The organism is Noviherbaspirillum sp. Root189, assembly GCF_001428545.1.
In the GTDB taxonomy this organism is placed as follows: Bacteria; Pseudomonadota; Gammaproteobacteria; order Burkholderiales; family Burkholderiaceae_D; genus Noviherbaspirillum.
This window is the reverse complement of sequence record NZ_LMHZ01000067.1, coordinates 57672-173014: the sequence shown is the minus strand read 5'-3', so window position 1 is coordinate 173014 and position 115343 is coordinate 57672. Positions and strand designations below refer to the sequence as shown.

Annotated in this window: 96 protein-coding genes and 1 pseudogene (2 of these 97 cut by a window edge); 43 read left to right on the top strand and 54 right to left on the bottom strand. The window is 55.3% G+C overall.

From position 1 onward, the window contains the following. The 3 genes from gudD to kdgD all read right to left on the bottom strand — a co-directional run. A protein-coding gene (gudD, locus tag ASE07_RS25590; RefSeq protein WP_057293636.1) for a glucarate dehydratase crosses the window boundary here: on the bottom strand, positions 1-1010 show its 5' portion. It extends 346 nt beyond the left edge of the window; the window shows 1010 of its 1356 coding nt (coding positions 1-1010); the start codon lies at positions 1008-1010; the stop codon falls past the left edge of the window. Positions 1011-1074: 64 nt separating this feature from the next. Then, on the bottom strand, positions 1075-2037 hold the full coding sequence (locus tag ASE07_RS25585) for a Bug family tripartite tricarboxylate transporter substrate binding protein (protein ID WP_057293635.1): 963 nt from the start codon (positions 2035-2037) through the stop codon (positions 1075-1077). Between the two features lie 41 nt (positions 2038-2078). Then, positions 2079-2990, bottom strand: a complete 912-nt coding sequence (kdgD, locus tag ASE07_RS25580) for a 5-dehydro-4-deoxyglucarate dehydratase (protein WP_057293634.1) — start codon at positions 2988-2990, stop codon at positions 2079-2081. 494 nt (positions 2991-3484) lie between these two features. On the opposite strand from kdgD, the gene ASE07_RS25575 reads away from it, so the two are divergent. After that, positions 3485-6190 (top strand): PAS domain-containing hybrid sensor histidine kinase/response regulator, encoded by a 2706-nt coding sequence (locus ASE07_RS25575; protein ID WP_057293633.1) that lies wholly within the window; start codon positions 3485-3487, stop codon positions 6188-6190. A 125-nt stretch (positions 6191-6315) separates the two neighbouring features. On the opposite strand, the gene tssA is transcribed toward ASE07_RS25575, so the two are convergent. The 25 genes from tssA to ASE07_RS25450 all read right to left on the bottom strand — a co-directional run bounded on the left by tssA (position 6316) and on the right by ASE07_RS25450 (position 40087). Then, complete coding sequence (gene tssA / locus ASE07_RS25570) at positions 6316-7584, bottom strand: type VI secretion system protein TssA (protein ID WP_235548627.1); 1269 nt, start codon at positions 7582-7584, stop codon at positions 6316-6318. Between the two features lie 20 nt (positions 7585-7604). Further along, positions 7605-8273, bottom strand: a complete 669-nt coding sequence (locus ASE07_RS25565) for a formyltransferase family protein (protein ID WP_057293632.1) — start codon at positions 8271-8273, stop codon at positions 7605-7607. A 127-nt stretch (positions 8274-8400) separates the two neighbouring features. After that, complete coding sequence (locus tag ASE07_RS25560; protein WP_057293631.1) at positions 8401-12528, bottom strand: type VI secretion system protein; 4128 nt, start codon at positions 12526-12528, stop codon at positions 8401-8403. Between the two features lie 16 nt (positions 12529-12544). Next, positions 12545-13390, bottom strand: a complete 846-nt coding sequence (locus tag ASE07_RS25555) for a DotU family type IV/VI secretion system protein (RefSeq protein ID WP_235548626.1) — start codon at positions 13388-13390, stop codon at positions 12545-12547. Positions 13391-13395: 5 nt separating this feature from the next. Continuing rightward, complete coding sequence (tssK, locus tag ASE07_RS25550; RefSeq protein ID WP_057293630.1) at positions 13396-14721, bottom strand: type VI secretion system baseplate subunit TssK; 1326 nt, start codon at positions 14719-14721, stop codon at positions 13396-13398. 17 nt (positions 14722-14738) lie between these two features. Further along, positions 14739-15299: a hypothetical protein gene (locus ASE07_RS25545; RefSeq protein ID WP_057293629.1), complete on the bottom strand. Its 561-nt coding sequence runs from the start codon at positions 15297-15299 to the stop codon at positions 14739-14741. 88 nt (positions 15300-15387) lie between these two features. Then, complete coding sequence (locus tag ASE07_RS25540) at positions 15388-16839, bottom strand: dicarboxylate/amino acid:cation symporter (RefSeq protein WP_235548625.1); 1452 nt, start codon at positions 16837-16839, stop codon at positions 15388-15390. After that, positions 16815-18083, bottom strand: coding sequence for a dicarboxylate/amino acid:cation symporter (locus tag ASE07_RS25535; RefSeq protein ID WP_057293627.1), 1269 nt, complete (start codon positions 18081-18083; stop codon positions 16815-16817). The genes ASE07_RS25540 and ASE07_RS25535 overlap by 25 nt, the downstream gene beginning before the upstream one ends. A 28-nt stretch (positions 18084-18111) precedes the next feature. Then, a complete protein-coding gene (locus tag ASE07_RS25530) occupies positions 18112-19092 on the bottom strand; it encodes an ABC transporter substrate-binding protein (protein WP_235548624.1) in 981 nt (326 codons plus the stop codon). A gap of 8 nt (positions 19093-19100) precedes the next feature. Next, positions 19101-19373: a hypothetical protein gene (locus ASE07_RS25525; RefSeq protein ID WP_057293626.1), complete on the bottom strand. Its 273-nt coding sequence runs from the start codon at positions 19371-19373 to the stop codon at positions 19101-19103. A gap of 20 nt (positions 19374-19393) precedes the next feature. After that, positions 19394-19780, bottom strand: a complete 387-nt coding sequence (locus ASE07_RS25520) for a DUF4280 domain-containing protein (RefSeq protein ID WP_057293625.1) — start codon at positions 19778-19780, stop codon at positions 19394-19396. After that, positions 19780-20526 carry a toxin-antitoxin system YwqK family antitoxin gene (locus ASE07_RS25515; RefSeq protein WP_082584488.1) on the bottom strand — a complete coding sequence of 249 codons (747 nt, stop codon included), beginning with the start codon at positions 20524-20526 and terminating at the stop codon, positions 19780-19782. Before ASE07_RS25515 ends, ASE07_RS25520 begins: the two co-directional genes overlap by 1 nt. A gap of 1 nt (position 20527) precedes the next feature. Beyond that, positions 20528-22516, bottom strand: coding sequence for a type VI secretion system Vgr family protein (locus ASE07_RS25510; RefSeq protein WP_057293624.1), 1989 nt, complete (start codon positions 22514-22516; stop codon positions 20528-20530). Continuing rightward, positions 22513-25266 (bottom strand): type VI secretion system ATPase TssH, encoded by a 2754-nt coding sequence (gene tssH / locus ASE07_RS25505; protein WP_057293623.1) that lies wholly within the window; start codon positions 25264-25266, stop codon positions 22513-22515. The genes ASE07_RS25510 and tssH overlap by 4 nt, the downstream gene beginning before the upstream one ends. Positions 25267-25271: 5 nt before the next feature. Beyond that, a complete protein-coding gene (gene tssG, locus ASE07_RS25500) occupies positions 25272-26363 on the bottom strand; it encodes a type VI secretion system baseplate subunit TssG (RefSeq protein ID WP_235548623.1) in 1092 nt (363 codons plus the stop codon). Beyond that, on the bottom strand, positions 26351-28111 hold the full coding sequence (gene tssF / locus ASE07_RS25495; RefSeq protein WP_057293622.1) for a type VI secretion system baseplate subunit TssF: 1761 nt from the start codon (positions 28109-28111) through the stop codon (positions 26351-26353). The genes tssG and tssF overlap by 13 nt, the downstream gene beginning before the upstream one ends. Positions 28112-28166: 55 nt before the next feature. Beyond that, positions 28167-28625, bottom strand: coding sequence for a type VI secretion system baseplate subunit TssE (gene tssE / locus ASE07_RS25490; RefSeq protein ID WP_057293621.1), 459 nt, complete (start codon positions 28623-28625; stop codon positions 28167-28169). Between the two features lie 125 nt (positions 28626-28750). Next, complete coding sequence (locus ASE07_RS25485) at positions 28751-29236, bottom strand: Hcp family type VI secretion system effector (RefSeq protein ID WP_057293620.1); 486 nt, start codon at positions 29234-29236, stop codon at positions 28751-28753. An 81-nt stretch (positions 29237-29317) separates the two neighbouring features. Then, complete coding sequence (tssC, locus tag ASE07_RS25480; RefSeq protein ID WP_057293619.1) at positions 29318-30805, bottom strand: type VI secretion system contractile sheath large subunit; 1488 nt, start codon at positions 30803-30805, stop codon at positions 29318-29320. A 45-nt stretch (positions 30806-30850) separates the two neighbouring features. Further along, positions 30851-31417, bottom strand: coding sequence for a type VI secretion system contractile sheath small subunit (gene tssB / locus ASE07_RS25475; RefSeq protein ID WP_057293618.1), 567 nt, complete (start codon positions 31415-31417; stop codon positions 30851-30853). Positions 31418-31860: 443 nt separating this feature from the next. Continuing rightward, entirely contained in the window at positions 31861-35760 is a 3900-nt protein-coding gene (locus ASE07_RS25470; protein ID WP_057293617.1) for a hypothetical protein, read from the bottom strand. A 21-nt stretch (positions 35761-35781) separates the two neighbouring features. Next, entirely contained in the window at positions 35782-36393 is a 612-nt protein-coding gene (locus ASE07_RS25465) for a hypothetical protein (protein WP_235548622.1), read from the bottom strand. Positions 36394-36668: 275 nt separating this feature from the next. Continuing rightward, the gene (locus ASE07_RS25460) at positions 36669-37682 is read right to left on the bottom strand and encodes a hypothetical protein (protein ID WP_156397027.1); all 1014 of its coding nucleotides are present in this window, start codon (positions 37680-37682) and stop codon (positions 36669-36671) included. A 100-nt stretch (positions 37683-37782) separates the two neighbouring features. Continuing rightward, positions 37783-38469 (bottom strand): hypothetical protein, encoded by a 687-nt coding sequence (locus tag ASE07_RS25455; protein ID WP_057293614.1) that lies wholly within the window; start codon positions 38467-38469, stop codon positions 37783-37785. Beyond that, on the bottom strand, positions 38459-40087 hold the full coding sequence (locus ASE07_RS25450) for a transporter substrate-binding domain-containing protein (protein WP_082584487.1): 1629 nt from the start codon (positions 40085-40087) through the stop codon (positions 38459-38461). Before ASE07_RS25450 ends, ASE07_RS25455 begins: the two co-directional genes overlap by 11 nt. A gap of 455 nt (positions 40088-40542) precedes the next feature. Between ASE07_RS25450 and ASE07_RS25445 the strand changes: the two genes are divergently transcribed. Together ASE07_RS25445 and ASE07_RS25440 are read left to right on the top strand one after the other, a co-directional pair. Continuing rightward, positions 40543-42282, top strand: coding sequence for a hypothetical protein (locus ASE07_RS25445; RefSeq protein ID WP_057293613.1), 1740 nt, complete (start codon positions 40543-40545; stop codon positions 42280-42282). A gap of 375 nt (positions 42283-42657) precedes the next feature. Beyond that, on the top strand, positions 42658-43659 hold the full coding sequence (locus ASE07_RS25440; RefSeq protein ID WP_057293612.1) for an isocitrate/isopropylmalate dehydrogenase family protein: 1002 nt from the start codon (positions 42658-42660) through the stop codon (positions 43657-43659). A 622-nt stretch (positions 43660-44281) separates the two neighbouring features. Here the strand turns inward: ASE07_RS25440 and ASE07_RS29180 are convergent. From ASE07_RS29180 to ASE07_RS25415, 5 genes are all read right to left on the bottom strand, one after another. Continuing rightward, a complete protein-coding gene (locus ASE07_RS29180; RefSeq protein ID WP_156397025.1) occupies positions 44282-44581 on the bottom strand; it encodes a hypothetical protein in 300 nt (99 codons plus the stop codon). Between the two features lie 274 nt (positions 44582-44855). Next, positions 44856-45107: a hypothetical protein gene (locus tag ASE07_RS25430; RefSeq protein ID WP_156397023.1), complete on the bottom strand. Its 252-nt coding sequence runs from the start codon at positions 45105-45107 to the stop codon at positions 44856-44858. 665 nt (positions 45108-45772) lie between these two features. After that, on the bottom strand, positions 45773-45955 hold the full coding sequence (locus tag ASE07_RS25425; protein WP_057293609.1) for a hypothetical protein: 183 nt from the start codon (positions 45953-45955) through the stop codon (positions 45773-45775). A 1164-nt stretch (positions 45956-47119) separates the two neighbouring features. After that, a complete protein-coding gene (locus tag ASE07_RS25420) occupies positions 47120-47431 on the bottom strand; it encodes a hypothetical protein (protein WP_057293608.1) in 312 nt (103 codons plus the stop codon). Positions 47432-47715: 284 nt separating this feature from the next. Beyond that, positions 47716-48168, bottom strand: coding sequence for a PA2169 family four-helix-bundle protein (locus ASE07_RS25415; RefSeq protein WP_057293607.1), 453 nt, complete (start codon positions 48166-48168; stop codon positions 47716-47718). A 532-nt stretch (positions 48169-48700) separates the two neighbouring features. Here ASE07_RS25415 and ASE07_RS30550 point away from each other — a divergent pair. The 8 genes and pseudogenes from ASE07_RS30550 to ASE07_RS25370 all read left to right on the top strand — a co-directional run. Then, positions 48701-51471 (top strand): annotated as a pseudogene (locus tag ASE07_RS30550) (ATP-binding protein); the annotation flags it as partial. A gap of 789 nt (positions 51472-52260) precedes the next feature. Beyond that, on the top strand, positions 52261-52755 hold the full coding sequence (locus ASE07_RS25400; RefSeq protein ID WP_057293604.1) for a DUF2796 domain-containing protein: 495 nt from the start codon (positions 52261-52263) through the stop codon (positions 52753-52755). A gap of 8 nt (positions 52756-52763) precedes the next feature. Then, positions 52764-53477, top strand: a complete 714-nt coding sequence (locus tag ASE07_RS25395; protein ID WP_057293603.1) for an ATP-binding cassette domain-containing protein — start codon at positions 52764-52766, stop codon at positions 53475-53477. Beyond that, entirely contained in the window at positions 53474-54736 is a 1263-nt protein-coding gene (locus ASE07_RS25390; protein ID WP_057293602.1) for an ABC transporter permease, read from the top strand. The genes ASE07_RS25395 and ASE07_RS25390 overlap by 4 nt, the downstream gene beginning before the upstream one ends. 8 nt (positions 54737-54744) lie before the next feature. Then, entirely contained in the window at positions 54745-55329 is a 585-nt protein-coding gene (locus tag ASE07_RS25385; RefSeq protein ID WP_057293601.1) for a DUF3299 domain-containing protein, read from the top strand. A gap of 18 nt (positions 55330-55347) precedes the next feature. Further along, positions 55348-55587 carry a hypothetical protein gene (locus tag ASE07_RS25380; RefSeq protein ID WP_057293600.1) on the top strand — a complete coding sequence of 80 codons (240 nt, stop codon included), beginning with the start codon at positions 55348-55350 and terminating at the stop codon, positions 55585-55587. Between the two features lie 1384 nt (positions 55588-56971). Beyond that, positions 56972-57784 carry a YopJ family acetyltransferase gene (locus tag ASE07_RS25375; RefSeq protein ID WP_057293599.1) on the top strand — a complete coding sequence of 271 codons (813 nt, stop codon included), beginning with the start codon at positions 56972-56974 and terminating at the stop codon, positions 57782-57784. A gap of 31 nt (positions 57785-57815) precedes the next feature. Next, positions 57816-58103, top strand: a complete 288-nt coding sequence (locus tag ASE07_RS25370; protein WP_057293598.1) for a response regulator — start codon at positions 57816-57818, stop codon at positions 58101-58103. An 83-nt stretch (positions 58104-58186) separates the two neighbouring features. Here the strand turns inward: ASE07_RS25370 and ASE07_RS25365 are convergent, their stop codons facing one another. Continuing rightward, positions 58187-58612 (bottom strand): hemerythrin domain-containing protein, encoded by a 426-nt coding sequence (locus ASE07_RS25365; protein ID WP_162256955.1) that lies wholly within the window; start codon positions 58610-58612, stop codon positions 58187-58189. A 217-nt stretch (positions 58613-58829) separates the two neighbouring features. After that, the gene (locus tag ASE07_RS25360; RefSeq protein WP_057293596.1) at positions 58830-59135 is read right to left on the bottom strand and encodes a c-type cytochrome; all 306 of its coding nucleotides are present in this window, start codon (positions 59133-59135) and stop codon (positions 58830-58832) included. A gap of 320 nt (positions 59136-59455) precedes the next feature. On the opposite strand from ASE07_RS25360, the gene ASE07_RS25355 reads away from it, so the two are divergent. Both ASE07_RS25355 and ASE07_RS25350 read left to right on the top strand, forming a co-directional pair. Then, positions 59456-59713, top strand: coding sequence for a heavy-metal-associated domain-containing protein (locus ASE07_RS25355; RefSeq protein WP_057293595.1), 258 nt, complete (start codon positions 59456-59458; stop codon positions 59711-59713). Between the two features lie 36 nt (positions 59714-59749). Then, on the top strand, positions 59750-60391 hold the full coding sequence (locus ASE07_RS25350) for a YitT family protein (protein WP_057293594.1): 642 nt from the start codon (positions 59750-59752) through the stop codon (positions 60389-60391). Positions 60392-60448: 57 nt separating this feature from the next. Here the strand turns inward: ASE07_RS25350 and hemN are convergent, their stop codons facing one another. The 3 genes from hemN to ASE07_RS25335 all read right to left on the bottom strand — a co-directional run bounded on the left by hemN (position 60449) and on the right by ASE07_RS25335 (position 64195). Beyond that, the gene (gene hemN, locus ASE07_RS25345) at positions 60449-61879 is read right to left on the bottom strand and encodes an oxygen-independent coproporphyrinogen III oxidase (protein ID WP_057293593.1); all 1431 of its coding nucleotides are present in this window, start codon (positions 61877-61879) and stop codon (positions 60449-60451) included. 174 nt (positions 61880-62053) lie between these two features. Then, a complete protein-coding gene (locus tag ASE07_RS25340) occupies positions 62054-63256 on the bottom strand; it encodes an NnrS family protein (RefSeq protein ID WP_057293592.1) in 1203 nt (400 codons plus the stop codon). A 462-nt stretch (positions 63257-63718) separates the two neighbouring features. Next, positions 63719-64195: an RrF2 family transcriptional regulator gene (locus tag ASE07_RS25335; RefSeq protein WP_057293591.1), complete on the bottom strand. Its 477-nt coding sequence runs from the start codon at positions 64193-64195 to the stop codon at positions 63719-63721. Positions 64196-64423: 228 nt separating this feature from the next. Here ASE07_RS25335 and ASE07_RS25330 point away from each other — a divergent pair, with 228 nt between their 5' ends. From ASE07_RS25330 to ASE07_RS25320, 3 genes are all read left to right on the top strand, one after another. Further along, the gene (locus ASE07_RS25330) at positions 64424-66703 is read left to right on the top strand and encodes a nitric-oxide reductase large subunit (RefSeq protein WP_057293590.1); all 2280 of its coding nucleotides are present in this window, start codon (positions 64424-64426) and stop codon (positions 66701-66703) included. A 147-nt stretch (positions 66704-66850) separates the two neighbouring features. After that, a complete protein-coding gene (locus ASE07_RS25325) occupies positions 66851-67114 on the top strand; it encodes a DUF2249 domain-containing protein (protein ID WP_057293589.1) in 264 nt (87 codons plus the stop codon). 73 nt (positions 67115-67187) lie between these two features. Then, positions 67188-67670, top strand: a complete 483-nt coding sequence (locus tag ASE07_RS25320) for an RrF2 family transcriptional regulator (protein ID WP_057293588.1) — start codon at positions 67188-67190, stop codon at positions 67668-67670. Positions 67671-67748: 78 nt separating this feature from the next. Here the strand turns inward: ASE07_RS25320 and ASE07_RS25315 are convergent, their stop codons facing one another. Beyond that, positions 67749-68921, bottom strand: a complete 1173-nt coding sequence (locus tag ASE07_RS25315) for an NAD(P)H-dependent flavin oxidoreductase (protein WP_442946129.1) — start codon at positions 68919-68921, stop codon at positions 67749-67751. A 134-nt stretch (positions 68922-69055) separates the two neighbouring features. On the opposite strand from ASE07_RS25315, the gene ASE07_RS25310 reads away from it, so the two are divergent. The 4 genes from ASE07_RS25310 to ASE07_RS25295 all read left to right on the top strand — a co-directional run bounded on the left by ASE07_RS25310 (position 69056) and on the right by ASE07_RS25295 (position 73679). Further along, positions 69056-69520 (top strand): hemerythrin domain-containing protein, encoded by a 465-nt coding sequence (locus ASE07_RS25310; RefSeq protein ID WP_057293762.1) that lies wholly within the window; start codon positions 69056-69058, stop codon positions 69518-69520. A gap of 2 nt (positions 69521-69522) precedes the next feature. After that, complete coding sequence (locus ASE07_RS25305; RefSeq protein ID WP_057293586.1) at positions 69523-69747, top strand: DUF2249 domain-containing protein; 225 nt, start codon at positions 69523-69525, stop codon at positions 69745-69747. Next, positions 69747-71039 carry a hypothetical protein gene (locus ASE07_RS25300; protein WP_057293585.1) on the top strand — a complete coding sequence of 431 codons (1293 nt, stop codon included), beginning with the start codon at positions 69747-69749 and terminating at the stop codon, positions 71037-71039. The genes ASE07_RS25305 and ASE07_RS25300 overlap by 1 nt, the downstream gene beginning before the upstream one ends. A 150-nt stretch (positions 71040-71189) precedes the next feature. Then, positions 71190-73679, top strand: coding sequence for an adenosylcobalamin-dependent ribonucleoside-diphosphate reductase (locus ASE07_RS25295; protein ID WP_057293584.1), 2490 nt, complete (start codon positions 71190-71192; stop codon positions 73677-73679). A 63-nt stretch (positions 73680-73742) separates the two neighbouring features. Here ASE07_RS25295 and ASE07_RS25290 read toward each other — a convergent pair whose 3' ends face one another. After that, positions 73743-74429, bottom strand: coding sequence for a Crp/Fnr family transcriptional regulator (locus ASE07_RS25290; protein WP_057293761.1), 687 nt, complete (start codon positions 74427-74429; stop codon positions 73743-73745). Between the two features lie 165 nt (positions 74430-74594). Next, the gene (nirK, locus tag ASE07_RS25285; protein WP_082584505.1) at positions 74595-76001 is read right to left on the bottom strand and encodes a copper-containing nitrite reductase; all 1407 of its coding nucleotides are present in this window, start codon (positions 75999-76001) and stop codon (positions 74595-74597) included. Positions 76002-76433: 432 nt separating this feature from the next. Between nirK and ASE07_RS25280 the strand changes: the two genes are divergently transcribed. The 7 genes from ASE07_RS25280 to ASE07_RS29175 all read left to right on the top strand — a co-directional run bounded on the left by ASE07_RS25280 (position 76434) and on the right by ASE07_RS29175 (position 84450). After that, positions 76434-77393, top strand: coding sequence for a transporter (locus tag ASE07_RS25280; protein ID WP_156397018.1), 960 nt, complete (start codon positions 76434-76436; stop codon positions 77391-77393). A gap of 63 nt (positions 77394-77456) precedes the next feature. Further along, on the top strand, positions 77457-77933 hold the full coding sequence (locus ASE07_RS25275) for a TlpA family protein disulfide reductase (RefSeq protein ID WP_057293582.1): 477 nt from the start codon (positions 77457-77459) through the stop codon (positions 77931-77933). Between the two features lie 47 nt (positions 77934-77980). Further along, positions 77981-78193 (top strand): DUF3079 domain-containing protein, encoded by a 213-nt coding sequence (locus tag ASE07_RS28475; protein ID WP_082584480.1) that lies wholly within the window; start codon positions 77981-77983, stop codon positions 78191-78193. 369 nt (positions 78194-78562) lie between these two features. Beyond that, entirely contained in the window at positions 78563-79165 is a 603-nt protein-coding gene (locus ASE07_RS25270) for a DUF2760 domain-containing protein (RefSeq protein WP_057293581.1), read from the top strand. Continuing rightward, positions 79162-81012, top strand: coding sequence for an Hsp70 family protein (locus ASE07_RS25265; protein ID WP_057293580.1), 1851 nt, complete (start codon positions 79162-79164; stop codon positions 81010-81012). Before ASE07_RS25270 ends, ASE07_RS25265 begins: the two co-directional genes overlap by 4 nt. After that, on the top strand, positions 81012-83915 hold the full coding sequence (locus tag ASE07_RS25260) for an Hsp70 family protein (RefSeq protein WP_057293579.1): 2904 nt from the start codon (positions 81012-81014) through the stop codon (positions 83913-83915). The genes ASE07_RS25265 and ASE07_RS25260 overlap by 1 nt, the downstream gene beginning before the upstream one ends. A gap of 244 nt (positions 83916-84159) precedes the next feature. After that, positions 84160-84450, top strand: coding sequence for a hypothetical protein (locus tag ASE07_RS29175; protein WP_156397016.1), 291 nt, complete (start codon positions 84160-84162; stop codon positions 84448-84450). Positions 84451-84513: 63 nt separating this feature from the next. Here the strand turns inward: ASE07_RS29175 and ASE07_RS25255 are convergent, their stop codons facing one another. Together ASE07_RS25255 and ASE07_RS25250 are read right to left on the bottom strand one after the other, a co-directional pair. Next, positions 84514-85299 carry a slipin family protein gene (locus ASE07_RS25255; protein WP_057293578.1) on the bottom strand — a complete coding sequence of 262 codons (786 nt, stop codon included), beginning with the start codon at positions 85297-85299 and terminating at the stop codon, positions 84514-84516. 2 nt (positions 85300-85301) lie between these two features. Continuing rightward, positions 85302-86759: an NfeD family protein gene (locus ASE07_RS25250; protein WP_235548621.1), complete on the bottom strand. Its 1458-nt coding sequence runs from the start codon at positions 86757-86759 to the stop codon at positions 85302-85304. 235 nt (positions 86760-86994) lie between these two features. Here ASE07_RS25250 and ASE07_RS31015 point away from each other — a divergent pair, with 235 nt between their 5' ends. Further along, positions 86995-87078 carry a hypothetical protein gene (locus tag ASE07_RS31015; protein ID WP_442946133.1) on the top strand — a complete coding sequence of 28 codons (84 nt, stop codon included), beginning with the start codon at positions 86995-86997 and terminating at the stop codon, positions 87076-87078. A 156-nt stretch (positions 87079-87234) separates the two neighbouring features. On the opposite strand, the gene ASE07_RS25245 is transcribed toward ASE07_RS31015, so the two are convergent. Together ASE07_RS25245 and ASE07_RS25240 are read right to left on the bottom strand one after the other, a co-directional pair. Beyond that, positions 87235-87528 carry a hypothetical protein gene (locus ASE07_RS25245; RefSeq protein ID WP_057293577.1) on the bottom strand — a complete coding sequence of 98 codons (294 nt, stop codon included), beginning with the start codon at positions 87526-87528 and terminating at the stop codon, positions 87235-87237. A gap of 18 nt (positions 87529-87546) precedes the next feature. Continuing rightward, complete coding sequence (locus ASE07_RS25240) at positions 87547-89058, bottom strand: DUF4331 domain-containing protein (protein WP_057293576.1); 1512 nt, start codon at positions 89056-89058, stop codon at positions 87547-87549. A 254-nt stretch (positions 89059-89312) separates the two neighbouring features. On the opposite strand from ASE07_RS25240, the gene ASE07_RS25235 reads away from it, so the two are divergent. Next, complete coding sequence (locus ASE07_RS25235; RefSeq protein ID WP_057293575.1) at positions 89313-89903, top strand: SRPBCC family protein; 591 nt, start codon at positions 89313-89315, stop codon at positions 89901-89903. Between the two features lie 83 nt (positions 89904-89986). Here ASE07_RS25235 and ASE07_RS25230 read toward each other — a convergent pair whose 3' ends face one another. Next, positions 89987-91270 carry a phospholipase D-like domain-containing protein gene (locus ASE07_RS25230; RefSeq protein WP_057293574.1) on the bottom strand — a complete coding sequence of 428 codons (1284 nt, stop codon included), beginning with the start codon at positions 91268-91270 and terminating at the stop codon, positions 89987-89989. 459 nt (positions 91271-91729) lie between these two features. Between ASE07_RS25230 and ASE07_RS25225 the strand changes: the two genes are divergently transcribed. From ASE07_RS25225 to ASE07_RS25200, 6 genes are all read left to right on the top strand, one after another. Next, complete coding sequence (locus ASE07_RS25225; RefSeq protein ID WP_235548620.1) at positions 91730-92146, top strand: type IV pilin protein; 417 nt, start codon at positions 91730-91732, stop codon at positions 92144-92146. A gap of 2 nt (positions 92147-92148) precedes the next feature. After that, positions 92149-92640, top strand: a complete 492-nt coding sequence (locus ASE07_RS25220; RefSeq protein WP_057293572.1) for a GspH/FimT family pseudopilin — start codon at positions 92149-92151, stop codon at positions 92638-92640. Next, the gene (gene pilV, locus ASE07_RS25215) at positions 92637-93236 is read left to right on the top strand and encodes a type IV pilus modification protein PilV (RefSeq protein WP_057293571.1); all 600 of its coding nucleotides are present in this window, start codon (positions 92637-92639) and stop codon (positions 93234-93236) included. The genes ASE07_RS25220 and pilV overlap by 4 nt, the downstream gene beginning before the upstream one ends. A gap of 8 nt (positions 93237-93244) precedes the next feature. After that, positions 93245-94375 (top strand): PilW family protein, encoded by a 1131-nt coding sequence (locus ASE07_RS25210; RefSeq protein WP_082584504.1) that lies wholly within the window; start codon positions 93245-93247, stop codon positions 94373-94375. Next, entirely contained in the window at positions 94372-94893 is a 522-nt protein-coding gene (locus ASE07_RS25205; RefSeq protein ID WP_057293570.1) for a PilX N-terminal domain-containing pilus assembly protein, read from the top strand. The genes ASE07_RS25210 and ASE07_RS25205 overlap by 4 nt, the downstream gene beginning before the upstream one ends. 75 nt (positions 94894-94968) lie before the next feature. Then, the gene (locus tag ASE07_RS25200) at positions 94969-98262 is read left to right on the top strand and encodes a pilus assembly protein (RefSeq protein WP_057293569.1); all 3294 of its coding nucleotides are present in this window, start codon (positions 94969-94971) and stop codon (positions 98260-98262) included. 345 nt (positions 98263-98607) lie between these two features. Here the strand turns inward: ASE07_RS25200 and ASE07_RS25195 are convergent, their stop codons facing one another. Further along, positions 98608-101025, bottom strand: a complete 2418-nt coding sequence (locus tag ASE07_RS25195) for a penicillin-binding protein 1A (RefSeq protein ID WP_442946132.1) — start codon at positions 101023-101025, stop codon at positions 98608-98610. 277 nt (positions 101026-101302) lie between these two features. Further along, complete coding sequence (locus ASE07_RS25190) at positions 101303-101671, bottom strand: hypothetical protein (protein WP_057293567.1); 369 nt, start codon at positions 101669-101671, stop codon at positions 101303-101305. Positions 101672-101974: 303 nt separating this feature from the next. On the opposite strand from ASE07_RS25190, the gene ASE07_RS25185 reads away from it, so the two are divergent. Further along, a complete protein-coding gene (locus ASE07_RS25185; protein ID WP_057293566.1) occupies positions 101975-102271 on the top strand; it encodes a hypothetical protein in 297 nt (98 codons plus the stop codon). Positions 102272-102612: 341 nt separating this feature from the next. After that, positions 102613-102996, top strand: coding sequence for a response regulator (locus ASE07_RS25180; RefSeq protein ID WP_057293565.1), 384 nt, complete (start codon positions 102613-102615; stop codon positions 102994-102996). A gap of 139 nt (positions 102997-103135) precedes the next feature. Here the strand turns inward: ASE07_RS25180 and ASE07_RS25175 are convergent, their stop codons facing one another. After that, complete coding sequence (locus tag ASE07_RS25175) at positions 103136-105661, bottom strand: mechanosensitive ion channel domain-containing protein (RefSeq protein ID WP_156397014.1); 2526 nt, start codon at positions 105659-105661, stop codon at positions 103136-103138. Between the two features lie 249 nt (positions 105662-105910). Next, positions 105911-107698 (bottom strand): carboxylesterase/lipase family protein, encoded by a 1788-nt coding sequence (locus ASE07_RS25170; protein WP_082584478.1) that lies wholly within the window; start codon positions 107696-107698, stop codon positions 105911-105913. A gap of 414 nt (positions 107699-108112) precedes the next feature. Here ASE07_RS25170 and ASE07_RS25165 point away from each other — a divergent pair, with 414 nt between their 5' ends. Then, positions 108113-108619, top strand: coding sequence for a hypothetical protein (locus ASE07_RS25165; protein WP_057293562.1), 507 nt, complete (start codon positions 108113-108115; stop codon positions 108617-108619). Positions 108620-108631: 12 nt separating this feature from the next. Here the strand turns inward: ASE07_RS25165 and ASE07_RS30545 are convergent, their stop codons facing one another. Together ASE07_RS30545 and ASE07_RS25155 are read right to left on the bottom strand one after the other, a co-directional pair. Then, positions 108632-108895 (bottom strand): FUSC family protein, encoded by a 264-nt coding sequence (locus tag ASE07_RS30545; protein WP_327196074.1) that lies wholly within the window; start codon positions 108893-108895, stop codon positions 108632-108634. A gap of 13 nt (positions 108896-108908) precedes the next feature. Beyond that, positions 108909-109118, bottom strand: a complete 210-nt coding sequence (locus tag ASE07_RS25155; RefSeq protein WP_057293560.1) for a dodecin — start codon at positions 109116-109118, stop codon at positions 108909-108911. A 397-nt stretch (positions 109119-109515) separates the two neighbouring features. Between ASE07_RS25155 and ASE07_RS25150 the strand changes: the two genes are divergently transcribed. Together ASE07_RS25150 and ASE07_RS25145 are read left to right on the top strand one after the other, a co-directional pair. Beyond that, the gene (locus tag ASE07_RS25150; RefSeq protein ID WP_162256954.1) at positions 109516-110676 is read left to right on the top strand and encodes a diguanylate cyclase domain-containing protein; all 1161 of its coding nucleotides are present in this window, start codon (positions 109516-109518) and stop codon (positions 110674-110676) included. Positions 110677-110818: 142 nt separating this feature from the next. Then, positions 110819-111160: a zinc ribbon domain-containing protein YjdM gene (locus ASE07_RS25145; RefSeq protein ID WP_057293558.1), complete on the top strand. Its 342-nt coding sequence runs from the start codon at positions 110819-110821 to the stop codon at positions 111158-111160. A gap of 55 nt (positions 111161-111215) precedes the next feature. Here the strand turns inward: ASE07_RS25145 and ASE07_RS25140 are convergent, their stop codons facing one another. Both ASE07_RS25140 and ASE07_RS25135 read right to left on the bottom strand, forming a co-directional pair. Further along, a complete protein-coding gene (locus ASE07_RS25140) occupies positions 111216-112178 on the bottom strand; it encodes an alpha/beta fold hydrolase (RefSeq protein WP_235548619.1) in 963 nt (320 codons plus the stop codon). A gap of 93 nt (positions 112179-112271) precedes the next feature. Then, on the bottom strand, positions 112272-113759 hold the full coding sequence (locus tag ASE07_RS25135) for a flavin-containing monooxygenase (RefSeq protein WP_057293556.1): 1488 nt from the start codon (positions 113757-113759) through the stop codon (positions 112272-112274). 84 nt (positions 113760-113843) lie between these two features. Between ASE07_RS25135 and ASE07_RS25130 the strand changes: the two genes are divergently transcribed. The 3 genes from ASE07_RS25130 to ASE07_RS25120 form a co-directional block, all read left to right on the top strand. Next, on the top strand, positions 113844-114464 hold the full coding sequence (locus ASE07_RS25130; RefSeq protein WP_057293555.1) for a TetR/AcrR family transcriptional regulator: 621 nt from the start codon (positions 113844-113846) through the stop codon (positions 114462-114464). A gap of 407 nt (positions 114465-114871) precedes the next feature. Next, the gene (locus ASE07_RS25125) at positions 114872-115261 is read left to right on the top strand and encodes a PA2779 family protein (RefSeq protein ID WP_057293554.1); all 390 of its coding nucleotides are present in this window, start codon (positions 114872-114874) and stop codon (positions 115259-115261) included. Continuing rightward, positions 115258-115343 carry the 5' end (the start) of a PA2778 family cysteine peptidase gene (locus ASE07_RS25120; RefSeq protein ID WP_082584477.1) on the top strand. The gene runs 871 nt beyond the window's last position, so only the first 86 of its 957 coding nucleotides appear in the window; the start codon lies at positions 115258-115260; its stop codon lies off the right edge, out of view. Before ASE07_RS25125 ends, ASE07_RS25120 begins: the two co-directional genes overlap by 4 nt.

Below are 115343 nucleotides of genomic sequence, written 5' to 3'. Positions count from 1 at the left end.
TCATTGCACATCTGTGCCACCCGTACTGAACCCTGCATGGTCCAGAAATGCGGGTCGGCCAGAGGAATGTCAACCGATTGCAGCTGGATGGCATGGCCCATTTCGCGCCAGTCTGTAGCAACCATATTGGTAGCGGTCGGCAGGCCGGTCGCGCGACGGAATTCCGCCATCACTTCGCGTCCGGAAAATCCGTTTTCAGCGCCACAGGGATCTTCCGCATAGGCAAGCACCTTGTGCTTGTCCCGGCAAAGACGAATCGCATCCTTGAGCAGCCAGCCGCCATTCGGGTCGAGCGTGACGCGGGCATCCGGGAAACGTTCGGCCAGCGCGGTGACAGCCTCCATCTCGTCTTCACCGCGCAGGACGCCGCCCTTGAGCTTGAAGTCGTTGAAACCGTAACGTTCATACGCTGCTTCGGCCAGGCGCACGATTGCGTCCGGCGTCATTGCCTTTTCATGGCGCAGGCGGAACCAGTCGTTGTCGGCATTGGGATCGCTGTCGTATTCCAGATCAGTTACCCTGCGGTCACCGACATAGAACAGGTAACCTAGCATCTCGACCTTGTCGCGCTGCTGGCCTTCACCGAGCAGTGCGGCGACCGACACACCGAGGTGCTTGCCGAGCAGGTCCAGCAGGGCGGCTTCAAGCGCGGTGACCGCATGGATGGTGATGCGCAAGTCGAAAGTCTGCAATCCGCGGCCGCCGGCATCACGCTCGGCGAAAGCCTTGCGCACGGCATTGAGGATGTTGTGGTAGTGACCGATCGGTTGACCGACGACATAGGCGGCGGCGTCTTCGAGGGTCTGGCGGATGCGTTCACCGCCGGGCACTTCTCCGACCCCGGTATTACCGGCGCTGTCGGTAAGGATGACGATATTGCGTGTGAAGTAAGGGCCGTGGGCGCCACTCAGGTTGAGCAGCATGCTGTCGTGGCCGGCGACCGGTACGACGCGCAAGGCGGTCACGACCGGCGTGCCGCGCACAGCTTGCGAGGTGCTTGATGCAGACATGGTGTTATCCAGGAGAATGAATAGTAGAGGCCGGGCACCGGTAAGTGGTCCCGGCCAAATCGGTTTAGTCGAGCTGGATGTTGCCGACTTCGATCACGCGCTTCCAGCGTGCGAGTTCCTGTTGCTGGAACCTGGCGAATTCTTCGGGAGAATTGGCGACGATTTCAAAGCCTTGCTCGACCAGGCGGTTCTTCACTTCCGGATCGTTCAGCGCGCCGACGAGCGCGCCGTGCAGCTTGGCCTTGACATCCTTCGGCAAGCCCTTTGGCGCCGCTGCAGCCTGCCAGGAGTAGACATCAACCTCCTTCACGCCGCCCTCTTCCAGGGTTGGCACCTGCGGCAGTATCGGAGCACGCTTGTCGCTCGTGATCGCCAGTGCTTTCAGCTTGCCGGTCTTGATGTGACTCACTACGACGTTGATATTCTGGAAGGAGACATCAACGTGACCGCCGATCAGATCAGTGATCGCCGGTGCGCCGCCCTTATAGGGAACATGCAGGCCGGCGGTGCCGGTTTTCTGCCAGAACAAGGCTGCGGTCAGGTGGTCCGAGGAACCGGAACCGGAGGACGCGAACGTCACCTTGTTCGGATTCTTCTTCAGGTAAGCAATAAGTTCCTGCAGATTGTTGGCCGGGAAGTTGGGTGTCGCGACCAGAACATTAGGCGCGCGTACTGCGACGGTCAGCAGGTCGAAGTCCTTGGCCGGGTCATACGCCAATTTTTTTTGAAGGAAAGGATTAACCGCATAGACGCCGATGGAGGCCATCAGGAAGGTATAACCATCCGGTGCTGCATTCTTGACTAAACCTGCGCCGATTGCCCCGGTAGCCCCAGGCTTGTTTTCAACGACGATCGATTGACCGAGTGTCTGGCCCATCTTGGGCCCGATCGCGCGAGTGATCGAATCAGTTGAGCCTCCGGCGGGAAATGGCACAACAGCGGTGATCGGTTTTTCCGGATAGCCTGTGGCCGATGCCGTGGCACTGAAAGCAAGGCCGATGAGCAGAACAGAAAGCAGCTTCTTCATGATGTCTCCTGATATTTTGTCTACGGTTTTTGATGAAGGGATTATTGCGGGCCAAGCTTGGCCATCAGCGCACGCAACTCTTCGACTTCGGCAGGCTTGAGGTCTGACAGCGGCGGACGAACCGGACCTGCGCTATGGCCAATGATGGTGGCGCCGGCCTTGACGATGCTCACCGCATAGCCCTGACCGCGATTGCGCAGCTCCAGGTAGGGCAGAAAGAAGTCGCGGATCAGGCGATTGGTGGTCTCGGTATCGTCTGCGGCATGCGCGTTGTAGAACTCGATCGCAGTCTTCGGAATGAAGTTGAAGACGGCTGAAGAATAGACCGGGCAACCCATCGCCTTGTAGGCGCCGGCAAACACTTCCGCCGTCGGAAGCCCGCCGAGGTAGGCGAAACGATCGCCGAGTTGCTGGCGGATCGACACCATCGCTTCGATATCACCCACGCCATCCTTGAAGCCAATCAGGTTCGGGCAGCGGTCAGCCAGCTGCAGCAGCGACTTCGGGGTCAGGCGGCACGCACCGCGATTGTAGACAATGACACCGAACTTGACGCTGCGGCAAACCGCTTCGACATGGGCGACGAGACCTTCCTGGCTGGCTTCCGTCAAATAATGCGGCAGCAGCAGCACGCCCTGTGCGCCAAGGCGCTCGGCTTCCTGTGCGTACTTGATCGCCAGCGTAGTACCGCCGCCGGCGCCAGCGATGATAGGCATGCGGCCACGGCAAGTTTCGATGGCGGTCTTGACAACAGCAGAATACTCACCAGGCTCGAGCGAAAAGAATTCACCAGTGCCGCCGGCTGCGAATAGTGCGGATGCACCATAAGGCATCAGCCATTCAAGACGCTCGACATAAGGGCCCGGATTGAACTGGAGGTTTGCATCGAAATCGGTCAGGGGGAAAGACAGGAGACCGCTTTCGAGGACTCGTTTCAGCTCTTGAGCTTGCATGACTTACCTTTCTAAAGAAAATGATGGCGCGCTCTGCGTCGGTTCAGCATTACAGCAATGCAATGATACCGCTACCAATTGAAGATGAGGCGAATGGTAGCGGTACCCAATAGACTTGTCAATGCGCTTTTAAGTGAACTACGTATAAGCTCCGCCAAGTGCGGACGACCGTGGACAATAGGTAATAATCTGTCGGCTAGCCATAGCGGTGTAAATATGGAAGCGATTATGCCAAATCTGACAATGGTACCGCGACCATTTTGATGGTTACGGTAGTTTACCCATTATTTAATTGCTTAGCCGCATGGTCCAGCAAAGGTCCCTATGCCGGCTCTCTGCCCTGCAGACTACTGCCGTGAATTGCTGTAAGGCACTCACCGTGCATGCACGAAAGGTCGGAATAAGTTTTTGATAGCTCAGAGGAACAAAAAAGCAATCTTTTTCCGCTAAACATAGTCTGACTCTGGACTGATGCGTTCGCAAAGGATTGCAATATGACAACGCCCACTGAATTGCCTGATGGTTTTGCACTTGATTTCCGACTGTTGTTTGACGCAACACCGATTCCTTATCTGGTTCTGACGCCCGATTTCACTATTGTCGCCGCCAATGAAGCGCGCCTCCAGGCGACCATGACCCGCCGCGAGCAGATTTTGGGACGTGGGCTGTTTGAAATATTCCCCGATAATCCCGCTGATCCAGGCGCTACCGGAGTCAGGAACCTGCGTGCGTCCTTGTTGCGAGTACTTAAGAACAGGTTGCCCGATGCCATGCCGATACAGAAATACGACATCCCCAAGCATGGGTCGGTGGAGGGCGAATTTGAAGTACATTATTGGAAACCACTCAACATCCCTGTTTTCAGCCAGCCCGAAGAAATAATCTATATCCTCCATTGCGTTGAAGATGTCACGGAACAAGTCTTGAAGCAGCAAGCTGTCGAAAAGAGCGAAGCGCGCTTCCGCCAGATAGCAGATGCCATGCCTCAGATCGTATGGTCAACCCTGCCGGACGGCTATCATGATTATTTCAACCGGCAGTGGTATGACTTCACTGGCGTGCCGGAGGGTTCAACAAACGGGGATGAATGGACCAATCTATTCCACCCGGATGATCTGCATCGAACGCGGGAACGTTGGAGGCACAGCCTTGAGACGGGTGAGCCGTACGAAATCGAGTACAGGGTACGGCATCGCTCGGGCCAGTATCGTTGGGTCCTCGGTCGTGCCCTGCCTATTCGAAACGATGCAGGTGTCATTGAAAGGTGGATGGGGACCTGCACTGACATCCACGAGCAAAAGATGGCTGAAGAGGCACGGGTAAAAACAGAATCGAAATTTCGAAAGATTGTCGAATCCGACCTTATCGGAATTTACCAGTACCTGCCGGACGGAACGCTTACTGAGGTCAATGACGAGTTTCTAAGGATGATCGGGTATACCCGGCAGGAGTATGAGCAACAAGGCTTGTCGTGGCGCGAACGAACACCGCCCGAATGGGATAGCGTGGATAAGTGCGCCCTGGAGAAACTTCGCGCCACCGGGAAGATGGAGCCTTTCGAGAAAGAATACATCAGGAAAGACGGAAGCCGGCTGCCGGTATATATCGGCGCGACGAATCTCGACGGATTCGAAGACGGGGGCATTGCCTATGTGCTCGACATCACTGAACTTAAGCGCGCCCAACTCGCGCTTAAGGACAGCGAGACCCAGTTTCGAGCGCTGGCCGAAAACATTCCACAGCTCGCATGGATGGCGAATAGCGACGGCTCGATTTTTTGGTATAACAGCCGCTGGTACGAATATACCGGCACCACCTTCGAAGAGATGCAGGGCTGGGGCTGGACGAAAGTGCACCATCCCGACTATGTGGATGCAGCAAAGGCCAAGTATTACACCAATATCGTCGAGCGCCAGGGCACGTGGGAAGATACCTTTCCGCTTCGCGGCGTTAACGGAAGCTATCGCTGGTTCCTGTCGAGGGCAGTACCAATTCGTGATCACAACGGGCGAATTGTCCGATGGTTTGGCACGAATACCGATGTCACCCTCCAGCGTGAGTCCGAAGAGGCGCTGCAGCTGGCTAACCGCCGCAAGGACGATTTCCTGGCGATGCTGGCGCATGAGCTGCGCAATCCTCTGGCACCGATCAGCACGGCTGCCGATCTTCTTCGTATCTCAGGCCATAATGAAAATCAGGCAAAGCGTGCCAGCGACATCATTGCGCGCCAGGTCAAGCACATGACAGACCTGGTCGACGACCTGCTCGACGTGTCGCGCGTCATACGCGGTCTCGTCTCCATAGAGAAAGAAGAGGTCGATATCAAGGAAGTCATCAGCGCGGCAGTCGAGCAATCCAGACCCCTGATCGAATCGAGGAACCACACATTGTCGATGCGGCTCGCCTCAACGAATGCTGTCGTGTTGGGCGACCGTACGCGTCTCATTCAGGTGCTCACGAACCTCTTGAACAACGCCGCCAAATATACTCCCCAAGGTGGAGAGATTCATCTTTGCATGGAGATGAAGGGATCCCAGGTTGAGCTGGCGATGACTGATAACGGAATCGGAATTGACGCTGCGCTCCTGCCGCAAGTGTTTGATCTGTTTACGCAAGCCGAACGGACGTCGGACCGCGTCCAAGGCGGCCTTGGGTTGGGCCTGGCTCTCGTCAAGAACATCGCTTCGCTCCATGGGGGCCGTGTAACGGCCCAAAGCGAAGGCCAAGGCAAAGGGAGTACGTTTACGCTTGCACTGCCAATCCTGGAAGCAGAGCCCGAGCGGACCAGGCATTCTCCATCAGAATCGGCGAGCAGTCCGACAGAACAGTCGCTGCGCATCCAGATCGTGGACGACAATCTTGACGCTGCGGAATCGCTCGCTGCCCTTCTCAGGGCGAACGGCCATTTAGTGTCAGTCGCGAATTCTGCTTATCGTGCCCTGGAAACGGCAAAGACGTTTCATCCGGAGGTTCTTATTCTGGACATCGGCTTGCCTGACATGGATGGCTATGAATTGTCTCGGCGTTTGCATGATCTCGCCGAAGCGAAGGACGCCATTTTCATCGCGCTATCGGGTTACGGGCAGGCACACGACAAGATCCTTGCCAGGACCGCAGGCTTCGATCATTACTTTGTAAAGCCAATTGATATGGTCGCTTTGCAGCGGATTCTAAAAGTCGCCGAAGCACAGCATTTTTAACGCCAATATGTGTGCCCGACGAGTCAGGATGGGTACTGCAACCGGGGCCCAGGCAATTGGTCAATGCGAATCCTCGGCCCTTCCTTAAAGCCGTCTTCTGCGCTGCTTACGACTTATTCGCTCAACTATTCGCGCAAGCCGAGCACATTCATGAGGCGATTAAGGTCCCCTTCTTCCCGGATGATTTCCGCCATCAGCTCGGGCAGCGGCATTCTTCCCCAGTTCACTGCGCGTCGCAGCAAATAAGGTGTAGGACTATGCGGCTCTACGACGGCCAGATAATCTGCGATCGCCTCGAGCGTGACATACGCTTCATGGCGGCTTTGCCAGTGTGAAAGTGTGACAGGCGGTGCCATGATCATTTCTCCTGCGGTTGCGCTGGACATAGTCGTGCCGTAAGGGACAGGAACTTCTTCCATTGCCGCCGGCTCATTTTTAACGGGAATCAGTTGTGTGAACATGCGCTCTATTGCAGTGAGTGTTCCATGCAACCTGGCCAGGTTCGGTGAATCCATTCCAAGTTTTGCATCGACGAACATCGTCAGGGAGTTCAGGCAGATAAGGCAATGCCGGACCAGTTCAATCCTGGTCTGTAGTTCATAACGCAAATGCTGATGCGCATAAGTGACAACATCCTCACGGGTAAGCGGTAACTCGCTGGAGTCCGCACCCGGATTTTTATCGGTCGCTTGATCCTGCCCGGACAATTCTTTGGCCGTCAGGCGTTCCCAGTCGGCGAAGCTCACCTTGGGCGGTTTGCGACCGGCGACGTTCAGCAGCGGGACATGCACCTTTAGCGTCATGGACATCGATTCATTGAGCCACACCAATGGCGCAATCCGCGCATCGCAATCATTATCTTCATCAATGACCGGGTGCACGGCGGACCAATGCTGCTGCAGCAAGCCATCGACGAGATGCAAGCCGCGAAGCAAGCCCTCAAATCCATGCTGGCGTGTCCATGACTCCAGCAGCCAGACGGCGATCTGCAGATCCTTGGAGCGGTTGGCGAGCATATCCTTGCATCGATCTTCGATGAACACCCAATCCGCCCGCTTGAGCGGTCGTTCCCATTGCCCCATTGGCAAACTGGGGTCATCTTCCTCGCGTGCGAGACGGATTTCGGTGAATGTCGGGTCATACCGCATGGCCGGGCCACATGGTTCGCTGTCGGTAATCGGCGCCAGCAAAGCGCCCTGCTCTGCCTGATGGTCAGGATTCATAAGGATTTTGGGTTTCTGCTCGCTGGGCGGGCTCATCGGTAAAATTTCCAGGTGAACGGGCGCAGGTGCGGGGGCTGGACTGGGGGTAGGACTGGGGCCGGATACGAGCGAGCGCGCCTTGTCATACAAATCCGATAAACCGCCAGCAAACATCTTTTTTCGATCGCTCATATAAATCAATCCGGCCGTGGTTACTCCGTTGCAAAGTCCATCTCGCACGATGCAAGTAATTTAGCCAGTTCCTGAGCGAAAAATTTTGCGGCCAGCGGTGACGACGCCTTATGCAGGTCAATCACGGACGCGTCCGGCGGGAAGTAAATCTTTTCTGAAAGCGCGACCAGCTTACCCGTATCAAATCCATCATCCACCTCGTGCATCGCAATCACTGCATGGTCGGATTCATCTTTCAGCAAGGCTTGAAACGGATTGGGTCCGGCGTAATGCGATGGCCAGCCATCATTGATGCAGGGATGAAGATTATAAAAACCCATCGGCGGATACTGGAACAGGCGCGCATTGATACGCTGACCGAAAGTAGCGGAGATACAAACATCAGGACGCCAATTATTTTCGTATATGTCGTAGAACTCGTCAGTTTTTACCCGCCCTTTGTAGATGGGAACATGATGCGCAACGGCCAGCTGTTCCACCATGACTTCTTCGATCTGCGTATGCGGATAGCTCCAGACACGACGCTCACGGCTCACGAAACTTGACGAGACATCGTCCGTCGCAACACCTACTACCTGCACCTGGGTGGCAATGGATCCTTTGAGCATTTCGCTCAGTACGTGGAAGCCCCGGTAAAAGCTGCCGAATACGGCGACACGAACTTTTGGCTGCGGCGGGTAGGATGACATAGCAGTCTTTATGGTTATTTAGTTAATCAGTCTCATGTATCGATTAATACCATCGTTTTGATCGGTCAAGCCATAGCCAACCAGGTGTGCACAAAGACTCTCATCCGCTTACGCCTTCCCTGCAGCCCTACCACGACGGCACGCGGACTGGAAAGCTACCCGGCCACGCCAGCGGCGTACGCTTACCCGCAGGACTGATCGCCAGTCGCACATAGACACGGGCACGCGACGCGCGTGGCTGTGCACCCGGATTTGCACTATTGGTGATCATTGGAAACTCAAACCGCAACAGCTGTGATCGTGCATCGGTTCCGGCGGCAGATTCTGTATCGCGGTGTACGGTGACAAAGGAGAATAAAGCCCACGGATCGTCGAACCGGTACGTAACGGTGCGATCTTCAACGGTCATATCGTTTTGAAGTACTTCGGCTACCGGGATGACCGGTCCATCACGCGCAACGCGCATGGAAAGAACAATCGGCAGCCCCGGCTCCCACCTGAGGGGCCGAACCGGGTCACGCGATCGCAGAGTCTGACTGCCAACCGCCAGGGACCAGTCGATGATTTTGTTACCATCGATTTCCGATGCCGCGTTGGCGCGGAATTCCACGGTCAAGTCCATGCCGGGCACCTGGTTATCTTCAGCCGGATAGAGGGGCGCCAGGAACTCGCGCACCCGCTGCATCTGCTCTTCAACCCGTCGTACCGGCGCCGATGCCGCCACGCGTGACGGTTCGCGCGCGCTCGCGAGGGAGACTGCGTGCGAGCGCTCAAACAGCTTCAGGACTTTCCCGACCTCTTCCACATCGGCAGGACTACGGTCAGCCGCCGTGCCCTTGATTGTGGGATCCAGTGCCGTTGGCCTGAACGGGAAACGATTCGCGAGATCACGGTTGAATGTTTCGGAAAAACGGTTCCACGCTTCCTGATATTCATGCTGCTTGATCTCGCGGCATCGGGTGTACAAGCCGGCCTGCAATACCTGCATCCGATCGGAGAACAGGTCCGCGGCGCGACGCTGGCCTGCGCGCGACGACAGCTTTTCCATGCAGTTCCTGAGATCGACTTCCCCCGCGCCGGAAAGAATAAATTGTTCAAGCGTCATGAGACTGCTGGTCGGGCTTTTCAGTCGGTAACGGCTCAGGTCGGCAACGATACCCTGCCAGCGCACCACTAGCGGATTGCCGGACTGGGCAGCGCCAATCTGCTGTAACAGTGCCTCCGCATCCTTGCCGGTGCTGTCGATAAACGCCTGTTGCTGCGCGACATAGGTTGCCAGCGTGGCGGCATCGATGGCGCCAAAGGCGTCGATCAGCGGTGCTTTTTCTCCGTTCCATGCACGGAAAGCGATATCGCGCGGCATAAATATCTCTGCTCGCGCAAAGGCATTGTCAAGGAATTGCAAGCGCGAGAGGGCATCCTTTGCAAGCACGGCTGACAGATTATCCGCGACGGATTCGTCGCCCAGTTCACGCAACCAGGTGCGCAATTGCAATGCGCGGCTGCGGTCGGCTTCGGGCGCCGGAGCCTGCACGTCGTTGACCGATACAATCAATGCCTGCGACAGCAAATCGCGTGCGGTTTCTGCCAGCGCAGCGTCATGCATTCTTGCAACCGGAGCCTGCAGCATGACAGGAAACTTGGTCAGCAGTTCAGTCTGAAACCGTTTGCGCGAGTCGGAAAGCGCCAGCGCCTGATCGAGCCGTACACGGTTCCAGGTGACTGTCGCGCCGGCAGGAACATCGGGGAGGCGACTGGCTCGGTTGATCTTCATGTAGGGCTGCGAGAACAAGCCCGACAATGCTTCCAGCAAGGCCTTGCGGCCGGGCGAAAACGCCCAGGACGACGATGTGTCCGACCATGCAAGACCAGGCGTCATGCTTTGCGAATACTTGTCTGCGGTCAGCGCCCCGTCCCAGACGGTCAGGAATTTGGCAAAGCCATCTTCGGCCTGACTCTGTGCGTCGCTTGCCACGCCTTTTCCAAGCAGGGAAACAGTCTGGACTCGTTGTAGCAGCGCCTCGTGGGCCTGCCCGAGTTGCAGTGTGCGGCGCTGCATCCAGGCGCCTTTACCCGACGTCAGTAGCGTTTCCTGGCGCAGCAGGGTTTCGTGCAAAGATCGCCATGCTTCGATGGTCGTGAATGCGTCAGACGTATTCGGTTGCGCATCAATCAGGGTCGATGCGGTTTGGCCGATGGTGAGCTCGGATTTGAGCAAACCATTGTGAGCAAACAATCTCTGGTAAGTCGCTTTCAGCGCCAGGTTGAGCGAGCACGACGCGGCTTCCTGCAAAGGTGTAACAGGCAGTGCCGGTGTCCCCTTTATCGCTTGCCGGAACAGTTCGGCAGTGCGCGCGGCATTGCCATTGAGTTCGGCGCCCAGCAAGACCCGGACCACGAGCGCCAGGTCTTCGCCCGATGCGGAGTCATCAGAACTCTTAAGCCGGGTCATGGCGCGCAGCACGCGATCCAGTTCTTCAATCTGTCCTACATACTGCAGCGTGGCGCCGAATTCAGGCAAGTCCTCAATGTTCAACGCCGCACCAGGTTTGGCAAATGCGGCTTCATCCCATTGCGCCGGCAAGGTGCAGCTTGCGCCAGCAATCAGATTGCCCGATGCCGGGTCAACCGGCACACCGGTAAGCTGACTGGCGCGTCGGTATAAAGCGCGGCGCATCGGGTCAAACGCGGTGTCCGCAAACCCTTGCTCCAGTTTGCGATGGACCCGCAGGTGCAGGTCGTCGAGCCACGGCCATGAGCCGGGCAGGAATACCGAGCGCAGACGCGCCGCATCCATCCGCTCTATATTCATTAGTGCATCGACCGCGCCTTGCCGGCTGATGGCCGGATCGAACACGTTGTTATTGCTTGCCTCGATACTGTTGCGCGAATCACGATCGAGCTTCTGCAAAGAGACTGTAATGTCCTCCACCTGCCGATGCAGCTGTACAGAGGTGATGACCATTCCGGCCAGCCATACAGCCGGCACGCCAACCATCGTCCATTGCACCATGCGGCTCAATGCGGGGCGGCGCATATGTTGCGAGGCGGACGAACTGACCAGACCGACTTCGGCAAAAATCTTGCGCTCGAAAACATCGCGCAGAAACGCCGGGAGCGCACTGGACTGTCCCAGCACAAGCGCCCTGGAGGACGAAAACGCGCCTTCTTCCGCAGTCTCTGGCAGTTCTGGCGTGCTGTCGAGTTGCACCGAAGGTAACCGGACGGCCGTTCCACCGGTCAGTGCAGCGATGTCGCTATAGTCACCCGTGAGGTAAATGCCTCGTAGCAGAAAGGGTTCGTGATAGGCGCTCGGGCGCATCAGCTCTTCAGTGAATAACTTGAGGCCTGCGCGTAAGCGATCTACCTCGTTCGGCAGCATGAAGTAGCTGGCGCTATTGGATTCGCTGGATTCGAGCGCACATAGCTCTGAGCACGTGTCAGCCAGCGAGCGCACCACTTCATTCATCGCCGTGTCTACCCACTGCGACTGGAACGGGGCAATCAGCTCGTACGGTGACGACCATCCCAGCATGGAGCGTCGCATCGGTTCGGGCAGGGCGGATGAGAATGCCGTAAAGCCGGGAATGCTTTCGCAGTCTGCGATGACGAGGTAAATCGGAAAGCGCAAGGCAAGTCGGTTTTGCGCCAGCCACAGGCGGCGGTGAATGGACTTGGCACGGGCAACCAGATCAAGCTGGGCTTGCGAGTCGGCCTGAAGAAATACGCTGGCCGGGATCGAGATGACGATCGAATCGAATGGCCGGTCCGGGCGGTAATTACGGCAAAGACCCAGAAAATCATCCCAGGTATTCGTATTGGCGGGCGCATCTGGATCAGACGAACCCAATTGCTCGGACTGCAGCTGGACTGCGACACCATTATCGAAAAAATTCCAGCTGATGCCTTGCGCAGCAGTGGTGAGCGTGGTGTCCGCACTGAGTGCACTCTGCAACCCCGACTGCACCAGCGGTAACTCGCGGCCATCCTTGCCTTCGTTAAGGATCAGTGTCCATGACAGGTTATAGCGTTCGGAGCGCACCGCAAGATTACTTTCGATCAGCTCTACCGCACTGCGAAAGGAATGCTTGAGAGAGTCGGCACTGATCAGCCGAGGCTTTTGCTCCGCAGGCTTGTCCTGCTTTTCCGCCCCTTTTATGGCTGCCCAGATGACGATGCCGAGCAGCAGCAGGACGATCAATGTAAGACAAAGCAGTGTGACAATTGCTGTGTTATCTGACAAGAAGTTCAACACTGTAGGATCCTAACTGTCAGGCGTGAAAGTTGAGTGGCGCAATCAATGCATCAAAAGCACCTGCGTTCGCCGACAGTGCCTCGCGTACCGGCCACGACTGCCACAACCAGAGCAGTTCCGATAAGCCGAGCAAGAACAGCAGCGCCAACAGTACGATGACGCCACTTCGGTTGATTCTTGGCAGCCGCCTGGCAGCGATGTGCGATAAGGTGCTGGCATAAGGCTGCTCCGACAAAGTGCGGTCGCGGCCTTGCATGTCTGCCGGCCGCATATAAATAAACTGAAACAGCTCGCGCCGGTATTCGGCGATTTTGCTTTGTCCCGCATCGCCGCGATAACGCCCCTGAAATCCGAGCGAGAGCAGATACAGGTAAAGCCGACCGACATTGCGCCGCGCTGCTTCCCGTTCGCGCAGCAGCTGGTCCAGATCGTCAAATACGCGTTCGCCGGCAAAGCTGGATTTGAACAGAGTGGCTTCGATCAGGACATGGCGCCAGTATGCGCGTCCCGCCCAGTCGGTATTGAGCAGCACCTCGTCGGCCAGTGCCGCTTTCAGGAACCGGCCTTGCACTTCAGCCTCGATACCGGCTTTGCCGCCGATGCGGCGCGCTTCCAGCGTCTGCAGCTCGATCAGCTGGCATAACTGGCTACTCAGCGACTCGGCTGCCGATTTGGCATCGGCCTCGCCCACCTGCCCTGCGGACTGCGCCAGGCTTGAAAGCACAGCAAAAAAATCGCGGAACTGAACCGAAGCCAGGTCTGATCCTTCACTGGTCGTACTGCCTGCCGTACTACCTGTCGAGCTGAGTTGCAGGCGCTGTGAAGGACTCTGGGTCGTCGTTATATTTGATTGAATGGCCACGATCATCAACCCTTAATGAACAGAACCACTTCATGGGGACGCTGAGCAAGCGTACTTTCATTCCCGTTACTGATCAGCAGTGGCTGATCGGCGACAATGAAGCTGTCCGACACCTCGATACTAAAGAGGGTATAGCCGGAACTGGAACGCAGGCCCAATTCCGGTGCATCATCGATACGCCGCCGCGGCGCACCCAGCACCCTGCGATCGGTAAGCGAAGTCCACACAGTCTCGGAGCCAATCACCGCGCCGGACATCCACTGCGACAACTCTCGCTCCGGCTGACCACGCAAGCCGATGACCAGCCGCGAACCAACCCAGTCCGGCTGCATCGTCAGCGAGAACGCCTGACCATCATAACCAAACGTGCACGTCTTCCACTCCTGGCTAACCTCGTCGACGAGATCGGAAAGTGCGCTCAGGACGGCATCGAACGCGGGATAAGCGTCGGTGTGGTCATACGCCGGCGGAAGGATCGGGACTGCGCCGGGACGCAATGTCGCCAACGGACCGAGTTGGGCGCACAGCGCGAGATACAGGGGCACCGGCTGCACGATCGGACAGCGCAGCAACGCCTCGAGTACCGGCAAGTTAAGGATCAGGCTGGACAGGCGCGCTTTTTGTTCAAGTATGTTCAGACGGTCTTCTAGCCGCGATGAAGGTGATGCGGTCTGCCGCGCCAGGAACACGGCCTTGCTGCGCATATGCGCAGCAAGCAACTGGGCGCGCTGTCGTAATGGCGACGTGGCGGGCACTTCCAGCATGGCCGGCAGTGTCGTACCGCGGCGCACGATTTCGTTCTCCTTGCGCACGGTCATGAGGCGCAGAGAGACATACGCCGCTGACGGTACCGGCCCTGCGGTCAACGACAGGTTGATGGCCATGCGCGGAATATCCGCCGCCAGTGCCTGAGACACTTCGTCTTCGACCAGTTGTCCTTCGATACCGCGGAACATGGTTGGCTGTCCGGGCGCACGTTGCGACCGTGTTTTGCCGACCACGAGATAAACCGACAAATCCTGCAATTCCATGTCCGCTGACCATGGCGATAGATCCAGTTCGAGGGATTGCCCCCTGGATTGCTCAACATCAAAGGTTGCCGCCATGCCATTCGGTAGAATGGCCTCAATGGAGAATATGCGTAACAGTCCGGTGGTCAGCAGTGCTTCATCAATCACGAGATTGCGAACGCCCCAGCCATAGGGCTGCGTTGCCATCGATTGCCAGGCCAGAAGCGAGTCAATCCGCGCGCCCTCTTGCTGAAAATGCTGTGGCGTCAGCAGCATTCCTTCATGCCACTGAATGCGGTCCGGTAGAGGATGAGATGTCATTAAGTGCGTTCCATGTTCTACTGCGCGGCGCCAGTTTTGAATTCACTGACCGCGAAACTTTGTGCATTCAACTGCACTGAATAACCTGTGTTATTAAGAAGCAGCCGGGCACGATGTTCGCCGGGTGCGGCGTAATTGGCAAAAACAAACGCCGCCCATGCACGCTCTTTGCCAAAATGCTTCTCATCCAGCCGAACCGCTTGCGTAGGAACCATTTCATACTGATAAACGGTAAACGCCTCAGGAAAGGTACGCTGCAGATCTCGTCGTGAGGTGAACCACTTGGAAGCAGGCATCGTGAGCAAGGCATCCAGTACCGCTTTGTCTTTAACGAGTACCAGGTCGACCGCCAGTGCGCTATTGGCATTGGCATCATCTGCAGCGGAGATGGCCACCGATCTCCAGTCCGGTTGCACGGGTTTTGGATCGAGTCCGATTAGCGCGCGCGATCCCGCTACAACGCTATCCATCGCGCTGCATCCGGAAAGAGCGACGAGCACAAAGACGATAAGCAGCACCCGGCTATAGCGCTCCGGGTGCCGATGCGGGTTATGGATGTCAGCGAGGCTGCGATTCATGGAGAAACCCCGACACCGGATACGTCTCGCATTGAAGCATCGTCATTTTCATTCATTGGATTCGTCGGTACTTGCATCGAAGTGGCTTTTATATGGCAAATGGGATGGTCTTACGCAAACCGAATCCGACACCGGCGCAAAAAACCGCTAAGAATGCTACAGCCAACAGAAAAGATCCGAAAATTACCTGCTTTCGATCCAATGTCAGCGTTATTGAGAACGCATGCCAGACCTCAGAAACTTGCCCAGTATTAATATACAGCCCATCAGAGACGAGCGCAAATAATGCGGATGACACTAAAAACGACAGCAAATTGCGTGCGCCTTCACAGATCCCTTCAATCAGTATAAAAACGGGTAATACAGCTTCTAAGGGCAATCCCAATGAATCCATGACGAAGGTCCCCAGAATCACGGACTTGACGCCGATGAGACCGACCGACCATAGTGCAGCCACCCACGACAGCAGGCATATCATGCTCACTTCGCCCAGACTTAGCGTGTGGCCATAGAGGTTGGCGATGAAGATCGCCAGTACGGAGAAAAACAGCGCCTCGCCGGCTTTGACGAAGACGGGGGCAATCGGCGAATACAGCTCCACCAGGCCACGGCTAAATCCAAGCCTGACGCTCATGCTATGGATAAACCCGGGTACGGCCGCCACGGCCACGGGAGAAAACAGACATACCGTGATCGGCTCGCGCAGCGCCATCAGGACTTCCAGCGGCGATTTTTTCAATCGCCATGCAATCACGCTGATCGAGGCAGCACAGATCAGCAATGCAGCCATAAAAAAGGCACCGAGAAAGCTTTTTAATAACATCAGGACTTCAATACCGGCACTGCTGGTAGCTGCTGCCGCGAGCACGAAGGCCGCTGCCGGCAGCAAGGAATTAAAGCGGTTGACCAAGGATTCGAGCGCGCGATAAATGCCTTCGAGGATGCCGGTCAGATGCGCTGACGCCTCCGGCTTCTGCGCTGCCACCGCGATCCCGAATACCAGCACGCCGATCAGGATGGAAGGGAGCGAGCCGAACGCCAGTACGGCGTAGAAGTTGTCCGGAATGATGGAAGGGATTTTCCATACGTCTTGTGTATCGGCGCTGATGTCGCGCAAGGAAATCATGTAATGCGACTCGGACCTCAAGGCAAACTCGCCCAGCGCCTCGGCTTCGCTGCCCGAGATACCCATACCGGCCGAAGTCAGGCTGGCCACAAGAATGCCGACTGCAGAGCACGCAAGCATCGCGAATACCGACATCACGATCATCAGCAACAACCGTCTTCCGCTCTTCGGCAACGATGGCAAGCGTTGCAATCCAAAAAATACCGCCAGCACGACAAATGGCAACGATGCCATCTGAATCAGCGACAAATACAACGTCGATATCGCGGACATGATCGAGACACTCGACGGAAACAGCGTGCCGGTCCAGCCGCCCAGCAGGACCGCAGCAAGGAGTGTCGCAGGATGCTGAAAGATTTCCCTGAGCTGAATGAGCGGCCGCTTCTGGATCATAGTTGCACCGGCTTCGGACAAATGACCGACACTGCCGCGCAGCCCGAAATCACGGTCACCACGGTTCTCGCCATCGCACACACCGGATCGACTGCGGCGAACAGGAGGAATACCGCTTCAAACGGCAACCCGAGATAGCTGCAAGTCGTGCCAATCAAGGAGATGGTGACGATCCCGGCCATGCCCGCCGACGCGAACCCCAGCATGATTGACACAAGCATCAGCAAGCCGACGTCGACCGCTGAAACAGGACGGCCGTACAACGCGGCGATAAACAAGGTGCCGCAAATGTAATAGGCGACCGGTCCCATCCGCAGCAGCGAAATGCTCAACGGCACCAGTAACTCGACCCGGGAACGTGCGAAATTGAGTTTGTTGACGAGGCCACTTACCATCGCCGGCATACAGGTCGCACTATTATTGGTCGCGACACCCAGTGCAAATGGCTCGCGCATGGCAGCCACCACGGTTTTCAGCGGCACATTGGCACGGCGGCCGATCAGCGTCATCGCAAGCGCCAGCAGAATTACGCAAATGACCAGGAATGCCGCCACAAACCCGGCCATGGCCTTGAGCGGCTCCAGTCCAGTCTCCGCAATCTGGCTGGCGGTCATGCAAATCAGAATGAACGGTATGGGCAGATTGACCCAGTGTGTCAGCGTCTCGCAGGCGACATAAATGGTTTCGAGCGCGTGATTCAGGCCGGTCGACATGCGGGTCGGTACCTGGCCGACGGCAAATCCAAACAACAGCGCAAAGACGAGGGCCTTGAGTGTTTCACCGTTTGCGAGCGACGCAAAGATATTCGATGGGATCAGGGACTGAAGAATATCTTGCAGGCTCAGTTCCTTGGGCGGCGCCTCCGGCGTTCGCAAGGACATCTCGGTATTGGTCTGGTTTGCATCGATGCTGACGATATCGCCAAGTGCGGCAAGCGTCGCCGCCGGCAAGTTGCTGCCCGGGCGGAACAGCAAAGAACCAGCTGCTGAGAGAACGGCGGTGACTAACGAGATGGCGATAAAGACAATGATGACACTTTTGATAATCCTGCCTGCGCCGCCATCGCGGTATAGACTTTGCAAGCTGAAGATGACGGCCGAAATCATGAACGGCAAAACGATCATCTTGAGCAGGTCGACATAGACGATACCGATGACTCCCAAGTGCTTGGAAAATGCCGGTGCGGCCCAGCCTAATGCCCCGCCCGCCAGGACGCAACCCAGCACGGTCCACGGATTTAAGGCCCAGCGTTGAAAACGGTGCATTCCGGTTGGGATATCCACAAGCTTCTCTCTAGTTCATCAGTTTTAATACGCTGGCTACCGTCGGCTTATCCGGACGTTGTGCAATCACCTCGTTGACGAACGACAGCAAGGTCGCATCGCGTACTCCGATCATCATGCTTAATGAGGATTCCAGATCATTGAATGTCACGGTGCGCAAGGTCAACGCAAGGCTTGGATCACGACGCAAAATAGCCATCACTTCCAGTTCATCACGATAGGCGGCGACAACATCGCCTTTTTTGACGGCTGCGACCGCAGCCGGCCAGCTGGGATAGGGAATGATCTTCGCGTTGGGAAAATTCCGGCGCCCGAATTCCTCCCACGACGAACTGGCGATCACGCTGATTTTGCCGGTAAAGTTGCGGAGAACCTGGGGCGGCGGACGTCCCCCTGAAAGTTCAGCAAACCGCACACGGTGGATCAGTAGCGCATGCCCAAGACGCATGTAAGTGCTGGAGAAATGCACAATCTGTCCACGCTTCAGGGTTTTGGCGAGCCGGCTGATACCGAGATCCGCCTGTCCGTTTGCAACGGTTTCAGCCACGCTGTCGTAGGTTTCCGGGGACCGGTCAAAGCGTACCGGAACGCCCAGTTCCTTCCCGATCAATCTGGCCAGATCGACATCCGTGCCGCTCAGTTCCCCATTTTTTTCAGAGAAGAACGGTGGATTATCTGTCTTGAGCATGGCAACAACCAGCTCACCGCGGTTGACGATGCGCGCGATATCCGGCGCCAGCAAGCGGCCATCGGCGACCCGCACCAGCGGAGACTGCAATACAGGTTCTGCCGGCACTGGTATCGGAACCGTGGCCGTTAATGAAGAAACGGCGGCCGGACGGGTGAGCGCGACCTTTTGTGAGGTAACAGGATCAGCGAATGCCGACCCATGCGCACAGGCACACAGCAGGATCAAGCTTCTGAATAGCTTCCCGCCACCGAACCAGCGGGGTGGGAGAATCTGTCGGGCAGGCGAACTGGCATTCATCATGGCCTCTTTCAGGGAGCTGGCTTGGGCGTCCAGGCCGCTTTTTCCACAAGCGGCTTGGCAGCAGCGGAAATCTCGGAGGTCACGCCGCTGGCCGTACGGGTAACGGCTGCTGCTTCTGCCTTGGCGCCGGCGACATAAGCAGCCGGCGTTGCTTTTGTCTTAGGGCCACCCATCAGCTGTCCGATCTGGAAGCCAAGCGTAAAAAGCAGCGCCAGTAAAGAGACGCCGCAAAACAGGGTTAACGCTATCAGGCGCGGTGTGAGGCTGAATCGGTATTCCATGGTGGTCACACTAAAAATGGTTAAGGAACAGCTACGGTAAATTGACCGGGTACCTCAATGCCGATCACTCCGCCCCACATGCACATCAGTTTCGAGGAGTTATTCAGTGTCGGCATATTAGCGGTTAACACCGTCGGAGCACCGGTAATCCATGGCGCTGTCGTGGCAGGAATACAAGGCATCGGTGTCAGCACGCCAAGGGCAGCGGCCGTTGCGGCGGCCACCATGGGGTTGGAAGGCGACTGGCACATCCCGAACGGCAGGATGTTCACCATCGGCTTGTTGTCCATGATGTTGGCCGCCGGCGTCCCTGTCAGTACCCCATTGACAGGCAGTACGACCAGGCTTGCAGGCGCTACGCCAAACGTGCAGCGGATCATGGCGCCCATGCAGACTTGTTGTCCCATCAGCCTCCCCTTACCAGTTTTTGCAGCCGGTCCAGCAGATCGGGCGCAGCGGCGGCATTATCGGTGCGCCGACCTTTGGCGTCATAACGTGCGGGCTCGCCTGCCGGCACACCATTTCGGTAGTTCACTTCTTCCATCAGTTCACCATCCGGCCAGAAGCGCCGCATCGGCCCGTGCAAAATGTTGGCGCGATAGACGCAGGTCTGGACAATCGTGCCCTGCCGGTCGAAGTCGACCGATTCGCCTTCCAGCAGCCCGGCCTGATAATGCGATTTCCGCATTCGTACGTTTTCGTGGAAAAATTCTGCCGGTCCCTGAATCTGCCCTTTGACGTAGTTCATCCTTGCAGTCAACAGGCCCGCTTCATCATACGCCAGCGACGGTCCTGAAAGAACGCCACCCACCAGATTTTGGACCGATACGCAACGTCCATTGACATACATTTTCATGATGCCATGCGCAATTCCGTGCACATATTCGGAGTCCTGCGCCAACGCACCCTCTTCCGTATAAATCGTCATCCGTCCGTGCAATACACCCGCCGCGTAATGCGCCTTGAGCACGGGCACACCGCTGTCACCAAATTTTTCAAGCAGACCGTCCAATTTGCCATCGATGAGCCAGCAACGCAGTACGGGCTGACCATCACTGCCCAGTTCTTCGATCAGTTGCGGCACGGTTCCGGCAGCACCCGTTGGCTCTGCGGCTTGTTGCGATGCGTCGTGATGATCAGGAAGTCGGTTCATATCAGTTCAGCTTTACCAGTGAACCTTTGAGGACCAGCATTCCGCCCGCTTCCACGGTGTTCATGCCGTCGGCTTTGCTGCTGATCACCGGTGCCTTGCTTTCGATCTGCGCGGTACCCTGGCTCACGATCTTGAGTCCCTTGCTGGTCAGATTGGTACCGGCCTCATTTGTCAGGGTGGTGCCCGCCTTGGCATCCAGCGCCGTACCGGCATCCAGCTTGAATGCGGTTTGTGCCGTCTGCTCGATCGCCGCACCGGATTTGATTGTGATCCCGCCGGTCGCTTCGATGGTTAATTTGCCATCAATTTTGAGTTGATAGTCACCTGTTACCGTATGGGTAAATTTACCGGAGTTGGTGTGGCTTTCGTCACCGGTCACTTCCAGGGTGCGCGTCCCCTTGACCTTGTGGGTTTCCTTGCCTGTTTTCAGTTCGATGGTCCGGTCACCTTCGTCCAGGGTATGGATTTCCGCACCTTTTTTCACGGTGGTCGTCAGGGCGTTTTCGATCTCGACCAGCATATCTTTCTGCGCATGCATGTACAGCTGCTCGGCATCTTTCTTATCTTCGAAACGCAGTTCATTGCCTTCCGTTCCCTGCTTGGACGAACGGGTGCGAATCACCGTTTGAGTCTGGTTTGCCGGCAAGGTCACCGGGGTCGTGTTTTCACCGTTGTACACACAGCCGGTGACCAGCGGACGTTCAGGATCACCATTGAGGTAGGTGATCACCACTTCCTGGCCGACCCGGGGCAAAAACAGCGCGCCGAAACCTTTGCCCGCTGCCGACTGCGATACCCGTATCCAGGTCGAACTCTTCTCATCCTTTACGCCGTCACGATCCCACGGAAATTGCACCTTGATACGGCCATGTTTGTCGGTCCAGATTTCTTCACCGCTGGGGCCGACCACCAGTGCGGTTTCGCATCCTACCGCACGCGGCCTCGGCGTCTGGACAGGAGGCCGAAATGGCACCGTCGCCGGAAACGCCTCAAACGAATTCGTGTACATATCGTCGTGTGCGGTATGGTGAACCCGCCGTAACACAAATGCCGCATTCAGGCTGGTGACAAAATGATCCTGGAGCGTGAACTTGGTCCCTGGTGTAAACGGGTAGCAAAAACTGTCGCCCCGCAGTATTTCCGCCGATACCTGGCTGGCTTCCACGCGTAATTTGGCAACAGCATTGCCTGCCGCAACCGCCAGATGGCCGGTAGCAAATTCATAAGCCGCACCATCGCCGGCAGCAGCCGAGTGTGTTCCTTCGAGCGAGGTGCTCGGCTGGACAAAGTCGTAATCGTTGACAATGGCCTTCTTTAATGCAATGCCGCTTTCATACGCAAACCGCGACACTGTATCAACGGAATTTTCCATGCCGGTTTCCGGAAAAAACCGCACTGTGGCAGCGCCCGTACAGCTTACAAAATTCGACGTTGCATCCCCCAGCACCATGGTGTGACCGCTGCTGGTATGGGTAAAGAAATAGAAGATGCCCGCCTGCTCCATCAGACGGGAAATAAAGTCGAACGCGGTTTCATCGTACTGGACGCAATAGTCCAGCGAGTCATAGGTTTGCGTCAGCTTGTCGTCGAAGGTAATGCCATATTCCGTCAGTACTGCCTTGATGATGTCCGCAACCGATTTCGTCTGGTAGATCTTGCGGTCGCGCGAGAGCGTCAGCAGCCACAGCTTCGGTACGAGTTCTACCTCGTAGCTGGCGAAATCCCGATTAAAACCGCTCTGGACAAAGCGCGAGACGATCCCGGTAATGTAACGGGCAGTGCCGCCTTTGATCGCCATCTTGACCGTCACCGACTTGGCGACGATGCTAGCCGCGCTCAGGCTGGTTTTTTCGGAACGCATATGCAGGTTGAACTTGAACAGTTCCGAAATACCCTCGCTGCCTTCCATGGCGTCGAGCAGCAGATCATCTGTCCCAAACGGCGTGGTGACTGTAAGCAGACCATCCGCTTGTTTGAATCCGGATCTCATGCGTGGCTGCCGAATTGCGTGCCCAGGACGCTATCCTGGAAATCAAATGCAAACTGATTATCCGGCGACACATGCATGTGGATCGCGGTAAAAGGCTGCAGCATCGACATGCGTTCCAGCACCAGCGAGGAGAGTTGCGGCAGCACTGTTTGCGTCAGGATGAAATCGATATTACGCGCGCCGCTGTCCACTTCCGTGCAACGTGCCGTCACCAGCTCGGTCACCTGATCGTCCCAGGTAAATTTTGCGTTATGGTTCTCTGCAAACCGTTGCGCCAGTTTTTCCAGTTTGAGATCGACGATGTTCCGAATCTGTTCGTCGCCGAGCGGATAGTACGGCACCAATACCACGCGTCCAAGGAACGCCGGGCTGAACTGGCGCAGCAATACCGGCCGCAGTCGTTCGGTCAACTCCGTCACGTCGGGCCGCCTGCCGGATTCGCAAGCCTGCGTGATTACATCCTGTGCCGCGTTTGAGGTCAACAGGATCAGCGTATTTTTAAAATCGATGGAGATACCTTCGCCGTCTTCCATCGTGCCTTTGTCAAAGACCTGGAAGAACATCTCCAGCACATCCGGGTGGGCTTTTTCCATTTCATCGAGCAACACCACGCTGTATGGGCGACGCCGGACCGCTTCGGTCAGCACACCGCCTTTTCCATAGCCAACGTATCCAGGCGGCGCGCCTTTCAAGCTGGAGACCGAATGCGCTTCCTGGAATTCGGACATATTGATGGTCACCATGTTGCGTTCGCCACCGTACAACATATCGGCCAGCGCAAACGCGGTCTCGGTTTTTCCGACGCCGCTTGGCCCCACCAACATGAAGACGCCAACCGGTTTGCCGGGGTCATCCAGTTCCGCGCGGAAGGTTCGTACCCGCCGCGCGATCGCATCCAGCGCCTGATCCTGCCCGACGACGCGTTCGCCAAGCCGGTCTTTCAGATGCAGCACCGTGTGGATTTCATCGGCCAGCATTTTGCCGACCGGGATCCCGGTCCATCCCGAGATCACGTCAGCGACGATGTTCGAATCGACGCACACGGGCACCAAAGGCTCGTCATCCTGTATGGCTTCGAGTCCCTTCTGCAAACGCTGCAACTGGGCTGCGCGTGACGCCCGAACGTCTTCATCGGCTTCTTCACCATTGTTAACCGAATCGGCGATTTTCTGGCGCAGGGAGAGAATTTCCCTCACGGCACAACGTTCATCCGACAGTTTCTCCGACAGCCTGGACTGGCGTTCGCGCGAACTCTTGAGCTGCTTTTCGGACCGACTGATTTCCTCCGCCCGGTCCTCGCCGCGTGCATGCTGTTGCTGCATGATGCGCAACTCTTCACTGATCAGCATGATCTCGCGGTCAAGCGATTCGAGCTGGGATGGGGAACCTGACTGGCCGATTGCGACCCGTGCGCAGGCTGTGTCGAGTACGCTGATTGCCTTGTCAGGCAACTGTCTGCCCGTGATGTATCGGTCGGACAGTCGCACGGCGTCGAGCACGGCTTCGTCGAGAATTTCAACCCCGTGGTGTTTTTCAAGGGTTGCTACCATGCCGCGCAACATGCCGACTGCAACTTCCTGCACAGGCTCTTCGACCTTCACTACCTGAAAGCGGCGCGCCAATGCGGGATCACGTTCGACGTATTTCTTGTACTCAGCCCAGGTCGTGGCCGCAATGGTACGCAGTTCGCCGCGTGCGAGCGCGGGCTTGAGCAGATTGGCCGCATCGCCCTGCCCTTCCGCGCCACCGGCGCCAATCAGCTGATGCGCCTCATCGATAAACAGAATGATCGGTGTGGCCGATGCGCGAACTTCTGCAATCACTGACTTCAGGCGGTTTTCAAATTCACCCTTGATGCCTGCTCCAGCCTGCAGCAAACCTAAATCCAGAGTACGAACCGACACATTGGCGAGCGCCGGTGGAACCGCGCCTTGTGCGACGCGCTGCGCAAATCCTTCCACCACCGCTGTTTTGCCGACACCCGCTTCACCGGTAAGAATCGGATTGTTCTGGCGACGGCGCAGCAGGATATCGATGATTTGCCGGATCTCTTCATCGCGTCCCCGGATCGGGTCTATCCTGCCTTCGCGGGCAAGCGCGGTCATATCCACGGTGAACTGGTCCAGCGACGGGGTCGCACTGTGACCGTTGCGGCCGGATGTCAGTTCCGGCATGCGGCCGGGGCCTGATGCACTTAATGTACCTTCCGTGCCGTTCGGCACTGTGTTGGCGTTAGCATTGGCGCCGGGTGCAATATGACCCGATTCGCCGGCATCTTCTGCCGATCTCGCGAGCAGCGTCGGTAGTTCGGCCCGAAGTTGTCCACGCGGGATTCTTAACAGATCGGGTGCAGTCTCGATCAGCAGGCCGCGCAAACTATCGACTTCAAGCATCGCGAGGATGACGGTACCGGAACGTATCTGCTGGCTACCGAGTAGCATCGAGCTTAGCAGCCACGCTTCCTGAAACAGTGGCATGAAATGCGGCGACAGCGCGGGCGTGCGACCATTGCCGCGCTTGAATCCGTCCATGCTGTGCTGCAATTGTGTTGTGACGGTATTGGCGTTGACCTCAAAACGTTCAAGTACCAGCTTGAGGTCCGGCGCTCCGGATTCGATCAGCCTGACCAGGAGATGCTCAAGCTCCACGTTGAACTGGGTTTGCTTCACGCACAATTCGGCCGCCTCCACCATCGCGCGTTTGCACTCGGGATTGAGCTTGGACAGCAGGGTACGGATATCGATTTCCATGGCGATCAGGTTCTTTCTGGCGACGTCTGGTTACGGTCCGGCACTGCTGTTGCCGGTGAGGTTGCCGCTTGCAGCATGAAGCAAGGTTCCTGGTAACGCACAGGGGCGCGACCTTCCGTACCCTGGAATTTGCTACCGGCCGGACTGCAAAGCCAGGCACTCAGGCCCAGACGTGGGGCCAGCGGGTCTGATTGCCCAAGCCGGGTCGACGGCTGGTTCTTGAGGTCGAGCCGCACGCTAACCTGTATATCGCGCTGCAGATGACGGGCAACTAGCCAGCCCAGCAACGCGCAGGCTTCGCCGCCCGGCAATAAAGATGAAAACAACGGTGCGTCAAGCGGCAGGGTCGACAGTTCCATGCCGGCTCCCTGATCCCACGCGCGTGCGCCGAGGGAGGCTCCCATGCCGAGGCGCGACTGCACGCCGAACGCTTGCTTCCTGTCATACAGACAGGCCTGCTCCTGAGTCGCCAGGGCATTCCAGCCACCGATGAACTGGCGCCCCGAAAAATGTACACCGAGCCGGTCTCGCACTACCGCAAGCAGTGAAGCCATCGATCGTGGCGCCGCGCCCTGCACACCGGCGTGACGCAGCCAGGCTAGCTCGCCATTGGGTCCGCGCGCGCCTTCCGTACGCCCCAGTCCGGACAACGCATCCAGACTGCGTACCAGCGGTGCATCGGCAACATCGTCCGCGGCCAGTGCCAGATGATGCTTGCGCCGGCTGCGGTAAAACAATCCGAGCACGCGCTGGTTAAAAATATCCAGGAAATCCAGCCCGGCATGATCGCGCATGCGACGCCGTTCCAAGAGCATCTCGGTAAACGGCATCGGCAGGGAACCTTGGGCACCCGCGAGCGAGAACGCGCTCGACTTCAGGGTCAACGGGGGTCCTGGCCGATCGCTGTCGGCAATACTGCTGATGTCGCTGGGCGCAAAAGCCAGATCGACCTGCGCCGCCAGCCGCACCGCTTCATCGACACCCAGCGAAGTGCCCACGGGTGCGCGTGCGGGCTCACTGCGTTCCAGGATACTGATCGCCTGGAACAAATCGAAGTCATGCGGATTCTCCCGCAGCAGGGACATCAGATCAGACATTGCCGTCCACTCATTGCGGGCCACTGCATCCACGGTTCGCCACCGCGCTGGACTGACAACCTGACGAAGGAATTCGCCGCGGTATACAGCGCGAAAAAGCGTGACAGCACGCCCGCCAGGACCAGTGGTGAGGTACCGACAAACGCTTCGACATCAAATTCAAGACTGATGTCCGTACCCCGGCAGTGGCCGCGCCAGGTATCCGTTCCCAGCCTGGCCGTTGCGACCGTTGCGGTAAGGTTCTTGATGCCACGTACCTGTGCCTGGTCGCGCGCGCTGTCGCCGGCAAACAGCATGAGCATCTGTTGCAAGGTGTGCACGCCATTGGTGCCGTCCACCAGCGAGCGATGATTCAGCCGCAACAGTGATACCAGCGACCACAAGGCCTTGGCTGACATGACGGGTGGTCGTTGCGAACTCGGCTGATACAGCGTACGGATGCGCGTCGAGCTTGAAATCCCGTCGCCAAAGAACCGGGTCCCTGGCGATATCTGCTCGGCGAGCATACGGTTAGTACATAGTAACTGCGCGTAGACGACCGGCTCGTCCGGCGTGACGTGCACATTGCTACGGTCAATAAAACTGAGAAACACATCCGTTCCGCTGATATCCTTGCGCAGGCTCATCTCGCGGCGCATCGACCAGCAGATCGACTTGCTCCCGGAGGCATTGTCATCCGATTGTGCAAACACGGATGGAATGAATTCCGGGCGGTCCGACCGTGGATCCGACGCAGTAACCGACACCACCGAATGCACTTCTGTCACGGCGTCGCGCTGGTAATCCGGGATCAGCGGATATTCATACCGCCGCCGGTCAAACCAGATCGGCTCGCTGGTCTTTGGAAAAAGATTGATGACCGGGACGCAACCAAGCAAAAAATTTTCTGCGGAGAGCAGCGACAGCACGCGTGCGCTCCGGTTAAAAATGAAGCGCACCGAAAAGCCCTGACCCGTGCCGAGCAGGCCACGCAAGCCGGCGAGGTCAAAAAACTGGAATTTCCGCGGAAATGCGAAGTACTCCTGCAGCAGGCCATATGCCGGATGCGCGTGCGACGGTTGAGGCAAGACTTCCTCGTTTTCGTCGAAGCCAACCTCGCGCAGATTACGGGGACTCAATCGATGGAGTACGCCCTGCCCGGTCAGCAGTTCAACCCGCTCAAGTCCGCTGATGAGCAGTTCGTGCAGGGGCATGGTGGTCAGCAAGTCGCCCGACAGGTGAAATCTCAGGCTGTCGAGTTCCAGTTCCGACACATCGATGCCGGCATCGCATTGCACTTCCAGACGCAAGGTACGCGTGTCTTCCAGTTTGGTCGCGGCAATCTGCAACGGCCACAGCGTCGTATTCCATCCCACCTGAAAGCGGCAATTTTCCCCGCTGGATGCGGTAGCGGACAGCATCGTGCCGCGCGCAACCTGCATGCCGGAGGTGACCTTTCCTTGGGACGAATCCAGCGTCATCTGGACTACGGTCATGGCAGGCACAGGTTGTGTCAGGCTGGGGCACAAATTATCCAGCATCGCGCCCGCAATCGTCGGAAAGTCCCGGTCCAGATCGCGATGGACGCGTGCCGTCATGAAGGCAACCGCCTCGATCAGACGCTCGGTGTGTGGATCGGGAGATTCGGCACCGGTCAGTGCCAGGCGTTGCGCAACTTTGGGATAGCGTGCGGCGAAATCAGCGGACTGCGTCCGCAGATACAGAAGTTCTCGCCGGTAGTATTCAAGAATATCGTCCTGCGTATTCACGGCATCATCCTCGAAGGCGCCTTTGCGAATCGCAGAAACATGATGCCAGCACCGCTCATGCTGCAGCCTCTACCTGGGCAGACTGGGTATTGAGCACAACATCGAAATTCACGCGGCACAGCTGCTTTCCCAGCATCACGGCGGCTGCGATCGTCGCGCGCGCACCGTAGTGCTTTTTCGGGTCCGGCTTCACGTTGACCTGTACATGGGATAGCCTGGGCTCATACATCTCAATGCAACGCTCCAAGACTTTCGCCCAGATTTCCAGATCAAGCTGTGACTGTGGCGACAGGCTCAAACTGTCGGGCAAACCGTAATGCAATACTGACGGTTCGCAGGTGAGGTATTCCTGAATCGTGAGTGCGTTTCGCACGTTGAACAGGCGTGCAAGATCGAGTTGCAATGAATGCTGCAGCCCGCCCGCATCCAGAAGCCGGCCGTCCTGCGAGGCATGGGCAACGCCGCTGAGCCGATCAAACAACGGAACAATCGACGCCGCGATAGCTTTTGACATGATCTCGAAACACTCTGTCGAAGTGACTAACCCGCCACCGATACGCTATCGCGTACGACATGGCGCTGGTGCCGGGTCTGGTCAGGGAAACTGCGGCATCCAGTGAACACTGAACGCCACATCCATCAGTCGGCCTTCATGGTCTCCAGGTTCCAGTTCCAGGTGCCTGTACCCTTCGCGGTCGAATCCGTCTTCTGCTGGGTAAAATCACACTTGATCTTGCTAAATGCCAGGGAGAAGGAGTCCGACGGGATCCCGCCACCACCTGAGGTGCTGATAGAGGAGATCATGGCGTTGGTGAACTCGTATTTAAACAAGCTCATATAGACGCCATTTTCCACACGACCTACGTGCAATGTGGCGGTACCGATCTTTGTGCCTTGCGAACAAGCCTTGTACAGCTCGGTCGTAGACAGGTCGGACATTTTGGTAAAGGTTATTTCTGAAAACGACGGACGGCCGGCAGTACGCTCGGTATTTGCCGAATCCATTTGCAGCGGAATGGCTGCGCCGTGCGAATACGACAATACAATGACCTTGTCTGTATAGTCCTTGACCTGGCAATTGCCCTTGATTGTGGTTCCCAGATCCAAAATTAATACGTCAGACATTACTGTCTCCAAATATAAGGGGCAAGATCAGATGCCATCATGGCGCCTGATCTTGCGGAACAGGTTGAAATTAACGAGAAATCAAGCCGCTGCGGCTGGCAATTCGGCGACCAGTCGGATCGATGTTGTCAGCTCTTCCATCTGGAAATGCGGACGCAGGAAAACCGTAGCGGAATACGAGCCAGGCTTGCCGGCAACTTCTGTCACATCAACACGGCCCTCTGCCAGCGGGAAGCGCGCCTTTTCACCCTGCGTTGCATTCGGGCTCAGCAGCACATAGGAGCTCAGCCAGTTGTTGAGGTAACTCTCAACGCTCTGACGGGTCTGGAAGCTACCAACCTTATCGCGCATGATGACCTTGATGTAATGCGCAAAGCGGGACGCGGCCAATACATAAGGCAAACGCGATGACAGCGCTGCGTTGGCGTTAGCTGAATCGAGGTTGTAAAGCTTAGGCTTGTTGACTGTCTGGCCACCAAAGAACGCAGCGAAGTCCGAACCCTTGGAATTGACTGCAGCGATGAAGCCGAGGTCATTGAGTTCTTTTTCGCGACGGTCGGTAATGGTGACTTCAGTCGGGCACTTCAGTACGACATCGCCTTCGTCGGTCTTGAAGGTATGCGCAGTCATGCCGGCAATCTTGCCGCCGCCTTCAACGCCACGAATCGCGGTGGTCCAGCTGTGCTTGGCGTAGGCGTCAGTGATACGCAGTCCGAGCTGATAGGCCGAGTTCGCCCACAGATACTTGGAGTGATCCTTACCGTTGACATCCTCTTCGAAATTGAAGCTTTCCACCGGAGAAGTCTTTGCGCCATATGGCAGACGGGCAGCGTAACGCGGCAACACCAGTGCGACATAGCGGGAATCTTCCGTTTCACGGAAACCACGCCATGAGGCAAGTTCGGCGCTTTCAAAGATCTTTGACAGGTCGCGTGGCACACCCAGTTCGGTAAATTCACCCATATCGAACAGGGAAGGCGCAGCGGCGGAAATAAATGGTGCGTGCGCTGCGGCTGCCACCTTGGACAAGCGCTGGAGCAAGGCGATATCCTGCGGATGACGACCGAAATAGTAATCACCGATCATTAATGAATAAGGATTGCCGCCGAAGGTACCGTATTCTTCTTCGTACACCTTCTTGAACAACATGCTCATATCATGATCGACCGCTGTTTCCAGGTCTTTCAGCAGTTCCTTCTTTGACACGTTCAGCAGACGCAACTTCAGGGTCGGACCGGTTTCAGTCCCCATGACCATGTCGTGCAGACCGCGCCATGAACCTTCGAGCTTCTGAAACTCGGGGTGATGCATGATCGCATTCAGCTGGTCGGTGAGGATGCGGTCGATCTCTGCGATCCGCTCGTTGATCATTGCCACCACGCCTTTATCGGGCGCGGTCTTCATGCCTTCATCAAGGATCTGGGTAGCGAACTGCCCGAGAAGGGTTTTCGCGTAAGCTTTCTGCGATGGCTCGATCGCCATCTTGCCTTCCTGGACGATACGGTCCAGCAGACCGAGTTCTTCAGTGGACGTGCTTGCTCCGCCCTGTGCAGCTTGACTAGTTGCCATAGTTTGACTCTCTGTTTTCGATTAGTAGATGAGCGCTGCGCGCTATCAGGCCGGTGCTGCCTCAGGTTCACCTTCAGCGGCTGCGGCTGGGGTGACCGGGCTGGCTACCGGGGAATCCGATGCGGGAGAACCCTGGCCCTTTAACGTCTGAAGTTCCTGGGTATTCTGGATAATGTTTTCCAGAAGTGCATCGAGCTCATCGTTACCATCGAGCTTGCCGAGCAAGTCGCGCAGTTGCTGGCGGACTTCAAGCAACTTGGCCAGGCGAGGAACCTGTTTGACAATCGCTTCAGGGTGGAAGTGTTCAAATTCGGTGAAATTCAATTCAACCTTCAGATTACCCTGTCCTTTCAGGGTATCCGGAACCGGAATATCCAGTCGCGGAGCAATCTTGGCCATCACTTCGTTGAAATTATCACGATCGATTTCAATCAGGCGCCGATCCTTGAGTTTCGGCGGCGGCACGAGAGGCTGCCCCGACAGGTCAGCCATAAGGCCGACAACGAGAGGCAATTCCTTTTTCTCGGAAGCGCCACCGGTTTCGACGTCATACGTGATTTGAACGCGTGGAGGACGATTGCGTCCCACCCATTTTTGCAAGCTGTCTGACATTCCTCACCCTCACTTAGATTTACCGGACTAGTAATCATTGGAGCTGGTCCCCCAAGGCGAGTGACCTAGGAGTCAGCATCGCTTTGGCTTTGGTTTGCACTCCGTCCCAAAGTGTGACTAGTTGTAACTAGTTCTAAGAATCAAGCTCATGGTAGGTGGAAAAAGTTCCACAAACAAGCAATTTTTTAATATTCATCAAAGAATTTTTGGCATTTAACTCATTTTTCTGACATCGCCGCAAAATGGTGCATTACGAAATATGTTAGGGCTAACCTCGTTGGCTGACCATGACGACCACGTGCTTTTAATACTGACTTTTCATGACAGCATCATGAATGAACGGGCTAACTTTTAGGGGCAGTGTGGGAGTCAGTTCATGGGCCCCTATCACTACTAGCACTACTAGCCCCGGCCAATCTATTCAGGGGGAACGCTTATCGTTTTCAGCCGAGCGCTTTGCTCGCAGCATCCGCCAGCCGTTCACGCAGTGCTTCCTTAAGTGCGGACTCCACGTCTTTCGCAGTGGCAGTGGAAGTCTCTAAAGATAAAGCGGCATCCGGCAGGGCTGGCTTTGCTGATCCTTTAACTGAAGTTGCCGCGCCGTTCAGCACGTCCGTCACTGGAATTTCGGGCGGAAGGACCGCTTTATCAATCGACACCTCCAATGCGCTTATTTTCGACTCGGCAGGATCAAGTACCGACGCTTTATTTATAAATGTATCTTCAGGTCCGTCCGACGGCGGCGCTATTGCCCTCGCGTCGACCGAGCCACTGGCCGCTTCTTTCGCAGCCAGTGCGACCGGGGCAGACGCATCGACGCCAATGGCATCAAGGTCGGCCAACTCAGCGTTCTTATCCTCCAGCGGAAGTGCGTCCACTATGCTTGACGGCGGCTTTTCATCGGAAGCAGAAATACTGTTCTCAGTCACACGGTCCTTCGGCAGGGCTTGCCGGGAAGAGCGATCCTGAATGCCGTTCGCATCGTCTTTCAGGACCGCACTCTTCGCCTCTTTTCCGCCTTCCGCGCTGAGGTCCAAAGCTGCATCCTGCTTGGGTGCGCTATCCGATGCAGGGTCTGATGGAAACTCAGTCGCGGCGTTTTTGCGGGGTTGACCTGTTTGTGGAGATGCGTCGCTTACCACCGTCCCGCGTGCGGCTGGTTCGCCTGGTGCGACGTCAGTCACCGCGTCATTCGCTCCGGCAGCATCCTGTTGTGACCGATTTATCTGATCGCTGGAATCCCCGCTATCTGCCTTATCTTTACGACCTGCGCCTTTGTCGTCTGGAAGCCCCGCGGATGCAGACGCGTCTGAACCGGTTTGCGCATCGCCCCCTTCGGCCGCTAATGTTGCTGCGCTATCCGATCGCGTCTTCTTGCTGTCTGCGGTCGCCGATGTCTGACTATTGTTCGATGTAGCCGCGTCGCTTGATGCTGCATCAGCTGCTGCGCCGTCAGGTGCATCTGTGCCCTTCCCGCTTTCCTGCTTGTTGCTCTGCTTATTATCGTTATTTATGTTTTCCGCACTGTCTTTCGCACTCTCTGGTTTTTCTGCCGGCTCGACGAGCGTACTCTCTCCGCCATGCTTAACCACTTCAGCATCAACGATCGCTTCTGCCGCAATGACATCGGTACGCGCCACCTCGACCTGTGCCTGGACTGCCTGAACTTCAACCAAGGTCGCATCAATGCCAGCCTGTGCCTCATTCTTGTGCGCTTCGGTCTGTGCTGTCACCTTCTGTGACGCCGACCCGACGTTATTCTCAGCCGCAGCAATCTCTGCCGCCAGAGCTTGTTCTGCTTCTTTGGCTTCTTCCGCGATTGCTGTCGCGCCGTCGAACTGGGCATTCGACTCCGCCAGAAGTTGTTCGCTTACCGGAGCATAGTGGTCAACGACGGATTCTGCTTCAGCGCTCGCTTCCTGTAACGAAGCTTCCATCTCGTCGAGTGCTTCATCCGCATTATCAGTCACAGCTTGCGCTTCGTCTTTCATGCGCGTCATCGACGTCTCAATCTCAGTTGCGGTGGCTTCGATATTGACCGCGGTATCGCACGCGCTTTGTGCCTCCGCACGCAGATTGTCGGAGGCGGCCCGGACCTCGGCCAAACCCTGTGCCACCTCGGCCGACGCGGTGTCGATACTGGTTGTGATGATGTCGTGGCATTGCTGGGCAGCCGCTTGCCAGTCGTTCAACGAGCCGGCATCGCTGATGACCGCTCTTACATCAGTCGGGATCTGGGCAGAGAATGTGGAAAATTTGCTGATAGTCGATTGAACTTCGACCGGTAAATCAGGAATTTCAATGGTCAAAGCGGAAATTTTTTGCGTAACCTGATCTGCCAGCGCCAGTACTTTAGACTCAGCCTGAGATATCTGTTGTTTCGCAGAGCTGCTCAACGACGTAATACGCGACTGCCATGACATCATCATTTGCGTGAGTTGATCAATCGGCTTCTGCGCCTGCATTTGCGCACTGGTCAGGGCCGAGTGCAATGTGCGCAAGCCCTCCTGCGCAAGCTCCGCTGCCTGCGCGACGGCTTCCCGTCCCTGTTGCAGGGCGTTCTGCAACGGCACGCTGGCTTCCCTGATCTTCTGGTCCACTGTTGCAACGGTCCGGTCGAGCAAGGCGGACAATTCTTGCTGCAATCGCTGTACCAGCGTCTCGCACTCCAGTTTTGCCAGACACGCATTGACACCGGCGCGGACTTTATTGAGCACGTCGTGCATGGCGGTCGCGGCAGCTTCGAGTTGCTTCGATAACTCGGGTGGAATCGCGCCGGCCATCTCGGAAATCTGTTGCAATGCCGCCTGAAGCTTCACCAGCAAAGCGACCAGGGCGTCGATCGCAATCTGCATCTGGGCAATGGCCTGGTCAAGCAGGGGATGCAACGCTTCCACGGCGGAGATTCCCAGGTCCATCAATCCGCTGGCTTGCGTACCTGCGGCCTCGACCGACTTGCGGGCGGTCGCAATTGCGGTTTGGGCAGTGGGGATCATGGTTTTCACGCCCATGAAAAGCGTGCGCGCCATCATTAGGGGCGGTGACTTCATCATGTAACGGGTGCACACCTCGATTGCGCGGTTGCACAGGTCCTCGGCCTGGTCGAGTTCAGCGCTGGCAGCATCGAGCGCTTGGTTGGCGGCAGCAACAAAGCCCGGTATGCGGCCTTTGATCTCTTCCAGCAAGCTCACCGCTTCGACGATTTTGGCGCGCACCGGCGCAAAATTCTCGGGTAGAGCAATCAGTGCGGATTTGGCTTTTTCAGCATCGGTGTCCAGCTCTGCGAGCAAACCCTGTATCTGTATGATTTCTTCGCCGACGACACCGACCACATCGTCGAGTGCTTGCTTGATCGTGTCCGCCCGCAATTCAAGTGAATCAATCGGCTGCAGCGCCTTTTTCAGCATGGTATCGACGTTCGATGCCGCTGCCCGCAGCTGATCGATAACGGCGTCAACCCGTGCGCGTGCCTCCGCCATCGGCTTGAGTACGATATCACCGACCCGGCCCAGTTGTGCTGCGCCGTCGTCAAACAGCGCGTCGCAAGCCTCAGCTTCCGTGCGCAATGCATTTTGCATGCGCTCGACATAAGCAATCTGCGCCTGCAGTGGCGACAGCAAATCGGCGCCTGTCTTGCCGACCAGATTTGCGGCGCCGCCGATCATCACCAAAGCTTTCGAGCTGGCATCATCGACGCCGGAAGTCAGATCCACAACGTTGTTCTGCAAGGTACCCCGCAATGCCTGGACTTGTGCCAGCGTATCGCTCTGGAGTGCCTTTGCCTGGGTCGTGACGGCCTGCGTCCCCAGTTGGGCCAGTTGTACCGATAGTGGAACCAGCTGACGGCCATACTGCTCGAACATGTCGGTCGTGCGTCGGGCCTGGGCCGCGAGCGCGTCGCCGCGCGCCGGCAGACTCTGAAAAAATGTCAGCTGAGAATCGAAATCCGGGACCAGTTTCGACAGCGCCGTAACTGTACCGGGCAAGGACTTTGCGGTTCTGGCAGCTTCGTCGACGACTTGCTGCACGGTCGCGACCTGATCCAGTAGTCGCTGCGGTATTGCCGCCGCATCCAGCCCAAGTTTGCGCAAATCGCTGGCGGCCGTGTTGATCGCTTCAGTGCAACAGTCCAGCACCGGCTTCGGGTCCAACATCGCGGGAATCGCCGCTATCTGCTCGGCGATGGCCTTTACATCGGCTTTCAGGGAATCCGCGCAACTTGCGACGTCGCCCGCAAATGCCTTTCCCTGCTCAGTGACCGTGGTAGCAGCGGCCTCCATGGACGACGCAATGCGGACCGCACTTTGCGGCAGGACTTCGAGGGAGCGTTCAATCACTTTCATTGCGTCATCCCTTTACCTGCCCTACAGTTCACTCAGCTCGGCGTTGGCACGCGTCGTCGCTTCGGTGATCGATGCGGTAATGTCCGCGACCTTCGTCGGTGCAGGCTCGAGCGACAATGAAGCAGACTCAACGCTCGATATCGAAGCAGTCACCTGCTCAAGCGACTGATTCAGTTCCGGCAGAACTTCGGCGCCTTCAATACGGATGTCTTCCAGAATCGGAAGAAGATTTTCAGCAACGGGCAGCGTTGGCAGTGTGCTCAGGGCTGGCAAGGTGGACAGCGCTGCGGCGGAGGCTGAGGATGCGGGCGGAGCGACAAGGCGCCCGGGCCGCGCGTGACGCGCATGCTCTTCCAGGACAGCCACCGCACCGGACTTCAGACGCCCTGCCAGCGCGTACAGCCAACCGTCGACGCCACCGTGTGCCGTGACCAGAGAGGGGCCGGAACGTTGCAGCACCCACTTGAGTTCAGCGCGTGCGCCTGGCTCGCTGAGCCAATACCGTAGATAATTAACAGCCTCATCGGCCGATGCGAAGTGGCGCCGTGCGCCCAGTACATGCGTCTGATTTGTCAGGCCGACGTTCCGAAACAATGCCTCTGCCGTCTGGCCGCCAGATTCGTAAAACGTCACGCGGCATGATTGCCGCCAGAGACTGGCCAGAGGATGGAGCATACGTTGGCAGTTTGATTTTTAAATTGGATGGTTGGGACTGCTAACTACGAATAACCTCGATGAATAGTAACATCGCATTCAGGAAATTTTCGAATTCCACGTTGTTATCGCGTTTGGGTGCCTCTTCTCATGTAACCACGTTGCACGTGCGATTCACTTGATTATCCTTCCGTGTCTTCCCTCTTGAGAGCATGAGCACGCCACACGTTCGCCGGGTGCATGGCAAGCTGGCATTACTGCCAGATGACGCTGTATTCGGGAAAGTCGCTTGCCCTCGCATATTTAGATGCGGCTCCTCCGCGTTCGCGCTGATACTGCTTTACCTTCGCATCTTTATTTATTTGAGATTCCAGATCAATTCTGACACCGGCAGGCGATACCGAGTTGTTGCCGAGGTGGGTTTTTTCACTCGAATCCTGAGACACCGGGGCTTTATAGCTCTTCATGCGAAAGTTGCTGAATCCATATTCTTTTAAAGCGCCACTCAATTGTGCTGCCAATGGCAACAGCATCTTTTCGAGGTCCACGGGATTTTGCGGATCTGTGTTTTCAAAGTGGAGCGGCTTTGGAACAGCGGTATTCAGCGCGTTAATCCTTGCGTATTCCGTTCTAAGTCTGACTTTTTCGCTTTCGCTTGCCGTTTTCATCGATGCTGCAAGCACCAGAAGCTTGTCGGCTTCCTCAATCGAATTAACGGAATTTCCCGCGTGGCATACCAGGAGTTCAATTTCGCGGATCTCAGTGCTCAGCCCGTCTTTTACCAGCATTTCGGTAATTTCCCTGGCTGTCCATTTGGTATTGGCACAGGTGAAGAAAGGCATGCGTTCATGCCCGTGCGCCAGAATGTATAGTTTGGCGTTGGGAGAAAAGTTGTCCGGGATCTCCTTTCCGCCCTCGAAAAAGGTGGCGGACAGATGCAGGTTCGAGATGAAATTGCCGCCACATAGTCTCATCTCGTCGTCAATCTTCGGACACCAGATAAAGGCCTGCTTGCTTGCAACCGGCTCCGCCAAGCTGGAAATATAAAAACTTAATGTACTGAATGCCTTCAACCGATTGCGGGCATCAGAGAACCACCTGACATTCTTCCTCTTGTAATCGTGCATCGCTTTACGCAGCGCCGTCATGCTCGGGTGTGATGGCGCGGCCTCATAGGCCCTCAGCGCGTCATCAATGCGTCTAAGATCAGCACTCCTCAGAGAATGTGTTTTTGTCTTTTCAAGCCAGTCAACATGCGTAATTTTCATAATTCGGGGCTGCGTTAATGGTCTACATGTCTACTGGCTTCGATGCGGCTGCCGGAAGTACTCCGTCACTCTTGCTGCGTCAACGGGCCTTCGGCGAGCGCTAAACTGCGTGCTTGCTTTGCACCTGATGTTGATAGGCGATGGAGAGCTTTTGATGAAGACTGCTCATGTAATTCGAATCCTTGAATTTCCGAATCAATGCGGTAAATCCCAAGGCGGTGATCACGAAATAGAAACTGCAGTACAGATAGACCGGGATCATCACGCTAGAGCCGGTCGCAGCGATCAGGACGTTGCATCGACTGACCAGTTCGCTAACGCCGACCAACGAGGAAGCACTCGATGCCACAAACGAAATCAAAAATGCGTTAATCCAGGTGGGAATGAACAACAATGCTGCGCCAACGTCGCCTTTGGACCAGGACCGATAAGCGACCACCAGACTTTCCGAGGTAAAGGCAAGCGGGGCAGCAGATAAACCGATCACTGCCTTGATCCATTGCGGAATATGAATGACCAGGTCCGTACCAGGGACTGTGAATTCGGCCGGAAACACAAACACAGCATAGAAGATCAACGCAAGTGTCGGCACACCACGCAGCAGTTTAGATATCTGACCCGCGACAAAAGCAGGTTTGCCCGTTTTCTTCACACGAACCCACGCTAGTCCTGCGCCGAGCAGCGTACCGAGCACAACTGCACTGACTGCAATGAAAACGTTCCATAAGAAGCCTTGTAACAAATATGGCGTCCATGTGAATAGAAAGATGATCGTATCAGTGAGCATAATTAGCACTCCTGGAAAGCAGCTTCTTTTCTACATAGTTAAAAATTTGCGTCCATATATTCGTGATCAGATAGAACGTGATCAGCAATACGGTCATGATCAGGAAGATGTTGCCTTTTTCTGCAATCAGCAGGCTGCTGGCGCTAAGCAATTCCGGAATTGCAATGGCCGATGCAATCATGGTCTGCTTGGTGAGATTGATCAGGCCTTGCTTGATCGGCCAGTTTGCATATTCTGCTGTCCGCGACAGATTGATGTAGGAAAGAACAAAAGCTGGTTCGTATGTCCGTATATGTTTGGCCGCCTCCAGGAATGCGCTCATGATCAGGCCCGATGTGTAATACCCCAGGCAAAATGCAGCAACCGGAAACGCAGGGACTTTGATGCCAAACTCACGCATCAGCCAGCCGCCGAATCCAAAGAAAAGCAGATACATCATGAGCAAAGGTGGTGTCAGTCGACCATAGGCCATGACGGCCGAGATCACCCGACTCATCCAGGACTGTTTTCCATCGATCGCGACTGCCACCGCAATACCAAGCATGAGGCTGATGACGACACTGCAAGCGATCAACAGCATGGTGTAAAACACGCCCTGGAAAAACTGCGTGCGGTCGTAGGGATCATAAATAAAGTTCAGATCGATTCCGGTCTGCTCCTTTATCCATAAGCCGACGGCCTGCAGACCCTTTACTTCGGCACTCGATACGTACTCGGCACTGCGACATTCTGCGGACCAGAGGCCCGAAGTGTTCCGGACACATGTGTACTGTCCTGATGCTTCACGCCGGGACCAAAGCTCTTTTTGTTTCAACAGCCAGTCCGTGGTTTCAATACCCCATTTCTTATTAGCTTCGATCAGCCATCCGGTCCGGTGCAAGTCGGCAAGCATATCGCCCAGCTTGAGTTCCAGTTCCGTGCCTCGTTCGGATCGCGCGATAAATACCGCGAGTGGCGTCACCAGCGCCTGCGTCAGCGGCATTTTGTAGCCAGCCCATTCCGGCTGCTTAATGGTGTTGTTTAATGCGGGTGTCGCATACAGGAAACCGGAACACTGGCCATCTTTCAATGCAAGATGCGCGTCGCGCACTGTCTTATAGTTCTGTAGCTTCAGCAGATAGCGTTCTGCCATTGGCTTATTGAAGTAGCTTCCCTGCAAGGCACAAATCGTATTGCCGCGGATTTTTTCCCAGGTATTGACTGCTTGATCGGGGCGGAACAAAACATTGACACTTGTTTCGTTATAGCCGGGTTCGACTGCGGTCGCGATCTGGCGCCTGGAAGCCGTGTCGCCCACGGTTGCAATCAAAACGTCAACGTCGCCCAACTCAAGCTTTTGAAAACGGTTTTCGGTCGTAATGCTGACCTTTTGCAGTTTCACGCCAAATCTTGCCGCCATCAGTTCCGCGAGGTCGCTCTCAAAACCGATCACCTCTCCTTGTGCATTGATCCAGTTATAGGGTCTGAAGTCGGTTTTGACACCGACACGCAAGGTACCCCTTTTCTGAACTTCCTCCAGCGTTTTACTGGAAGGGAATTGCTGCGCGTAGGCGTTGCATGCAAGGAGCACCAGTGCGAGGCAAGGAATGACTTTTCCAAATAACTTTCTAAGTATCATTGTCCTGCTCCGCCACGATGGCTTGATTTATTTATTTTGAGCACCCCTGAAGCTTCCGTTTTAACGGCCGCTTCTTGTTCAAATCAGCAATAATTGTTGCTTCTTGTCATGGGCGTATCCACGAATATTACCGTTGCAAAGTTGCTTTTGCCAAACGGTATTTACTGGCAGAGGCGCTTAAGCCTCATGCTGTCGTGATGAGCTGATGTGGCCATTTGTGAAAGAAATTCCGTTGGTTAAAGCCCGACTTGATGGGTATCGTGCATCGCAGCAAATAAGTAACTTCGATCCTGCAACGCGAAAAGTTGCTCCATGGAACTTTAATGCTGAGAAAGATCTTTCAAGTGACTAGCCGAAATACCTCTGGTATAAACTGAAGTCAAAGGTTTCCAATTGGAAAAGAATTTTCCGAAAGGTTGATTTTTAGACATATCTCTTTCGAGAGGCACTTTGGTATGCCCAAACAGCTCACCGCAGATTTCGTTTCCACCCATCGCGCACTGGCAGGCAGCAGGTTTTCTCTGGCCGCCTTCCCTGAGGCGGAAACTACCAGACTATGTGCGTTTGAACCCCCTCAGACTTATGAGGCATGGCTGGCGGCGACCAACGTGGACGGCTTTATGTCAAGCAGACTGTTGCACACCACGAAGTCACGTGGTGAGCGCCTGCAAAGGGTTGATCGTGCATACAAGGCATGGATTGAATATCCGGGTGCCGAGGGAATTACCCATGCCGGTAATGCGGAAAACCTGATGAATGCCCTGCAGACCTATATTGGCGTCACATACAGGCTCAATGGCACAGTCAAGGAAACCAGTATTCTCAGCGGAGATTACCGGGATGCCCGCAACCGCAACAATGTCATCAAGAACACGCTGGACCTGACCCGGCTCATTCATGCGCTCGGCGGAACCAGTCCCGCCTCGAATGAAGAGGCACGGAAGATGACGCGCAAAATGATGCTGACTTTACTCGCCAATATTCAGGTCGACTGGGACTGGAAAACCGATCTCCTGAGCGGCGCGGCGAGCGTAATCCCCGGCGTCAATGACGTTGTCGATAAGGCGGGAAAGGAAATGGCCGCCGAAATCATGCAAGTTGTGGAAGGCAGCGCCGCCGGATTAGCAGGTGGAGTTTATGTGGGATATACGCAATATCAGGAATATCAAACCCATGGCGGTGGCGCGAAAAAATTCCTGAAAGAGCAGTTCAAAAAATTCCAGAATTGGGTTGTCGAAAAGTTGAAAGACAAGTTTCCAGGAAGAGTATCTGAACTTATTGAACTCGTCGGCAAAGCACTCGGCGTTGTATTTAAATTTGTATGTAAAGCCGCTGGAGACTTTGTCGGTGCCGGCGCTGATATTTTGCAGGGCCTTGCCAGTCTGATTGAAGATGCATGGACCCGCCGCAGCATCACGCTGCAACAGTCTGAACTCGTGACCAGTGATGGCGCATTTGCGCTGATCCGTGCAGGGATTGACAGCGGGATCGTGCAGCGTCAGGCCGTTGCGGCATGGAAGGTTGTCAAAGGCACGATTTCCATTGCGGTGACAGCCACCACAGCGGCGCTTGCGAATAAGGTTGCCGATCTGGTGCTCGCCGGTTTCGAGTTCATCTTTAAAATGCTCTACACCTTGTTTGAAGAAAAACGCATTAAGGCGTTTTTGACCGAAGCGAAAATCCTGTGGCGCAATCTGAGCAATACGCCTGCAGTGCCAGTCGCATCAGTCGCATCAGTCGCACCACTCGTCAAAATGAAGGGCAGCAAGCTCGCGGCTGATGAGAATCCAACATTTACCGTTCCCCTGGTATCGCGTGGCACCATGCCGGAGTTCAAGGCCGCGCACTATACGCCGGATGATTTCCTGCACAACAGGAAAGCTGCGTATCTGAATTTCCTGTACTCGATGACCAAAGCAAGTCCAGTCATGGCCGCCATTGTGATGAACTCCGGCGTCATCGCCGAGCCCGATGATGTGTTCCATTCTGCGACGCCGCGCAGTACCGATGACGTGGGACGTGCCGCAGAGCACATCAAAACCTTGAAAATCGAGGCCACACGGCTATTCAAGGAATGTAGTTTCAAGGTAACCCCTGCACCGGTAACGGTGTTGTCAGGCGATTCCAACGAGATCTATCAACGGCTGTTGAATAATGCAAAAGGCGCTACCCAGCCAGTGCTGGTTGCTGCCTGAAGTTGACCGGGCCGCCGCAGGAATAAATTGTGGCTGGCGGCTTATAAGCTAGAGTATGCCACTGCCTGCGCTCATTAAAACTGCATAGTAATCGCTCGCCAAACGGCGAGCCTGAAAGTGGGTTAAAGCCCGTTCGCGCGAAGCGGGCAAACCGGCAGTATAAGGGTAGAGGTACACTCCACGACCAACGGGCATGCAAGCAGACGTTCACTTGCCAAATGCTTTAAAGTGACTATGGAAGTCACCATGGCTGTCGCGAGGTTCAGCCGGCTGAAAGGTAAATGACAGCCGACTATCCATATCATGCAACTTCCGGTGGATTGCAGGCAGAACATACTCGAGGAGAAAGCAGTGGAAGCTCCAAATAATCGAATCATGGCAACACTCATCCCTGGAGATGGAATCGGTCCCGAAGTCACCCAGGCGACCGTTGAGGTACTTGATGCGTTGGGCTCGCCTTTCGAATGGGAGCTGTGCACCGCAGGGATGGCCGGTATTGACGCTGCAGGCGACCCGCTGCCGGCAGCGACGCTGGAAAGTATCCGGCGCACCAAACTGGCGCTAAAGGGGCCGTTGACGACGCCGGTAGGCGGTGGATTCCGATCGGTCAATGTGCGGCTTCGGGAAGAGTTCAAGTTGTTCGCAAATTTGCGACCGGCCAAGACCATTATCCCCGGCCGCTATGAAAACATTGACATTGTCCTGATTCGAGAGAATATCGAGGGTTTGTATGTCGCCCACGAACACTTCATCCCCGTGGGCGCGGATCCCCGTGCGGTGGCCGTGTCGACCGGAGTAAATACGCGCGATGGATGCCGGCGCATCGCCCGGTTCGCTTTCGAATATGCCGTCAGGAATGGGCGCAAGAAGATTACGATTGTTCACAAAGCAAACGTGCTGAAGGCGCTGACCGGCATCTTCCTGGAGGCGGCACGTGAAATAGCGCAGGACTATGCTGGACGGGTAGAAGTTGAGGACAGGATCGTCGACGCTTGCGCTATGCAACTCGTCCTTAATCCATGGCAATTTGACATGCTCTTGTGCACCAATCTCTTTGGGGACATTCTTTCAGATGAAATTGCCGGACTAGTTGGAGGGCTGGGGCTGGCACCAGGCGCAAACCTTGGCGAGCATGCGGCAATTTTTGAAGCCGTGCACGGTTCAGCACCGGATATCGCTGGGAAAGGTGTGGCAAATCCCGTATCGCTGATGCTCGCGGCTTGTCTGATGCTGGAACATGTCGGTCGTCCGGAACTCGCCGCCCGTCTGCGTAGCGCTATCTCCGATGCCCTGCTTCAGGACCAGGTGCGGACCCGTGATTTGGGCGGCACGGCGTCAACGAAGGAATTCACCGCAGCCCTGATCAAGCGCCTCTGAACCGATTAAGCATTTCTGAAAGGATCGGAGGCCGATGACGTACATCTTTCCTCCGGGGCCGCAGCTTGAGCATCGTCACGCCAAAAACGCGCATAGCCTGTCGACCTGACGTTGCTCCGCATGGAAACTGTATGGTGCCCGATTAGTTATACCAATCCCAAGCTGCAACGTAACGATTCAGCGTCCCAGCAAGCCACTCCCAAATAAGAGATTCGTGATCCCGTTTTTCAGGACGACATCGACGCCATGCTGGAGAGCGGATGCCTTGCCATATCGATGTTGGTTCATGCAGCATGAAGGGGGAAATGCGCCTCTCGAATGGTCTCGCCCGTCTTGCAGACTGTGTCTTCCTTCTCGGATCGTATTCGAAGAGAGATGCCTCTTGAAATCGAAGGTTTCCATCGCAGTTAGTTCAGATTTTTTGTTAAATAGTTGTACGCCTGCATCGGAACGGCAAAAAAGATTAAATGACCACCGCAAGGCGCGTCGCCGCAGCCGGTACAGGCGTACGGCCAGGAGACCTTGATCGTCCCGCACAACGCAGCGGGCGAGACTTTGAAAGACGCTTTAAATAACCGACATCAATAAACTGCCCTCTCTTCCCAGCCTGTATGCAGTCTCATTAAAAGGTGTAGTTTTCAATGCGGGCGGGATGAACGTTTGCCTTGCGCAGGAAACGCAGCTCGGTGTCAGGATCCTGCAAGTGCAGTAGCTGTGCAGCCATCACGTCATAGGTCGGGACATCGCCTGTGGGCTGGACACACAAGCGGTGTCTGACCGTACCGTTACGATGCAGGACATCGATGTTCGATATCGATCCGACATGGATACGATAGCGGTTACCAGTTCTGCCGCCGACCACATGAAAATGTCTGACCTCGCGAAACTCCTGGCGTTGCTTCTGATTCAGTAATTTGAGCAAAAGAGTGAGGGATCGCCTCTTTGCGCGGCGGTCCTTCCGTAGAGCCTCCTGTCGCGCCAGCTCGCTATTGCGCTGCGCTACGTGAACCTGTTCGAAGATCGGTTCACAGAGGGCAGCCAACCACCTGCCGTCGAAATGCTCGCTCTCCGCAATACCGTTGTACCCGGGCTCGCTTCGCTCTCTGACACGGATGTCTGCATTTCGGTTATCCGATGAACTGGAACCTGCAATGAATCGCCACAACGCGTGCCATGTCCGGTTCAAGGAATGCATATCATCCGCCGACAATCTTCGGAACCATGACGACTTCCTCCATTGTCGAGTCAAACTCATTGAGTAACTGCTTCGGTTCATTTTTAGTCTTTGAGCCGAAACCCGAATAACCTTTAGCGACCAATCTGTCGAAAGTTTCCTTTGCTACTGCGACTTCATCGAGCCGGTCTGTATTCCACTTCAGCTGTTTGTGGCCTGAGCGGTCCATCACGCTCATTTCACCGACCAGCGATACGGGTGCCTTGTCCATCATTTACTCCTGATTGGGTGTAACGTGAACTCCCTGACCGTGTAGGCGTTTTTCCGTGTAACAAAATTTGTATCCGCTAGCAGCCGGATACGCTTCTCGCAGCAGGATCTGGCTTGCGCCATAAGTTGCATTGCACCATAACTCGCCATTGGTACTGCCGCTATCTTGTAGGTTACTACCGACTTAAGAACACTAGCTTTGCCGCTTACGACGTTGTGATTTAGGTCAACAAATAGCGACTATCTGCGGCCGCCATAGTTGTTCCAAAACCAATTTGGCTGGTCGGTACCGTAATGCTTCCCTTACTTTCCGTAGGGGCGTTTTATCGCCGGTCGCCAAGGATGTGACGCCGGTACGTCGGTACCGGCAAGCTTCGCAATACGCGACGATTTTGGACGCACGACCAACAGCGTCAAAGATGGCGTAAAGGACGAAGAAAGGGACCGGGAAAATGAAAAGCAGAAAGCCGAAGTCAACAAATTGCGCTTCATCTCTTCCCTTGCCCAGCTAGAGCGGATTTCATCGTGGTGTACGGAGAATCGGGTCGGAAGTGCCGTGTGGCGGGCCACACAAGCGACAAGCAACGCCGTCCTGCGCGTCAAGGCGGACCGAGGCGACAGTACACACGATGAAATCCGCTCTAGTATTCTCGATCAGACGAAAGAGTATTAGCGTCGTGCCACGTTTTGGATGGCAAGTAATATAGCGACCGCCTTTTCAATCACTTCGGCCTGACTTGCTGCACCCATGCTTTCCTTTAGATCATGGAGGCCTTGACGAGTCACTCTTGACACCGGAATGTTAATGAAGCCATCGTTGTAGCTGGTTGGCTTAAGGTTTTCAGTGCGCATCGTGCGTTCTCCGATGGAGGTTAAGTTAATCTCATTGTAACTGCTGGCGTCACTTAGTGAATCGGCGCATGCGCTCAGGGCTTTCCGTATTGGTTAAATCCCTTAAGATACATCGATAGTTCTGTGTCACTGTGCATCCAAGGAATTTCCTCTCAACACTCGCATGACCAAGCGAAGTAGCCATGCGACGAATGTCTTAGTCCGTTAGCGTACTCCCTAAGCTTACACGCAGCAGACGACTTGATGAGCATTTATATGCTGTCTTGACCTCAAACCCTTGCTCTCCTCTTCGTACGACTTTTTCCGCCATCGCCCAAGGCTGGCATAGGCCTGCTGCAGAAAAGTTTGCAGTCGTTTACTCTCATCGATGCGGAAAGTATGGTGTGACAAGTTTCGTAAAGTAGGTGTCAACGAAGATTATTAGCACTCGACATGTCTGTCCCGATTTACCGGGCACCCTTGCAGGCAGCAATGCGCATCGTGCGGTAGCCAGCACGTTTGAGCGCACTATCGATGGCGTAACACATGTCTTCCTGAATCTACTGGATAACCACTTCAGGGCGCCCAGGTAATACCAATCCCAACCTGTAACAGGAGGAGTCAATAGCGGGCTATTGACGACGAGTGCAACGCAGGCAGGCGGAAAAAGACGCGATCTCATGGTGCGTTATGGGTTGGGATTGGTATAAGGTCACCCAGACTTGACATAGCTTGTCTCGACCGCCGCGCGGCTTATTGAGGTCACGTAGACGCACGACGATGCGCGTAACATGTTTGCGAGCACGGGCGAACATAAAATGTAAGCGCCGTTCAAGGTAGTCGCGTAGTGAAGGAGCGATAAAAAATTCCTGAGCAAGCATTTGCACGTTCATGATTATTCCTTAGATTGTCCAAAGACTGGCAAGAATTGTGAGCGCTTGAACAATATAAGAAAAGCCGAATAACCTGGACCATGACTCCGTGTAAACGGAAGAATTTCCCCTATCCAATAGAGCTTGGTAACGTGAAGCGCTGAAAGAAACCGAACACCAAGTTAACGTAAATTGCGCGCTGTAATGATTCCATTCGGAATACGCAGTGATAGTGGTTCACTCTTAAGAAGACGGCGGCCGCCAGCGGCACTTTGGTACCGCAAAAGGGTTTCTGGTGTGCTACACAGCTTAGTCAGAGCGTCGTTCTGTCGTATCCCTTTTCACCGGCACCGCCGGCAACACGCCCTTCTATTATTTCGCGGCCCTTGAGGAAACCCATGTTCTCCGCAATGGCTTGTGTTGAATAAAAAATGTCGGGATCTGACTTTGCTGTTGTAGCCTGTTCCGAATCCGGTCCTGCGCCATGAGGCGTCACCTTGACCGTGAAATCCCATTGGGCGCCATGCCCGGGAATACCCGGGTTTTCAACTACGCGATGCTGAGCCCGAACGTGCATGTCATGATCGTGATATTCCTCTGTTTTCCACGGATTATCTTCGTTCATTGCGATCTCCCGAATAGTCAACTAGCTAAGCGTATGCTGGTATCCTAAAGACGCGAGCTAAACAAGCGATTCATCTGACAAATAACAAGGGCGAACGAATGCCTCCAGGCGGGATAACCGAACGGATGCAGCGTTTTTCGACGTTCGAGTCATTTTGGTCTCTGGTGCCGACATCACCCGCTGAGCCTGGCAAGTATTTAAACCAGGAAAATTAATGAGAAGGTCCGCTTTGCTCAACTGCGGACCTTGTTGATCGATCGCCTTACAGGTAAAGAGTCTTCTGATTAGCGATGCGCGCGAGCCTGGTTACGCAGACCCTTGACCTGATCATGGTTCTGCATCACGCCCCGGTACTGGCGTTCAACGACAGAACGCACCTCGATCGGCAAATCCTTCGCCAGTGCATTTTCATAGCTTCGTTTCGCCACGTCCTCTCCACGTTCGCATTCATTGAGGATAGACTCGTCGTCCTTGCCGGTGATAGCAGACTTGATGTCCACCCAGCGGCGATGCAATGCGCCACTCATGCTGGACGAAGTTTCAGGAGTACCGCCGTATTCTTCGACGATATCCTGCAATTCAGCTGCTGCCGTAGCGCATCGATGCGCACGATCGGTGAAGTAGGATTTCAGCTCAGCGCTGGAAATACCTTCAGCGCAGGTACGAAAACCCTCTTCACCATCCTTGCAGGTTTCGATCAGGTCATTCAATGTAGAGATGACTTCACGCTTGTCCATGGTGACTCCTTTTCTTACTGAGCATGCGTGCAAGCAGGATGCATTGCACAGCTATTCACAAGGATACTTTGGCAAATAAAAAGTTCGCGAAACATGGTTTCGGTGACGAAATGCAACACGTCCGACTGTCTGCACGTCACACTTGAATGCAAACATTTACGCAAAGTCCAGGCAGCCATGAATCGGTATCCGCTTCTCATTACAACGGTTTCCACATCTGTGTTTAATAGCTGAGATTAACGGGCGGCTGGAGCGAAAGCACCGTTCACCGACAATAAGTTCCGAAGGTATCTAAAGGCACTACTGTACCGAGAATATAATTCAGGAATTTACTTTGATCTCCTCGAACAACTTCACATCGCAGTGGTCCGTGCGCACTCTCCTGAGTTGCCTGGTTCTCGCCTGTCTCTTGCCTGGAGTCATCGGTGCGACTTTGCTGCTGATATACCAGTACCAAGAGGTTCGAGTTCAACAGGAAAAAGACACGCTCCACACAGCGCGAGCCCTGGTACAAGCTGTGGATAGCCACCTAATGCGAGGGCAGGCACTGGCCCAAGGGCTCTCCACCGCCGATTCACTTACGAATGGCGAGTTCGCCCGCTTCCATAATCGGGCACGTGAAGCAATAGCGCGCTTCGATTTCGGTATCAATATTGTCCTGAGGGAAAAAACGGGACAACTTATTCTGAACACCTCAGTCGCATACGGCGAGCCCTCACCGCACCAACCGTATCGAGAGCACGTTCAAAGAGTTTTCGCCACTGGAAAACCAGCTGTCTCTGATCTCTTTATGGCACCGCAATTGAAGCGTCCAATCGTCAGCGTTGATGTACCCGTGGTTCTTGACGGTGGAGTCCGCTACTCTCTGGGCGTCGGCCTGGAGCCTCGGCATTTCAACGCCATGTTGACAAACCAGAACTTGCCTCCGGGTTGGATTGCCGCAATCCTCGACAGCTCGGGCACCATTGTCGGGCGTAACCACACGCCCGAACAATTTGTGGGAAACAAAGCTACCCCCAGGTTACTACAGGCGATAACGAATAATGCCGAGGGAACACTCGATTCGACCACACAAGAAGGCACGCTTGTGTTAACGGCCTATAGCCGTTCTCCGTCCACAAATTGGGGAGTAGCAATCGGTATTCCCAATCGCGCACTCAAAGATACCCTGAAGCAGCGCCTGTTGCTTCTGGTGGCAGGTGTGACGACCTTATTTGGAATTGGACTCGTTCTGGCCTGGGTCATGGGAGGACGAATCGCCCGGTCGGTTACGGCTCTTACTGCGCCGGCCGTAGGTCTGGGGCGCGGCGATACCGTTCGTATTCCGCAAGTTGATATCAAAGAAGCTTTGGAGGTCGCCTTGGCGATTAGTCGGGCCGCAGACTTGCTGAAAGAGCGATCTGCAACTATCCAGGCGAGAGAAGCCGAGTTAGCGGAAGCGCATCGTCTCGCAAAGCTCGGGACCTGGCATTGGAATCTCAAGACTGGTGAAATTGAGATTTCAAATTCGATACGCGAAATCTATGGACGTGAGGTTCCGCCTTTTCCGGATCAGAGAGGCACCCTGCTCACGGTAGAATCATGGGAACATGTGAATTCCGCTCTTCAGCGGGTAATGCGATCCGGCACAGGCTATGACCTGGAACTGCAGGTCAATCATGGTAAGGGCCACGTCATCTGGGTGAACGCGAAATGCGAACCTGTTCACAATGATCAGAATGAGTTAGCGGCTCTGTATGGAACCGTTCAGGACATCACCGAAAATAAGGCACACGAACAAGCGCTGCGCGATAGCGAACATCAGGCACGCGAAGCTGCGCATCGGGCGGAAGCCGAACGTAGCCGGCTTGATGCCGTATTGGAAGCCACACCGGTCGGTATTGTTGTCGCCAATGCCAGTGGTGTGGTTCTGCACTCCAATGCCGCACACAGAGAGCTATGGGGCGCTAACCAACCCTTGAGTAAAAGCACAAAAGACTACGTTGAATGGAAGGGCTGGTGGGCTGACGGGTCGACAAGGCATGGCCAACGCGTGGCACTGCATGAATGGCCTATGGCGCGCGCCCTGGGTGGAACGGAGGCTCCTCATGACATTATTGAGATCGAGCCATTTAATACGCCGCTCTTTCATCGAATCGTCCTGATGTCGGCCGCGCCGGTCAGAAACACCGAAGGCAAGATCATTGGCGGCGTACTTGCGCAGCTAGACATCACTGCACGTGTAAAGGCAGAAGAAGCATTAAGACAAGCGGACCGACGGAAAGATGAATTTCTTGCGATGCTTGCGCATGAGCTGCGCAACCCCCTGGCCCCGATTGCTGCTGCGGCAGATTTGCTGAGCTTGGGTCATCTGGATGCGGGACGGGTAAATGAAATCAGCTCGATTATCGTCACACGCGGCCACGTCACGCTAGATATGCAAAACCTGGATGCAAGGCAGATCGTCGCCGATGCCACTGAACAGGTAAGGCCATTGTGCGATGGACGGGGACATCGACTGACTGTGCACGTGCCACATGAACCTGCGTTAGTGACTGGCGACCTGAAGCGCCTTGTCCAGGTGTTGACAAATTTGCTGAACAACGCCGCGAAGTTCACGCCGGAAGGCGGCGAGATTGATTTGAGTGTAGAGATTGAGGGCGGCGAAGTGATCATGTCGGTAGCGGATAACGGTATCGGCATGGATCCCGGTCTGGTGAGACACGCTTTCGAGCTATTTGCGCAGGGAGAACGTACTCCCGACCGATCACAGGGCGGATTGGGCATCGGTCTGGCGCTCGTAAAAAGCCTGGTTGAATTACACGCGGGAACGATCACTGCATATAGTGAAGGGCTGGGGAAAGGTAGCAGGTTTACTGTTCGCCTTCCGCGCATGCAAGAACAAACCGACCTCTCGAAGCGGATGCAGACCACCGAGGAAAAGCCCCCTCCGGTAAAAACCTTGAACGTGATGGTCGTTGATGACAATACCGATGCGGCAAAGATGCTTGCCATGTTTATTGAAGCCTTGGGCCACAATGTTTTTGTGGAACACAGCTCAATTAAGGCACTTGAGCAAGCACGATTAATAGTCCCGGATGTATTCCTGCTGGATATCGGACTACCTGAGATGGACGGCAATGAATTGGCAGGTCACCTTCGTGCTCAACGGGAAACTTCGCGGGCGGTATTGGTAGCGGTGACGGGATATGGGCAGGAGCAAGACAGGGTTAACGCGCTTGCCGCCGGGTTTGATCACCATTTTGTCAAGCCCGTAGATACTGCGAAGCTCGCTGCCTTGTTGAGTCAACTTGCCAATTCATCNCAGGGTTAACGCGCTTGCCGCCGGGTTTGATCACCATTTTGTCAAGCCCGTAGATACTGCGAAGCTCGCTGCCTTGTTGAGTCAACTTGCCAATTCATAGCGGTCGTAAATATTCCAGGGTCGCGTGGCCATGTCTCTGGTCAGGGCACCCGCGCCGAATTCGATTTGCCTGCATGAGGCTGTGGTAAGATCTCGCAACCAAGTTGCATCAATAATCCTCATATCCCTGTTCCGACACATGTATCGCATCCGATTCGCGAACACTGCACTCCCTGTAATTTTGGGGTTGCTGTTGCTGTTTGCGCAATGGACAGGTCTGCAGCATAGAATTGCGCATTTCGGTCTTGCAACATCCAGCATGCATGCCGCTGCCATCTCCGCGGATGACGATGCTGCTGCCCATCTGCACCACTCCTGTGTTTTATTTGATGCCGCGGCACTCGGCATCACCATGCACAGTCCATTTTACCTGTCGCCCTGCATGCGTACCGGGGCAAACACCAGCCGGGACCATCACGAGTCCTCCTGGGATGCCTACTTCGTCAGCCACTTCTCATCACGCGCGCCCCCTTTAACTGATAAATCCGCTACTAGTTAGTACTCTGTCGCGCACCTATCCTCTCGGGGTAGTGCCGTTCAAAGCGCATTTCTGTTTAAAGGAATTTTCATGCACGCCCAGCGAAGTTTACTCGCGATGGCAGGAATGCCGGCCGTTGTGGTCCCGCCTATCGTCGCCGTCGTCTCAATTGTCTCTATCGTTCCCATGCTTGCTTTGGGGAGGAGTCCGGATGCTTAAGCGATATGCATTGTTCGCCCTGCTGTGTGTCACCGGATCTGCTATCGCCGGAGAGGTACATCAACACGGTGTGGCGCAGATGACGGCGGCAATCGAGGGCAACACAGCGACAATCGAATTCACCTCTCCTCTGGAGAATTTGATTGGATTCGAGCATGCCCCGCGCAACGACAAGGAGCACAAGATGGTCCAGGCATTGAAAGAAAAGTTTCACAAGCCTGAATCGCTGCTAACCCCGACTGCCGCAGCCGATTGCCGCGCTGATCCGGTAGACCTGGAGCTTCCCGGCGATCATGAGAGTGACGGCCATGCTGAACTGCACGCGACCATCATGTACCGCTGTAAGTCACCGGCCGCATTGAAGGAAATCAACTTGCGTCTGTTTGACGTCTTTCCAGGCTTAGGCCGGGTCAAGGTGCAGTTGGCGGCACCAGGCCGGCAGTCTGCCGTCGAATTGAGCCGGAAACGGCCCAGTCTTAGTTGGTAAGACAAGCTATGCGTGACAAACCAATAGTTGTTGTTGATCAACTTCAGTTCGGCTGGCCCGGTGCGCCCGAGCCCTGCCTGGAAATTGATAACTTGCAATTGCTGCCGGGCGAAACCGTGTTCCTGCACGGACCGAGTGGTAGCGGGAAGAGCACGCTGCTAGGACTGCTTGGCGGCGTACTACTGCCGCAGCACGGTAGCGTGAAGCTGCTTGACACTGACTTGATGAGTTTATCCGGCCGCGCGCGCGACCGTTTTCGGGTCGATCATATTGGCTTTATTTTTCAACAGTTCAATCTGATCCCGCATCTGCCGGTGCTCGACAATGTGCTCTTGCCATGTCGTTTTTCAAAGCGACGTTCTGCGCGGGCAGCACAAGCCGGTACTGTGGCCGACGAAGCTGAACGGCTGCTGGACGTGCTCGGACTGGGCAAGGCGGTACTGCAGCGTCCGGTGACCGAACTGAGCGTAGGGCAGCAACAGCGGGTGGCAGCGGCACGCGCACTGTTGGGACGGCCAGAGATCTTGATTGCCGACGAGCCTACTTCGGCATTGGATTCCGAAAGGCAGGCGGACTTCCTCCAACTTCTGTTGCAGCAGGGATTGAGCGGTGGCGCAACTATCCTGTTCGTCAGTCACGATCGCCGGCTGGCCACACAATTTAGTCGTGAGCTAAGTCTGGCGTCGATCAACCGGCGTGCTGAGACCGGAGGTGCATCGTGAAGCACCTGGCTATGCTCGCCTTGCGTAGCGCCTGGAACCGCCGCCTGACGCTTGGTCTGGTAATGCTGACAATTGCATTGAGTGTCAGCATGCTGCTCGGCGTCGAGCGCATCCGCCGCGATACGTACAACAACTTTGCGCAGTCAGTCTCTGGCACGGACCTGGTAGTCGGCGCCCGCACCAGCCCGGTGCAACTGATGCTGTATGCGATCTTTCGCATGGGAGAAGCGACCAACAACATACGCTGGGAAAGCGTCGAGCAGCTAGCTCGCCATCCTTCGGTCGCGTGGACCATTCCACTCTCGCTGGGAGATTCACATCACGGCTTTCCGGTACTCGGTACCAGCGCTGCCTATTTCGAACGCTTTCGTTACGGCGACGATCGGCCGCTTGCATTTACCACCGGTAAACCATTCACGCAGCTTTTCGATGCCGTGATTGGCGCTGAAGTGGCCGATCGGCTTGGCTATCGCACCGGTGACAAAATCTCGCTGACTCACGGCATGCAGGATATCGCGTTGAGCGAACATCGTGACAAACCCTTCGTCGTTACCGGCATCCTTGCAAGGACCGGCACACCGGTTGATCGCAGCGTGCATGTCAGCCTGGAAGCCATCGAAGCAATCCATCTCGACTGGCAAGGGGGATCGCGCATGCCGGGCCTGGATATTCCTGCCGAACACGTCCGCAAGTTTGACCTGCGGCCGAAGCAGGTCACCGCGGTCCTTGTTGGCCTGAAGAGCCGTGCCGCCGTATTCAAAATACAGCGTTATGTCAACGAGTTCCGTGACGAGCCATTGCTCGCTATCCTGCCCGGCGTTGCTCTGGACCAGTTATGGCAAGTGGTAGCCGTGGTCGAGCGGAGTCTGCTGTTGATTTCAGCGCTAGTGGTGCTGGTCGGCTTATGTGGGCTGGTTGCGGTCGTGCTGGCCGGCCTCAATGAGCGACGCCGCGAGTTGGCGATCTTGCGATCGGTTGGCGCTCAGCCAGGTGATATTTTGCTGATGCTGGTGATCGAAGGATTAGGTTTAACACTGGCCGGGTGTTGCCTTGGCATCCTGCTGCTGGCGGGAACTGGCGCCTTGCTCGGGCCGCTGGCCGAGGCACGCTTCGGGCTGTCGCTGCCGTTATCCCTGCTTTCACTTGAAGAAATTCCTCTGCTGCTGTCCGTCATTGGCGTAGGTCTGCTCGCCAGTCTCGTTCCCGGCTATCGCGCCTACCGGCTGTCGCTAGCCGACGGCCTTACCCCACGTCTGTAGGAGAAATCATGAGAATCATCCCTGCCCTGATTTGCTGTGCGGTGCTTGCCGGCGGATCGCCGCTGCTATATGCCCAGCAAGACAAGTCGGAATACAAACTCGGCGAGCGTCTTCCCCAGCCAAAAGCGCCGGCCGCGCCCGAAGGCTACAAGGAGGTAAACTGGGATGCGCTGGTGCCGAAAAATTGGGATCCGTCGCAGCTGATGAAAGGCTTGAACCTGGACCAGTTAAACGACGGCGACCCACGGGCAATGGAAGCGCTGGAAAAGATGCGTAAGGCGTGGAGTGAAGCGCCAATCGAACCGTCGCTGAACGGCACACGTATCCGCATTGCCGGCTTCTTGGTACCACTCGATGCACAGCGCGGCCAGATCAAGGAATTTTTATTAGTACCTTATTTTGGCGCCTGCATCCACACGCCTCCGCCGCCGGCTAACCAGATCATTCATGGGGTGGCAGTTAAGCCATTGAAGGACGTGCAGGTGATGTCGGCAGTCTGGGTCAGCGGTACGCTGGAGACGGCCCGTAAGGATACTGAATTTGGCGCTTCCGGCTATCGCCTGTCCGCCGTGGCACTGACCCCGTACAAGTAAAAAGTAAAGGAAAAGGAAATGCGAATTCTCACAATCATCATGTTGGCCAGCGTTGTGCAGAGTGCCCAGGCAGCTGAACCCGCACATGCAAAAGATCTGATCGAGGAGCATCGGGCGATTGCTGCTGCGCACGAAGCGACAGCGCAATGCCTCGCATCCGGCAAGAGCGAAAAAATCTGTCATGAGGAGCTAAGCAAGACGTGCAAGACGCTGCCGGTCATCGGTGCATTGTGCGGAATGCGCAAACACCGCCATTGATAGGCATGGCAATTTTCCCTTTGCTTTGACACTACTCAAGGCGTTCAGATCCTTAGCGCCTATTAAAATGACGATGGCAAGGCGCGCCGACGAAGACAGTACAGACGTGCGGCTAGGAGAATAGCGAGGCAGCGATCAACAGATTGTCCCGCAGTGTGCCATCGGCCATCATTGCCGCAACGTGGGCAACCACCCCAAGCTGCTTCAGTGCATACATGCTGGTTTCTGCTTTTCCGCCTTCAGCAACCCTCCGGCATGCCCAAGCGTTGTGCGTGCGATCATTCCGATAATGAGTCAAGGCATTGAGTCTGTTGCTAATACATGAAATGCCGCACTTGATGTCACTATGCCCAGTGCCACCAAGGACAGCACCAGGAATCCAAAAAGGGATCTATCCATACGAAAACATGCAGTATCCACAAAAACGGGTTTCAAACCGTAGATAGCGGCATCCACCCGATCAGTCGTGTTGCCTGTGCCATGGCAGCCGCTACGGTCAGGCCGGCCGTCATTGGTGCCGGGAAACCGGTGCACCATGCCAGCCCCGCTCCGGCGATCAAGGTCAAACTGATGCGATCACGTCATTCATTGATCACGCGTTGTGCGCCCATTACTGCATTGGCGGTAAATGACCCGCCCGGCATTCCATAACGCTGAGGTAGCAGCCAGTGTGCCTCAGCGTAGAGTCCATAAACCGATCCAGTTGCGACCAGCAATACACAGAAAGCTGACAATGACGGTAACGGCAAAACCGAACATCATCTCGTGAACCTGCGACGTTAAATCGACGTTCGCAAATCTACTCGCTCACTCGAAATATTTCGTCGGCCATGCGAGAACACTAACACTGATCACCGCAAAGGCCGCTGCAGGCAGTAGAAAGGACGAAAGCCAAGACAGAACAAGGATTGATTGTAGGCGTCGTTTAAACACATCCTTGCTGCGTTGACGCTGTCTTGCCAGTAAATCGTATCAAGAACGTTCCTGAATTTCAGTTTACCCAGCTACGATGCACATTGATGATCTGGACGAAATGACCGTGCCAGTGCGTCGCTAAAACGACGGTCAGGGAACCAACGTGCCATTGGATTCACTCATTATGGCGCTTCGTGTGTTGCGCCCGCAGTTTTTCTTTATCGAAGAATAATTTTGATCGATTCAACTTCAGGCCGCGCCTTGCCGCATTCTACTTCATCCCCCACGGTCGGTTTCGAAGTCGTCTTCAATGGAGGAGGCGGTTGTCAGTACAGCGCACCCAAATACCCGAGCTTCCGCTCCTCCATTTATACATCACAGTCGTGGAAGCAGTACTTTTGCAAATTTTCAGCAACGCTTTGGTATTGCCGCGGCCAGTGGCCAAAGGTCGATTATTAATCGAGGCGAATTGGCCGACGAAACGAATGAGGCAATAGCAGTTGCGAACAAAATTCGCCTCGCGCGATCTGTGCAAGATCTCACATCCGCACTGACAGAAGGTCGTGCATATCATGACGTCAACATGCAGCCGGACGAGCGGATTTACCAGAACGACAGAAAGAATATCGCTCTGATGATCAATTATCTTGATGCGAACATTCCTGGGCTGTTACTGCACGCGAAATCGTTTGATACGCCGACTGCGTTTGCTGTTTATCTCCGAGATAGCTTGGACGAGCCACGTCATGAAAGAGCATTGATCCGAATGGGGGAGAATGAGGCACATTACACGGTAGTCGACTATATGATCAAGGTAAAATGTTCGGGGCCGGAATCAAACCAAGTATCCGTCATGGCGTTCGATCCCTCAAGTACCCCGACGGCGGCAGTCGCACTGGGAGTCGGACGACTAGGTAACGCACTGCACGCTGCCGTTCCCCAAGTAGTTGCTTCTTACACTTTATCAAACGCGCAGACGTCGCCAAAAGACTGCATCGTATTTGCTCTTCTTTATGCCACAAAGCTCTGCCTTAGGCGGGAAATCTTTAAGTCGCGTCAGGCGGTCACACGCGGCCACGTCACGCTAGATATGCAAAACCTGGATGCAAGGCAGATCGTCGCCGATGCCACTGAACAGGTAAGGCCATTGTGCGATGGACGAGTACATCGACTGACTGTGCACGTGTCGCATGAACCTGCGTTAGTGATTGGCGACCTGAAGCGCCTTGTCCAGGTGTTGACAAATTTGCTGATTACACGCGGGAACGATCACTGCATATAGTGAAGGGCTGGGGAAAGGTAGCAGGTTTTTTGTGGAACACAGTTCAATCAAGGCACTTGAGCAAGCACGATTAATAGTCCCGGATGTATTCCTGCTGGATATCGGACTACCTGAGATGGACGGCAATGAATTGGCAGGTTATCTTCGCGCTCAACGGGAAACTTCGCGGGCGGTATTGGTAGCGGTGACGGGATATGGGCAGGAGCAAGACAGGGTTAACGCGCTTGCCGCCGGGTTTGATCACCATTTTGTCAAGCCCGTAGATACTGCGAAGCTCGCTGCCTTGTTGAGTCAACTTGCCAATTCATCGCGGTCGTAAATATTCCAGGGTAGCCCGTCAATTCTCTCTGGAAGTGTTACGTAGCAGATCGCGTACGCTGTGCGGGCACCACCGTCAGGGTCCTACTTTCCGGTAACTGCGCTCCTCGGCAGGATCTCGTGGTAACGCTCCAGCTTTGGATAAAGAATCTGATCTTCCTTGATGCTATGCGTGTGCATCAGGATGAAAAACGATTCTGCGTGCAGGTAAAAATCCGCTTTGCTTTGTTTCTGGATTGCCTCCGCAATTCGGGCCAGTATCATTTCCAGTTTCGCATGTTCGGAGCGAAGATCCATGAGCGGCCATGCATCTTCGCCCCCGGCCAATTTGATCAGCGGGAAGAACATGGCTTCTTCCGTTGCAATGTGCCGTTCAAAGACTGTTTTGAATTCCGCAATATTGTCGACGGCTTCCTTCCACCGGCATTGCAGAACATGCTTTTCAACCTCCAGGAATAGCTGATCCCAGTGTTTGTGGTCCTCAATCAACTTGGCGGATATAGTCTGCATAGATTTCTCCTGCTGAAAAATCATTGTCGACTGTATTGACGCCGACATGCCATAACTCAGATCAAAGTTTTGCCAAGTCAGCGTGAACAAGGCATGTCGCATGCTGAATGCGTTACATCCTGATGTCGGAACTCTATGAGAAGGCAGCCAGGAATGCGAAGCCATGCCTGTCGTACAAGCGATTCCGCATTCCTGCTTACGTCTCTGGATGCGTCGGCTATTTTTGCGACAGCACCCATTTAACGAGTTCTTGGGCTTCCTTTTCCGTCACCGCGTTAGGTGGCATCGGAATCGAACCCCAGACACCGCCTCCCCCCTTGATGATTTTCTGGACCAGTTTTGCCTCGGCATCCTTTTGGCCCTTGTACTTTTCAGCGACTTCCTTAAACCCGGGGCCGACAAGCTTTTTGTCGATCGCATGGCATCCCATGCAGTTCTTCGACTTTGCGAGATCCGCATTGGCAAACGCTGAGGTTGAAATCAAGCCGGTGAGAAGCATGGAAAATATCAGGAAACGCTTCATTAAATCCTCCATATCGATGTGAGAGAAAGAATCGGGAAAACATTATTCTGCTGGTGCCAGGTAAGCGCCAATAAGCATCAACAGACTTCGCTTTCATTGTACTGACAGCGTCAATCACATCGCGCAAGCATTTCCAATAAACCTAAGCTGGATCAATTATCTTGAAGGCTTTGGTACAACGCCGAGACAATCAACAGCATGGTTTGAATTTCTTAAGATGAATTAAGGATGTCGGTTGACGGAGTATTTACAATCTGATGGGCTTCAATCCGATGCCCTGTTATCGCAAGACGCACATTCAAAACCCAAGGAACCGTACCATGATGTCCCAGACTCTTCAGCTTGCTAATGCTCTGAACAAAGATAATGCAGCACAACTCACGCGTACTCTCGAGTCCATCCGAGGGCTCAGCAGCATCGCATTCGCGCCGGCGACGAACCGTATCCATGTCACCTTCGACGAAGACCACACCTCATTGCAAGAACTCGTAACAGCCATCAATAAAGCAGGCTATGAGATCGATCGCGAGCAGCGCGGCAAGACCGAAGGCGGATGCTGCGGTGGTTGCTGCAGCTGAACATTTACCTGCGCCGACTCTTCCTGAAAACCATCGATGCCACATCACCCAACAAACCCGATACATCATGCCAGTACCCACACGCACGTCGAAGACCTGCAGGCGATCCTTACCGGCACATTGTTAGCCGCCATCGGGATTGCCGTGTTGAGCAAGGCAGGTTTGGTTACGGGAGGTGTGGTGGGAGTCGCGCTTTTCCTTCATCAGCTAACTGGAATCGGCTTCAGCGTTCTTTTCGTAGTGATCAACCTGCCGTTCTACCTCCTTGCGGTAAGAAAGAAAGGATGGGGATTCACGGTGAAAACACTTGGTTCAGTGCTGCTGCTGTCAGCTTTCTGTGAAGCCATTCCGTCCTTGTTGCGTTTCGAAGGAGTCGATCCAGTGTTTGCCGCAGTAGCCGGCGGACTGCTCGCTGGCATAGGTTTATTGATCCTGTTTCGTCACAATGCAAGTCTCGGCGGCTTCAACATTCTGTGCCTGTATCTGCAGGAGGCATTTGGATTACGCGCAGGCTTTACACAGCTGACGCTGGATTGCCTGGTTTTGCTGTTGTTTGCGATAAGTACCAACTTTTACACGGCCTCCATTTCGCTTATCGCGACCCTGATTCTCAACCTGACGCTCGCCAACAATCACCGTGCCGGTCGCTACACGGGTAAAAGCGCCGAACAATCCTGAAAACGGAACGCGGGTCTACCACTCGCGTTCCGTCCTCCCCGTGTCATTTCGCTGACGTCAGATCGTCCTTGAATACCGCATCCGTTCAAGCTTTAGCGGATGGCCCATACCAAAGTACCTGTCAAACACCATACAGATATTCCGGACCAGAAGCCGACCCTTCGGGGTAACGGTGACCCAGTCATCGCTTAGTACGATGAGCCCATCAACTTCCAGCTCACGGAGCTTCTCAAGCTCCCCGGAAAAATAGCGCGAGAATGTGATTGGATAATTGGTTTCGATCGCCCTGACCGACAGTTCAAAGTCGCACATCAAGCGCTGGATGACGGCACGCCTGAGCATATCGTCCATGCTTAGTTTGACGCCGCGCGTAATCGGCAACTGTCCACGCTCGATATGCTCGTAATAATGTTCCAGCGATTTTGCGTTCTGGCTGTATGTGCCACCGACCGCACTGATTGCGGACACACCGCATGACACCATTTCCGCTTCCGCGTGGGTCGAATAGCCTTGAAAGTTTCGGTGCAGACTTCCTAGCCGTTGTGCCACCGCCAGTTCGTCATTCGGCTTGGCGAAGTGGTCCATGCCAATGTAGATGTAGCCAGCCTGAGTCAGCTTTTCTATGCACAAAGCCAGCATGTCAAGCTTCGCTTCCGGCGTTGGCAAGTCATCGTCAACAATCAGTTTTTGCGACTTGAATAACTGTGGCATATGCGCATAGTTATAAACCGAAATGCGATCGGGATCCGCGGCGATTACCTTGGCGAGTGTACGCGCCATGGAAAATACGTTCTGTTTCGGCAAGCCGTAGATCAGGTCCACGCTGATGGACCGGAAACCGGCTTCTCGTGCCGCGGCGATTGCGTCAAGCGTTAACGCTTCTGGCTGTATGCGATTGACAGCTTTCTGCACTTCTTCATCGAAGTCTTGCACACCCAGGCTAAGGCGGTTGAATCCCTGATTGCGAAGCGAGCGGATACGATCGGCGTTGACTGTACGCGGGTCGATTTCAATCGAGTATTCACCGTCGGCATCCGGCGCAAAGCTAAAGGAGCGATGCAGGTAGTCCATCAGTGTGCCCATCTGGCTGTCGGACAAAAAGGTTGGTGTGCCGCCGCCGAAGTGGAGCTGCTCCACATGATTCATGCCTGAAAATAACTCCGCCTGCATGCCGATTTCACGCTTGAGGTAAGAAAGATAAACTTCCGCCTTGGAGTGATTTTTTGTGATGATCTTATTGCATGCGCAGTAATAACAGAGCGATTCACAAAATGGAATGTGAAGATACAGCGATAATGGTTTTCTCGCTCCAGCGTGGCGCACATTCGAAACGGCCTGCAGATAGTCGCCGGAACGGAAGCCGTCCGTAAAGCGATCCGCAGTTGGATACGAGGTATAGCGTGGCCCTTGCTGGGTCAACTTACGAATCAAATCTGCGTCGAACTGAACGGACGGCTGTCCGCCAGCAGCGCTCAAACTTACAGTCATTTTAATGACTCCTCTAATTTCACCTGGCGCAGCATCCTGTGGCGCCGGAATGTTTGCAGCTTACGTTGCCTTACCACCCGATGTATTTGACTTGGGTCAAGTTGGTGGAAATGGCCGAATCTTGTTGTTCCATCGCTTAACCGGCGTGTGCCGGTCCGTCCAACCATCGGGCTATTAACCTTCGCGTCCGTCAATGCGCGCAGTCATCAGGTAAGGCCCGTAGACGATGAGGTAAACAGCAAATGCGCCGCTCCAGGCAACCGCGGTGGCGATCAGGAGACTTTCTCGCAATGAGCCGCCGGTCACTGCCGCGGCAAAGCGTGCCATCATCCCAAATTGTATTAGCGCATACATACTGGTCTCTGCCTTCCCTGCCTTCAGCATCCGTCCGGTGTGTCCCAGCGTGGTGCGCGTAATCATTCCGATAATGAGGCCGGCCATTGACCCTATTGCCAGTACATGAAACGCTGCGCTTGATGTCACCACACCCAATGCCGCCAACGACAGCAGCAGGAACCCAAAAGGGATCCATCCATACGATAGATGCAGTATCCACAATAACGGGTTCCGAACTGTGCATAGCGGCTTCCAGCCGATCAGTCGCGTCGCCTGGGCGACGGCAGCCGCCGCGGCAAGACTCGCCGTCATTGGCGCCGGCAAACCACAAGACCATGCCAGTCCCGCACCAACGGTGAATGCAAGACTGATACGGTCACGTCGCTCGTTGATCACAGGTCGCGCACCCTTGACGGCATTGGCGGTAAAGTTGGGAATAACCCGTCCGCCTATGACGGATTCGATGATGACTATGATCATGATCGCCGCATAGACCGGTTGCAACGGGGACATCGCGATCAGTTCAAGTTTGGCGGCGTGAAAGGCAATGTTGGTTGCTGAAAGAATCGACAACAGCGCGATGAGAAACATATTGCGTTTGTTTCCGGCACGCTTGATTACCTTGTACAAAGGCCATGTCGCAACCGGCAGGAAACTCATATCCAATACGGCCGCCCACAACGGGTCCAGAAACAGCATTCCTGCGCGCCCGGCAATCCATAGCGCTACGATAGCGGCCAGTGCGCCCCGGCGCGGCGTCCATAAACCGGTCCAGTTGCGGCCGGCGGTGTACAGAAATCCAATAATGACGGCGATGGCAAAACCATAAACCATTTCGTGCACGTGCCATGTCAGGTCAACCTGTGCCAGGCCGTTCGTCCACCCAAAGTATTTCGCCAGCCATACCGGCACACTGACGACGGCAAACGCCGCAGAAAGCAGGTAGAACGGTCGAAAGCCCAGACGAAACAAGGGATGATCGTTAAGAGGCGACGGTTTCATTTCGTTTCGTTCGCCTTCTTCAATAGTGAGCAGAGCCATGACAGTCCTCGTTTAAGATGCATAATAAATGCATCTTAAATCGGGCACCTTATGCTTGCAACGTCAAACCAGGAAAATTTGTGTTTAATTTAAAAAGCTGGATTAGTTTGATCTGTATCATTTTTTGAGATCGTACGTCCGCTGTAGCATTCTGCAGATACCAGCAGAATCAAAAGAACAGGCTTTATGCACGGACGGTGCCGGCAGCACAGAATGCCGGAATACCGTCGGGTGGCAGACTACATGAGAGGGTGAAATACGCTATGCAAACCGGAGCCGCATCTCCCGATGAATTCATCGGCCCAGGCATTCTTGACAGGATTGCCCATGTCGTAAGCTGGATTATTGGCGTGCCTTGCGTCGTTGAGCGATTTCTTGGCGATTACAGTACGACAAGCCTGGCAGCGTGTGAGAAAAAGAGGCAAGGTCGTTAGCGGCACGATGCCACTACCCATCACAGCATTATCTTTTTTTTGAAACACTATTAAAGTGTAGTTCAATCGGCGCATATGGCAACTTCCTGCCGCGCCGGTTTTTTTCTTTTGAGACCATCTTGTCGAGTGTTACGCCGTCGAGCACGCGCAGGAAAGCAGCCGTTGCTTCTCCCAGTACACCTTTCAGTTCGCAGCCCGCAGAATAAGCGCAACCCTCTCCTTCAGCGTCAAAGCAAGCGGCGATGTGGAAATCGGTTTCGGTCTGCCGGACTACGTCGCCAATGTTGATTTCCTCGGGCTCCCGCCCCAGCCTCAGTCCTCCGTTACGCCCGCGCACCGTATCAATCAGGCCGAGTACGCCCAGATGATGGACGACCTTGGTCAAGTGATTCTTTGCGATGCCATGGGTATCGGCGATATCCTGGATCGTCGCGAGCTGATCACGATTGATCGCCAAGTACATCAGTGTGCGTAACGCGTAGTCGGTATAAGAAGTGAGTCTCATCAGGTGCTGCCTTTGCAACGATGGTTGCGTGAAATCGCGGTGTCCATTCTACATCCTTAAGCCGTAAAACAAACCTAGATCAAGAAACCGCAAAATTTAAACATGCATTCTACTTACATCTATTTAAAGCTGCTTATAGAATGCATCTTATAGACCGCAAGCAATAAAGGACGGCTTGCGGGATGTAGTTCAGTGTTCAACAAACAACCACCAGGAAAGGAAATTGCCATGCAATCGACGCGCAAACTCTGGACTTGGCTAGCCATTATCTGTGTACTTTCCTTCGCTGCCCTTGGATGGGTTGGAACGGAAATCTATGTTAAGGCGCCGCCAATCCCAACACAGGTCATCAGCACTAAAGGCGATGTGTTATTTACATCCGAGGATGTGCAACAAGGCCAGCAGGCTTGGCTCTCGGCGGGCGGACAGCAGCTCGGTTCCGTCTGGGGCCACGGCAGCTATCTCGCGCCCGATTGGTCAGCCGACTGGCTGCACCGTGAAGCAGTCAGCCTGCGCGCACTGCTTGCCAAAGACAAATTCGGTAAACAGTTCGAACAGCTCAGCACTGGCCAGAAGGCTGAACTTGAGGCACTGGTCAAGGACGAGCTCCGCACGAACACTTATAAAGCTGAAACGGGCACCATCGCGTTGTCGGATATCCGTGCAAAGGCAATTCTTGAAGTGGCCGCCCACTATAGCGATCTCTTCGGAGACGAACCGGCGCTGGACAAGTTGCGTGAGCAATATGCAATGACATCCGGGTCGCTCGCCAATCCGGATGACCGCAAGGCGTTGACCGCATTCTTCTTCTGGTCTGCTTGGGCTGCGGCAACCGACCGCCCCGGAGAAGTCGGCTTGAGCTATACCAGCAACTGGCCGCACGAACCATTGGTTGACAATACGCCAACTACAGGCAACGGCATCTGGTCTATTGCCAGCGTGATTCTGATGATCGCCGCCATCGCAGGCATGATCTTCTTCCACTCCAGGCATAAGGAAGACGACGACCCCGCGCCGCCGAAAGCTGACCCGTTGTTCAGCCTGAAGGCAACACCGTCGATGAAGGCAACCAAAAAATACTTCATGGTTGTTGTCGGATTGATCCTTGCCCAGGTCGGTATGGGTGTGATCACCGCCCACTATTCGGTTGAGGGCAGCAGTTTCTTCGGCATACCGCTTGCCAATATTCTGCCGTTCACAGTCAGCCGTACGATCCATACGCAGTTCGCCGTCCTGTGGATCGCCACTGCCTGGCTTGCTACCGGCCTGTACATCGCACCGGCAATTTCCGGTCACGAGCCAAAGTTTCAGAAGCTGGGCGTCAATGTTCTCTTCTACGCGCTCCTGTTCATCGTTGTCGGTTCCACCGTATCCGGCTGGCTCGGCACTCTGCAGCACCTCGGTACCGATTTCAGCTTCTGGGTTGGTAATCAGGGACTCGAGTTCACCAGCATGGGCCGTGTCTGGCAGATCCTGCTGTTCATCGGCCTGCTGTTTTGGGCTTTGCTGCTGGGTCGCGGTCTCTGGCCTGCACTCAAGACCCCTTCCGAAAGCCGCGGCCTGATCGCCATGGTGTTCCTCGCAGCACTGTGCATCGGTGGTTTTTATGCAACCTCGCTGACATGGGGTCCCCGTACGCATTATTCGATGGTCGAGTACTGGCGTTGGTGGCTGGTCCACCTGTGGGTCGAAGGCTTCTTTGAAGTGTTCGCTACCGCAGTGATCGCCCTGCTCTTCACACGTCTCGGTCTGATTCGCGCCGCATCCGCAAATAGCGCCATCGTGCTGGAAACCATCGTATTCCTGTTCGGCGGCATTCTTGGCACCTTGCATCACCTGTATTTCACCGGCACGCCGACCTCCGTCATTGCAATCGGCGCGATGTTCTCGGCACTCGAAGTCGTACCGCTGTCGCTGATCGGCGTCGAGGCTTATCGCAACTATCAGCGTTCGAAGGCTGCTCCCTGGGTACAAAGCTATAAGTGGGCAATCCTGTGTTTTATCGCCGTCGGCTTCTGGAATACGGTCGGCGCCGGCTTGCTGGGTTTCTCGATCAATACACCGATCGCGCTGTACTACATGCAAGGTTTGAACATGACTGCCGCACACGGCCACGCAGCATTGTTTGGCGTATATGGCATGCTGGGAATCGGTCTGATGCTGTTCTGCCTGCGCGGCTTGTCGGATCGCCTCGCATGGTCTGACAAACTGCTGAGCCCAACCTTCTGGCTGCTTAACATCGGCCTCGCAATGATGGTGTTCATGTCGCTGGTTCCGGCCGGCATCTACCAGGCTTGGGCGAGCATTTCGAAGGGCATGTGGTATGCCCGTTCGCCTGAAGTGATTCACTCGGCATTCATGGAAAACATGGTATGGCTGCGTGTTCCTGGTGACATTGTGTTTGCGATCGGAACCGTGTTCCTGGCCGTCTTCGCCCTGCGCCTGCTTGGCCGCGGCAAGCAGGAAGTGGCGGTAGCAACACCCGCAATCAAGGCAAGCAAGGCTTGATCTGCACCACCGCGCGCCTCTTCCGAGGCGCGCGGTATGTTTGCTTCAACAGCACGCAGTAATTCTTATTTCGTATTTCATCATTCGCATGATGCATGCGAACCTCATCTCTCCACTGTCTTACCAACTGACTAAAGGTTGATCGTCATGCCACACGACTGCTCCACTCCCGCCATCGAAAATGGCGTCTATCCGTTTGACGCACGCGGCGTCGCCCGTCGCTTCCGCCACGCAGCAATCTTCGGCGCGCTCGAAGCGCTTGCTGTCGGCGAAACCATGCGCTTCTGTAATGACCACGACCCTCTTCCGCTACTTGCGCAGATCAAAAACTACTACGGTCCCCGTGTCGCCATAGAGTATGTCGATCGCCTCCCGGGAGAAGTCATTATCGACTTCAGGGTCATCGGCTGACCATCCACAAGATGAATCACTGACCAGCAAGCCTCGCGTACCTCGCCCACACTTCTCTTGACGAGATCCCATCATGCGTTTAACAGACTACACGGACTATGCATTAAGGGTACTGATGTATCTTGGAATGCGTCCAACCCGACTGGTGACCATACAGGAGATTGCAACCGCCCACGATATTTCAAAGAACCACCTGACCAAGGTGGTCCATCACCTTGGTCAGGTGGATCTCGTGCATACGGTGCGGGGACGTGCGGGAGGCATCCGCCTGGGCAAGAGACCGGATCAAATTCCGCTTGGCACGGTTGTGCGGCTGACTGAGCCGGATTTCAACATGGTGGAATGTTTTGACGAGACGCAAAATCGCTGTGCGCTGTCACCAATGTGCGTGCTGAAATACGCGCTGGCTGCCGCTACCGATGCCTACCTGAAAACACTGGATCGGCTCACGCTTTCGGATATTCTGCAAGGCCCGGAAAAAGCTTCCTCCACCTTTGCGGTCACCAGGTTAGGGGAACATCCAGATAAACTTGCCAAAGTTGTGGCACATCGCTGACCCACTCCTTCCCCCCTGGCGGAGGAAGGCTCGGACGGGAGTTAAGGGTGTCAAGTATTTGCCGACCTCTCGTCCCGCTCAGGACGCCACCAGTTCAAACCCATCCCCGGCCACCAGGCCCAGCATATAGGCAATCAAATCCCGGACCGGACGAATGGCATCCCCAAACGGCAATGGCTCGGACCCCCGGAAAAACAAACCACGTTTGACATCACCATTCATTGCAAATGCAAGCTGGGTATCAATGCAGAATTGCCCGGCTTTAGAAATGCCATCCCGCAGTCCGCATTGATGCAGGCAGTCAAAACCCACCGTACATGCCTTGGGTTTGGCATTGCGTTGCAATTTGGATTCCTTGTCCAGATAATTGGCAAGCCACTGCGTCTTTACCGCACGTGCCGGTAGCCCGGCGACGCTCATGAAAGTAACGATGTCTTCAGGCTTGGCTTCAGTCAGCACCTTCTTGAAGTTTGGATGTGCATCGCCTTCTTCGCTCACAGCGAATGGCGTTCCCAACTGTATCGCGGAGGCGCCCATTGAAAATAGCTGGCGTGCCTGTTCAGGAGTGTGGATTCCACCCGCGACAATCAAGGGCATGCGCTCTTTGTCGATGCCCAGCTCCCTGAGTAACTCCAACGTACCTTCCAGAACTACCGAAAATGCAAAATGCGGCGCATTGACCTCGGCCAATCCCGCCGCACCCAGATGGCCGGCAGCATAGCGTGGATTTTCAATCACGATAGCATCGGGGAGCCGCTGCTTGCGCATCCATTTCTTCAGAATGAGTGAGATACCACGCACATCGGAAAGAATTGGAATCAGCGCCACATCCGGAAAGTCCGCGGTCAGGTCGGGCAAGTCAAGTGGCAGTCCCGCGCCGACAACCACCGCGTCCGCGCCACTCTCACACGACTGGCGTACATAGGAAGCATATTCAGAGACGGCACGCATGACATTTACAGCGATCAGTCCGTTGCCGCAGGCGATGTTCCTGGCTAGTTGAATCTCGCGATCCAGGGCGACAAGATTTATTGCGTTGATCGCTTCCTTATCGCGAGACTTCGCAGTACGCGCCATCAGGTCAGGATGATGACGTCGCAAATCGACGCTGGAGATCGTGCCAAGAGCACCGAGTTTTGCAACGTTGCCTGCCAATCGGTGTGCCGAGACACCGACACCCATTCCACCCTGGACGATCGGTAACAGCTGTTTGCTTCGGATAGTAAATTGGGGAAGAGTTTGTAGAGACACGATAGTGTTCCTGTTGTGGTGGGATTGAAGTGTGCGGACTATAACAACGGCCCGTATGGGCTTCCTTAACGCATGTTAAGGAAGCCCATACGGCCTTGATGTGACAATGGATGCTTGCTTACACGGGAACCGCCATGTCTTCAAACTCTTTAATTAGCCAATTTCTTGAAGCCGACCATCACCGCTGCGACGAGCAGCTTGCCCGTGCGGAAACCTGCGCGGGCAAGCAAGACTGGCCGGGCGCAGAAACGGCATTCGACGACTTCAACGCGAAATTGCGTCATCACCTGGACATGGAAGAAAAGATTCTTTTCCCGGCGTTTGAAGAGGCACCCGGGACGCCGCCGGGACCTACCAGCATGATGCGCGCGGAACACCAGCAAATACGCCAGATCATTGATAGCATGAAGGAAGCATTACTGGCACATGATGCGGATGCGTTTGCAGCCTCTGCGGACATACTGCACATCATGATGGGCCAACACAACATGAAAGAAGAATCGATCCTGTATCCAATGGCCGATCGATTCCTGGCGGCACGGGCGAAAGACTTGATCGCCGACATGCAAGACCTGCATCAACTATCCGGAGCAAGCTGAACATGACAAAAGAAATTCCACTCGACGTGTGCGGCCTGGAGCCGCCCGAGCCCATGGAACGTGTGCTGGAGGCGTTGGCGCGCTTGCAGCGCGATGAACATATCCGCATGATTATCGACAGGGAACCGCGCCCGCTTTATCGCATTCTCGAGCAGAACGGGTACGCGTACACGGTAACACCGCGCGACGGCTATCTGTTCGACATCCTTATTCGTCATCGCGCGTAATGCAACGTGCGCTTTCCTACGACGATGGCCCTTCCCTGTCAGTCCCGCTCAGGTTTTTCCTGACAGGACCATTGTTTGCTGTGGCTGCCGCCGCACTCCTTTTTTGGGAGGGCCCGGCTGCTCTGGTGTCGCGCTGGTCGATGACCACGCTGGCCCTGACGCATCTGTTGACGCTCGGCTTTCTGGCCATGATCATGAGCGGTGCGTTGCTGCAGATATTGCCGGTGGTTGCCGGTGTCAATGTGCTTGCACCGAGGTACACAGGTGCCGTTGTCTTTTCTGCGCTGGCGGGCGGCACGGCGCTGCTGGTCGCAGCCTTTTTAACGGTGGCTCCGCTCTTGTTCCGCTTGGCGGGCGTCTCGCTAGGGCTTGGGCTTCTCTGGCTGCTTGGAGCCACATCCCCGGGATTGTTCAGATGCAATCCAGGCGGTGCGACCGCAACTGTCGATACGATCCGGCTGGCGCTGGCTTCCCTGCTGGTTACCGTGTGTTCCGGCATGGTGCTGGTGATCGGTTTCGGCTGGTCGTTCTCTATACCACTGATGCAAATAACCGATTTCCATGCCAGCTGGGGATTGCTTGGCTGGGTAGGACTGCTGCTGATCGGCGTTGCGTTTCAAGTGATTCCAATGTTCCAGGCGACGCCTGTCTATCCGCACGCCGCCAGTTTTCCGCTCGCCGGCCTGCTGGCGACAACCCTTGCAGCATGGACGCTGACGGCAGTTTTCAATAATGAATTAACAACCCAGCTTCGATCGCTACTTGGCTTCATCCTCCTCTGTACATTGATTGGGTTTGCCTGTGTCACCCTCTGGCTGCTTCAACAACGCCGGCGGCCAAACACGGAAGCCACGACCTTGTTCTGGCGTCTTTCGATGATAAGCCTGCTGATTTGCGGTCCTGTCTATTTGCTTGCCTTGCCGGCGAAGCCGCTACTTTTGGGCATATTGATGATCATCGGCTGCGCATATTCAGCGGTGAACGGAATGCTTTACAAGATCGTGCCTTTCCTGCTTTGGTATGACTTGCAAAGCAAGACGGGATTAGACAGAAAGGCCGTTCCAAGCGTACGCGACTTGTCGCCCGACCGCGCGGCAAAACAACAATTCTGGCTTCATCTGCTTGGATTGATATTCCTCCTCGGCGCAGTCGTCGCGCCGGAGACGCTTGCACGTCCGGCGGCAGTGATATTTGGCGTGTCCGGACTGCGATTGTGCGGGAATCTGTTACAGGCTTGCCTGGTCTATCGTAAAGCCATTCGGAAGCCGCGGATAAATCCGGCGATCGTTTGAACACTCTTCTCACTCACGACACTCCAGGCGCGGCTATAAATTTCTTAAGCGAAATTAAGGAATCTTTTGATCAAGTCGGCGAAAGTTGCTGTCATGCCGGTACTTGCCGATAGCGGATAACAATTTATAGACCTGATTCTGGATGGAAGAATGAATGCAAATGAAAAAATGATTGGAACCTCGCTTGAACCGCAAGAGGTATCAGTGGATGTTCTGCTCGAAAAATATGCAAAGGGAAGCGAGACCAGCGTTCGTGACGTTCGGCTACGCGTAGCGCGCGGCCTTGCTGCGGTCGATACGCCCAAAAAGCGGGCAGAAATGGAAACGCTGTTTGTGTGGGCACAGGAAAATGGCTTTGTTCCTGCAGGACGTATCAACTCCGCAGCCGGACTGGAGATCAAGGCCACTTTAATGAACTGCTTCGTTCAACCCGTCGGCGACTCAATCACCGGCAGCGATGGCGACCTGCCAGGTATCTACACGGCCGTGGCCGAGGCGGCGGAAACCATGCGCCGCGGCGGTGGTGTTGGATATGACTTTAGCGAGATCCGCCCCTTCGGCAGCTATGTCAAGGGAACACGGTCGCGTGCGTCCGGACCGATCTCGTATATGGAAGTGTTCGACGCCTCTTGCAAGACAGTCGAATCCGCCGGATCGCGCCGCGGTGCGCAAATGGGTGTGCTTCGAATCGACCATCCCGATATCGAAGGCTTCATCAGTGCCAAGGATACTGGCGGCTTTAAAAACTTTAATTTATCGATTGGCGTTACCGATGCGTTCATGGAAGCCCTGGCCGCGGACGCGACCTTTCAGTTAATACATAAGGCCCCGCCCAGCGATGAGCAGAAACTGGCTGGCGCCCGTCAGCGTCCGGATGGGAAGTGGGTGTACCGCGAAGTGCGTGCCGCCGATCTCTGGGAAAAGATCATGTTGTCGACCTACGATCATGCCGAGCCCGGCATTCTCTTTATCGATCGCATGAACGCCGAGAACAACCTGTATTACACGGAGCGACTTGCGGCAACCAATCCATGCGGAGAGCAGCCATTGCCACCCTATGGATGCTGCGACCTTGGCTCGCTCAATCTCACGATGTTCGTGGTTAATCCGTTTTCGGCAAACGTTTATTTCGACTTCGACAAGATGCGTCGGGTTGCAGCGGTCGCCGTGCGCATGCTCGATCTTGCTATCGATGCCACACAGTGGCCGCTCAAGAAGCAGCAACAGGAAGGACGCTCAAAACGGCGGGTGGGGCTTGGATTCCTGGGGCTTGGCAGTGCACTGGTGATGATGGGCCTTCGCTACGATTCAGACGAGGGGCGCGCACTGGCATCGGCTATTGCGGAAGAACTGCGTAACGCCGCCTATGCGGCGTCTGTCGAACTTGCCAGAGAAAAAGGCGCTTTCCCCCTGTTCGACGCGGAAAAATACCTGGATGGGCAGTTCATTGCACGCCTGCCGCAAACCCTGCGTGATGAGATCCGCAAACACGGCATCCGTAACTCTCATCTGTTGTCGATCGCCCCGACGGGTACGATTACGCTCGCGTTTGCCGATAATGCGTCCAATGGCATCGAACCCGCGTTTTCCTGGGTCTATAACCGTAAAAAACGCATGTTGGACGGATCGACCCGTGTGTATGAAGTCGCCGATCATGCGTGGCGGCTTTACCGGCACCTGGGTCACGATGTAGCGGATGATGCCCAACTCCCTGCACAGTTTGTCACCGCGCTTCAGATGTCGGCGACCGATCACTTGCAGATGATGCGTGCCGTTCAACCTTTTATCGATACCTCGATTTCAAAAACCGTCAATGTGCCGGAAGACTATCCCTATGAAAATTTCAAAAACCTCTACTTCGATGCCTGGATAGCCAGATTAAAGGGTTTGACCACGTACAGGCCGAATACCGTTCTAGGCAGCGTCCTCAGCGTCGGCAGCGGCGCACCAGCGCCCGCAACGCCCTCCATGCCGCCGGATGATGATCCCTTGCGAAAGCAGTTTGCAAGCCGGCCGCTTGGAGAACTGGAATCAGTTACCTCAAAGGTGGAATACTCAACGCAGGAAGGAAAAAAAGCGGTCTATCTGACGGTAAGCTTTATCCGGGTTACCGGCACGCTCGATGGACAGCCGGTGACAATCGAAAGGCCATTTGAATTCTTCATGCCCGCTGGTCAGAAGTCCGATGGCCAGCAATGGATCACCGCTTCAATGCGGTTATTGTCGATGGCGGCACGGTCGGGGGGCTCGATTGCCAAGGCGCTCGGCGACATGCGTGAAGTGGTATGGGACAAGGGACCGGTGCGCTGTGGAAGCTTGACAAAGGAAGACGGCACTAACCTGCCGATGTACCACGATTCGGAAGTGGCAGCGGTTGGCTTCATGCTTCAACGCATCCTGGTCAGGCGTGGCTTCCTTGACAGCTACGGTAATCAAGTACCGATTGCTGCACTCGCGCGGCGCCTGATCGAACGTGATGCCGCCTTGCATGGCGACGAACAGCCACCGTTACAGTTTCACGGCGAGTTGAATCGTACGATTGGCAGGAAAAAATGCCCGGACTGTGGTGCGTATGCACTGCAAAAGGTCGACGGTTGCACACGCTGCGCAGAATGCAACTACATCGGCGGTTGTGGTTAGTACCAATAAGCTTCGGCCTATCTTCGCGTTGGGGAACTATGCCGGGCAACGTTGAGGATAGTCCTATCCTTCAAAATTCCGAAGTCGTTCTATATCCAGTATGACGACTTCGCGTCCCTTTACCTCAATCAGTTCGCGTGCGACGAGTTCATGCAAGACACGCGAAAAATGTTCGGGCGTCAGATTAAGTCGTGACGCAAGCAGTTTTTTGCTTACCGAAAGGGTCACGCGGCCACCGTCACCACCACCGTCCGGCTCTTCCTTGAGCAGGTAGCCAATTACGCGCTGGCTGGCCGATCGAAGCGAGTAGGCTTCGACATCCGAGATCAACCCGTGCAGTCGGCGACTGAGCCCGGCCAGCATGCGACGGGCAAATTTCGGGTTGCGATCCAGTTCGGCAAATACCGCGTTCTTCGAAATATATAATAACAGGGAGTCGGCAAGCGCCTGTGCGTTGACGATGTAAGGCTTCTCCATAAACATGAGTGCTTCGCCGAAGCTCTGGCCGCGACTGATGATCTCGACAACTTTTTCGTCGCCCTGAGTCGATGTAAAGCCGAGCTTCACCTGTCCATAGATCACGATATGGAATCCGTCGCAGGGATCGCCGCGCCGGAATATCATGCCGCCCTTCGGCATATGGAGTTCGGTCGTGGAAGCTGCGATCTGGTCGAGTTCATCAAGAGTGACATCGTTAAACAAGGGAAGACGTTTCAAAAACTCCCGCCGATCGACTTTAAGAGAAGACATGAAGCTCACTCCGGAAAATTGGAAATTAGAACGATTGCATTGACCAACGATCAGGGCCTTGTTGCCATGACCTGTGTTTTCGTAACAAAGGTAAGCGATAAGCATGTGCAAAAGCCCGCTCGCGGCGGGCTTTTCTTTTACCGGCTTTTGCCGACGTTCTGGCGTTTAATGGCCGGAATCGCCATCGGGTTTGCTGTGCGCCCTGAACACGTCGGCATTTTCAGGACCATCCACATGCAGGAAGCCAACCAAACCTTTTTCCATCCGGGACAAGGCATGGTCCACGAGAATCAGGCGGCCAGGCGCCTCGACCTTGAACTCGACCATGGTCGCGCCGCCTGGCGCTACTGTCGTGGTCTGCACATTCTGGAGCGGCGCTGATGTGAGATCGCCCATCGAGTAGACGCGGTCGAAAATTTCACCAATTACATGGAAGCTCGATGTGGCATTCGGTCCGCCGACGCCGAAGAATATACGGACAGTTTCGCCGACCTTTGCCTCCATCCGATGGGTCTTGGTCAATGCATCATGGTTACCATTGAACATCAGATGTTCGGGCTGTTCTGCCAGCAGCTTATCGAGTGAGAATTCATTCTCGCCCTGTGTACCGTGACGTTGTGCGGTATAGAGTTCACCTTGCATGACATAGAACTCACGGTCTACCTTCGGCAGCCCGCCTTCCGGCTCAACAAGGATCATGCCATACATGCCATTGGAGATGTGTTGAGCAACCATCGGTGTTGCGCAGTGGTACACGTACAAGCCGGGATTAAGGGCCTTGAAGGTGAAGCTCTTTTTGCTTCCCGGAGCCGCCTGGGTGACTGCCGCACCACCACCAGGCCCGGTGACCGCATGGAAGTCAACCGAGTGAATCATATGGCTGTCCTTGGCATTTGCCATGTTCACGGTTACGGTGTCGCCAACGCGTGTACGAATGAACGGTCCCGGCACCTTGTTATTAAAGGTCCAGTATTTATAGGTAGAGCCATCTGCAAGCTGACCGAGCACTTCAGTCGTCTCGAGATTGACCGTCATCTTTTGCGGGCCGCGTTTTCCGACCGGCTGGCCAACATCAAATGGACTTGCCGAGATGTCCACTCCCTTAGGCGCCTGTTTCGCAACGCTACCACCACCAACGGTAATCTTTCCAATCATGCCAGCCTGGACGTGGCCGGGCAAGGTACAAATATACTGAAAATCGCCCTTCTTGTTGGCTTTGAATACGATGGAGGTACTCGATCCTTTCGCGTTGAGCTGGTTCGATTTCGCAGAGAAGTCCGGAACCGAAATATCATGCGTCGCGCCATCACCGTTCACCAGGTTGATCTGTACCACGGCGCCTTCTGCGACAACAAGTTGCGGGTTAACCTTGCCCTTGATCGCGCCAGTCTCACCAATGAACACCAGCTTGCCGTCCGCAATGTCGGTGCGTAGCGTATAGGTCACATCAGGACGAATTTGAACAGATGTGCTGCTGCTGTGTTCGTGGCCAGTTGCTGCGTAAGCGACGGAGACACTTGCAAGGCCTAACACAGCGCATGCAACCAGACGGGAGATAAGTTTGCGTTCCATTTTTTTCACCTTTATTAACTGGCCGAGGAGGTAAGTGGTTCCGGCTCAGGACGCTCAAATCATACGGTTTTGACGCATCTTTAAAGAATGATCTAGGTCAAGTTTTACAAACTCGCCTCGGCGATGTGCAGTTTCGCCTCACTGCATGCGAATTCCGGCGAGAAGGCGATATACGAAACACGAAACCATCTTTCCCATCGATCTCTAGAGAGGCAATGCGCAGCAATGTTGAAACGTGAACTTGCCAAGCACGACTCGCTTGCCGGTGCCGGCACCGCATCACCAAGAAAACGACAATCCGGAATAAATTGACCCAGATCAATCATTAAAAGACTATCGAGGCGATAGCATGGCTGCATTCTTTAAGCGCTTGTCTTCGCCGTCGCCAAGCTGGTGTGCCAGGCTTATTAAATAATGCATTCCTGACGATAAATGAAAACCCTAAATCTCACCGTTCTCGCAGCATACTGTCTCGGCGTTCCCGTTATTGCATCGGCCAGTTGCGGGTCGGCGTTCTGTACCGTAAATACAAACTGGACAACCGAAAGCGCCATGGTTGAAGCGGGATCATCGTTCGACCTGCGGTATGAATTCATCGAACAGGACCAACCTCGCGCTGGGAGCGACAAGATTGCCGTTGGACAGATAAGTCATCACCACGATGAAGTCAAAACAGTGAATCGCAATCTCGTTGCGACTTACAGCCATTCGTTCGAATCCGGGTGGGGTATATCGGTGACCGCACCTTTAACAGATCGCAACCATACGCATATACACAATCACCGTGGCGCGCAATTGCCTGAAGAATGGCGTTATACGGAACTTGGGGATGTGCGCGTTATCGGCCGCTATCAACGGCCTTTTTACGGCCAACCGGAAAAGCCGAGCACTACAGGCTTGTCTTTCGGGCTCAAACTACCTACGGGCAAGACCTCCGTGCGTAACGCAGCAGGCGGCGTCGCGGAGCGCAGCCTCCAGCCAGGCACTGGAACAACCGATTTAGTGCTCGGCGCGTATCACCATCAGAAACTGCCAGACGGTGACGCTTCATGGTTTACGCAGATACAGTACCAGCGTCCGCTCAACACGCATGACCAGTACAAGCCGGGCGCGCAGTTCGGTGCCGACCTGGGATATCGGTACGGGATAAGCGATAAGCTCGGTGCGCTGGTGCAATTGAATACGCTGTTCAAGGGACGCGACCGTGGCAGCGAAGCAGAGCCGGCTGATAGTGGAGGCCGGTTCGCCTATGTCAGTCCCGGGATTAGCTACGCCATCTCGCAAAGTATTCAGGTCTATGCCTTCTATCAGCATCCGGTCTATCAGCATGTCAATGGCGTGCAATTGACTTCACCACGCGGCCTGCTGGCCGGACTGAGCGGTAGATTTTAATTATCCGCATACCTGTCTCTTTTGATGTGAATCGGGCGTGCACGGACAACACGGAGGATAGCAATGTTTAGGAAACTGATTTTGTTGCTGGCATCGGTTTCATTGCCGATGGTGGCCGTCTCCGCCCCTTTAAATTTCACGATGACCGACACAGCGGGGCAAGTGCATACGCTTGACGGTTACCGAGGTAAATGGGTACTTGTCAATCTGTGGGCAACATGGTGTCCTCCTTGTCTTGCCGAAATGCCCGAACTGGAAGCATTAAGCAAGGCACGTCGCGACCTCGTCGTCATCGGTCTGGCAGTCGACGGACAGAATCCACAGCGCATTACACAATTTTCTGAAAAACTCCATGTCACCTATCCTATCGTCGCAGGCAATATAAAGTTAGCGGATCAATTCAAGCCGCGCGGTTATCCGACCTCTTATCTGTACGATGGCACAGGCCAACAAATATTCGTTAAAGAGGGACCGGTGACGCGGGAAGAGATAGAGTCGGTATTGCGCAGAAGCGTGCCTAATACCAATCCCAAGCCATAACGCACCCTCGTTAATCTATTGTCGGTCAACTTTACAGCGGACGAGCCATGGCAAAGAAATTTCCCATTACGCCAAAAAACCCGGAACGCGTTTGCTGGGGATGCGACAGATATTGTCCGGCCGACTCTTTGGCTTGCGGTAACGGCTCGGAACGCACCCAACATCCGGTTGAGTTGTTCGGAAAGGACTGGCAAGAGTGGGGCCTTGCCAGTACGGACGCCGATGAGTGCGCCGGCGTCATTACCTCGTCAAAGTCCTGATGATGCTTGTGACCCATAGGGTCACAGGCAAGCGAATTAGCCACCACCCGTTCACCAGGCCGTTCCCGCAGTAAAGCGGCATCGTGGTAACAATCCAGCGGTGTGAGGTGTGACTCCAGTCCTCATTCGACACTGCATCGCTTCATCGCTTTGTCATTGCTGCCTCCATACTTACTCTTGTTTCATTAGAGCAATCGCGTGAAACATCCTCGTTTAGCCCGAATCTGACATAATCCAGCCCTTTACGCTGCGATCATTAATCTTAAGCTTGCGTAATGCGATTTGCCCCTGAATGGGGTTACATCACTTACCTGCTTTGCAAGATGGTCTACGTTAAACGATTGCAATTAAAAATGAACGGAGCAACAAATGACCGATTCGAAGTCACCCTCGCCGGATAAGGCAAAGCCGTCCTTTTTACGGAGGATTCCGCTTGCCTTTGGCGCATTCTTCCGCACGTTTTCCGATCTCGATTTTGCGACGCGCATCAATTCCTTAAGCGATGAGAAGGTCGAGACCGCTGTGCCCCAGCCTGCCCCGGCCCCGGTGGCCGAGACACCGCCTGCACCGGCTGTATCACCATTAAAGGAAGCGACTCCGGATGCCGCACTTTTGCTATTAAGCATTCTGCAGCGCGATGCGCGCCTGATCGACTTCGCGCAAGAGAATCTGGCCAACTATTCGGATGCCGAGATTGGCGCTGCGGCACGGGTGGTCCATGAGGGTTGCAGAAAGGTACTGGACGAGCACTTCACGATCGCGCCGGTGCGCCAGGAAAACGAAGGCAGCATGGTGAGCTTGCCGGAGGGCTTCGATGCTTCGGCCATCCGCCTGACAGGAAACGTGGTAGGTAGTGCGCCGTTTCGCGGCAGCCTGACGCATCGTGGCTGGCGTGTGACTGATGTGCGCCTGCCCAAACTTGCAAAAGACCACGACACATCGGTACTCGCACCTGCCGAGGTGGAACTATGAGCGCCGCGCGCTATTCCGTCGGTATCGATCTCGGGACGACCCACTCTGCCCTTGCCTATATCGATCTTGGCGCCAGCGATGGTGAGAAGACGATGCATGGGGTGCTCGATGTGCCGCAGCTTACTGCTCCCGGCGCAGTCGAAGGGCAAGCGCTCTTGCCGTCATTTTTATATATTCCGCATGGCGATGAATTCGCCCAGGGCGAACGCGCCCTGCCCTGGGGCCAGGAACAGCCTTATATTGTCGGAGAACTCGCGCGCACCCGTGGGGCGACGACACCGATCCGTCTTGTTTCCAGTGCGAAAAGCTGGTTATGCCATCCGGGCGTCGACCGCCGTGCCGCCATCCTGCCCAGCGACGCGCCGCCGGAAGTCGCGCGCGTTTCCCCGCTGGAGGCTTCGATCCGCTATCTGGTCCATCTGCGCGATGCATGGAACCACACCCATCCGGACGCACCGCTGAATCAGCAGGATGTCACGGTGACGATTCCCGCATCGTTCGACCCCGCTGCGCGCGAGCTGACGGCGGAAGCCGCCAGGACGGCCGGCTACGAATCGCTGACCTTGCTCGAAGAGCCGCAGTCCGCGTTGTACAGCTGGATCCAGTCGAGCCAGGGCCAGTGGCGCAAGGAAGTCCGGGTCGGCGATATCATTCTTGTCATTGATGTGGGCGGCGGCACCACCGACTTTTCCCTGATTGCCGTGCTGGAGCGCGACGGAAATCTCGAACCGCATCGCATCGCGGTGGGCGACCATATTCTCCTTGGCGGCGACAACATGGACTTGACGCTGGCCCATGTGATTGCCAGGAAGCTGGGGACGAACGGCACCTCGCTCGACCCGTGGCAGATGCGTGCGCTGACCTATGGCTGCCGCGCGGCGAAAGAGACCTTGCTGAGCGAATCCGACGTGCAGAGTGTTCCGGTCATTATCCCCAGCAGGGGATCAAAACTGATCGGCGGCTCCATCCGGACCGAGCTGACGAGAGAAGAAGTCACCTCCGTGATTCTGGAGGGCTTCTTCCCGCAGGTGGATGCCGCCGCACGTCCGGCTACCCGGGCACGGGCAGCCTTGACTCAGCTAGGACTTCCCTTTGCACAGGACGCCGCGGTAACACGGCATCTCGCGGCTTTCCTGGGACGACAGAGCGGCGCCCTGTCCGAGCTGGAAGGTTTTGCCGGCCAGGCCAACCCAGGCGCCAGTTTCCTTCACCCCACGGCGATCCTGTTCAATGGCGGCGTGTTTAAATCCGATCTGCTGGTGCAAAGGACGCTGGCCACCATCAACCACTGGCTCGCGAATGAAAACGCGCAGCCGGCACGTCAGCTTACCGGCGCCGATCTTGATCTGGCAGTGGCACGAGGTGCGGCATACCACGGCTACGTTCGCCAGGGGCGTGGCGTGCGTATTCGTGGCGGCACCGCACGCGCTTACTATGTCGGCGTCGAGTCGTCCATGCCCGCAATACCGGGAATGGAACCGCCGATCCAGGCGCTCTGCATCGCGCCGTTTGGCATGGAGGAAGGAACCGAAGCGGAACTGGAAACCCAGGAATTCGGTCTCGTCGTCGGCGAGCCCGTGCATTTTCGTTTCTTCAGTTCGTCGACGCGACGCCAGGACCAGATCGGCACCATCCTTGATTACTGGCCGCCGGAAGACCTGGAAGAACTCAATGAAATCCAGTCACTGCTGCCAGCCGAGGGACGGCAGCCGGGCGAAGTGGTCCAGGTCAGGCTGCATGCCAGGGTCACCGAGACCGGCACGCTTGAACTGTCCGCCGTTGCACGCCATGGCAATGAGCGCTGGAAGGTGGAGTTTGACGTGCGTGGGCAATCGGCAGGCATGTGATGAAGCGTTTTAGCGTCGGTATCGATCTTGGCACCACCAATACCGTCGTCGCCTACGCCGAATCCGGCTCGGACGAAATCCGCATCTTTGACATGGAACAGCTGGTAGGGCCGGGAGAAATCAAAGCCCTGCCCTTCCTGCCTTCGCTGCGTTTCCACGCCGCGCGCGGCGAACTGCCCGCCGGTGCGGTTGCCCTTCCGTGGACGGAGGCCAAGCCTGCGGCAGAGCAACCGGTGGTCTTCGGCATGTTTGCACGCAGACTGGGGGCGCAAGTGCCCGGCCGGCTGGTAGCAAGCGCAAAGAGCTGGTTGTCCCATACCGCGGTCGACCGGCTTGCTCCCATCCTGCCCTGGGGCGCAGGTGACGACGTGCTGAAGGTATCGCCGATGGAAGCCAGTGCAAGCTATCTGGCTTACCTGCGTGCCGCCTGGAACTGGCGCTTTCCGGATACGCTGCTGGAAGAGCAGGACATCGTATTGACGGTCCCCGCGTCGTTTGACGAGGGCGCGCGGGCACTTACCGTCGAAGCAGCAAAACGCGCGGGCCTGTCGCAAATTCGCTTACTGGAAGAACCCCAGGCCGCATTCTATGACTGGTTGCACACGCATCGCGATAAGCTGGCGGCCGAACTGGATAAAACGCGCCTGGTGCTGATTTGTGACGTTGGCGGGGGAACGACAGACCTGAGCCTGATCCAGGTCGCTTACGAAGGCAATCAGCTGCAACTTACCAGGGTTGGGGTCGGCAAGCATCTGATGCTTGGCGGCGACAACATGGATCTGGTGCTTGCCAATCTCGTTGAAAAACGTCTCACCCAGGATCAAGCGGCAGCTGAACCCGCACAAACCGGTCAGAAGCGTCTGTCAGCCACCGAGTTGTCCCAGCTGATTGAGCGTTGCCGCAACGCCAAAGAAGAGTTGCTCGCCCTGGACGCGCCCGCGAAAACTTCCGTCACGCTGGTAGGAAGCGGTTCCAGGCTGATCGGTGGCACGCGGTCTACCGATCTGACAAGGGAAGAAGTCGAATGCATGATTGTCGACGGCTTTTTTCCCTTGGTCAGTCAACATGACGGGGTCGTGCAACGTCGCAGCGGCATTGTTGAATTTGGCTTGCCGTATGCCAGCGACCCCGCGATCACCCGCCATCTCGCAAGTTTTTTGATGCAACACGCGGGCCGCACAGATGGTGCGAGCGATCACGACCCGCAAGCCAACGGCGCATCCGGTTCGTTGATTCCCGATACGCTGCTGCTCAATGGCGGGGTGTTTCATTCTCGCGCAATATCCAGCCGGCTCGAGCATATCCTCGGGCTGTGGCGCGGCGCACCGTTACGCGTACTGCATAACCGGCGTCCAGATGCAGCAGTGGCACGCGGCGCCGTTGCCTATGCGCTCGCCGTCCAGGGGCTGGGTACCAGAATCGGCGGAGGTTCGGCACGCAGCTATTTTCTTGTACTGGAACCCAAGGACAACAAGGCTCAGAGCCGTTCCGCAAACCCGGATACGGAGGCTGCGGCCAATCCGGCTCACGCTGAAACGATCAATGCGGTCTGCATTTTTCCCCGCGGAAGTGAAGAAGGAAAAGAAATCCTGCTGAGCGAACGTGTCTTTGCATTGCGCCTGAATCAGCCGGTCCGATTTCACCTGGTTTCTTCCACGGATGATCGCAGCAAGTCACCGCCCTTACTCGGTGACCTGCTTGAGCTTTCGACCAATGATGTGGTTCGCCTGCCACCGATCGCCACCGTGCTGCACGCGAAATCAACCGATGCTAAACAACAGGTGACGGTGCAACTGGCAACCACGTTGACTGAGGTAGGAACACTTGAACTGCATTGCGTCAGTACGCAGGAACCCCGTCAGCGATGGCTACTTGAATTTCAGCTGCGCGCCGATCAGGCCGGGAAAGAAACCGACGCCGAGCGACGGCTGCCGGAGCGATACGACCAGGCACTAGCCGCGCTCGACCGCATTTTCGGTTCGCGTGCACAGAAGGTGGAAGCCAGGGAAGTACGGCAGCTCCGTGCACAACTCGAAAAGCTGATTGGCAATCGCGAGCAATGGACGATGCCTTTGCTTCGAAAGTTATTCGACGAATTATGGCAGCGTGCGCGGGGCCGCCGGCGTTCCGCCCAACATGAAAAGGCGTGGTTCAATCTCATTGGCTTTTGCTTGCGCCCTGGTTTTGGCTATCCCCTGGACGACTGGCGAGTCAAGCAGTTGTGGTCGCTTTATGAAGCAGGCGCACAGTACGGAACTGACAATCAGGTCGCGGCAGAATGGTGGACCATGTGGCGCCGTGTCGCGGGCGGCCTGGAAAAAGAAGCGCAATTGCGATTGCTGGACAGCTTTGCATTTAACGTCCAGCCCGACACCGAAGAACAGCAAGAGCGCCCTTCTCAATTAGTAAGAGGCAGTATGGAAGACATGTTGCGTCTTGTCGGCTCGATTGAACGTATCCCTGCCAGCTATAAGGTCGAAATCGGCGACTGGCTGTTCGACTTGCTGAACCAGTCCCTCTCCGCTTCCGCAAAATCTTCCGCGAACGAGGGGCCAATCTTATGGGCACTCGCCCGTATCGGCGCGCGTCAACCATTCTATGGAAACGCGGACGACGTGGTGCCGCCGGACGTTGCCGTTGCCTGGATCGACAGCTTAATGCGGCTTGACTGGAAGCGCGTGCAAGGTGCACCGCTTACCGCAGCGCACCTTGCACGCGCGACCGGTGACCGTGCACGCGACTTGCCGGACGAGGTACGCGACAGGCTCGTGGCGCGGCTACAGGCCATCACTGCACCGGCGGCCTGGATCGCCATGATCCATGGAAAAGTGCAACTGGACGAAGTCAGCCAAAAAGGATTTCTTGGTGATTCGCTCCCACCGGGATTGAAGCTGCTTTATTAGAGCGGATAGTGCCTGCCGGCAGACAAGCAGTGCAGAGCGGACGGCCTGCATGCAAGATGCCAAAAAGCAACTTCAGGACCATGCCACTGCAAGTAGCGGCGAGACCTCTGGCTGAATCTTTTGTTGCATGGTCGACTGTTGCGGGGAGCACTTTGTTCAAGACAAGGAAACGCAGTGACAAGAACTATGCCTCTCCATTGATGTCAATAACTTACGTCATTGATATCCACCAGATTAGAAAATAATGCAATCCGTTACCCAGCAAAACTTTAACCCGAACGACCTGTTCGACGCATTAATCAAACGTTTACAACTCAATAGTGATTACGCGCTGTCCAAGCGATTAAGCTTAGCGCGCCATGTAGTTGAAAATATTCGACGAGGGCGTATTCCTCTCGCCGCATCTCTTCTTCTGGCGATACAACAACAGACCGGAATCAGTATCGACGAACTGCGACGACTGATGGGCGACCGACGTGCGAAGTTTAGACTGGCGTGCCAAGCTCGTGGTGTTTCACATGCAAAGAAGTCTTAAGGCGATCATAAGATTTAAGTGATCGTGATGCCTCTGAGGCCAGCTTCAGTACGTCAAGGCGTTTCACGTAGCCGGGGGCGTATTGCGTGACCTCGTCGCTGCATCGGCTATCCCAGTCAGCAGTTCAAGCGGCAACGGAAAGACAATCGTCGAGGAATTATTCCCGGCAATATTGCTGAGTGTCTGCATATAGCGCAGCTGCATTGCGCCCGATTGTTGCGACAGCACATGCGCGGCCTGCATCAGTTTTTCGGAAGCTTGCAATTCACCTTCGGCATGGATCACCTTGGCCCGACGTTCGCGCTCGGCTTCGGCCTGTCGTGCGATCGCACGCACCATCGATTCATCAAGATCGACATGCTTGATTTCGACGTTGGCAACCTTGATGCCCCACGCGTCGGTCTGCGCATCAAGTACCTGCTGAATATCGAGATTGAGCCTTTCCCGTTCCGCCAGCATGTCATCCAGCTCATGCTTGCCAAGCACTGACCGCAGCGTGGTCTGCGCCAGTTGACTGGTCGCTTCAAAGAAATTGGCCACCTGAATAATGGCCTTTTCCGGATCGACGACGCGAAAATAGAGGACGGCATTGACTTTGACAGAAACGTTATCGCGTGAAATAACGTCCTGTGTCGGCACATCCAGTACCACTGTTCGCAAGTCCACTCGCACCATTTGCTGTAGAACTGGGATCAGAATAATGAGTCCCGGACCCTTGACGCCCCAGAAGCGTCCGAGCTGAAAGACCACCCCGCGCTCGTATTCACGCAGCACGCGAATCGATGCGGCAAGCAGTGCAATCAGCACGATTAAAACGCCAATGATTCCGAAGCTGAAATCAAAAAACATTCTCATTCTCCTTTTTCATGATGCCCCGCAGGGACAACTTCCAGCGTTAGGCCGGCACGGGCGACAACCCGGACTTTCTGGGAACGATGCAGGGGTACAGAGCTGACGACACGCCAGATTTCGCCATGGACTTGCGCCCAGGCTTCATTGGCCGCCGCATCGGCATCGATCACCTCCGCTACGCTGCCGACGATGCGATCAGGATTGCGCGGCGCGGAAAGCCTTCGCGTTTTGACTGCCAACGTGGCAATCCCTGCCAGGGCGAGGGCGCTTATCACGGCAATGCTGGCGATGACGGTAAAAGGAATACCGTACCCTGGAACATCGGTATCAATCAGCAACAGGGCGCCAACGACAAATGCGCCGATGCCGCCAGCGCCAATGACACCGAAACTTGGCAGGAATGCCTCGGCAACCATGAACGAGAGACCAAGAAGAATCAGTGCCAGACCGGCGTAGTTCACCGGCAGTAACTGCAATGCATACAGTCCGATGAGCAGGAGCAGCGTTCCCACTACACCAGGCACGCCAGATCCCGGACTCATGAGTTCGAAGATGATGCCGTATACGCCGAGGGTCAGCAGCAGTAAGGCAATGCTGGGATTGGTAATCGTGGAAAGAATTTTTATCCGCCAGTCAGGCTGGGCATCGATCACCGAGGCACCCGCAGTATGCAGTGTCCTGGTTTGGCCACCTGCCGTCACCTCCTTGCCGTCGAGCCGTGCAAGCAATGCAGGAACGTCCTCTGCCACATAATCGACGACGCGCAGCTTGACGGCTTCCTCAGCCGGGAGGCTGACCCCGTCGCGCACCGCGCGCTCGGCCCATTCCGCATTTCGTCCCCGCATTTGCGCGAGTCCGCGGATATAGGCCACGGCATCATTGACCTGTTTGCGCATCATGGGCGATGCCGGTTCATTTCCACCGGCCGCTTTTTTATCCGCGTTCGGGTCCGGTTTGCCGGTACCGCGGTTGTCGGACTTGTCAGGATCGCGTGGCTCGTTTCCTCCCAGCTGCACCGGCGTGGCCGCGCCCAGGTTAGTACCTGGCGCCATCGCCGCGATGTGGCTTGCATACAGAATATAGGTACCGGCACTGGCAGCACGTGCGCCGCCAGGAGCAACAAAGGTAGCGATCGGCACAGGAGACCCAAGTATGGCCTTGACGATCGATCGCATCGACACATCGAGACCGCCTGGAGTATCCAACTTGAGAATCACAAGTTGCTGCCCGTCTTTCTCCGCGCGTGCGATACCCCGGATAATGTAATCTGCGGTCGCCGGCCCAATGGCGTCGTCGACCGTCAGCAAGCTAACGGAAGCAGGTAAGCCGGCACTTCCAACGCAGCAGGCGAAGAACAGTCCCAGTGCGATGAGCCAGTATCTCGCCACGTACAGGCGCCAGCGCGATACCCGTGTCGCAGCCAAGGCTTCATCTGCTGTCTTTGCCTCAAGGTACACGCTTGCCTCCTGTGCATGAGACTGCTTTCCTTTTTAGCCCGACCTTGTTTATTGTCTAAGTATAGGGCTGCGAGGCCTTGCGACAAATCATGTGTAGGTTGTATGCAAGTTGCCGCAGGAACTTTGAGGTTCAGTACTTGTCGGTCTTTTAACAATTGCTTTACTGGCATGACGCGCCGTTTTAAGCGGTGTCGACCTCAGCATCATTCCTTACAACCTACGCCTGGAGCTCCGAATGAAAATACTGTTATGGATTGTCGTTATCATTTTCCTGATCGGTTTGTTGACGTTGACCGGCGTACTCAAACTTATTTTTTGATTTCGCTTCCTCAATCGCGGAATGCCTCCAGGAAAGGACTGTGCAATGATCTATCGCGCATGTCTGACAAAAGCCCGCTGCTAGCAGCGGGCTTTTTCCTATTGCTGACCGGTATGGAATCTGTGATCGATTCACTGCGGTCAGCGGATCGGCAAATTAACTTACCGGTTGCGGTTGCGGTTGCGTCTCTTCAGGTGTCACGGCCGTCGTTGATTCAATCGCTCGTGGTTCTGCGGTATCGGAGGTATCTGCAATAATCGCAAGTACCCGTGCAAAGAATGAATCACTGACGACCGACTGCGCGGCGTCGTTCGCCGCGCCAGTGTCCGGGGTTGCTGCAACAGTACCGGAGCCGACGCCATTATCGCCGCCACTACCGCCGCAGCCCGCGAGCCCGAGCAACAGGGTCGTGCCTGCTACGGCACTGAAGAAAAAACGTTTGCTGAACATAAGTTTCTCCTTTATCCCTTATTGGGCCGCGGCATTGCCCGAGATCGGTGCAGTAAAGTACGGGAAGGCTGCCTTGAAGTCCGCAGCGGTCTTGCGTACGCCATCGGTCAGAGCGGCACTGCCAGCAGGCGCATCGGAAGGTTTGCAACCGACTTTCAACGCGTCGTTCTGTCCGGTCAGCACGCACAGCGCACCCATTGCCACACGCAGCGACAAATCGACCACATCGTCTGCCGGACGCCGTCCGTTCGGGAAGCCCGCGTTGTCGCCGGCAGCCACACCGAGCGGATTCTGCGCCTCGCGTGCGGTTGGAGCGATCGATGTATTCAAGCGCAGCATTTCTGACGGTACGACATTCTTCGGCTGGTTAACGCCCTCGATGCCTTTCAGGAACACTGTCACCAGATCCGTGCGTGGAAAGTTGGTCGGTGCTGGTGCGGATGGGAATAAGGTCTGAATCAGGGCCGGGAGCGTCGGATGGGTGACGTAGTCGATGAACTGTGCGTCGCCGCTCGGCCTGGACGCATTGAACCGGTTTTTATCGTCCATGCCGATCACGACTTCATTTACCAGCGGCATGCCCAGACGCGATACCTGGGTCCATGCACCGCCTTCTTTGCTGGCCGTGTTCAACCCGGGACCTGGCGTCGGATCGATCAAGCGACCCTGGCGTTTGCTCGCGGTGGTATAGGCGCCGATGACAGGATCACCTCCATTGCCGTTGGTCAGGCACGAAATTGGAATTTCCATGGCAATCGTGCTGACGTTTTTGCGTTCAAGATTATTCTCGTTACCGCCTGCCTCGGCACCCAGCGGATTCAGGTTGATCAGGTCGAAGGTCTTGCCGACCGCAATATAAAAAGGGTCCTTACGCTGCCCCACAAAGACCCGGCCGTTGCCGCAGTTGGGAATGGCAACGTCATAAATATGCTGGCCCGCATATTTCTCGTAACCATCGGCACCGCCGAAGGTCTTGTCACCGATGTTGTCGACCGGTTTGTCGAACTCGCGTGCGCCGCCTCCCATGGTTACCGGAGTTCGGGGACCTGTGCGGCGATCGCCTTTGACGACATCAATGGTATAGGTCTCGCGGACATTCAGCGTCGGCGGATTGACTGTATTGATTGGACCGGCGTTGATCAAGGGGATTTTTACCAGCTTGCCACCGACCGGGAGTGCCGCACCTTTTGGCGTATTTTTGAAATGAAACTGAAACGTGATGTCTTCCCTGGCGTCACCGTTCGTATCGAAATGGATTTCATACAAGCCGTTTTCATCGAACTGGTAAAAGTTCGGACCGCCAAACGGATCCTGAAATGGAATATAGTTGGCCATGACCGTCACATAGTCCTGGCGTCCGGCCTCGTAACTGCGAAAAAGATAAAGATCCGTTGCGTCAACCTTGGGCTGTTCCGTAAGAAAAGGGGATTCCCGATGGCTTGATGCCATGACTGGTCCGGTAAAAATGCCGGCTACTACCGACGCCATAAGCGTCGGTAGTAGCACTTGGCTGGTTATAGAATTGCGCATGAATATCTCCTGTTAAAGGACGGACAAATAAGGAAGCGAAAACCGCCGAGCTGCACCGGTACATACTGTCCGGATGGTCAAACGGATTCAGATGGCCGCATGCGCTTGAGATAGATCAAGGGGGTGTCGATTTTGCACCTTGATGGCCTGACCGGGTACATTGGCCGACCCGCAAGATTTTTCCTGCGCAGCGCTCGGGCAACTCTGCGACATGCGGATGGTCAAAACCTCATGCTGTACACCAGGCCATCATCATGAATGTCCCGATACGGTTCAGCCGTTTCATATTCGTCGCAGCCATCTGTCATGCGGCCTACGCGCAAGACGTTCCAGCTGCTGTGCAAAGCGACGTGCACGTCGACGTTCGCCATGAAGGCAACGCGGTGTTGATCGACGTAAGCATGCCCGTGAATGCCAGTCCCAGACAAGTCTGGCAAGTACTCACCGACTATAACCATATGGCGTCGTTCTTCCCCGGAATCAATTCGAGCAGGGCGATTCAACAGTCACCAGACCGAATCCGTGTTGAACAGACCGGGGTCGTCAACTTTGGGCTACTGCGTTTTCCATTTGAGTCGGTTCGCGATGTCACACTGCAACCGTACCAGGAGATTCGCTCAGAAGCAGTGGGAGGAACAATTACCAGCGGATTTGCGCACACACGACTTATCGAACGTGGTAACGCAACCATCATCGAATACCGAAGCGAGTCTGTTCCGAACATACAGCTGCCATTTGGATTGGGAATGAACACCGTTGCGGCTCGCACACGGGAACAGTTTGCACAGCTTCGCCAGGAAATCTACCGTCGAATGGAAACAGCTGCGCACACGTCCGGCAAATAGACGCCAACGCACCGGGCTGGCGCACCGGGCTGGCGCACCGGGCTGGCGCACCGGGCTGGAATTCGCACGTGGATTCGACCGGGTCAAAGAACTTCATTAAGCAGATAGACCGCATTGTCTTTCAATTTATGCCAGGTCCCGCGCTTACTCCATCTCTCCAGTTCAATCTCTTTCGACAGAGGGACATATTTTTCAAAGACGGCATCGAGCCTGCTCGCAGTAGCCGCGTCCAGGATCCCCAAGGTAATTTCATCATTGGTATCGAAAGACCGGTCATCGAAGTTGCTTGATCCGACCGCGGACCAGACGCCATCGATCGTCATGATTTTCTGATGCAGCAAGGTATTGGGATACTCAAACAAGCGCACTCCACATTTCAGCAACTTTTCAAAATTACGGTGACCGGCGTGCTGAACCATGGGGTTGTCGGAGGCATGCGCGGACGGCATCAATACGCGAACATCGACCCCGCGTGCCACAGCGTCTCCAAACGCGTCGATCGCCTCAGGTTCGGGAATGAAATACGGGTTCTGGATCCATATGCGTTTTCGGGCAAGGCAGATTGCTGTGTGATGAAGAATCTTGACGGCCGGCGCAGAACACTCTGGTTTTACAAACGCCGCATGGATCAATACATCGCCAGCAGGCTCCAGGTGCGGGAACACTTCGTCGCCAACGAATAGCTCCCCCGTCTGGCCGACCCAGTTCTCGCTAAACACGGCCTGGATGCTGTTGACGATGGGTCCCCGCAACCGGACACTGATATCTCCAAAATGCGCGTTGTCTTGCGCATCGCCCAACCAGCTATCTACGATGCAGTGCCCGCCGACAAAGGCTTCACGACCATCAATGACGACGAGCTTGCGATGATCACGGTCGTTGAGCAATCCGATGTTACGCAGCCTTTTGTCGTGAAAGAAAATCAGCTTGCATCCAGCCTCTTCCATTTGGCGACGAGCCCCCTTTCCCAGCTTTTTACATCCGGTCGCGTCGAGCAGCACGCGCACATGCTTACCGGCGCGTGCCCGCTCCGAAAGCGCATCAGCCACGCGCTGTCCAAGTACGCCCTCCTTCCAAAGGAAGGTTTCAAAATGCACGCCATGCCGTGCCGATTGAATTCTCTGTAGCAGAACTTCAAAGAAGGCGCCGTTTTCGAAAACTTCGACAGAATTACCGGCTACCGCCGTGCCAAGCGTCAGTCCGGCAAGCGACGGGACTAGCTGGTCGATTGCCAGGTCAGAGCTGACATGTAATGTGGGAGAGCGATGGCGACGGACCGACCAGATCACGACAAGTAAAAGCAACGCAATCGCGAAGAAGGCCGCGGCCGCATAGAAGAAACTGTCATGCCAAAACGAAGGATTCATTATTTTCCTGCGTAACTGCAAGTAAAGATTCTGTCTTCAGACAAGCGGTGCTGCTTTAAGCGAACGCCCACATCAAGGCACGTGCGGCCTTTGTTTTGGGCCATGTTCATTGCCGAAATTGACCCGCGATCATGCCCCTGCTCTGCCCCGCATCGATCTTAACGAGTGTTGAAGATTTGCAAACCTACATTAAGGGTATTCCCTTGGCGACCTGTTATGTTTTCGCAATAAATTTCTTTATGCGTACGTAATGTGCTTGCCTGCCATGCATATATCCAGATCCACACCGAAGGCCGCCTTCAAGGTCGCCGGCTTGACACCATAGACAACCGCACTGCCACAGCCCGCCACAGTTTTTACCGCTGACTCACCAAAAAATGCCGCTTATCGGAATAAATTCCCTTGCGACAACAATAAAGGTATATTTATTGCACCAAGGAAACTTCCAGGCACAGCAAAGTGAACACTAAAAGTCACCCCGGCAGTAATGGTTTCTCACTTATCGAACTGATGGTCACCGTGGCCATTGTCGGCATCCTTTCGGCAATCGCTTACCCGTCATACCGGGACCACGTCGTAAAAACCAACAGGACTTCGGCGGAGAATGTCATGCTGCAACTCGCAAATAAGCAGGAGCAGTACCGTCTCGACAAACGGGAGTACTCAAGCGTTGTCGATGATGTGGTCGCGGTGCCAGGCGATGTCTCGCGCAACTACACGATTACACTTGGGAATGTAACTGCTACCACCTTTACAATCACTGCCACTGCCACCGGTGCCCAGGCAAGCAGTGATACCAAGTGCGCGAACCTGACGCTTACGCAGGACGGCACAAAAGGTATTACCGGGACAGGCACTGTTGCCGGCTGCTGGTAATCATGATGAATGCGCGAACTTTTTCCCGGCATTCACCCAAGGCACAAACCCAATCGGGGTTTACCCTTCCCGAATTGCTGGTGACCGTCGCCATTACCGGCGTTTTGCTGGGCATTGCCGTTCCCTCGTTTTCCGAATTCATCAAGGGCATGGCAGTCCGCAGCGCCTCTTTTGACCTCTATTCCGCGTTGACGCTTGCGCGCAGCGAAGCGATCAAACGGAATCGTGAAGTGGTGCTGACTCCCGCGACGGACGGCTGGAAAAATGGATGGACGGTCACTGTCACGGTCAGCGGGACCACTACGGTCCTGAGCAAGCAAGCTGCCCTTTCCGGACTGACGGTCGCCGGGCCAAGCGCGGAATTTACGTATCGTTCCGATGGACGCGTTGATGGCAGCACACCGCAATTCGAAATCACAGGGAGTAACGCAATACGTTGCGTCACAGTGGACCTCAGTGGCCTGCCCTCAACACGTACCGGGACGTGCTCATGAAGCCCCACCAAACTCGAATAGCCAACATAGCCAAACAACGTGGCGTCAGCATGATTGAAGTGCTGGTTGCACTGGTTATCCTGCTGCTTGGCCTGCTTGGCCTGGCAGGCACAATGATTCAAAGCCAACGCTCCGAACTCGAATCGTATCAACGTGCGCAAGCCTTGGTCCTGTTGCAGGACATGGCGTCCAGAATCAACGCCAATCGCAAGGTGGCGTCATGCTACGTATTCACCGACAGTACATCCGGCACACCGGCGGTCGGGGGCGGAGGGACGTTGACCGAGCCTACCTGTACAACGGGAACCGCCGACCAGAATGCACGCGCCATTCAAGACTTGAAGGAGTGGCATAGCCTGCTGAACGGCGAATCGGAAAAGAATGCAGACAATAACGATGTGGGCGCGATGATCGGTGCGCGCGGCTGCATCAGTTTTGATTCGACGACAAGTATCTATCTTGTGACCGTCGCCTGGCAGGGGTTATCCAAGACCGCGGCACCGCCGGACGGATGGACCTGCGGCAAAGATCTGTATGGCGATGAGAAGCAACGTCGTGTCGTTGGCATCACATTGAAAATTGGTGAGCTCGGATGACATCCATCATGAAAACAAGCGCGCGGTATCGGATGAAGCCAAGGTCGACACGCCCATTCCCCCCGTTCAAACGTGAACGCGGCTTGTCGCTGGTCGAACTGATGATTGCGATTACCCTGGGCCTGGTTCTGGTCGCCGGCGTCACGACGCTCATCAGCCAGCAAAGCAGCACCAGTCGCGAACTCAATAACACCAGCCGCCAGATTGAAAACGGCCGCTATGCAATTCAGGTTTTGCGGGATGACATTGAACTGGCGGGCTACTACGGCGCGTACTTCAACATAGCGCTCGATTTTCCTGTTGCGGGCGCTTCCGCGACACTTCCGGATCCCTGCGCGGCATCGGTCGCAGAGCTTGATGCGGCATTGCCGGTTGCCATCCAGGGATACGATTCGCCGACCACCGTTCCCACTGCGCTGGCCGCCTGCCTGGCGGATGCGAACCATCTGTCCGGCACCGATATTCTCGTGATACGGCGAGCAGACACCAACGTCACTACGCTCGATCCTTCCGGAGCTGGCGCCGAGGCGGGGCAGGCTTACATCCAGGCCGGACTCGATACATCAAAAGTCTTTAAACGGCAGGTGGGAATCGGACCAGATACATCAGAACCACGCGTGTTCACCCTCAAAAAAATGGATGGGGCCGTTGCCGATTTGCACAGATTCTTCGTCCATATCTACTATGTCAGCCCGTGCAACAAGCCGGCGACCGGAACCACCTGTTCCGGCGCGAGCGATGACAACGGCAACCCGATCCCAACGCTCAAGCGGCTTGCGCTAGGCGTCAGCGCAGGCAGTACGGCGTTTATCAACACGCCCCTGGTTGAAGGCATACAGAACGTGCAGTTCGACTACGGCATCGACAAAGACAACGACGGCGCACCGGACTACTACACGACCGGGACTTATGCCCAGGATGGCAGCACCGAGCTGGTCGCAACGGACTGGTGGAACGTCATGACCGTACGTGCGCATATCCTGTCCCGCAATCCCGACGCGAGCGGAGGATATACGGACGACAAGACCTACAGCCTTGGACTGGAAGGAAACGTTGGCCCCTTTGACGATCGCTATAAACGCCATGTTTTCAGCGAAACAATCCGCGCAGTGAACCCCAGCGGAAGGAGAGCGCAATGAGGATGCGTAAACAAGAAGGCGTCACGCTGATTGTCAGCCTCGTGATGCTGGTGGTCCTGACACTGCTGGTCGTGTCATCGATCCGCACCGGGACGTCCAATACCCGCATTGCAGGGAACATGCAAGTCAAGACCGAGGCGACAGCTGCCGCGCAGCAGGCGATCGAAGAAGTAGTCAGCGGCGATTTTGCAAACGTCACCGAGCAACAGACTGTTCCGGTAACGATGGGCGCGGTGACCTACCCTGTGGTTGTCGAGTCCCCGGTCTGCGACAACACGACGCCTATCCGTAACGATGATCCTTCCCTGAACACGAGCAACGAGGATGACCGCATCTGCTTCAACGATGATCCCGGTCAGCCGATCTTTGACAAGGATGGAAAACCCATTCCGCCACCGTCGAAGTGCAATCAGCAGCTATGGAGCATCAAGGCCAACATCGATGATGCGGACACAGGGGTGCGTGTCACGCAGGGACAAGGTTTGAGCCAGCGGTTCTATAAACCTACGTCCTGCTAATTCACCATCTTAGTCCTGGCAATGCCATATCCCCTCATGTCGAAACAATCGCACCGCCCGTCTGGAGGCACCACCATGAAATCAGCAAAAATTCTGGTTCATTATTTGCTTGTCGCCGCAATGGCGGCACCCGCCTTGCTCTACGCGGAAGACATTGACATCTATGACAAGATTTCCGACAGCGGCGACCGGCCAAATGTCTTGCTGGTGCTTGATAATGCGGCGAACTTTTCCGCGTCGGCCGGAAATTGCACCTATGACGATGACGGCACTGCGCCCTCGTTGAATGGCACCGCGGGCGGCATTGAGCAATGCGCCTTTTACAATGTCATCAAGGGTCTTGATGTTGCCTCAGATGGTGAAGCAAAAATCAACTTGGGGATGATGTTCTATAACGCAAACGGCCTGACAGGATACGGATGCGCCAGCGGGGGAAATGGTGGCTGTTTGGTCAGGCCAATCGTGCCGATGACCGCTGCGAACAAGCTGGCGCTCCTTACCTGGATACGTTCCTGGGAGACCTCAGGTAATGGCATCAACAATATCAAGGCGAGCAGTGAACAAACCGGTGCCACCATGCAGGAAGCGTGGGCCTATTTCGCTGGAAGAACCGGCCTTTCCGGACGCAACTATGCTGGTATCCAACCGACAAATAGCGGTTGCCAGAATAACTTCGTCATCTTTGTAGGCAATGCATTCACCAACTCGGGCACGCCCGGCGAGGGCGGCAATGCGAGCCCGAGTTCAGCACTGAATACCGCGCCCGGCGTCACTGTGGCACAAAAGCTTGCGATCACGATTCCATCCGGTTGCTACGGCACGTTCGGTCGCTTGCCTTTCAAGACAGGAACAAGCACTTGTACACTACCGACGCCTTCGGCTGATGTCTTCAGCTGCGGCAGTTACACAATGGGAAACCATACCGATTCTTCCGGCTTGTATGCCGATGAATGGGCGCGTTATATGGCGCAGACCGATACCAGCGGTGTGAATGGCGGCAAAACCAATATCACAACCTACACCGTTGGCTTGATCGGCAACAGCTGCAAACCGGATTATCCGGCGCTGATGAAGAGCATGGCCGACTTCGGCGGCGGCAAATATTTTCCGACCTCGAATTATTCGCAAATCAAGGATGCGCTGCTAAAGATTTTTAATGAAGTGCAGGCGGTCAACAGCGTGTTTTCTTCTTCCAGCTTGCCGGTGAGCGTGAATACGCAAGGCAGCTATCTGAATCAGATCTATATGGGGATGTTCCGCCCGGATGCCACCGGCTCTCCGCGTTGGATGGGTAACCTGAAGCAGTACAAGTTCAAGTTCAATACCAACCTGAACATGGTTCAGCTTGCCGATAGCACCGGCGCTGATGCAATCAGCTCTGGCAGTACCGGCTTCCTGTCGCCAAATGCGATCAGTTTCTGGACGACCAAGAACATCGCGACCGCACCGGATAGCATCGGCGGCTTCTGGAAAAACAATCCGCAGGGTGTGGGTCTGGCCTACGACTCACCAGATGGCGAAGTGGTTGAAAAAGGTGGCGCTGCGCAGCAGTTGCGCCTGGCCAACCTGACAAGCAACTTTAGTGCGACGGCACAATCCAGTGATAATCCGCGAAAGCTGTACACCTATTGCCCAAGCGGTTCCGGTTGCTCAAATGAGCTGACAAACAGTGCAAACATCTTTGCCAAGTCCAACTCTGCCATTACGACGGCTGCGCTGGGTGTTTCAAGTTCTACCGAGCGCGACACCCTGATCAATTGGGTACGTGGGGAAGACAATACCGGCGCCGAGAAAGGACCTGGCGATACCGTCACCGTCCGTCCCTCGATTCACGGCGATGCACTCCACTCTCGTCCGGTCGTACTGAGTTACGGCGGCAGTCCGGAATCCATTGTGGTTTTTTATGGGACAAACGACGGCGTATTTCGTGCAGTGAATGGCAACCAGACAACTTCGATTGGTTCCGTACCGCCGGGTGGCGAATTGTGGGGGCTGGTGCTGCCGGAGTTCTATCCAAAACTGAAGCGTCAACGTGAAAATACGCCGCTGGTGAAATTCCCTAAGACCAGTTCCAGCTTGAACCCGCAACCAAAAGACTATTTCGTCGACGGCTCGCCTGGGGTGTATCAGAAGCTGAAGGCAGACGGCACCATCGACAAGTCATATATTTACCTGACCATGCGCCGCGGCGGACGTTTCATGTATGCGCTGGACGTAACCACGCCGACAGCGCCTAGAGTGATGTGGAAAAAATCATTCACCGACACCGACATGGCGGAACTTGGACAAACCTGGGCCCGTCCGCGTCTGGCCGTTGTCAAAGGCTGGTCCAACCCGGTGCTGATCATTGGCGCCGGCTATAGCACGACACAGGACAGTGAACCGCCACTCGCGGACACTATGGGACGCGGTATCTTTATCCTGGATGCGGTGACCGGCAATGTAATCTGGAAAGCAGGCCCATCCGCCGGATCGACTGCATGCAGCGGCACCAGCAGTTCGGCGTCATGCGCAGTCGCTGATATGAATTACAGTATCCCAGCCGACATTACGCCGCTGGATCGTGATTTCGATGGCTACGTAGAACGGCTGTACGCGGTCGATATGGGTGGCAACATCTGGCGCGTTGATCTTGAGCCAACCGCCGGCAGCACGCCGGATAAGTGGACGGTGAATAAACTGGCCGCACTTGGCTGCAGCACGGGCGCCTGCGCATCGGGAACCATACCGCGCAAATTCTTCTTCGGGCCAAGCGTCGTTCCGGTAGGTGTAAATGGTTCGACGACCGCCTATGACCTCGTGATGGTTGGCTCGGGCGACCGTGAGCATCCTACGTACAATACCAGTGCCGGCTCGGCCTACTCGGTGACCAATCGCTTGTATGCCATCAAGGATCTCAAGACAGGCAAAGATGCAACGGGTATGACAACCGCCACCGAGTCGTCGTTGCGTAATGTAACCAGCACCGATTACGACGGCACAGGCAGCGGTTATTTCATCACCTTGAATACCGGGGAAAAAGCGGTCAATGCACCGGTGACGGTGGGCGGTACCGCTTACTTTGGTACCAATCAGCCGACAGCGCCAAGTGCCAATTCCTGTACATCCGACTTGGGTACCGCACGCAGCTATAGTGTGGATCTGTTCACCGGAAAATACCGTTCGACAGAATTGAACGGCGGTGGTTTGCCTCCGTCCCCGGTCAGCGGAATTGTGGTTGTCGATGGGGCCAAAGTTGGTTTTTGTATCGGTTGCGTCAATCCGGAATCACCGAAGAAGTCCCCGCTGGACAACGGTACGTCAGACAAGGAAGGCAAGAAAAAGGTCAGCCGGTGTAACGTGACAAATGAGATCGATGGATTTTTTTGACTGGCAAGGCGCAGGAGGAGTCAATAGCGGGCTATTGACGACGAGTGCAACGCAGGCAGACGAAAAAAGACGCGATCTCATGGTGCGTTATGGGTTGGGATTGGTATAAGGCAAGTAAAAGAAACTGCGGGTGGCAAATATTAAGGGGCGTGGACACACGCCCCTTTTTCTCGTCATTCATTTATCCTTTTGCTGTTCCGGCAGTTGTGATTTTGCTGGCCGGGTAGCCCTGCAGTCATTTTCAGGGTCAATCGTGATGTCCGAAACACGACTTCACGCACTTCGCGCGACCAGAGCTAAATGCATCGCGTATGGCAAGTATCCACAAAGGCCGTGGAGAAGGTATTAGTTTGCCGCAGCGCCCTCTTTTGGGTCGCCGAACATCAAAACCGTTCCACGGTTGCCGTCGTCAATAATCTGCTCCTGCTCTTGCAGCACACCTTCTTGCGTGTCTGGCGCTGCGCCAAACGCCGACCCGGCCTCACGTGCCTGATTTGCGATCCGCTCCATTTCCACCGAACGAATATCGGGTACGACAGCTGGAGGTGGTGATGGTGAGGTATGCCGTACTTGAACGGGCAGCTTACGCGGCGGTGGAGCTACTGGCACCGCCTCCTTCATCCCGAAAAAGCCATACACTTTATCCAGCAGCGATGCGAAGAAGGAATCGGGCGGAGGCGCGAAACGTGCGTCGGTATCGATAAACCTTGCGTGCAATGTTCGCCGGTAAAATTCTCCAACCATTGGCAATGCAGTGCGCGCGCCTTGTCCCCATTGGCTATTGCCCATCGTTATGCGTGCATCATTAAAGCCGACCCATGCACCGGTTACCAGGCGCGGATGCATCAGGATAAACCAGCCGTCCGTATTATCCTGTGTGGTGCCTGTTTTTCCGGCGAGGTCTACACGCAGTCCAAAGCGGGTAGTGATAGGCCGCCCCGTTCCCTGCTTCACCACGCCACGCATCATGTCGATCAGATCGTATGCGGTTTTGCCCGAGATGGCACGTGTGCCGTCGCTAGTAAACGTTTCCAGTACCTTGCCGTTCCGGTCCGCAATACGACTCACCATTACAGGCTTGCGGAACTCGCCGCCACTGGCGATCGTGCTGTAAGCGGACACCATTTCCAGCAGCGTCACGGGACTCGTACCCAACGACAAGGCCGGGACCGGGTCGAGAATGCTTTGATTCACGCCCAGGCGTCGCGCAAAGTTTGCCACTTTTCCGGGCCCGACTTCCTGCATCACCTGAGCGGTAATCGTATTTTTAGAATAGGCCAGCGCGTCGCGTAGCGCCATCGGCTGGCCACTCGGTCCAGTTGCATCGGTGGGTCGCCATACACTGCCGTTGCCCAGCGGGACTTCGACGGCCATGTCGGTAAACCGTGTATCTGGTGACATTCCCTGTTCAAGCGCCGCGCCGTACACAAACGGTTTGAATGTCGAGCCGGGCTGGCGCCTGGCCTGTGCCACATGGTCGAACTGGTCGACTGCAAAGTCTCGGCTGCCAACCCATACCTTGACATGGCCATTGGTCGGGTCGATAGCAACAAAACCGCTTTCCAGCCGGGTCTTGTCTGCGCTCAGGCGCGCGATGAATTCCGGATTTTCCCTGATCTGTTTCATTGCGATTTCTGGCGGCGTTCCCGCATCGACCGCAGCACGATACGGACTCGATTCGCGCACGAATGCGTTGAGCAGATCGTCATGTGTGCGCCAGAAGCGGCTCGGCGGCGGCACCCGCCGCTGTGAATCATGGTGTGTATTGAAACCGTAGGCTACCCTGCGCATCGGGCTGACGCCCTTTTCGCCATCCGACACCGACTGCAATAGCTGAGTCTGTTGGGCTATCGCTTGTTCGGCGAATGCCTGCATACGCGAATCGATTGTCGAATACACCACGAGGCCGTCGGAATACAGGTTGTAATCATTGCGGTCCGCCCATTCGATCAGCCACTTACGGACATGCGCGGCGAAATGTGGCGTGCTACCAAAAGGCTCGGGTTGGCGTTCGAAATCGAGGCGGATCGGCCGACGTTTCAGGCGCTCGAATTCGGCACTGCTCAGCACACCGCGTTTGACCATCTGCGACATCACGACATTGCGTCGCTTTTGCGCACGCTCGCGGTTCAATACGGGGTTGTAGTAACTGGTTCCCTTCAACATGCCAACAAGGGTCGCGCTTTCGAGAACATCAAGCTTCCCCGCGGGTTTATCAAAGTAGGTGCGCGCGCCCATTTCAATACCGAATGCGTTGTACAAAAACGGCATTGTGTTCAGATAAGTCAGCAGGATTTCATCCTTGGAGTACGCATACTCGATCTTCAGCGCGGTGATCAATTCCTTCAGTTTGCGATTGATGGTCCGCTTGCGTCCTATTTCCTCCGGATACAGATTGCGCGCAAGTTGCTGTGTCAGCGTTGAGCCGCCTTCCGGGTCGCCTTGAATGGTGCGCAAGATTCCCGCAGCGGTTCGCTTCAGGTCGACGCCATGGTGTTCGTAGAAGCGGTGGTCTTCGGTGGCAATCAGCGCCTTGACGATATATGGCGAGATTTCGTCGAGTTTGACCCATTCACGATTCAGTCGTTTAAAGACAGCGAGTTCCTTGCCGTCGCTGGACATCAGGACACTCGGTGTTTCCGCCTTGGCCTTGCGCAGGTCGGCAATACTTGGCGTGAACGGAATCAGCACGATCGCATAGATAAAGAAAAGTGCGACGGCAATCGTTCCGCTGGCGAATGCTGCTTTCATCAAACACGTCAGCCTGACGGGCCAGGAGAGGCCTGGATCGATGACGGCTTTGAAATAGCCTGCAATCTGCTTCGCGGTCTTCTCTATCTGTTTGCGGGATTCGGTTGTTGGTTCCACAGTGATTTTTCTATGCTCCGTCCAATTCCAAGGTGCAATTATTTCATACTCAGTGCGACCTTAATGGATTGCCGACTTCCTGCGAGCGGACGGCCGGCGAAATGCGCCGGATCAGATGCACTGCCCCCACTGTCCCACTGTCCCACTGTCCTACTGTCCTACTGATCTGATCTCATCCAAAATACCAGGTGAGAGCACATGCGAGCGTCACCGTGACCGCACCCGCAATGCTGCCTGCCACTCGCCTCCTGCGTCTGCGTTCAGCCTCCTCCTCGCGTTGACGGGCCTCGGCAGCAGCCCGTCGAGTCTCAAGCTCGGCTTGCTTGCGCTCCCATAGCTTGCGCTTTTGTTCATCTGTGCCGCGCGGCTTGCGATGGCTTCCGGGACGCGGCGAGTCTGGATCATGCGGCTTGGCTTCATGGGACGTGGAGAGACGATCGAGGCCGTCGGGAAGAGTGTTGTTGTCAGTCTTGAGGCGTGCTTGCCCATTTCCCTTTTGACGGCGGTTTTTTCCCGCGCTGGACTTCCTGGTTTTTTTCATTGAGCCGTATTCCGGATGTGTTGTTTGACAAGGAGTGTCTAGGACCAGTGGCGACTTGAAACAGTTCCAGTTGGCAATGCGAACATTTTGCATTGCAATAAAGGCAAGTTTGCACTAGTTGCCTTTATGGATAACGAGAAATTGTTGTAAATAAATTATCTTCAGTAAGCACGGTGAGAATTTGTAAATTTTTATTCCAGCACCCGAGACATTGAAACGGCTTCTTACATTTTGCCTTTTTAGCAAGGAACATCTGCGCGATCTGGTCTTCCTACAACGAGCAAATGCATAGGAGAAGTCCCGATGAAAAAATCTTTATTTCTTGCTTTAACAATGACAGCTGCGGCAGCGATTGCCCAGAACACACCTGCCGATGTCAAGGCGCAAGGCAAGGTCGAGCAGGAATCGATCAAAGCGCATGAGCGCGTCAACAAAGCGATCACCAAGGAGGCGCAGGCCAATGTTGACGCTGATGCCAAGGCAGACAAGCAAAAATTGAAAGCCCATCAGAAGTCTCAGAAAGAAATCCATGATGCGGCTTCAGATGTTGCCAAAGCGCAGAACAAGGCTGACGTCAAAGCGGCGAAAGAAAGCCGTTAATTCTGGTTCCGGCTGAAACGGTGACCTGCTGGAGCAAAACCCTTCATCAGTCACCGTCTTTCTGCCGATTGGCTCCATCCCGCATCCCATCTTTACTACCGACATGAACTAGATAACCGAACCGCCTCAAGGCGCTTCATACCGATCCCAAGCTATAACGTGACAAATGAGATCGATGGTTTTTTTTGACCGGCAAGGCGCAGGAGGAGTCAATAGCGGGCTATTGACGACGAGTGCAACGCAGGCAGGCGGCTCGGCGCCCCCGGAAAAAGACACGATCTCATGGTGCGTTATGGGTTGGGATTGGTATCAGCCCCTTAAGGCCTCAGAAAGCGAGCTACATGCAAAATGAAAACAACAACATTCATGCATTAGTCGTCGAAGACAATCAAGACTTTGCACAACTTGTCTGCGACATTCTTCATATCCAGGGTTGCACTTCGCACGTGGCCTATAACGCCCGCGCAGGACTGGAGCTTGCCAAACGCATCCGCCCCGCTATTGTTTTTTGCGACGTGGGACTACCGGGCGTGATGAACGGCCTCGACTTTGCCAGGACCATGCGCGCTGACGAATCACTTCGCGCTATTCCGCTGGTGGCGATTACCGGCTACACCAGCGAACAGGACAAGACTATTGCGCTTGCCGCAGGCTTCAATATCGTTTTCCCTAAACCATTCAAATTTGCCGACTTGCTCAAGGCGCTGGACCAATTCGCGCGGTAAACCAGCGTGGCTGTGGCGATCCGCCCATCCAACTGGAGCAAACGCATCGCCGCTTTTATCCGGATGTGTTCGCATAAGGCATAAGACATAATGCACGAGGCACAAAGCAAGGAGAACAGACACTGCACTGGCAGGTATGTCAGCCAGGCGCAGTGTCATCAGGTGGTGTCGGCAAGGTTACCGGTGACGATGCCTGGGCCGGAAGTTCCTCGTTACTCAAGGCTTCGTTTATATCGGTGATCAGGTCGCTCCGGACCTTGAGCCAGGCATCCAGGTCATTGGTCCACACACGTAACTCGAACTCGAATGCATCGACACCACGCTTGATGAACAAGACTTCAGGCGCAGGTGTTTCAAGCACCTGCTTGTTCCATCGTGAGACATCCAGCAGCGTGGTCTTGAGTCTGGCCACGTTGATGTCGGGCTTGGTGAACACCGGTACCGCGAGCTGACGCAGCTGACTGGACAAAGTCCAGTTGGTCACCTTGTCCGAAATCAGTTTGCCGTTCGGTATGATGACACTGGCCCCGGTTGTGCTATGAACGATGGTGGCCCGGATGCCGATGTGCTGTACGCGACCGACCATGTCATCGATCTGTATCGTGTCGCCTACCTTGACCGGACGTTCGAACAGCACGATGAGGCCGGAGACGAAATTGTTCACGATGTTTTGCAAGCCAAAACCGATCCCGACTGTCAGCGCACCGGCGACAATCGTAAATTTGGTCATGTCGACGCCAATGGCGGTAAGCGCAACGACAAATCCCGTCAGCAAAATGATGTAATGCACTGTGGTGGATACCGCATAAGGCAGCCCGCGGTCCAGGCGTACCCTTGAAAATATTTCCTCTTCAAGGAAGAAGCGCGACAGCCGCGACAGAACATAGGTGGTCCACAGGATAAACAGAAAGATGGCGATGTCGTCGACCTTCGCATTAATATTGCCTATCTCCAGCGATGCTTTCCAGAGAGATTGAATCCAGTCCGTTACCAGCTGCAGTAAGCCGGTGCCCTGCAGCGTCAATATGGCCCAGAACAGAAATGCCAGCCATTGCATCCATTTGTTAACGCGCGCGGCGATCGTCGCTCTATGCCGCCGTACACCCGCAAGGAAGGAGAACGGCGGTATATACAGCAGGGCGTGCAGAAGCCCCTCGCCCGCACGAGCCATCACGTATAAGACCGCACCCGTATAGGCGCTCGCCAGCATCGTACGCATCACAAGATCCGCAAGCCGTGCATATCCGGCAAAATTGCAGAACAGGACAGTCGCGGACATGAACAACGCCAGGAATGTCGCGTAACCAATGACATGCGATGCAAGTCCTTTTCCTGGTGCTAACGTATCTGTTGCCGAAGCAATGTGCTGCCTTCGCCGATACGCGGACAGAAGAAAAATGAGAATGCCTAAGGTTTCAATCAGCAGCAGAACGCGGTGTATCCCGGGCAGTGGAGAGAACAGCGCGCGCAACCTGTCCACCAAATAAAAAACAACGACAGAGCAAAGCACTTCATAGATGCGCTTTTCCACCATTTTGCGGGCAAACAGCAGCAAGGGCACCGCTGCGACGACGCCGATCATCAACCATAACGAACGTGGAGCACGGGGGTAGAACCAGGTGCTGAACAGCATGGACAGCAAGGCGGCCGTCACAATCGGCATATCGAATAAGGTCCGATTTCTTTTCAGGCCTTCGTCGTGTTCGCAGAGGGAGTCGATCCTTTGACGCGACAACAGAAAGAGCATGATGAGACCCGCCAGGAACGCCGCATGAAAAATAAAATCTCGTGAATATGAACGGACATAATCGGTGAGCGCATAAGTCTGATGCACTATATTTTGCCGCGCCTCGGATGAAAAGCTCGATAGAGAATAGCCCCAGAATGAGGTGTCCCACAGCGGTGGACTATCCTGGTATAGCAGACGGGTGACAGCACGTTCGCTGGCGTCGGTCAGCAGGCGACGGACGTCGCCAAGCTGCGTCCCGACATCGGTCACTCTACCAAGTAAGGCGAGCAGACGTGCACGGTCGTCGAGCACATTTTTCTTCGTTCTTGCAATCGCACGGTTCAGGTCTCGAGCACGGTCCAGAATATCTGGCGGCGCAGCACCTTCAGTAGCTGCCGTCGCGGTGATACTCCATATGCCTTCCAGCTTTTCAAGCTCCTTCAGGTCGCGGTCAAGCTGGGTTGCGGAACGCGTAAGCTCCCTTCGTACCGGCACGGTGCGCAGCTCTACATCGCGTAACTCTTCTTCCAGGCTGCGGATACTTTCGAGAGAAAAGGCAGAGCGGTTAATGCGGCGTGCTTCCAGTAACCGATAGGCGATTTCGCGCTCCAAGGCAGGTAATCGATCCGTTGCCGTCTGGATTGCATCCTCGACCCTGCTTCTGTTTTCAAGCTGACGGACCGCGGCCAGCGCAGTTTCAGCCTGCGGCGCGATGTCGGAGATCGCAATGGGTTGTGGTGCCGGCGGCGCCTCTTCAGGTTTTGGCGCGGCAGACACCGGCGGCGGTGCCAGCGCCTTCGCCGGTGTCTGGGCGCTAAGCACTGCAGGCATGCCAGACAGCGTCAGCATGACGATAATACAGATAATGATTGTGCCGATTGACGGGCCCAGCCTGCCACTTTGGCGCATTCGGCGTAACAGTAAAATGATAATCACTCCTTTTCTTTGCACTACGTCGAGAAGCGATGACGTCGCTCTACCAAAGTGCAGATGTTAAAGTTTGTCATTGGAAAGGTAGATGCCTTTGAAGTTTCGTTTTTGTGAATATCATGAAAACAAAATGCCCCGGATGTTCGGGGCATTTTGCCTGAGAGAACAACCAGACCGACCATGGCCGAAGGGAGCATTGCAGCAATAACTTCCTTTGGCGACGGACGGTACGGCTTTATAAGTTACTTTGCAGGCTTAAGGCATCGCCGGTGGAATCTGTTGGACGCTGATCGCTTTATTCTCCTTGGTTGCATCAAAAATAAGACCGGCCGGCCATGTTGGCCAGTAGGCATCGAGCGCGTCATTATTCGGATCGCCCCGTTTGGCAAACGCACCGATGCTGCGCATCATCGCCTGCGAGAGTTCAATACGTCCGGGCTGGTTGGCGGTGGTGTTCATGATGTTGGCCACCAGGGATGGTCCGAAGTTACCGAACACGAATGGCAGGTCAAACAAGTGAGCCGCACCATAAATGTCGTTCCACGGTGCTGGCTGTTCATCCCAGTCGAAACGGTAATACCAGACTTCCGGCTGCTTTGCCTTCAACGCGTTGAGGATGTTATCGCGACTCGCCAGAAAGAAGATGCGATTGAACTGTTCGGCGCGGGCAGTAAACCCGGTCACCGGCGTATTGGCAGGCAGGTAGGCCGGTGCAATCCATTGCTCGATTGTCGTCTGCGCCGGCTCATTCGGACGATAGCTGAAGTGGTTGGCAAAAAGCTGCGCGTCGGTAACGATGCGTGCACTGCCGGGCACGCCGCTTACCAGTGGCAGGAAGGATGGAAACAGCTTGCCTTCGTCGCGCGTGTTCCCTGCCAGCACCGGAACTTTCACATACTGCTGGTTGTTGATCGCAGCGATCGGGTTTTGCGCGACCACGTTACCATCGGGAATGGGTCCGGAGCCCGACAGTCCCTGCAGTGCCAGCTTGGTGAGCAGAACCGTAAATAACTCCGATGGCTGTTTCGACCGCAGGTATTGTGCAATCTGTTCCTCCGTCTGGCTTGCGGCATAGGCTTCGGCGGACGCCGCATCGCTCGCCTTGCCGTCAGCGATCAGCAGATTGGCGACCAATGCCTTGCCTTGTGACTCGTACAGCGAAGCCGGCGACATGGTGGGAATGGTGCCCTGCGGCAGTGTGCTTGCCAGGGATAGGCCGCCACTGAGGGGAACGGCGCCATGGAACAGCTTGACAGGCGCACTGGCGAGCTTCGGCGACGTTAGCATGGCATACACGTTGATCGCACCGGCCGACTCTCCCATGATCGTCACGCTTGACGGGTCGCCACCGAAGTTTGCGATATTGCGCTGAATGAATTGTAGTGACTTGATGCTATCGAGGATGGCAAAGTTGCCAGATGCCGTGTCGGCGTCCGCGCCGCTCTTAAGCTGCGGCAGATTGATGAAACCCAGAATCCCCAGCCTGAAGTTGACAGTGACGACAATGGAATTGGTGGTCTTTGCGAGGTTTGCGCCGTTGTATAGCGGATCGGCGGTATAGCCCGAGACGTTACTTCCACCGTGGAAGAATACGATCACCGGCAGATCCTTCTTGCCGGTCGCCGGACGCCAGATATTCAGATACAAGCAGTCTTCGCTGCCTACGGCCTGGTTCAATGTTGTACCGATCGTTTGATCGTATTGGTTATTTGCGCCTGGTCCATAGATACGACCGTATTGCGCGCAGGCATTGCCATATTTGTTCGCCGCCCGCACACTGTTCCAGTTATCCGGATCCACCGGCGCACGCCAGCGCAATGCGCCCACTGGCGCTTTAGCATATGGCACGCCTTTCCATGCAAGTGTCTTGCTGTCTTTATCGGCAACGCCCTCGACCATCCCGTATTCTGTAGTGCGTAACGTCTTGTTCGATGACTCCTTGCCCTGGTCAGCGGTTGTCTGACCGGAGCCATTGTTGGCCTGCGCAGAGAGTAAAGGTAGAAAGAGCGTTGCTGCACAAACCCATCGCAATGAACCTGACATGTATGTCTCCTCGGTAATTGGTTTTTTGGCACTGGACGTACCGATACATATCATCACAAACCGTGAGGTGCAAAGTTGCATAACCACGTGAAAGCTTGTGAAGAATCAATCCGGCTTATCAGGATAGGTTCGGGATGAGTTTTCTTTAAACAGGAAAAATATTGCGCCTACTACAACTATCATAAAAAGTAACAATTTCGTCGGTAACGCCAACTCAGGCGGACTTACACTGTTATAAAGATCGTTACGTCGCTTTAAGATTTGGCGACTTTGTACCGTAAACAGGCAGGGATCGTCGCTGCAATTAAGTGGCACATAACCGGGCTTCCGCCGCACAATTGTTTAACTTACCTGTCTAACCCAGTAACTGAGAAGAACTGACCTCCGATGGAGATTCAGCACCAAGGAACTTGTATGAAACCCTATCTCGTTGCAGCAGCAACGGTGTGTACGCTGCTTACGGGCTGTATGACGGTCCCGTACGATGGACCGCAGGTACAGTCTGGCGGTATCTACGGCGACCCTTATCCAGCGGTCTATGGCTACGGCTATGATTACGCTTATCCGGTGTATCCGGCACCACGCGCTTATCCCTATTATTACGAACCGCAACGTGGTTATTCGCCCCGCGGGTATCCGCCGCACGACTACCAGCGACCTTACCCAGCCGATCGTCCGCATCCGCGCCGGGATGTGCAGCGCCCGCCGCCCGCAGCTTTACAAGGTCAGGGGAACGCCGAAGTCTACCAACGCAACCGTGACCGCAACAGCGATGGGGCGCCGACCTGGCGGGCTCCATCTGCCAGCAACCCTCCCGCTCGCCCTGCTCCTCCCCCCGGACCAGTACAGCCGGAGGTCTATCAGCGTAATCGCGACCGTGACAGCGACGGCAGTCCGACCTGGGGCCCCCCAGCCCGCTAAACCAGGCGCGCCTCATGTCATCAATCGCTGCGAAAGCAGTCGACGGAGTTTTCCGTCGACTGCCGCCCGAAAACGGGAATTGTGCAGGCACACGCCACCTGCAAGACCGATGAGGCATCCCAGTAAGGTATCGTAAAAACGCGCTTGAATCAGCATTGTGGGTGACCCATGGGTCAGCGAGGCTGCTTCGGCCAGCAGTATTGCCATCGGGGTGATGAAGATGCAGGAGCTGCGCCAGAGCCAATCGGGCCGGCCCGCGTAATCGGAAGAAGACAAAAGGCCGCGCCGGTTAGTCCTCAATGCGGAAGCCGACTTTCAATGTGACCTGGAAGTGCGCAACCTTGCCATCCACGATATGCCCGCGCGTTTCCGTGACTTCAAACCATTCGAGATGCTTGAGGGTCTGCGATGCCTTTGCAATCGCATTCTGTATTGCCTCGTCCGAGCTATTCGGTGACGAGCCGACCAGGTCGACCAGCTTATACGTGTGGGCTGACATAGGAATTCCTTCTCCAGTGAGACTGAACGGATTGACGCTGATTACGCTGTCTTGTTTTCCGGCGTCTACTGGCAATCATAGGGCAGCATTTGCAGGCCGGCACGAGGTGGATCAATGCGGTTCCATTCATATGATTACTGTGATGAAGACGCACTCTCTCCCTTAGATGCACCTGCTTTGGTCGACCAATACCTAATTGGTAACAAAATGTGTGAAAAGCGAAACTCTTTCCTCTTGACAATGTCTGTCCGGTAACACACCTGCATCACCGTGTCGTAGGTCTTGTAAAGATGGGAAAACGTCAACACCAAAGGAGAGTGAGAGGATGAATCTGGAACCTTGTCATGTAAATGCAGGTACTTCTTCGCAAAGTGCGCGTCGAACCAAGGCTGATGGAATGAACAAGCAGCATCAGATAGCACACAGGACGCTGATTTCCGGAATGCTTGCGGCGGGACTTCTCGCTGGTCTTATTGGCTGGTCCGTATTCGGCATTATTGCCGACTTCAAAAGCACCGCGATGCAAAAAGCCCGCAACCATGAAGTGATCTCGGCGCTAAACCGGCTGCAAATCAATCTGACCAATGCGGAGAAGAGTGAACGCGGTTATGTTGTCGGCAGCGAAGTTGCCGCAACGCCGTATGAGGAAGCTGTCAAGGAGGTACGCTGGACGACGGATTTGATCTACGCACTTGCGTCAAACGATCCATTGCAACGCAGTAAAGCTGGGCAACTCGAAAAGCTCATTGAAGCCAAGCTACAAACCCTCCAGTTCCTTGTCGATGTGCGTGAAGCCGGCAGTACGCAATCGGCACAGTTATTGATGTCGGTCGAGCAGGACAAACTGGAAACCGATCGCATCAAGGACGTGCTGAATGAAATGGAAGCCAGGGAGAATACCGTTCTGGATAAGGCGCTCTCGGCGCGTGACGGCGCGTACGGGAAATTCTGGGCACTTCTCGGCCTCGTCACAGTGTGTCTCTTTGCAGGCGCAATATGGCAATACTTCCGCATGCGAAAAATTGTTCAGTACGCGGCAAGCTCCGAAGCTGAAATCCGCCACCTGGCGAATCACGATGTATTGACGGGACTTCCCAACCGCAGGCTCTTGCAGGACAAGCTTGATACCCACATTGACGAGGCCAACAGAAAAAGGCAAGCCTTTGCCGTCATGTTCATGGACCTCGACGGGTTCAAGAAAGTCAACGACACCATCGGCCATGAAGCCGGGGATGATTTGCTCAGGAGTGTCGCACAACGACTCCGGGCGACAATTCGCACGAGTGATACGGTAGCCCGCATAGGCGGAGATGAATTCATTGTCGTCGTTCCGGAACTGAACGAAGTGAATACGGCAGCGCAAATTGCGACAACGCTTGTCGATGCCGTGTCCAAGCCTTACTTAATCAAGGACAAATCCGTCAACATATCGGCCAGTATCGGGATTAGCTTTTACCCGCGGAATGGAACATCTTCCAGCGAACTGCTTGACATCGCGGACCGGGCGTTGAACCAGGCGAAAGGTCGGGGGAAGAATCAGTACAGGTTCGCTTTTTAAGCATGGAACGCTCCTTACCGAACTGCCCTGCGATACCAGGAGATACCAGGACCGGCTTCTCGCCGCTTCAAATGGGCATGTCACTAACGGCGGAGTATACTTGCGACCTTTTACTGCGATTCCCACATAACAGGATTACACCATGAGCGCATTACCCGCCTGCCCGCAATGCCACTCTGAATTTACCTATGAAGATGGCAACCTTTATATTTGCCCTGAATGCGCCCATGAATGGTCAACGCAGGCGGTTGCAACAGCTGAAGAAGGCAGTAAGGTTTATCGTGATTCCGCCGGCAATGTATTAGCGGACGGCGATACCGTTACTGTCATCAAGGATTTGAAGCTGAAAGGCTCGGGCGGCGTGGTCAAGATGGGCACCAAGGTAAAAAACATCCGGCTGGTGGATAGTGATCACGATATCGATTGCAAGATCGACGGCTTCGGCGCGATGAGCCTGAAATCGGAATTCGTCAAAAAGGTATGACGGTCCAGAAAGATGCGGCCGGTGATATTCCCCGGCCGCTGCATTGAAATGCGAATCAGGTACCGCTAAGCTCGGCGGGACTCTGCGACGCCCACACCCTCTCCGCAACGTCCTGAATGAATCGTGCTGTCTGTGCAGCGTCCGTGACCGGCAGCATATGACCGCCGCTCACCAAGGTGAGCCGCGTGCCGGGGAGTTTGTCGACCATTGCCTGGCCATTGATTTTCCAGTCAAGGATACGATCTTCCCGCCCATACAGAATACCGACCGGTACGCGCAGTTCTGCGTATCTGGACATCAGGCTTGGCATGGCGGCTGGCAGCGCCTGCAGATCCGCCGACGCAGCCAGGAAGTGACTGGGCCGCAACCCCAGCAGACCGCCACCACGGGTGGCAAAATCATGCGGGACTGCATCGGGACCAAATACCTGCGCAAGAATCTGATCGCGACCGCGAATTGAAACCGGCAGGGCCAGCGTCCACGCAACGATTTTACGAAGCAGGGGCGACGCGATCGTCAAGCCTTTGAAAGCAGCCGGCACCTCTCCCCCTTCTGGCATGTGGGTAAGCGGCGCAATCAATGCAAGGCCGGCTACGTTTTTCGGATGCTCCAGCGCCAAGGTCAGGGCAAGCGCCCCGCCCAGAGAATGCCCTGCCACGACTGTTGGGCCCATCTGCATCTTGTCAATCAGGGCGGCGATCGCGCGAGCTTGCGTGGAAAGGTCGGCCCGCGTTGCGCTATCCCGCACCGAATAACCGGAACCTGGACGGTCCACGGTCACCACGCGATACTGCGCCGACAGGCGCTCGACAACCCCGTAGGTAAAATTTGCCATCTGTCCGCCCAGGCCATGGATCAGCAGCAGTGTCGGACCTTTTCCGTTACCTGTCTCGCTGACATGCAAACGTGCACCCGGAACATCTACAAAATGCCCTGCCGGCGGAAAGGCGGCTTCAATTTTTCGGGTTGTACTCACTGTGAAAATGGCCAGACCTGCCAGGACCATTACGATTAGCATCAGCAACACCAATACTGCCATCAAGAACCCTGTCATTGCCCTATCACTTTCTTCAGAAAACCCCTGTAACAATCGCAACCCGCCCTGCTAACTTCAAGGCATCGCCCCTTTCTGGCCAAACCGCATCACGCCGTCGTCGACTCGCCCGAAACGAATAGTGATCAGATCCTGCAGGTAGTTCTGGTACACCTGCCACGGACGGCGTGACCCTTGTTTGGGCAAGACATCCTTGGCGCGCTGCACATAACCCGACGTAAAACTGAGGAATGGTTGCGGCTCGACACCGGCCTCGCGGCGCGGCACTGCAATAAGCATATGATGTCTGTCCATGTAGTTCAGCAGCCGGCACACATACGCTGCCGTCAGGTCCGCTTTCAGCGTCCACGAGGCGTTGGTGTACCCGAAAGCCATCGCCATATTCGGTACGTCCGACAGCATCATCCCCTTGTACGCAATCGCATCACTGGCCACACAAGGACGGCCATCAATGGTGATAGCGACTCCACCCAGTACATTGAGCTTTAGCCCCGTGGCCATTACCACGATGTCGGCCATCAATTCCTTCCCAGACTTCAGCAAGATGCCATTGGGCGTAAAGCGTTCGATGGTGTCGGTCACCACGGAGGCACGACCTTCACGTATCGCGCAGAACATATCGCCGTCCGGCACCATGCACACGCGCTGATCCCAGGGCTTGTAGCCAGGTGTGAAATGTGTGCCGACATCGAAGCCGGCGCCCAGTTCTTTTTCGGCCATCTCAACGATACGTCGTTTGGCCTGCTCCGGATAGCGCCGCGCCAGACGGTATAGAAAAATGCTTTCCGCGACGTTTTTCCAGCGTGTTAGGCCATACGCGAGATGCGCGGGTAAATGACGCCCCAATCGGTGCGCGATGCGGTCCTCGGACGGACGGGTGACCACATACGTGGGGGAACGCTGGAGCATCGTCACATGTGCGGCAGATTCCGCCATGGATGGCACGATAGTGACCGCGGTTGCACCACTGCCGATGACAACGATACGCTTGCTACGGTAATCCAGATCCTTCGGCCAGAATTGAGGCAGCACAACGGTGCCCTGAAAGCTGTCTTCACCTTCAAATTCGGGACGGTAGGCCTCGTCGTAACTGTAGTAACCACTGCACATGTACAAGAAGCGGGCTTGCACGGTACTGCGCTGGCCGGACGCCACCTGTTCCACTTCGACTGTCCAGCAAGCCTCCCCGCTCGACCAGGCGGCCCCGACAACTTTCTGACCAAAGCGGATGTGCTTTGTGATGCCGGCGTCTTCCGCTGTTTCACGGATATAACTGCGGATGGCCGGCCCATCGGCGATGGCCTTGGGATTGGTCCATGGTTTAAAGACATAGCCCAGCGTGTACATGTCCGAATCGGAGCGAATCCCCGGGTAACGGAATAAGTCCCAGGTACCGCCGATCGCGTCCCGCGCTTCCAGGATCGCATAACGTTTGTTGCGGCACCGCCGCTGCAAATGGTGGGCAGCGCCAATGCCCGACAGCCCGGCGCCGACGATGAGGACGTCGAGAAGATCTTCTTCGAAATGATGCGGCGAATCAGGCATGAGCACGGTTCAGGCGATGAAAATATTTCTGACACTGTATCGTGTCAAAATTGATCTGACAAGATTTCGTGTCAAAATAATGGAATGCCATCAGAAACCGTTCCCGCTCGCCCCTACCGCGGCATGTCGCCCGACGAGCGGCGTGCCCAACGGCGAACCCAATTGATTACAGCCGCCATCAAAGTGTATGGCGAACGCGGCTATCGCCAGGCAACCGTCAAGGGAGTATGCGAGGCGGCTGGACTGACGGAACGGTATTTCTATGAATCCTTCGCCAATAGCGAAGAGTTACTGATTGCGTCGTTTAACGCGGTGACTTATACCGTGTATCGCGAAATTACCCAGGCTGCGCAGACTGTAAAACGGAACCGGACCGAGCGCGCCCGTGCCATGCTGCGCGCTTACTTTACGGCGCTCCAGCGGGAGCCGCGCTCGGCGCGCGTGTTTCTGGTTGAAATTCGCGGTGTCAGCCCTGCCGTGGATGAAGCATTCGATCTCGCCCTGCAAACCATTGGACGCGGCGTCACCGAGTTCGTCGCGCGCCCTGGAGTAAAGCCTGATGAATTGCTCCAGGCGGGAGTTATCGGCGGAACGATCCACATTGCACTGCGCTGGATTGCGCAAGGGTATGAGCCGCCCATTGAAAAAGTGATTGATTCGGCATTGCGTCTTGGCATGGTTTTAGTAAGAAAGCCCACTCCCTAGTTGCCAAAACTGCATCTTATCCGCAGCAGAGATAAACTTCATATGATCCCGACGAAGGGTTGATCAGGTAAAGGCTTTTCTCTCTATTCAAAACGATAACAATCCGTTACACAATTGCCCGAAGAGGGAACGCAGCTCTGCCTATAATTGCCGCACTGTTGGTATTGCAGTACGGACAGGCTTACGCAATGTCTTATAAGCGCGGGAGAAATTGAGGCGGCTCAATTTTGTTATCGAAGATTTTCATATAAATAGTATTAGGACTCCATACTTGTTTGGCATCGTTACGCTACCGGACCCGCTGTATGCAGCATGCTTTATGTACGTGACAGGACGGACGAGACAGTGGGATGCGTTCGAACCAACCACCGACAGAAGTAGTAACTCAATCTCATAAAAGGAAAATAATGAACGCATTCAAAAAACTGACGGCATCATTGCTTGTTGTCTGCTTCACCGCTACTGCCTTGCCCATGCAGGCAAGTGCCGCCATTGTTTCCACGCAAGAAGCCAGTTCGAGTTCGGTTCCCGTTGGTGAACGTGACCGCGTGATCGGATTCTTGTCGCGCGAAGACGTGCGCAAGTCCATCGAAGCGCAAGGCGTCAATCCTCAGGATGCGCTTGACCGCGTACAGGCAATGTCGGATCAGGAAGTCCAGCAGCTTGCAGGCCGCATCGATCAGCTGCCGGCGGGCGGCGACATCCTCGGCGTATTGTTCACGGTGTTTATCGTTCTGTTGGTGACCGATATTCTCGGCCTGACAAAAGTGTTCCCGTTCACACGCTCGGTTCGATGAAGCAAAGAGCGTTTCCTGCACGCGGGTGGGGGGCGCTCATTGCATCCCTCACTGTTGTGCTCGCTTTAGGCGGATGCGCGAC

What these genes read in the sequence shown, in the direction of transcription:
- ASE07_RS29175 (WP_156397016.1), top strand. Translation starts at nt 84,160, where the DNA reads ATGCAATCCGTTACCCAGCAAAACTTTAACCCGAACGACCTGTTCGAC.
- ASE07_RS25170 (WP_082584478.1), bottom strand. Translation starts at nt 107,698, where the DNA reads ATGTCAGGTTCATTGCGATGGGTTTGTGCAGCAACGCTCTTTCTACCT.
- ASE07_RS25520 (WP_057293625.1), bottom strand. Translation starts at nt 19,780, where the DNA reads ATGGGACAACAAGTCTGCATGGGCGCCATGATCCGCTGCACGTTTGGC.
- ASE07_RS25220 (WP_057293572.1), top strand. Translation starts at nt 92,149, where the DNA reads ATGATGAATGCGCGAACTTTTTCCCGGCATTCACCCAAGGCACAAACC.
- ASE07_RS25355 (WP_057293595.1), top strand. Translation starts at nt 59,456, where the DNA reads ATGATGTCCCAGACTCTTCAGCTTGCTAATGCTCTGAACAAAGATAAT.
- ASE07_RS25455 (WP_057293614.1), bottom strand. Translation starts at nt 38,469, where the DNA reads ATGCTCACTGATACGATCATCTTTCTATTCACATGGACGCCATATTTG.
- ASE07_RS25210 (WP_082584504.1), top strand. Translation starts at nt 93,245, where the DNA reads ATGAAAACAAGCGCGCGGTATCGGATGAAGCCAAGGTCGACACGCCCA.
- tssK (WP_057293630.1), bottom strand. Translation starts at nt 14,721, where the DNA reads ATGACATCTCATCCTCTACCGGACCGCATTCAGTGGCATGAAGGAATG.
- pilV (WP_057293571.1), top strand. Translation starts at nt 92,637, where the DNA reads ATGAAGCCCCACCAAACTCGAATAGCCAACATAGCCAAACAACGTGGC.
- tssH (WP_057293623.1), bottom strand. Translation starts at nt 25,266, where the DNA reads ATGGAAATCGATATCCGTACCCTGCTGTCCAAGCTCAATCCCGAGTGC.
- ASE07_RS25545 (WP_057293629.1), bottom strand. Translation starts at nt 15,299, where the DNA reads ATGAATCGCAGCCTCGCTGACATCCATAACCCGCATCGGCACCCGGAG.
- ASE07_RS25125 (WP_057293554.1), top strand. Translation starts at nt 114,872, where the DNA reads ATGAACGCATTCAAAAAACTGACGGCATCATTGCTTGTTGTCTGCTTC.
- ASE07_RS25205 (WP_057293570.1), top strand. Translation starts at nt 94,372, where the DNA reads ATGAGGATGCGTAAACAAGAAGGCGTCACGCTGATTGTCAGCCTCGTG.
- ASE07_RS25515 (WP_082584488.1), bottom strand. Translation starts at nt 20,526, where the DNA reads ATGAACCGACTTCCTGATCATCACGACGCATCGCAACAAGCCGCAGAG.
- ASE07_RS25305 (WP_057293586.1), top strand. Translation starts at nt 69,523, where the DNA reads ATGACAAAAGAAATTCCACTCGACGTGTGCGGCCTGGAGCCGCCCGAG.
- ASE07_RS25420 (WP_057293608.1), bottom strand. Translation starts at nt 47,431, where the DNA reads ATGAACGAAGATAATCCGTGGAAAACAGAGGAATATCACGATCATGAC.
- ASE07_RS25460 (WP_156397027.1), bottom strand. Translation starts at nt 37,682, where the DNA reads ATGAAAATTACGCATGTTGACTGGCTTGAAAAGACAAAAACACATTCT.
- ASE07_RS31015 (WP_442946133.1), top strand. Translation starts at nt 86,995, where the DNA reads ATGAAAATACTGTTATGGATTGTCGTTATCATTTTCCTGATCGGTTTG.
- ASE07_RS25310 (WP_057293762.1), top strand. Translation starts at nt 69,056, where the DNA reads ATGTCTTCAAACTCTTTAATTAGCCAATTTCTTGAAGCCGACCATCAC.
- ASE07_RS25430 (WP_156397023.1), bottom strand. Translation starts at nt 45,107, where the DNA reads ATGATGGACAAGGCACCCGTATCGCTGGTCGGTGAAATGAGCGTGATG.
- ASE07_RS25440 (WP_057293612.1), top strand. Translation starts at nt 42,658, where the DNA reads ATGGCAACACTCATCCCTGGAGATGGAATCGGTCCCGAAGTCACCCAG.
- ASE07_RS25525 (WP_057293626.1), bottom strand. Translation starts at nt 19,373, where the DNA reads ATGGAATACCGATTCAGCCTCACACCGCGCCTGATAGCGTTAACCCTG.
- ASE07_RS25360 (WP_057293596.1), bottom strand. Translation starts at nt 59,135, where the DNA reads ATGAAGCGTTTCCTGATATTTTCCATGCTTCTCACCGGCTTGATTTCA.
- ASE07_RS25245 (WP_057293577.1), bottom strand. Translation starts at nt 87,528, where the DNA reads ATGTTCAGCAAACGTTTTTTCTTCAGTGCCGTAGCAGGCACGACCCTG.
- ASE07_RS25180 (WP_057293565.1), top strand. Translation starts at nt 102,613, where the DNA reads ATGCAAAATGAAAACAACAACATTCATGCATTAGTCGTCGAAGACAAT.
- ASE07_RS25415 (WP_057293607.1), bottom strand. Translation starts at nt 48,168, where the DNA reads ATGGACAAGCGTGAAGTCATCTCTACATTGAATGACCTGATCGAAACC.
- ASE07_RS25230 (WP_057293574.1), bottom strand. Translation starts at nt 91,270, where the DNA reads ATGAATCCTTCGTTTTGGCATGACAGTTTCTTCTATGCGGCCGCGGCC.
- ASE07_RS25365 (WP_162256955.1), bottom strand. Translation starts at nt 58,612, where the DNA reads ATGCAGACTATATCCGCCAAGTTGATTGAGGACCACAAACACTGGGAT.
- tssC (WP_057293619.1), bottom strand. Translation starts at nt 30,805, where the DNA reads ATGGCAACTAGTCAAGCTGCACAGGGCGGAGCAAGCACGTCCACTGAA.
- ASE07_RS25290 (WP_057293761.1), bottom strand. Translation starts at nt 74,429, where the DNA reads ATGTCTTCTCTTAAAGTCGATCGGCGGGAGTTTTTGAAACGTCTTCCC.
- ASE07_RS25145 (WP_057293558.1), top strand. Translation starts at nt 110,819, where the DNA reads ATGAGCGCATTACCCGCCTGCCCGCAATGCCACTCTGAATTTACCTAT.
- ASE07_RS25190 (WP_057293567.1), bottom strand. Translation starts at nt 101,671, where the DNA reads ATGAAAAAAACCAGGAAGTCCAGCGCGGGAAAAAACCGCCGTCAAAAG.
- ASE07_RS25450 (WP_082584487.1), bottom strand. Translation starts at nt 40,087, where the DNA reads ATGATACTTAGAAAGTTATTTGGAAAAGTCATTCCTTGCCTCGCACTG.
- tssG (WP_235548623.1), bottom strand. Translation starts at nt 26,363, where the DNA reads ATGTCTGATCTGATGTCCCTGCTGCGGGAGAATCCGCATGACTTCGAT.
- ASE07_RS25155 (WP_057293560.1), bottom strand. Translation starts at nt 109,118, where the DNA reads ATGTCAGCCCACACGTATAAGCTGGTCGACCTGGTCGGCTCGTCACCG.
- ASE07_RS28475 (WP_082584480.1), top strand. Translation starts at nt 77,981, where the DNA reads ATGGCAAAGAAATTTCCCATTACGCCAAAAAACCCGGAACGCGTTTGC.
- tssB (WP_057293618.1), bottom strand. Translation starts at nt 31,417, where the DNA reads ATGTCAGACAGCTTGCAAAAATGGGTGGGACGCAATCGTCCTCCACGC.
- ASE07_RS25385 (WP_057293601.1), top strand. Translation starts at nt 54,745, where the DNA reads ATGAGAATCATCCCTGCCCTGATTTGCTGTGCGGTGCTTGCCGGCGGA.
- ASE07_RS25260 (WP_057293579.1), top strand. Translation starts at nt 81,012, where the DNA reads ATGAAGCGTTTTAGCGTCGGTATCGATCTTGGCACCACCAATACCGTC.
- ASE07_RS25510 (WP_057293624.1), bottom strand. Translation starts at nt 22,516, where the DNA reads ATGAGATCCGGATTCAAACAAGCGGATGGTCTGCTTACAGTCACCACG.
- ASE07_RS25200 (WP_057293569.1), top strand. Translation starts at nt 94,969, where the DNA reads ATGAAATCAGCAAAAATTCTGGTTCATTATTTGCTTGTCGCCGCAATG.
- ASE07_RS25135 (WP_057293556.1), bottom strand. Translation starts at nt 113,759, where the DNA reads ATGCCTGATTCGCCGCATCATTTCGAAGAAGATCTTCTCGACGTCCTC.
- ASE07_RS25335 (WP_057293591.1), bottom strand. Translation starts at nt 64,195, where the DNA reads ATGAGACTCACTTCTTATACCGACTACGCGTTACGCACACTGATGTAC.
- ASE07_RS25395 (WP_057293603.1), top strand. Translation starts at nt 52,764, where the DNA reads ATGCGTGACAAACCAATAGTTGTTGTTGATCAACTTCAGTTCGGCTGG.
- nirK (WP_082584505.1), bottom strand. Translation starts at nt 76,001, where the DNA reads ATGGAACGCAAACTTATCTCCCGTCTGGTTGCATGCGCTGTGTTAGGC.
- ASE07_RS25470 (WP_057293617.1), bottom strand. Translation starts at nt 35,760, where the DNA reads ATGAAAGTGATTGAACGCTCCCTCGAAGTCCTGCCGCAAAGTGCGGTC.
- ASE07_RS25535 (WP_057293627.1), bottom strand. Translation starts at nt 18,083, where the DNA reads ATGCACCGTTTTCAACGCTGGGCCTTAAATCCGTGGACCGTGCTGGGT.
- ASE07_RS25340 (WP_057293592.1), bottom strand. Translation starts at nt 63,256, where the DNA reads ATGGCTCTGCTCACTATTGAAGAAGGCGAACGAAACGAAATGAAACCG.
- ASE07_RS25585 (WP_057293635.1), bottom strand. Translation starts at nt 2,037, where the DNA reads ATGAAGAAGCTGCTTTCTGTTCTGCTCATCGGCCTTGCTTTCAGTGCC.
- ASE07_RS25300 (WP_057293585.1), top strand. Translation starts at nt 69,747, where the DNA reads ATGCAACGTGCGCTTTCCTACGACGATGGCCCTTCCCTGTCAGTCCCG.
- ASE07_RS25425 (WP_057293609.1), bottom strand. Translation starts at nt 45,955, where the DNA reads ATGCGCACTGAAAACCTTAAGCCAACCAGCTACAACGATGGCTTCATT.
- ASE07_RS25150 (WP_162256954.1), top strand. Translation starts at nt 109,516, where the DNA reads ATGAACAAGCAGCATCAGATAGCACACAGGACGCTGATTTCCGGAATG.
- ASE07_RS25445 (WP_057293613.1), top strand. Translation starts at nt 40,543, where the DNA reads ATGCCCAAACAGCTCACCGCAGATTTCGTTTCCACCCATCGCGCACTG.
- ASE07_RS25280 (WP_156397018.1), top strand. Translation starts at nt 76,434, where the DNA reads ATGAAAACCCTAAATCTCACCGTTCTCGCAGCATACTGTCTCGGCGTT.
- kdgD (WP_057293634.1), bottom strand. Translation starts at nt 2,990, where the DNA reads ATGCAAGCTCAAGAGCTGAAACGAGTCCTCGAAAGCGGTCTCCTGTCT.
- ASE07_RS25575 (WP_057293633.1), top strand. Translation starts at nt 3,485, where the DNA reads ATGACAACGCCCACTGAATTGCCTGATGGTTTTGCACTTGATTTCCGA.
- ASE07_RS25400 (WP_057293604.1), top strand. Translation starts at nt 52,261, where the DNA reads ATGCTTAAGCGATATGCATTGTTCGCCCTGCTGTGTGTCACCGGATCT.
- ASE07_RS25140 (WP_235548619.1), bottom strand. Translation starts at nt 112,178, where the DNA reads ATGCTAATCGTAATGGTCCTGGCAGGTCTGGCCATTTTCACAGTGAGT.
- ASE07_RS25185 (WP_057293566.1), top strand. Translation starts at nt 101,975, where the DNA reads ATGAAAAAATCTTTATTTCTTGCTTTAACAATGACAGCTGCGGCAGCG.
- hemN (WP_057293593.1), bottom strand. Translation starts at nt 61,879, where the DNA reads ATGACTGTAAGTTTGAGCGCTGCTGGCGGACAGCCGTCCGTTCAGTTC.
- ASE07_RS25320 (WP_057293588.1), top strand. Translation starts at nt 67,188, where the DNA reads ATGCGTTTAACAGACTACACGGACTATGCATTAAGGGTACTGATGTAT.
- ASE07_RS25380 (WP_057293600.1), top strand. Translation starts at nt 55,348, where the DNA reads ATGCGAATTCTCACAATCATCATGTTGGCCAGCGTTGTGCAGAGTGCC.
- ASE07_RS25130 (WP_057293555.1), top strand. Translation starts at nt 113,844, where the DNA reads ATGCCATCAGAAACCGTTCCCGCTCGCCCCTACCGCGGCATGTCGCCC.
- ASE07_RS25165 (WP_057293562.1), top strand. Translation starts at nt 108,113, where the DNA reads ATGAAACCCTATCTCGTTGCAGCAGCAACGGTGTGTACGCTGCTTACG.
- ASE07_RS25350 (WP_057293594.1), top strand. Translation starts at nt 59,750, where the DNA reads ATGCCACATCACCCAACAAACCCGATACATCATGCCAGTACCCACACG.
- ASE07_RS25530 (WP_235548624.1), bottom strand. Translation starts at nt 19,092, where the DNA reads ATGATGAATGCCAGTTCGCCTGCCCGACAGATTCTCCCACCCCGCTGG.
- ASE07_RS25275 (WP_057293582.1), top strand. Translation starts at nt 77,457, where the DNA reads ATGTTTAGGAAACTGATTTTGTTGCTGGCATCGGTTTCATTGCCGATG.
- ASE07_RS25240 (WP_057293576.1), bottom strand. Translation starts at nt 89,058, where the DNA reads ATGCGCAATTCTATAACCAGCCAAGTGCTACTACCGACGCTTATGGCG.
- ASE07_RS25265 (WP_057293580.1), top strand. Translation starts at nt 79,162, where the DNA reads ATGAGCGCCGCGCGCTATTCCGTCGGTATCGATCTCGGGACGACCCAC.
- ASE07_RS25565 (WP_057293632.1), bottom strand. Translation starts at nt 8,273, where the DNA reads ATGTCATCCTACCCGCCGCAGCCAAAAGTTCGTGTCGCCGTATTCGGC.
- ASE07_RS25295 (WP_057293584.1), top strand. Translation starts at nt 71,190, where the DNA reads ATGAATGCAAATGAAAAAATGATTGGAACCTCGCTTGAACCGCAAGAG.
- ASE07_RS25485 (WP_057293620.1), bottom strand. Translation starts at nt 29,236, where the DNA reads ATGTCTGACGTATTAATTTTGGATCTGGGAACCACAATCAAGGGCAAT.
- ASE07_RS25330 (WP_057293590.1), top strand. Translation starts at nt 64,424, where the DNA reads ATGCAATCGACGCGCAAACTCTGGACTTGGCTAGCCATTATCTGTGTA.
- ASE07_RS25255 (WP_057293578.1), bottom strand. Translation starts at nt 85,299, where the DNA reads ATGTTTTTTGATTTCAGCTTCGGAATCATTGGCGTTTTAATCGTGCTG.
- ASE07_RS25270 (WP_057293581.1), top strand. Translation starts at nt 78,563, where the DNA reads ATGACCGATTCGAAGTCACCCTCGCCGGATAAGGCAAAGCCGTCCTTT.
- ASE07_RS25325 (WP_057293589.1), top strand. Translation starts at nt 66,851, where the DNA reads ATGCCACACGACTGCTCCACTCCCGCCATCGAAAATGGCGTCTATCCG.
- ASE07_RS25235 (WP_057293575.1), top strand. Translation starts at nt 89,313, where the DNA reads ATGAATGTCCCGATACGGTTCAGCCGTTTCATATTCGTCGCAGCCATC.
- tssA (WP_235548627.1), bottom strand. Translation starts at nt 7,584, where the DNA reads ATGAGCGATCGAAAAAAGATGTTTGCTGGCGGTTTATCGGATTTGTAT.
- tssE (WP_057293621.1), bottom strand. Translation starts at nt 28,625, where the DNA reads ATGTCAAAAGCTATCGCGGCGTCGATTGTTCCGTTGTTTGATCGGCTC.